Source organism: Kaistia geumhonensis, assembly GCF_030815145.1.
Taxonomy (GTDB): Bacteria; Pseudomonadota; Alphaproteobacteria; order Rhizobiales; family Kaistiaceae; genus Kaistia; species Kaistia geumhonensis.
Genome location: NZ_JAUSWJ010000001.1, coordinates 2530851 through 2646193, shown reverse-complemented (window position 1 = coordinate 2646193; position 115343 = coordinate 2530851). Strand labels below are relative to the sequence as shown.

Here is a 115343-nt window from a genome sequence, read left to right as displayed (position 1 = left end):
CCGCCTGCTCGATCACCTCGATTCCGGCGTCGTGAAGCTCGACCGCGTCCAGTATCTCGTCCTCGACGAGGCCGACCGCATGCTCGACATGGGCTTCGTGCGCGACGTCATGAAGATCGTCGGCCGCCTGCCCGAGGAGCGGCAGTCGCTGCTGTTCTCGGCCACCATGCCGGCCGAAGTCGCCCAGCTCTCGAAGCGCATCCTCAAGGATCCGCTCCGGGTCGAGGTGACGCCCGAGGTGGTGACGGTCGAACGCATCGACCAGCGCCTCTACCATGTCCCGGCCGGCGAGAAGCGCGGCTTCCTCGTCGATCTTCTGTCCGACGAGACCATGCGCCGGGTCATCGTGTTCACGCGCACCAAGCACGGCGCCGACCGTGTGGCGCAGCATCTTTCCAAGGCTCGCATCGAGACTCTCGCCCTGCACGGCAACAAGTCCCAGGGTGCGCGCCAGAAGGCTCTCGCGGGGTTCAAGGACGGCAGTCTCCGCGTGCTCGTCGCGACCGACATTGCCGCACGCGGCATCGACGTCTCCGACGTGACTCACGTCGTCAATTTCGACCTCCCCGACGAACCGGAAGCCTATGTCCATCGCATTGGACGGACGGCCCGCGCCGGTCGCGAAGGGGTGGCTTACTCTCTCTTCGACGCTGGCGAATCCCAGCGGCTGAAGGCGATCGAGCGGCTCATCCGCCGCCCGATCCCGGAGGTCGCGACGCGATACAAGCTCCATGCGCCCAGCTCCCGCCCGGTCGCCGACAGCGACCGTGGCGCCGATCTGCAGCGCGAAGGGCGTCCCATGCCTCAAAAGAGCAAGAAAAACCGGTGGCGCAGCCAACAACGCCGCCGCGCGGCTTGACGTCGAAGGCGTCGGCAGCAAAGTTCTCTACCGCCAGACTGAAGGAGATTTCCATGGCGACGGGTACTGTTAAGTGGTTCAACGCGACCAAGGGCTACGGTTTCATCCAGCCCGATCAGGGTGGTCAGGACGTGTTCGTCCATATCAGCGCCGTTGAGCGCGCTGGTCTGTCGACGCTCCGCGACGGCGCCAAGATCTCCTACGAGCTCGAGACGGATCGCCGGGGCAAGACCTCCGCGACGAACCTGAAGGTCTCCTGAGGAAGCCCATGGCGAAGGAAGAAGCGCTCGAGTTCGAAGGAACCGTCGTCGAGGTCCTGCCCGACGCGAAGTTCCGCGTGGAACTCGAGAATGGGCATGTCGTCGTCGCCTACACGGCGGGCCGGATGAAGAAGAATCGAATCAAGACCCTGGCGGGTGACCGCGTCACGGTCGAGATGACGCCATACGATCTCGATCGTGCAAGGCTGGTCTTCCGGCACAAGGGCGAGTCGATGGCTCCGCCATCGTCGAAAACGCCCTTCCGCGGTGGCGCGGCGCGGCGCCGCTGATTCCGACGCAAGCTACGATCACGGGCGGCGCGGTCTCCGCGCCGACCCTTCCGGTGGAGAGCGCGGAGCGCCGTCGGCTCCGCCTCTCGCCCGCCCGGCGCGCCGGGCGGTGATGCCTGGCAAAGCGTGCCTCGTCCCCTTGCCTCGGGCAGCCGATTTGGCTAGCCTTCCTGCATTGGTTCCGTGATCTGCAGCCTCGTGGCGGTCGCGTGACATTTGTTTGTTTCAGAATCTGGTTGTAAATCCATTCATGCGTTCGGGCGCGCTTGAGGCCCGGGCACCATCTCTACGAGCATTTATCCAGAGCGCCGCCGGTGATGAGCCGGCGGTTTGTTTTTGTGCCGCGCGGGATCGATCATGCTGAAGGCCCTGAAGAGCTTCCTGTCCGAACTGACCGGCGAGGGCGGCGAGGCCCGCCGTTTCGGCGCCGACGACACGCGGCTCGCTTCCGCGGCGCTGCTCTATCATGTGATCGCCATCGACGGGACGGTGTCCCCGTCCGAGCGCCAACGTCTGCACGACCTGCTGATGAGCCGGTACGGGCTCGGCTCCGAGGAGACCGATACGCTGATCGAGGAGGCGCAGGTCGCCGACCAGGAAGCGGTCGATCTTTTCCGTTTCACGCAGGTGCTGAAGGACCGGATGCCGGAGGACGATCGCGCGGCGATCATCGCCATGATGTGGGACCTCGTCTTCCAGGACGGAACCCTGCACGAATTCGAGGACAACACGATCTGGCGCGTGGCCGAGTTGCTCGGCGTGCCGAGCAATGTCCGCCTGCAGCTGAAGCGAGCGGCCCGAGACGGCGGTCTCGCCTCCGCCGACGGCGCCTTTTTCGGCAGGCCGATGCGACCAACTTGAACTGGTGGCACGGCGTCGCTTCCGCTAGCCTTTTGCGCGTGGCCGCCGCAGAGCGGCGCTTTCGTGCGGCGCGATGAAACCACCCGTCCTGATCGTCCTACACCAGGAGCATTCTACACCCGGCCGGGTGGGGCTGCGCCTCGTCGAGCGCGGCCATCGTCTCGACATCCGCCGGCCGCGCTTCGGCGACCCACTGCCCGAGACGCTGGCGGACCACGCCGGGGCCATCGTGTTCGGCGGTCCGATGAGCGCCAATGACGACGAGGACTATGTCCGCCGCGAGATCGACTGGCTGGCGGTTCCGCTCGCCGAGAAGGCGCCGCTGCTCGGCATCTGCCTCGGGGCGCAGATGCTGGCGCGTCATCTCGGGTCCCCGGTCGGCCAGCGCGGCGACGGGCTGGTGGAGATCGGCTACTACCCGCTGAAGCCGACCGACGAAGGGGCGGCGCTGTTGCCATGGCCGAGCAAGGTCTATCAGTGGCACCGCGAGGGCTTCGACCTGCCGCCCGGGGCCGAGCTGCTCGCCACCGGCGATCTCTTCGCCAACCAGGCCTTCCGCTACGGTCCGACCGCCTTCGGGCTCCAGTTCCACATCGAATTGACGCTGCTGATGATGAACCGCTGGACGACCCGGGGCGCCGAGCGCTTCGCGCTGCCCGGCGCGCAGGGACGCCACGCGCATCTCGAGGGGCGGGCGCTCTACGACGCCGAATGCTCCGCCTTCCTCGACCGCTTCCTCGAAATGTGGCTGGCGCTGCCGCGGGGCTGACGCGCCACGCGCTCTCTGCCGCTCAGTGCGCCTCGGGCGCTGCGCTGCCCCCGGCGGGGCCGCCCGTCTTGTCGCCCGTCTTGCCTCCGGTCTTGCCGGTACCCTTCACCTTCTCGCGCAGCGCCTGGAAGGTGACGTAGAGCGCGGGAATGGCGAAGATGCCGAGGATCGAGGCGGCGAGCATGCCGCCGAACACCGGCGAGGAGACGTTGCGACGCGCCAGCATCGCCGCGCCGCTGCCGAAGACGAGCGGAACGAGGCCGAGGATGAAGGCGAAGGACGTCATCATCACGGGACGGAAGCGCAGCCGCGCGCCCTCGATCGCCGCGTCCAGAAGCGGCATGCCATGTTCGCGCCGCTCCTTGGCGAACTCGACGATCAGGATGCCGTTCTTCGCGGCGAGGCCGATCAGCACGATGAGGCCGATCTGGGCATAGAGGTCGAGCGTCAGATGCCCGAGCACGAGCGCGATGAAGGCGCCGAGAATGCCCACCGTCACCGACAGCAGCACCGGCACCGGGATCGTCCAGCTCTCGTAGAGGGCGACGAGGAACAGGAAGGCAAACAACACCGCGAAGCCGAGAATGACCGGCGTCTGGCCCTCGGCCCGCTTCTCCTGGAAGGAGATGTCGGTCCATTCGCCGCCATAGCCGGCGGGGAGCGAGGCAGCGGCCACGCCTTCCATCGCGGCCAGGGCCTGACCTGACGAGACGCCGGGCGCCGGACTGCCTTGAACGGTGACGGCCAGCTTGTTGTTGTACCGGATCAGCGCCTGCGGCCCGAGCACCACGCGCGTCTCGACGAGGCTTCTGAGCGCGATCATCTCGCCCGTCTTGCTGCGGACGTTGATGCGGCTGATATCGCCGATCGACTTGCGGTCCGATGCCTCGGCCTGGACCTGAACCTGCCAGGTGCGGCCGAACAGGTTCATGTCGTTGACATAGGCGCCGCCGAGCGAGGTCTGCAGCGCGGAGAAGATGTCGGAGATGTCGACGCCGAGGATCTGCGCCTTGTCGCGGTCGATATCGAGGAAGATCGACGGGTTGGAGGCCGAGAAGGACGAGAACACGCGCGTCAGCTGCGGATCCTGGTTGGCGGCGACGAGAAGGCCGCGCAGCACCTGCGCCAGCGCCGCCGGGTCGTTGTTCGACAGCGCCCTGAGCACATAGGTGAAGCCGCCGCCCGTGCCGAGGCCGATGATCGGCGGCGGCGCCAGCGGCAGCGCACGGCCTCCGGTGACGGTGGCGAGCTTCGGGGTCAGGCGTGCCATGATGGCGGCCGCCGACTCGGAGGGCTCCGTCCGCTCGTCGAACGGCTTCAGCGAGACGATGACGAAGGCCGCGTTGGGCTGCGAATAGCTGTCGACGAAGTTGAGGCCGATGATCGAGGAATAGTCGGCGATCGTCGGCTCCTGCTTGAGGATCTCCTCCACCTGCGAGACGACCGCGCCGGTGCGGCCGATCGAGGCGCCGTCGGGCGTCTGCACGAGCACGAAGAAGGCCCCCTGGTCTTCCTCGGGGAGGAAACCGGTGGGCGTGATCTTCGCGAGGCCATAGATGCCGGCGAGCGAGGCCGCGACCATCACGAGGCCCAGGATCGCGACGCGCACCAGCTTCGCCACCAGCGTGCCATAGGTGTCGCGGACATGGTCGATGCCGCGCATGACGGCGCCGATCGGGCCGCGGCGCGGACCGTGATGGGGCTTCAGCAGGATCGCGCAGAGCGCCGGCGACAGCGTCAGCGCGTTGATCGCGGAGAGGAACATCGACACCGCGACGGTCACGGCGAACTGGCGGAACAGTTCGCCCGTGATGCCGCCCAGGAAGGCGACCGGCACGAAGACCGACAGCAGCACCAGCGTGATGCCGATGATCGGCGCCGTGATCTCGCGCATCGCCTCCTTGGTAGCCTCTGCCGGCGAGAGCTCCGGCTTCTCGGCCATCTTGGCCTCGACGGCCTCGACGACGACGATCGCGTCGTCGACAACGATGCCGATGGCGAGGATGAGGGCGAGCAGCGAGACGGTGTTCGCCGAATAGCCGACCGCGTTCAGAACGATGAAGGTGCCGATGAGGCTGACGGGTACGGCGAGCGTCGGGATCAGCGTGGCGCGCAGATTGCCGAGGAACAGGAACACGACCAGCACGACGAGGATGAAGGCCTCGACGAGCGTGTGCTCGACGACCTCGATCGTGGCGGTCACGAAGGTGGTCGGGTCGTAGGTGACCTTCCAGATGAGGTCGTCGGGGAAGTTCTTCTGCGCTTCGTTGAGCTTCGCCTCGACGGCGGCGAGCGTCGACAGCGCGTTGGCGCCGGGCGACTGGTAGATGCCGATCAGCGTCGCGGGCTGGCCGTTCAGGCGGGTCGAGCGGTCGAGATTGGCGGCGCCAAGTTCGACCCGGGCGACGTCGGAGAGGCGCAGAACCGATCCGTCGGGATTGGTGCGGATGACGATCTTGTTGAAGTCGTCGACGGACGAGAGGCGGCCCTTGGTCTGGATGTTGAGCTGCAGCTGCTGGTCGTCCGAGACCGGCCGCGCGCCGATGCGGCCGACGGCGGCCTGCACGTTCTGGCTGCGGATGGCGTTGACGACATCGGCCGTGGTGAGGCCGAGGCCGGTCAGCCGGTCGGTCTGCACCCAGGCCCGCATCGCATAGTCCTGCGGGCCGAACAGGCGTGCGTCGCCGACGCCGGCGGTGGCGCGGATGTCGTCGACGAGATTGATCGTCGCGTAGTTGGAGATGAAGAGTTCGTCGTTAGTGCCCTTCGGCGAGGTCAGCGCGATCACGCCGAGCAGCGCCGAGGACTGCTTCTTGACCGTGACGCCCTGCTTCTGCACGTCCTGCGGCAGTTTGGAGAGCGCGACCTGGACGCGGTTGTTGACGTTGACCGCGTTGATGTCGGGATCGGTGCCGAGCTCGAACGAGACGGTCAGCGTGTAGCTGCCGTCATTGCCCGAGACGCTCTTCATGTAGATCGCCTTGTCGACGCCGACGATCTGGCTTTCGAGCGGCTGGGCGACCGTGGACTCGACGACCGACGCCGAGGCGCCGGGATAGAAGGTGGTGACCGACACCTGCGGCGGCACGATGTCGGGATATTGCGCGATCGGGATCGCCATCAGCGACAGAGCGCCGGCGACGACGGTGATCAGTGCGATGACGATGGCGAAGCGGGGTCGGTCGACGAAGAGCGAGGAGATCATGGCGTCAGCCCGCGCCCGGGAGCGTCGCCGCCGGATAGGGCGCGACCGGGGTGCCGGGGCGCAGCGTCGTCATGCCCTCGACGATCACCTGGTCGCCCGGCTCGAGGCCGCTCTCGACGGTGGCGCCGGTTCCGCTCTCGGTTCCGAGCGTCACGCGGCGGACGGCTGCCTTGCCGTCCTCGACGACGAAGACATAGACGCCCTTCTGGTCGGCGATCAGCGCCGCCTGCGGGATGACGATCTGCTCGACCGGCGCCTCGAGCTGCAGCGAGACGTTGACGAGCTGCCCGTCGATCAGCCGCCCCTTCGGATTGGGCACGACGGCGCGCACGGTGACGCTGTCGGTGGCGCGGTCGACCGTGACGCCGATGAAGTCGATCTTTCCGGTCTGGTCGTAGAGGGAGCCGTCCGAGAAGCGGATGATCGCTTCCAGCAGGTCGCCGCCGCGGGCGCGGTCCTCCTCCTGCAGCGACAGGAACTCGCGCTGGCTGACGGGAATGGTCACATACATGGGGTCCTGGCTGACGATGGTCGTCAGCACCCCGCTGTTCGGCCCGACGACATTGCCGCGGGTGACGCTGGTGCGCCCGATCAAGCCGGCGATCGGCGATCGAATCTCGGTATAGCCGAGATTGATGCGGGCATTCGCGACATTGGATTCGCCGATCACGACGTCGCCCTTCGCGGTGAGCTGCTCGGCGAGGCGCTGGTCGCGGGTCGCCTGCGTGCCGGTCTGCGACTTCAGCAGTTCCTCGGCGCGGGCGAGCTGCGCATCGGCGAAGGCGGCCTGGCCGCGCGCCTTGTCGAGCGATCCCTCGGCCTGCGACAGGGCGGCCTCGAAGGGTTCGCGCTCGATCCGGTAAAGGAGGTCGCCTTCCTTGACCATCTGCCCGTCCTTGAAGAGGACGTCCTGCAGGTAGCCGGTGACGCGGGCGCGGATCTCGACCCGCTCCTTGGCCTCGATGCGGCCGACGAATTCCTTGGCCGGATTGATCGGCTTCAGCTCCGCGGCGACCGTACCGACCCGAACCGGCTGCGCCGCATCGGGCGTGGTCTGGGCGAAGGCCGAGGAAGGCGGAGCGAGAAGGAGAGCCGCCACCATCATCGCCGCGCCGAGCCGCGGTGCATGCCGCGCCGCCCCCGTCACGAGGTTTCGACCGCCCTTCGTCATCGCAAATTCCCCGACTGCCTTCCACGCCGCGGGGAGAGCCCGCCGCACGCGCATTGTGCAGGAAGCGCGACCCTGTTGGAAGCCTCGCCCGCCGTGCACAGGCGAGTTAGGCTCCGGCCATCGGGACAGGAGCAATCGCGTGGACCAGGTGATTCGGATCGCGGCGGGGCTGATCGTCGATGCGGACGGACGGGCGCTCGTCGTGCGCAAGCAGGGCGCCGCCGTGTTCATGCAGCCGGGCGGCAAGATCGAGCAGGGCGAAAGCCCGGCGGCGGCATTGATCCGCGAACTCGGCGAGGAACTTGGCCTCGTCGTCGCGGCCGAGAGCCTGGAGCCGCTCGGCCGCTTCTCGGCGCCCGCTGCCAACGAGGCCGGATTCACGGTCGTGGCGGACCTCTTCCGCGTCCCCTATGCCGGCGGCGCCAAGCCGGGTGCCGAGATCGCCGAGATCGCGCTGGTCGATCCGTCGGCGCCGGATCGACCGCTGGCCGAGCTGTCGCGGCGGCATATCCTGCCGCTCGCGACGCCGATGGCCGACTGAGTCCGGAGCCTCGCGTCAGGCCGGCTCGAAGTTCATCGCCACGCCGTTGATGCAGTAGCGCAGATAGGTCGGCGCGGGGCCGTCGTCGAAGACGTGGCCGAGATGGCTGCCACAGCGCGCGCAGTGGACCTCGGTCCGCACCATGCCGTGGCTGCGGTCGGTGTCGGTCTCCACTGCGCCTTCGATGGGGTCGTTGAAGCTCGGCCAGCCGGTGCCGCTCTCGAACTTGCCGCCCGAGGCGAACAGCGGCTGGCCGCAGCCGGCGCAGGTGAAGGTGCCGGCGCGCTTCTCGTGCAAGAGGGCACAGCTGCCGGGATACTCCGTGCCGTGCCGGCGCATCACGCGATACTGCTCGGGCGTCAGCAGGCTGCGCCACTCCTCGTCGCTGTGCGTCACCGGAAAATGTCTTTCGAGCATGGTCACCTCCTCGTCGGAAAGGACAGGACAAGCGGCACGCGCCGGCGCGCCGGAACAGGAATCAGCCGGCCGCGGCCTCGAGCCGGCGACGCAGGGCCGTGACCGAGGCCGTGAGCGCCTCGGCTTCTTCCGCGGTCATTCCGAGCGCCTCGCCGATGCAGCGGGGCACGTCTCGGGCCTGCGATTCGAGCGCCCGACCGCCTTCGGTCAGGCGAATGCGGACCTGGCGCTCGTCATCCGCGTCGCGACGGCGCACGACATGGCCGAGACTTTCGAGCCGCTTCAGCAGCGGCGTCAGCGTGTTGGATTCGAGCAGCAGCCGCGCGCCGAGTTCGCCCACAGTCTGATCGTCCTTCTCCCACAGCGCCACCATGGCGAGGAACTGGGGATAGGTGAGGCCGAGCGGGTCGAGCAGTGGCCGGTAAAGGCGGCTGAAGGCGTGGCTGGTTGAATAGAGCGCGAAGCAGATGAACGAGCCGAGCGTCAGCGAAGGCGCCTCGCCACCCCTCCTTTCACGCTCCGATCCGTCCCGCTCACTCATGATGCTCCAGATAGGTCGCGTGCGATGAGATCGCAAGGGAGCCTCCAAGGAAGCTTCATCGCGGCGCGAGCCGCAACAGGCGCCCCGGCGCTTCGTCCTCGATGACATAGACGGCGCCGTCGGGACCGACCGCGACGTCGCGGATGCGGGCACCCATGTCGAAGCGTTCCACCTCGTCGGCATTCCCCTGGCCGTCGAACGCGACCCGCACCAGCGCACCGACGGCAAGGCCGCCGATGAGCGCCGAGCCGCGCCAGGCCGGAAAGAGCCCGGCGTCGTAGAAGGCGAGCCCCGCCGGCGCGATGACCGGCGTCCAGTAAAGCGCCGGCGCTGCGAAGTCCGGCCGCGTCGCGTGGCGGGGAATCCGCGTGCCGCTGTAATTGTCGCCGTTCGAGACGACCGGCCAGCCGTAATTGCTGCCGGGTTCGATCCGGTTCAGCTCGTCGCCGCCACGCGGCCCCATCTCGTTCAGCCAGAGCTGCCCCTTCGGGTCGAAGGCGAGCCCGTAAGGATTGCGATGGCCGGTCGACCAGGTCTCGCCCCGCACGCCGCCGGACGACGCCTCGGGATTGTCAGGCGGCGTCGAGCCGTCGAGCGCGAGGCGCAATACCTTGCCGCGCGCGGCGTCGGCGTCCTGCGCGCTTGCCGGCCGCATGCGATCGCCGACCGTGAGGAAGAGATGCCGCCCATCCGGGTCGAAGGCGATGATGCCGCCCGGCTGGCCGCCCCCGCCGCGCGGCGTCTGGCGCCAGATCACCGTGAGATCCTGCAGCGCGCCGCGCGTTCCGGCGACGGTCAGCTTCGCCCGTGCGAGCGCAAGCGCGCCGCCGTTCCCCGGCTCGACATAGGTGAGATAGACGAGGCGGCTGCTGCGATGATCCGGCGCCGCGGCGATATCGAGGAAGCCGTTCTGGCCGCCGGCCTGCACCGCCGGCACGCCGTCAACCGGCGTCTTGCGGCCGTCCCGGTTCACGACGAACAGAGCGCCGCCCTTCTCGGTCACCAGCATCCTTCCGTCGGGCAGGAAAGCGATCGCCCAGGGCGTATCGAAACTGGCGATCTCGGTAGCGACGAAGGGGAGCTCGGTCGTGGCGGGGCGGCCACCGGCATTGACCGACGCGGCAGTGGCGGGCGCTGCGAGTGTGGTGGCGAGGATTGCGGCGGCGAGTGCGTGGGAGAGCATGGATCGGGTCATGCACGCCAGATGCGCCGCTTCCGGTCGTCTTCAAGGGACTGGAGGACGCCCTCGCGCGGACTTGATCGGGCGCGAGGGCCTCCGGGGCTTTGCCTGCTGCGGTGCAGCGACGAAAGCGGCTTGTCAGCCTGTGAGATCGTTCTCATAGTGCTGTGAGAACGATCTCACACGGTTTGGTGATGAAACTGCGCTCCGCCACGCTCATGGATGTCGCCCGCGAGGCCGGGGTTTCGAAGGCCACGGTGGCGCGCGTCCTGTCGGCGAGCGGCTATGTCGGCGAGGAGACGCGCCAGCGTGTCGAGGCGGCGGTGAAGTCGGTCGGCTACCGTCCGAACGTCATGGCACGGGGCCTGAGGACTCAGCGCAGCCTGACCATCGGCCATCTCCTGATCGAGATCACCAGCAACCCCTTCTTCGCCCATGTCGCGCGGGCCGTGGAGCGCGAGGCGCTCGCCAACGGCTACAAGACCTTCCTGTTCAACCACAACAAGAACAGCGAGCAGGAGCGGTTCGGCGTCGAGCGCTTCATCGAGCGGCAGGTCGACGCCGTGATCTTCACCTATCCGGTGGATGCCGAGAGCATCGCGATGCTGCGCGCCGCCGACATGCCGGTGGTGCAGATCGAGCGGCAGCGGACCGCCGATACCCATGCGGTGCTCGTCGACAACGTCGCCGGCATCGAGGCGGCGATGGCCCATCTCCTCCAATTCGGCCATCGCCGCATTGCCTTCATCGGCGGCGACCCCGCCCTCTTTCCGCATCCCGGCGTCCGGGCCCGTTCTCTGGAGGAGGACAGGCTGCACACCTATCTCGATGCGCTGCGCGGGGCCGGGGTCGCCATCGATCCGGACCTCGTCCGTCTCGGAGAATATGTGCGCCTCGAGGATGGCTCCGATGTCGAGGGGTATGGCCATGCGCGCGCGCTTCTCGCGCTGAAGGACCGGCCGACAGCAATCATCGCCGGCTGTGACGTGCTGGCCGGCGGCATCCTCCGCGCTGCCTACGAGGCGCATCTCAGGGTGCCGGACGATCTCTCGCTGGTCGGATTCGACGATACGATCGCGGGCCAGCTGACGCCGCGCCTGACCTCGGTCGCGCAGCCCATGGCCGAACTCGGCCTCACCGCCTTCCAGCTCGCCCTCGCCTCGATCGAGGATCCCGACATCGCGCCGCGCACCGTGACGCTGGCGCCCTCGCTCGTCATCCGCGATTCGACCGGGCCGGTGCCCGTTCGCGCGACACGCTGACAGGGTTCACGAGAAAGGAGACGCCAGGAGCCGACAGAACCGGTCAAGGCCCGCGCGGCGCGCAACGACGCCGCCGGAGACATAACAAGACACCCGTCTGGAGAAGGAAACGCCATGAAGACATCAGGCAATGCCCCCGCGCGGGGCAGGGCAGGGCTCCTCGCATCCCTCGCGGCCGCCCTCGCCATCGGTCTCTCGCCCGTCACCGCTTATGCGGCCGACCCGGTCAAACTCAATTTCTGGGACATGATCTGGGGTCCGCCGGAATATATCGACGCAGCCAAGGAGCTCGTCGCCGAGTTCAACAAGGAAAATCCGGGCATCCAGGTCGAATACCGCTCGGTGCCCTGGAACAACTGGTACCAGACCTTCGTCACCGCGATCAGCGCCGGAACCGCGCCCGATCTATCGACCGGCGCCGGCTACCAGGCCGTGCAGCTTTATGATCTCGGCGCCATCCGGCCGATCGACGACCTCATCGAGGAGATGAAGGCGAGTGGCGATCTCGACGATTTCCTGCCCGGAACCGTCGATACGCTGCGCTACGACGATCACTATGTCGCGCTGCCCTGGGGCATCGACATCCGCGTCTGGTTCTATCGCAAGGACATGCTCGACGCCGCAGGCCTCAAGGTCCCGACGACCTGGGCCGAGCTGCGCGAGGCCGCCAAGGCGACGACCAAGGACGGCAAGTTCGGCATCCTCGCCTCCGGCGATACCGGCGGCTCGCACTTCCTCTACAATGCCATCCTCAACAATGGCGGCGGTCTCTTCAACGAGGAGCGCAAGCTCGACCTCAAGAGCGAGCGCAATGTCGAGGCCTTCGAGGCGCTCGCCGGCATGGTCGCCGACGGATCGGTCAGCCCGGCCTCGACGGGCTACAATTCCGACGATCGCCGCGGCGCCTTCAATCGCGGCCAGGGCGCCTTCACGCTCGACGGCCCCGGCCTGATCTCCCAGGCCGGCGACGCGGCCGACAAGATCGGCGTCGTGCCGCCCCTCGCCGGACCGCATGGCGACAAGGGCACGATCTTCTGGGTCAACAACATCATGGTCTACGAGCAGACCAAGCACCCGGAGGAGGTAAAGACCTTCCTGAAGTGGTGGTCGAAGAACCAGACGCCGCTCTGGACCAAGGGCAATACCGGGCAGCTGCCGACCCGCAAGTCCATCGCCGCCAACGATTATTTCAAGCAGCAGGCCTCGCGCGGCTATGTGCTCGAGAACTACGTGCCGATCGGCAAGACGACGGCGACCCATGCCGCCGGCATCTTCCCGGCGCTGAACGAAGTCGAGGGCGAGGGCGTGATGCAGACCTTCGCGCAGGAACTCTGGCAGGGCAAGCCGCTCGACCAGATCCTCGATACGGCCGACGGCCGGCTGAAGTCGATCGTCAAGGAGTGATCGGGTGTCCGCTGTGGACCTCTCCCGCCCCGAAGCCGGGACCTGGCGCGCAAGCGCCAGGGCCTGGTGGCGGACCGGCGATGCGCTGCCCTTCCTGCTGCTCGCGCCCTCCGTCGTCCTGATCCTCGCCGTCATCGCCTATCCGATGCTGACCGGCTTCTGGTACGGCTTCACGGACGGGTCGCTGCTGAAATACGGCCGCTTCGTAGGGCTCGACAACTATGTCGAGCTGATCACCTCGCGCGATTTCCGCCATGCGCTGTGGTTCAGCCTCGTCTTCGCCGTCTTCAACGTCGTCGGTTGCTATGCGCTGGGGCTCGGCCTCGCGCTGCTCCTGAACCAGGATGTTCCCGGACGAGCCTTCTTCCGCGTGGCGCTGCTGCTCCCGTGGATCGTGCCGTCGATCGTCTCGATCGTCTCATGGCGCTGGATGATGGCCGACGAGCGGGCGCTGTTCAATCAGGTCATCGGCCTGTTCGGTGGCTCGCCGGTCTACTTCCTGTCCGACCAGACCTGGGCGGTTGTGATGGTCATCGCCATCAAGATCTGGCGCTCCTTCCCCTTCATGATGCTGTCGCTTCTCGCCGCTCTGCAGGGCATCGACCGCAGCCTCTACGAGGCCGCCTCGCTCGACGGGGCATCGCGCTGGAACCAGTTCCGCTTCGTCACGCTGCCGCAGTTGCGCAACATCTCGATCGTGCTGGCGCTGCTGATGACGATCTGGACGGTGAACGATTTCGACACGCCCTGGCTGCTGACGCAGGGCGGCCCGGCCAACGCCACCGAGAACCTCGTCCTCCTCGCCTATCGCTACACCTTCGGGCGCAACGATGTCGGGCTCGGTTCGGCCACCTCCTTCGTGACGCTGATCATCCTCATGATCCTCGTCGTCTTCCTGCTCCGCCGCCAGAAGGAGCGCTGACCATGGCCTATCCAAATCCTTCGCCGGCTCAGCGCTGGACCCGCTTCGGCGTTCTCTCGGCGATCGTGCTCGTGGTGAACCTGCCCATCATCCTGATGGTGATGAACTCGTTTCAGACGACCGACCAGTTGATGCAGCGCTCCTCGCTGCTGCCCCATGACCTGACGACCGCGAACTATTCCTATCTCTCGGAGCGGACGAATTTCTGGCGCTATCTGTGGAATTCGGTCGTCGCCTCGACGGGAAGCACGATCACCAGCGCCGCCGCGGCGGCGCTCGCGGGTTATGCTCTGTCACGCTTTCGCGGACGCTTCGTGACAACTTATTCGCGCACGCTTTTCATCGTGCAGATGTTCCCGATCATCCTCGCGCTGATCCCGCTCTTCATTCTCTTCAGGACGCTCGGGCTCATCAATAGTCCGCTGTCGGTGATCATCCTCTATACGGTGGTGCACCTGCCGTTCGCGACCTGGATGGCGCGGTCCTTCTTCGACACCATCCCGCGCGAGTTGGAAGAGGCGGCGCTGGTCGACGGGTGCTCGCGCTTCGGCGCGTTCCTCCGCATCGTCCTGCCGCTTTCGGGCCCCGGCCTCGCGGCGATCGCTATCTTCTCTTTCCTCTTTTCCTACAACGAGTTCTTCGTCGCCAACGTCTTCCTCCGCGACGAGAACGCGATGACGCTGCCCGTCGGCATCACGATGTTCATGCAGCAATATTCGACCGACTGGGGAAGCCTGATGGCGGCGGCGACGCTCACCGTCGTGCCCACCTTCATCCTCTTCCTCGGCATCCAGAAATACATCACCTACGGCGCCGTCTCGGGCGGCGTGAAGGGCTGAGTCCGCTCGGACTTTCAACATTTTTCGACATAAATAGACGTTTAAGGACAATCCATCGTGGCTCACATCATTCGCGTCGGCGTCGTCGGCTGCGGCGAGGTCGCGCAGATCATTCATCTGCCCACCCTGCGCGACCTTCCCCATCTCTTCCAGGTCACGGCGCTTTGCGACATCAGCCGCACCGTCGTCGATGCGGCCGGCCGCCAGACGCCGGGCGCGCGGCTCTACGACAGCCACGAGGCGCTGATCGCCGATCCGGATGTCGACGCGGTGCTGATCGCCAACCCGCATGTCTACCACGCCGAGGTGGCGATCGCCGTCATGGCTGCCGGCAAGCATGTGCTGGTCGAGAAGCCGATGTGCATCTCGCTGGAGGAGGCCGACCGCCTCGCCGAGGCGGAGGCGAGGCATGGCGTGACGGTGCAGGTCGGCTTCATGCGCCGCCATGCACCGGCCTTCGTCGAGGCGGTGAAGCGCATCGAGCCGCTGCGCGGCGACATCCTGCTCGCCCGGGTCCGCGACGTGATCGGCGCCAATGCGCTCATCATCAACTCGACCTCGCGGGTCGTGCGCGGCACCGATATCCCCGCTGCGGCGATCGAGGCGGCGAAGGTTGCGATGGCCGAGGCGACGAAAAAGGCGATCGGGATCGGCGAGGGGCCGATCGCCATGGCCTACGGGCTGATGCTCGGCCTATCCAGCCACGACATCTCGGCGATGCGCGAGCTGATCGGCCGGCCCGAGCGGGTGCTGATGGCGACCCAGCGCCATGGCGGGCGCGCCATCACGGCAAGCTTCGACTATGGCCATTTCGTCTGCCAGTTCGAGACGGCCGTCGACCAGATCCCGCATTTCGACGCGCATCTCGAAGTCTCGACGCCGAAGGAAGTGATCCGTGTCGACTACGACACGCCCTATATCCGCCACCAGCCGGCGCGGCTCACGGTGCTGAAGCCGCATGGCGAGGCCGGCGCCTCGACCGAGGTGAGCTTCCCGACCCGCTACGATTCCTTCGCCGTCGAGTGGAACGACTTCCACCGCAACGTGACCGAGCGGCGGCGGCCCAAGACCTCGATCGCCGACGCGCGCGAGGATCTCGAGCTGTTCAAGGCGATGGCCGGCTTCATGGTCGAGGCGGCGCGCGCCTGAGACCGTCGTCATGGCCGCGAGCCGCGCGGCCATGACGTTTGGCGGGGTGGAGTGCGTCGCTCAGCGCCAGCCCATCGCCGGTGCCACATGCTTGAGGATGGCCTCGATCACATGGGCGTTGTACTCGACGCCGAGCTGGTTGGGCACGGTGAGGAGCAGCGTATCCGCCTCGGCGATCGCCTCGTCGCCCTTCAGCTGCTCCACGAGCGCATCCGGCTCGGCGGCGTAGCTGCGGCCGAACACGGCCCGCTTCTCCGGCTCGATATAGCCGAACTTGTCGGAGTCCTCGTCGCCGCCGAAATAGGCGTGGTCGCGCTCGTCGACGAGGGCGAAGATGCTGCGGCTGACCGAGACGCGCGGCGTCCGCTCATGGCCCGCCGCCTTCCAGGCCTCGCGATAGACGCGGATCTGCTCGGCCTGCTGGACGTGGAACGGCTTGCCGCTCTCGTCGAATTTCAGCGTCGAGCTCTGCAGGTTCATGCCCATCTCGGCCGCCCAGACGGCTGTGGCGTTGGACGCCGCGCCCCACCAGATGCGTTCGCGCAGCCCTTCGGAATGCGGTTCGAGGCGCAGGAGGCCGGGCGGGTTCGGGAACATCGGCCGCGGGTTCGGTTCGGCGAAGCCCTCGCCCTTCAGGACGTTCATGAACACCTCGGCATGGCCGCGCGCCATGTCGGCGTCGGTCTGCCCCTCGGCCGGCCGGTAGCCGAAATAGCGCCAGCCATCGACCACCTGCTCCGGCGAGCCGCGGCTGATGCCGAGCTGCAGCCGCCCGCCGGCGATGAGGTCGGCGGCTCCGGCGTCCTCGGCCATGTAGAGCGGGTTCTCGTAGCGCATGTCGATGACGGCGGTGCCGATCTCTATAGTGCTGGTTTTCGCACCCACCGCGGCCAAGAGCGGAAAGGGCGAGCCGAGCTGGCGCGCGAAATGATGCACGCGGAAATAGGCGCCATCTGCGCCGAGCTCCTCGGCGGCGACGGCGAGGTCGATCGACTGGAGCAGCGCATCGCCGGCCGAGCGCGTGCCCGAGCGCGGCGAGGGCGACCAGTGGCCGAAGGAAAGGAAGCCGATCTTCTTCATGGGACGGTTCCGTCACGGCAGCGCGCGGCTGCCGGAATAAGGGTGAAAGCGGTCTGGCCGACAGATGGACGCGCCAGCGGCCGAGAGCAAGCGCCGCAAAGGTGAACGGCCCGTCACCCCGGGCAGAGCGCGGTCCGATGCGGTGCAAGGCGACGTCGGCGGAGAGCCGGTCCGCTCCGGCTTCTTGCTTCTTCCCTTGGGGGAGAAGGTGGATCGCCGCGCAGCGGCGAGCCGGATGATGGGCTTTCCGAGGTTGGGCAGCCACTGACCCGCCGTCTACGGCGACACCCCTCCCGCGATGGGAAAAGGGAAGGGCGATCGCGCTTCGCCCGCGCCGCCCCGTTGACGGTCGTTCCGATTCACTAGTATATTAGTACCGTAGGACACAGGCGAGGCGCGACATGTGGGAGACGGAACAGCGGGCGGTGCGGCCACGCTCCACGGCGCTCAATGTCTATGAGCTGCTGCGGAGCGAGATCGTGCTCGGCGTGCTGAAGCCGCTCGAGCCGATCCGCGAGCAGGCGATCGCCGAGCGGCTCGCCATCTCGCGCACGCCGGTCCGCGAGGCGCTGCTGCGGCTCGCCGATCTCGGCCTCGTCGACATCTATCCGCAGAGCGGAACGGTGGTGGCGCCGATCCGCGTCGCCAAGGTGCGGGCCGCGCAATTGATCCGCGAGGCGGTCGAGGTCGAGGTCGCGCGCCGGGCGACCCGCGCGGCTGCGCCGGACGACATCGATGCGCTGGCGTCGATCGTCGAGGAGCAGGCTTTCGCGGCCGGGCGGCAGGATACGCGCCGCTTCTACGAGCTCGACGAGGTCTTCCATCGCCGCATCTTCGCCGCGGCGGACTGCCTCGCGGTCGCCGACGAGCTCGAGGACGTCAAGGTGCATCTGAACCGGATGCGCTTCGTCACGGTCAACTGGCCGAACCGGCCTGGGACCATCCTCGACCAGCATGGCGGCATCGTCGCCGGCATGCGCGCCCGCGACGAGGCGGCGGTCGCGGCGGTGATGACGCTGCATCTCAGGACCATCCTCGACGCGCTCGAGGCGATCGACGGCGCGCCCGGACCTGGGCGCAAGGAGGCCATGCGGGCCGCCATGCCCGCGATGTAACGACGACGAGAGACGGCCGGCGCAAGCCGGAGGCGAGGCCGCCGCAGAGCGGCCCGCCGCCCTTGAGGAAACGACAGGAGAGCGAGGCGTCATGACCGCGATCAGGACGATCTATCTGTGCAACCATTCGCACACCGATATCGGCTTCACGGACTATCAGGATGTCGCCTTCCGGCAGCATGCGGATTTCATCCGCGGCGCGCTCGACCTGATCGAGGCGACCGACGCCTATCCCGAGGGCGCCCGCTACAGCTGGACCTGCGAGACCACCGGGCCGCTCCTGCGCTATCTCCGCAGCGCGTCGGCCGAGGAAATCCGCCGCTTCCAGCACTGGCACCGCGCGGGTCGCATCGACGTCGCGGCGATGAACTACAACCTGACGCCGCTGCTCAATGTCGAGCAGATGCATCGGAGCCTCTATCCGCTGAGGGCGCTGCGCGACGAATTCGGCCTCACCGTCGAAAGCGCGATGCAGGACGACGTCAACGGCGTCTCCTGGCTGTTCGCCGATCTCCTCGCCGAACTCGGCGTCTGGTTCTACACCGCCGCGATCAACCCGATCCGCGGGGCGCGGCCGAAGCCGTTCCCCGGCGCCTTCTGGTGGGAGGGGCCGAGCGGCGGCAAGGTGCTGGCCTGGAACGGCTATCACTATCTCTTCGGCCGCAGCCAGGCCGGCATCGGCAATTTCGACCTCGTCGACAGGCTGCTGCCGCGCTGGGTGCACGGGCTCGAGGCGGATGCGAGCTACCCCTACGACTTCCTCTATTGCGAGGCGACGCATCCCGTCCGCGTCGACAACGGGCCGCCCGACCGGCGCATGGCCGATTTCGTCCGCCGCTGGAACGAGGAAGACCGCCCCTGGCGGATGGAATTCAAGACGGTGACCGAGTTCGGCCGGCTGCTGCGTGATCGCCACCAGGGCGCGATCGGGACGCAGCGCGGCGACTGGACCGACCACTGGACGGACGGCCCGGGCTCCAGCGCCTACGAGACCGGCGTCAACCGGCAGGCTCATGAGGTGCTGGGCGCCGCCGAGGCGCTCGAGGCCTGGCTGCGGGCGACCGGCCGCGACCGCTACGACGCGGCGCGTGCGGCGCATGACTACGAGCAGGCGATCCTCTACGACGAGCATACCTGGGGCGCCTATTCCTCGGTCGAGGCGCCGGATTCGCTGTTCACGCGGGCGCAGTGGAACCGCAAGGCGAGCTACGCCTATACGGCGGTCATGGAGGGGCACGACCGGCTCGCCCGTGCCGCCCGCGACCTCGCCCGTCCGCTCGGGACGCCGGGTCCCGAGGGCATCTTCAATCTCGGCGACCTGCAGCCCGAAGAGGCGTTCAAGCCCTCCGGCATCGCCGATGTGCTGGTCATCAACACGCTGCCCTGGCCGCGCGCGGTGATCGTCGAGGAGCCGGAGCCGCGCGGCGGCGCCGCACCGGACGGCATGCTCGACTGCTTCTTCAACCGCGGCAGCGGCTGGGGTGGCGCACGGCCGATCCCGCCGGTGAATCGGGTCGCGGGTCAGGTCCCCGCGATGGGCTATGCCTTCCTGCCGCTCGCCGACGCGCCGGGCGACGCCGACCTCAAGGCCGGCCCGCACAGCATCGAGAACGCGCATTACCGCATCGAGATCGATCCGGCCTCGGGCGGCATCGCGATCCTCCTCGACAAGGATCTCGGCCATGACTTCGCCGGCCGCTACGAGGGCTGGCGGCCGGGCGACTACATCTACGAGACGGTGGATTCGCCGAAGGGGCGCGACGCGATCGCGAGCTTCGACTTCTCCAATCCGGATTTCTTCACCGGCTTCAGGGATACGCCCTGGCGGCGGAGCGGTGCGACCAGCGTCGAGATCGGCCAGGCGACGATCGCCAATGGCCGCGCCTCGATCACAGCCACCATCCGCGCCGCCGGCGTCGCTGCGGCCCGCGTCACCTATGCGCTCGATACCGGCACCAAGGCGGTGCATGTCGACTGGCTGATCGACAAGCTGGCACACGAGGCACCGGAAGCGGTCTTCGTCGCCTTCCCGTTCAATCTCGGCGCGCCGCGCTTCATGCTCGACCTCAACGGCATCCCGGCGGTGCCGAACGACGACCAGCTCGATGGCGCCGCCAAGGACTGGTACCCGCTGCAGCGCTGGGTCGACGTCTCGGACGGCGCGCGCGGCGTGACGCTGGTGCCGCTCGATGCGCCGCTCGTGCATCTCGGCGGCATCACGACCGGCAAATGGGCGCGGACGCTCGAGCCGGAGGGCCCGACCATCATGTCCTGGGCGCTCAACAACCACTGGATGGTGAATTTCAAGGCCAGCCAGGACGGCCGCATCCCGCTGCGCTACCGCCTGACGACGCATGCCGGCGATGTCGATCCCGTCGCGGCCGCCCGCTTCGCCGCGGAGGCTTCCATGCCGCCGGTGGTGATGCGCGACATCGCGCCGACCGGGGCGCGCGAGGGCTCGTTCTTCGCCGTCGATCCGGACGCACCTGTGCTCGTCACCGCGAAGCCCGGCGAGGAGGCCGGCTTCATCGCGCTGCGCGTGCAGAACCTGAAGGCCGGGGCGACGCGCGCGCGGCTCCGCTTCGCCACGCCGCCGAAGGAAGCGCGGCGAGCCGATGCGCTGGAGCATCCCGGCGAGGCCATCGCCGTCACCGGCACCGAAATCGCGGTCGATCTCGCACCGCTCGCCGTCGACACCGTGTTGCTGCGGTTCGGCGACGCCTGACGCCGCGGGGGTTCGGCGGACATGACAACGGAGCCGGCGCCGCCGGTTCCGGTGAGGAAGGACGAAGGAGGACGTCTCTGATGAAGCTTGGAAAACTGGGCCTGAGGAAGCTCGGGCTGCTCGCCGCGTCGCTCGCCGCGCTGGCGAGCCCGGCGGTGGCGCAGACCGTCGATTTCTACCACGACAAGGGCAACTGGAACGACGCCTACAAGACGGTGCTCGGCCCGGCCAAGGAAGCGGTCGGCATCGACGTCAATCTGGTGCCCTATGCCGACACCAGCACCTATCAGGCGGCGGTTCGCGCGGCGCTGCGCACGCCGAGCGCGCCCGGCGTCTTCGCCTGGTGGTCCGGCTACCGCATGAAGGATCTCGTCGACGCCAAGCTCGTCACGGATGTCGGCGAGGTCTGGAAGAAGTACACCGATGCCGGGCTGGTCAATCCGTCGCTCGCCTCGGCCTTCACCTTCGACGGCAAGATCTACGGCGTGCCGAATCTCGTCGCCTACTGGGTGGTCCTCTACAACAAGAAGACCTTCGCCGAGAACGGCCTCGAGCCGCCGAAGACCTGGGAAGAGCTCGAGAAGGTCGCCGCGACGCTGAAGGAGAAGGGCATCACGCCGTTCGGCCAGACGATCGAGGGCCGCTGGCCGAGCTTCATCTGGTTCCAGGAGCTGCTCGTCCGCTCCAATCCGGAATTCTACGCCAGGCTGATGACCGGCCAGGCGAAATACACCGATCCCGAGGTCACGGCCGTTCTCAAGACCTGGGCCGACTGGATCGGCAAGGGCTACTTCACCGATCCCTCGATCGCCTTCGGCACGTCGGGTTCCAACGCCATGGCCGGCCAGCTCGCGCAGGGCAAGCTCGGCATGATCCTCGTCGGCACCTGGTATGCCAACACGATCGTGCAGTCCGGCCTCGACGCCAAGGATCTCGGCGCCTTCATCATGCCGAACGAGAAGGCGGACCTGCCGAAGTCGGTCATCTTCGAGGCCGGCCCGCTGCTCATCGCCTCTGCCTCGGCGCAGAAGGAGGACGCCCTCAAGCTCGCCGACTACTGGATGTCGTCGAAGGCACAGCAAGCCTGGGTCGACGCGCAGGACTTCCCGCCGATCAACAAGGACGTGAAGGCCAAGTCGCCGCTGATCGCCGACCTCGTCAAGGAGATCAATGACGGCGGCTACACCTCGATCAACCGCTTCTGGGAGGCGACGCCGCCCCAGATCGCCGAGGCGGCCGTCGACGAGCTCGGCAACTTCATGCTGCATCCCGAGACGGGCCCGCAGGTCCAGCAGAACCTGCAGGCGCTCGCCGACAAGTACTGGGCGACGCAGCAGTAAGGCGCCCGTCCCCGGCGTCTTCGGGCGCCGGGGACGTCCCCGGCTCCGCCTCTCTTCGGGAGGGGTGAAGGAAAGACCCATGACCGCGACGATCGACCAGAATCTCGCGCCCGCCCTCAGGCGCCGCAGCCCCGGCCGCCCGCTGAGGCAGCGCATCGTGCCCTATCTCTATGTGCTGCCGGCGGCGCTGTTCGTGGTGCTGTTCCTGCTCTATCCGATGGTGCTGACCGCCTGGCGCAGCCTGACCCGCTTCGACGGCATTTCAGATCCCGTCTATATCGGCTTCGAGAATTTCCGGACGCTGTTCCAGGACCCCTATTTCCTGCTGTCGCTCAGGAACACGGTGATCTGGACCGTCGCCGCCGTCGTCTTCCCGGTGACGCTCGGCCTCGTCTTCGCGCTGGCCTTCAGCCGCGTGCGCTGGGGCGGCTTCTTCAAGACGGTGATCTACCTGCCGGCGACCATCTCCGCCGCCGCGGCCGGCATCCTGTTCTCCTTCGTCTTCAACTACGACAACGGCGTCCTGAACATGATCCTGCGCGCCATCGGCCTCGGCGACCTCGCCAGCCGCTGGCTGTTCGACGTGCCGACCAACACCTTCGCGATGATCGCCACCTATACCTGGCAGCAGACCGGCCTCAACATGATGCTGTTCCTCGTCGGGCTGCAGGGCCTGCCGCCGGAGCCGATCGAGGCGGCGAAGATCGAGGGCTGCACCGGCTGGGGCCTCGTGCGCCGCATCATCCTGCCGATGCTGATGCCCTATGTCGTGATCACGACGCTGCTCGCCATCGTCAACGGCTTCAAGGTCTTCGACCTGATCTGGGTGATGACGCAGGGCGGCCCCGGCCGCGCCTCCGAGACGCTCGCGGTGACGATGTATCGCGAGGGCTTCATCCTCTTCAACCAGGGCTACAGCGCCTCCATCGCGGTGGTGATCTCCGTCGTCGCGCTCGCCTTCTCCTATTTCTACCTCCGCTCCGTCCTCGAACAGGAGGCCAGGCAATGAGTGCCGAAGTCGGCGAACAGACCGCGCTCGGCCGCGAGACGCGCTTCTCCTCCGCCCTGATCCTCACCGTCTTCTGGGTGCTGCCGATCGCGCTGCTCGTGATGAGCGCGATGAAGACGCCGATCGAGTTCTCCTCGACCTCGACGCTGACGCCGCCGTCCTCGTTCAACCTCTTCGACAACATCGCGCGCGCCTGGGCGAAGGGGATGGCGTCGGGCTTCGTCAACAGCGCGATCTACGGCGTCGTCGCCTCGCTGATCGCGGTGATCCTCTCGGCGATGGCCGCCTACGGCATCGTGCGGCTGCGCATCCCGCAGGGCATGTTCTGGTTCCTGCTCATCTACAGCGGCACCATCTTCCCGTTCCAGATGTACCTGATCCCGCTGTTCAATTTCTATCTGGACACCGGGCTCTACGACACGCGGCTCGGCGTCATCGCCTTCTATGTCGCGATCACCATTCCCTTCTGCGTCTTCGTGATGCGCGGCTTCTTCCTGACCGTGCCCTGGCAGGTGCAGGAGGCGGCGGCGCTCGACGGCGCCAATTCCTGGGCGACTTTCTGGCGGATCATGATGCCGATGGCCAAGGCGCCGCTGATCCTCCTGGTGCTGATCCAGTTCACCTGGATCTGGAACGACCTGCTGTTCGGCCTCGTGCTCACCAAGTCGGAGAGCGTCCGGCCGATCATGGTCGCGCTCGCCGGCATGCAGGGCGTCTACGGCGCCAGCGACGGCCCATCGGTGATCGCGGCGACGCTGGTCGGCAGCGCGCCGACCCTGATCCTCTTCCTCGTTCTCCAGCGCTACTTCGTCCGCGGCCTGACGCTCGGCATGGGCGAGCGATGACGGGCGCGCCGACGACACCACAAAGACCAGCATCGCAAGGGACGCTTCGTTCATGAAGATCACCAACCTGAAGGCGACGACGATCACCGTCCCCCTCGAGGCACCGCTGCGCCATTCCAACGGCGCCCATTGGGGCCGCTTCGTGCGCACCATCGTCGAGGTGGAGACCGACGAGGGGCTGGTGGGGCTCGGCGAGATGGGCGGCGGCGGCCAGTCGGCCGAGGCGGCGATCGCCGGCCTGACGCCCTATCTCGTCGGCCACGATCCGCTGCAGCTGGAGCAGCTCCGGTGGAAGATCATGAATCCCACCGCCTCGCTCTACAACAACCGCCTGCAGCTGCATGCCGCGATCGAGATGGCCTGCATGGACGTCGCCGGCAAATATCTCGGCATCCGCGCCTGCGACCTGATCGGCGGCGCGCTGCGCGAGGAGGTGCCCTTCGCGAGCTACCTCTTCTACCGCTATGCCGACGAGAAGACCGGACGCGGCGGCGAGACGAGCGCCGACGAGATCGTCGCGCATGCGAAGGACCTCGCCGCCCGCTACGGCTTCACGGTGCACAAGCTGAAGGGCGGCGTCTTCCCGCCCGATCACGACATCGAGGTGATGAAGGCGCTCGGCGATGCCTTCCCGAAGGACAAGCTCCGCCTCGATCCGAACGGGGTGTGGACCGTCGAGGAGGCGATCCGCGTCGCGAAGGCCATCCGCGATCTGAACAACGACTATTTCGAGGACCCGACCTGGGGGCTCGAGGGCATGCGGCGGCTGCGCCGCGCCATCGACCTGCCGACCGCGACCAATACCGTCGTCGTCAATTTCGAACAGCTCGCCGCCAATATCCGCCTCGAGGCGGTCGACGTGGTGCTGCTCGACACGACCTTCTGGGGCGGCCTGCGCCAGGCGCACAAGGCCGGCACCGTGCTCGAGACCTTCCAGTACGGCGCCTCGGTGCATTCCTCGGGCGAACTCGGCATCCAGCTCGCCTCGATGCTGCATCTCGGCGCGGCGCTGCCCAATCTCGGCTTCGCCGCCGACGCGCATTACCACCATCTCGTCGACGACATCATCGTCGGCGGCAAGATGGAATATCGCGGCGGCAAGATCGCGCTGCCCAAGGGCCCCGGCCTCGGCGTCGAGCTCGATCGCGACAAGATGGGTCAGTATGCCGAGCTCTACCAGTCGCTCGGCGGCTACACCTATGACCGCGATCCCGGCCGGCCCGACTGGTACTGCGTCATGCCCGAGACGAACTTTGCCGACCCGGCGCGGGGCGGCCGGCTGCCGTCGCGCTAGCCGGCATTCCCTTCGCCTCTCCCCGAGGGAGAGGCCGGGCCGACGGTCCGGGGCGAGGGGTTCACCCTCTGCGGACGGGCCGCAACCCTCACCGCCGAACCATCGGCGCCTCGTGCTCTCCCCCCGGGAGAGGCGAAGGGCCGGACGCAGCAGCCGGCCGCCATCGACACCATCCGAATGCCACCTTCAGGAAAGCCTCTCCCATGATCCGCGAAATCCTGTTCGTCCATCACTCCCACACCGATATCGGCTACACGCATCCCCAGCCCGTGGTGATGGAGCTGCATCGCCGCTTCATCGACGAGGCGCTCGATATCGCCGAGGCGACGGCGGATTATGACGACGAGTCGCGCTTCCGCTGGACCTGCGAGGTCACCGGCGTGACGCTCGACTGGTGGAACAGCGCCACCGGCCATGATCGCGACCGCTTCCTCGCCGCCGTGAAGCGCGGCCAGTTCGAGGTCGCGGGCATGCGCTGGCACATGACGCCGCTCATGGACCACGCGATGCTGCGCGACATGCTGAAGCCGGTCGCCTTCTTCCGCGAGCTCGGCATTCCGGTCCGCTCGGCCATGAACACCGACGTCAACGGCACGCCCTGGGGCATGGTCGACGCGCTGCTCGACCACGGCATCACCGGCCTCTCGATGGCGATCAACGAGCATTTCGGCCATGCGCTGAGGCCCTGGCCGCGCGCCTTCCGCTGGCAGTCGCCGTCGGGCCGCGAGATCCTGGCCTACAACGGCTTCATCTATGGCGTGACCTCCGACCGCCTGCTGCGCGTGCCCGTCGATTTCGAGGACGCGCAGACCCGCGTGCCGGCCTTCACCAAGGGCTTCGAGGACCTCGGCTATCCGCATCCCTTCCTGATGATGCAGATCACCAATGTCCGCTATCACGACAACGGCTCGCCGCAGCCCGCGCTGCCGGACTTCATCCGCCGATTCAACGCCACCAATCCCAAGGTGCGGCTGCGCTTCGCGACGCTGTCCGAGGTCTTCGACCGCTTCCGCGCCGAGCCGGAGGAGACGCTGCCCGTGATGCGCGGCGACTGGACCGACTGGTGGAATTTCGGTGCCGGCAGCACCGCCCACGAGACGACGCAATCCATGGCCGGCCAGCGCGATCTCGACATGGCCCAGGGCCTCGCCGCCTGGCCCAATGGGGGCAGGGAGGCCGCGAGCGGAGCCGGAAAGCCCGGCCGGCAGGCGGCGCTGTTCGACAATGCCCGCCGCGCGCTCGGACTCTATGCCGAGCACACCTGGGGCGCCGACCGCTCGATCAACCAGCCCTTCTCGCCCGAGACGCGCACGCAGCTTCTCCTCAAGCTGGCGCTGGCGCCGGAGGGGGCGAGCATCGCCCGCATGTTGCGTCGCGATGGCCTCGAGGCGCTTTCCGGGGTCGCCGGCGGCGAGGAGCCGCGCCTCCTCGTCTACAATCCGCATACCTTCCCGCTGCGCCAGTCGGTGAAACTGCCCTATCTGCCGCCGGTCGCCGGGGCGCCCGAACCGCAGGGCGGATTCGGCCTCGAATCGATCGTTCCGCATGGCCCGAGCTCGCACCGCATCCAGCGCCAGGACGTGATCCTCTCCGACCTGCCGGATGACCGGGCGATCTGGACCGAGCCGTTCGACCTGCCGGCACTCTCCTATGTCAGCATCCCGGCCGGGGATGTGCGGGTCGCCGCCTCGCCGAAGGCGTCGGGCACGACGCTCTCCAACGGCCGCATCACCGCCGAGATCGATCCCTCGGGCGGGCTCGCCTCGCTGAAGCTCGGCGGCAGGGAATATGTCGGCAAGGCGGACGGCATGCGCTTCGGCGTCCCCGTCCTCGAAAAGCCGGCGGCGGGCAATCGCGAGGCGATCTTCGACCGGGTCGATCTCGACACCGCCGACTGGAACCGTTCCTGGCACACGGACTGGGTGGCCGAGCGCGAGACCGCGGGCGTCGCCGGCAAGGCCGAGGCGATCACGGCCGCCGGACGCGCCGAGATCCGGCAGGGCTTCACCTTCGCGAGCGGCGACCGCGTCACGGTCGTCTGGCGCCTCGTCGGCGACGAGGCGGCGCTGCATGTCGATGCCATCCTCGAGAAGCAGGCGGAGGCCGCGCCGCACGCCATCTATCTGCCGCTGCCGGCGATGCTCGGCGCGGGCTGGCACTGCGACTACGAGACGGCGGGCGCCAACGTCCGCCTCGACGAGGAGCAGCTGCCCTTCGCCAGCCGGCACTACATCACGACGCAGCGCTATATCCGCATTGCAGACGGGGCGGCCGAACTCACCGTGGCGACGCCCGACGCGCCGCTCTGGCAGGTCGGCGGCTTCACCTTCGGCCGCTGGAAGGAACCCGACGGCGGCGTCGACCGCGCGGCGCCGGCCCTCGTCGCCTGGCTGACCAACAATTACTGGTCGACCAATTTCCAGGCCGATCAGGCCGGGCGCCTCACCTTCCGCTTCACGCTCATCCCGCATGAAGCCCGTCCGGTCGGCGAGGCGATCCGCGACGCGCTCGGCCATGCGCAACCACTCGCCGCGCATGTCTATGCCGGCCGCGGTCCGGTGACGGCCGAGACGGGAAGCCTGCTTCAGATCGAGGCCGGACCGGTGCTGCTGGCCGAGATCGAGGCCGACGCGGACGGCGTCGCGCTCGTGCTGGTGAACCCGGAGGACCGCCCGATCGACGTCACGATCGGCTCGGGCGCCGTCACCGTGGCTCGCGCCCTCCGGACGACGCTCGCCGGCGACACCGTCGAGGAATTCGCGGTCGATACCGGCCGGGTACGCGTTCCCGTCGCCGCCCGCGCCTTCACGCGGATCGTCGTCGCGGGCTGATGCCCGCGCGGGGTCGGCCGCCGTCTCCTTTCCTCCACGGCCGTCCGGCCCTCTCGCGGCGGTGCGCCCCAGCACCGCCGCGAGATTGTCCTGCGACGCGAGGCGCGCCATGGCACGCGCCTGCGAGAAACGGAGCCGGCAAAATAATGCGTTGTCTGGTCAGGAAATGGTCAGGCGGACGTGTGGTGCGGTCCGCTGCCCAATGTTTGAGACTGGACATTCCGTGTCGAAAGCGCGATGAATCGTACACGATTTCGGTCAGATTGCGTGCTGCGCTGCAACAGCGCAGATGCAGCAAGGGGGACGGTCGGGCGTGTCGAGGGTCAGTCGGTGAGCATTGCCGCGAGCCTTGGACTGCCGGCGCTAGGGGCGCCGGAGCGTGAGGCCTCGGTCTATGAGGCGATCCGCGAGGACATCGTCTCGGGCCGCATCCCGGCCAATGCCCGCCTGATCGTCGCCGATCTCGCCGAGCGTCACGGAACGTCGACCAATCCCGTCCGCGAGGCGCTGCAGCAGCTGCGCGGCGAGGGCTTCGTCGTGATGACGCCCAATCGCGGCGCCCGCGTGCGGCCGATCGACGAGAACTTCATCCGCGACATCTGCGAGATCGAGGTCCTGCTCGAGCCGGCGCTGACCCGCTTCTTCGTCGGCATCGCCACCGACGACGACATCGCCGTGCTGGAGGCGACGCAGGCCGAGATCGTCGCGCTGAACTTTGCCGACCCGGTGCGGCACGGACAGCTCGACACGCAGTTTCACCGCACGATGTACGACCGCCACTACAACCGGCACGCGGTCGACCTGTGGTGGAAGCATCGCGAGATCCTCGGCGCGATCAGCCGCCGCCTGCCGACCTCGCTCGGCCGCCAGGCCGCCGTCCTGCGCGAGCATCGCGAGGCGCTCGACGCCATCAAGGCCCATGACGCCGAAGCCGCCGCGGCGGTGATCGCCCGCCATGTCGAAGGGTCCGGCCGGCACATCATCGAACAGATGCGCGCCGTGCGCCGCACCCATCACAACAACAGGGCGGATTAACCGCCTCACTCACCCCCTCAAAGAAACTGACGGTCTGGGAGGACATGTCGTGACGATCGCCGCCGAACCCCTTGAGCTCACCGACAGCATCGAGAACTCGGTGCGGAGGATGTCGGAGCCCTCGAAGCTCAGGATCACCGATATCCGCGTCGCGACCATCGTCGGGCATGGCTACTACCCGATCCTGCGGATCGACACCAACCAGGGCATCTACGGCCTCGGCGAGGTGCGCGACGGAGCCCATCCCGACACGGCGCTGCGGCTCAAGCATCTCCTGATCGGCCAGAACCCGTGCAACGTCGACTACCTCTTCAAGTCGATCAAGCGTTATGGCGGCGACAGCCGCGAGGCCGGCGGCGTCTGCGCCATCGAGATCGCGCTGATGGATCTCGTCGGCAAGGTCTACGGCATCCCCTGCTACCAGCTGCTCGGCGGCAAGTATCGCGACAAGGTCCGCCTCTACGGCGACACGCCGGCGCCGCGCAACCAGACGCCGGAAGGCTATGTCGAGGTCGTGATGCGCCGCCGCGCGATGGGCCTCACCTTCATCAAGTTCGACCTGCCGCCGCGCCTGTTCGACAAGACGCCGGGGGCGCTGATCGGCTCGCCGACCAAATACGAATACCACCAGTACAACCAGTGGTATGTTCCCGGCCGCGGTCCCGGCGCGCGCATCAGCGAGCGCGGCGTGGCGCTCGCCGCCGAGATCACCGCCGCCGTGCGCGCGGCCGTCGGCGACGAGGTCTCGCTCTGTACCGATCACTTCGGCGAGGGCTATGTCACCGCCGACGAGGCGATCCGCATCGGCAAGGCGCTGGAGCCCTACAACCTCGCCTGGATCGAGGACGTGATGCCGTGGCGCGACATCGCCGGCCACAAGAAGGTCGCCGACGCGCTGCTGACGCCGGTCGCGGCCGGCGAGGACCTCTATCTCTTCGAGGGCTTCCGCGAGGCGATCGAGACGCGCGCCTTCGACATCATCCATCCGGACATGCTGTCCTCGGGCGGGCTTTCGGAGACCAAGCGCATCGCCGACCATGCCGAGCGCTACGGCATCCCGACGGCGCTGCATGCCTGCTGCTCGCCGGTCGGCTTCATGGCCAATGTCCATCTCGGCGCCTCGATCGCGAGCCTCGTGGCGGTCGAGCATCACGGGCTGGACCTGCCCTTCTTCCGGGATCTCGTGAAGGGGCTCGACGCCGACTACATGGCCGACGGCTATGTCACGGTGCCGGATGCGCCCGGCCTCGGCATCGACCTCAACGAGGAGGTCATCCGCGAGAACCTGCGCAAGAAGGACACCTATTTCCTCGACACCTCCGAGTGGAACGACCTGCGCGTCGGTGCCGACTTCCGCGGCCACGAAGACGACTGAGCGCCACACGCATCGTCATCGAGGAAACAGTCCCATGAAGATCACCGACTTGCGATGCGCCGTCATCGGCCGTCACCCGATCGTCCGCATCGTGACCGACGAGGGCCTCTACGGGCTCGGCGAGGTCGAGTTCACCAAGACCTATCTGAAGCCCTTCGTGCTGCAGTTCCGCGACGTGCTGATCGGCGAGGACCCGACCGACGTCGAGCGCTGCATGCTGAAGATCCGCCAGCGCGGCAGCTTCAAGCCCTATGGCGCGGCGGTCAGCGCCATCGAGCACGCGCTGTGGGACATCGCCGGCAAGGCGGCCAATGTCCCGGTCTACAAGCTGCTCGGCGGCAAGGTGCGCGACAGGGTCCGTGTCTACAACGGCTCGCTGCGGCGTCCGATGAGCGGCACGCGTCCGGAGGACTATGCCGCCGAATGCAAGTGGATGATGGAGCTGCCCGAGAACTTCTTCATGGTGAAGCAGGGCATCAGCTTCCATTCCTCCATGAAGCGCGACGTGCCCGACTTCCACTACGGCATCCCGCAGGACAGCGTCTTCCACGGCGCCATGGATACCGGCCTCATCAGCGAGCGCGGCTTCAACCACATGCTCGACTGCGTGGCGGCGATGAAGGAGGTACTCGGCGACCGCGTCAGCCTCGCGCTCGACTGCGGGCCCGGCTGGATGCTTCCCGACGCCATCCGTTTCGCCCGCGCGGTCGAGAAATACCATCTCATGTGGCTCGAGGACATGCTGACGGGCGACTACACGCCCTGGGTCAACCCGCAGATCTACCGCGAGCTGACGACCTCGACCTCGACGCCGATCCATACCGGCGAGCAGATCTATCTGCGCAACAACTTCAAGGAGCTGATCGAGACGCAGGCGGTGAACGTCGTCGGTCCCGATCCGGCCGACATCGGCGGCATCGCCGAGCTGAAATGGGTCGCCGAGCACGCGCAGCTTCATTCGATCCTGATGGCGCCGCACGGCACGGCCAACGGCCTGCTCGGCCTCGGCGCGCTCGTCAATGTCTGCGCGACGCTGCCGGCCAACTACATCGCCTTCGAATATCCGAGCGCGTCGGACCCCTGGTGGCACGAGATCATCGAGGGGCTGCCCGAGCGCATCGTCACGGACAGCATGATCGACCTCTTCGAAGCGCCAGGCCTCGGACTCGACATCAATGCGGAAGCGGCACGGAAATATCTGCGTGACGAAGATGCGGCCTTCTTCGACTGAGAAGAAGGCCGCGCCCCGGTCACGCCGCGCGTTCGGCCATGCTGAGGAGGCCCTGCATGTACCCGATCGCATGCGCGCGGCCGCGATGGTTCCAGGGCGTGTCGTCGTCCATCTGCGGGACATGGTCGTCGAGCAGGAAGCCGGTGAAGCCGTTCTGCTTCAGCAGCAGCATGGCTTCGCCGGGGTCGAAATTGCCTTCGCCGATGAAGCACTCGACGAAGTCCGGCACCGTGCCCTGCACGTCACGGAAATGGACATAGAAGATGCGGCCCTTCGGCGCGAAGAAGGTGATCATCTCGCGGACATTGTCGGCGCCGCCCGGCATCTCGGAGCAGCAGCCGAGGCACAGGTCGAGGCCCCAGGCCGCGCTGGTGGAATAGCGCTCATAGGCGCGCCTGAAATCGGTCGGCGCCTTGAAGATGCGTGCGACGCCGCCCAGCATCGGCACCGGCGGATCGTCGGGATGCAGCGCGATCTTCACGCCCGCCTCCTCCGCCACCGGCAGCACCGCGTCCATGAAGTAGCAGTAGTTGGCCCACATCATCTCGGCGGTGATGATGCCGTCCTCCTCCTCGAAGAGAGGCATGGAATCGGCGCGGCCGAGCGTCGTCGGCATGAAGGAGCGCCACTCGGCCTTCGTCGCGCCCTCGACCTTCGCCATCTCGAAGCGCGTGTTGCGGGCGCCGCCTCGGCCGGGCGCGCGGCGCTCGGTGCGCCAGACGGAATTCGGCATGAAATGCAGGCCGAGGACCGGCACGCCGGCGCGGCCGACATTCACGACCGTGCGGCAGTAATTCTCGATCTGCTCGTCGCGGCCCGGCAGGCCGAGCATGGCCTTGTTGTAGAAATGCGTCGGGACGTTCTCGATCGCCTCGAAGGTGAGGCCGGCGGCCTCGACCCTGTCGACGAGCGCGCGGATGTCCGCTTCCTCCCAGAAGGTGTCGCCGGGGAGGGTCGGATTGTTCATCTGGATGCCCGAGACGCCGATCTGCGCGGCGAAGCGCAGCTTCTCGTCCGAGAGCTCGTGAAACTGGCCGACGGCTACGCGCATCGCCGGTTGGGACATGACTTCGACTCCATGTTGGGAAGGGCGCCGGCGACAGGAAAAGCTCGCCGCCGAGCGGGTCTCGGAGGGCTCATTTAAGATTGACCAAAACGGCGAAGTGCCGTAACGCTTGGAGTAATAATATACAAGAAGCGGATGGCCTGATGAAGGTCAATATCGCTGCGGGAGGATGGAAAAATAACCGGGCCTTTCGAGCCTGATCATTTCCATTTCATGTCTTGAATCTGCTTCAATAGTTGGAGCGGAGGAAGTTAGACGTTGTCGATAGTTCGTCGATGACGGAATGCTGGACGGCGCGGGATCGCAACGGGGAGTGTCGGCTTCCCATGCGGAGAGGAGTCCTGGCCGGACGGAAGATCGCGGGCTCGCAGGCGGCCGCCCCGGATCGGGGTGTCGCGGCGATCGGCGAGAGGTGTGGATCCGACGCTGGAAGAGGGAGCTGGCAGGCGCGCCGGTGGCGCGCAGGGACGGGGCAGACAGGGTTCTGCGCCAGGAACTATCTCGAGGGAGGAAACTGTCACATGGTCAAATTGAAAGCTCTCGCCGGCGTTCTGCTGGCGGCGGCGGCGTTTATCGCGCCGGCCGCGTCGTTTGCCGAAAGCCCCGGCCTGCCGGCGGCGCAGGAAATCGTTCCGAAGGGCACGCTGCCCACGGTGCCGCGCAACCAGACGCTGAACCTCGCCTGGGGCGTGGCCGGCGGAACCTCGATCGGCACCACCAATCCGTGGGTGCTGCCGGGCTATACCCATCAGGAGGGCAACAACCTCCTGTTCGAGCCGCTGATGTATTTCTCCATCTTCAAGGATGGCGGCCAGTTCGTCCCGTGGCTGGCGGACAGCATGGAATACACCTCGCCCGACTTCACGTCGCTCGAGATCAAGCTCAACAAGGACGCCGCCTGGAGCGACGGCAAGCCGGTCACCGCGAAGGATGTGGTCTACACCTTCGAAGGGCAGATGAAGTACGAGACGCTGCCCTATCACGCGCATTTCCAGCAGTTCGTCGACAGCGTCACCGCCAAGGACGACAAGACGGTGGAGGTGAAGTTCAAGCAGCCCGCGCCGCGCTTCAAGTTCGAGGTGCTGACCGAGAAGTTCGATACCGGCCTGCCGATCGTGCCGGAGCATTGGGAAGCGGCACAGCCCGATCCGACCAAGGCCGTCGGCCTCGACGAGATGCCGCATTCCGGCCCCTACAGCGTCGTCGCCTGGAACGCCAACCAGAAGATCCTCGACCTGCGTCCCGACTGGTGGGCGGTCAAGGCCGGCCGCTCGCCCGAGCCGGCGGTCAAGCGCGTCGTCATCGCCAACATCCTGAACCAGCCCATCGACACCGTGGCGCAGCGGCTCGTGAACAACGAGTTCGATTCCTCGGTCGACATGCGCGCCCAGGTCATCGGCAACATCCTGGAGCAGAACAAGGACGTCCAGTCCTGGACGGGCACCGAGTCGCCCTATGGCTATCTCGACTGGTGGCCGAACTCGCTCTGGATGAACACCCAGCTCGAGCCCTACAACGATCCGAACATCCGCAAGGCGATCAGCCTCGCCATCGACCGCGACCGGATCAACGAGGTGCTCTATGACGGCGCCGACATCGCGACGATCTATCCCTTCCCGCTCTATCCCAACCTGCAGAAATTCGCCGACAGCCCGGCCGTGAAGGCCGAGCAGGAGAAGTACCAGCCGGGCAAGTTCGACCTCGAGGAGAGCGCCAAGCTCATGGAGGCCGCGGGCTGGAAGAAGAACGGCGACGAGCTGTGGGAGAAGGACGGCAAGACCTTCGACGCCACGATCCAGGCCTTCGAGTCGATCCATGGCGACATCGGACCGGTTCTCGCCGAGATGCTGCGCCAGGCGGGCTTCGACGCCAATGTCAACTTCGGCACCGACGCCTACCAGAACATGGTCGACGGCAAGCCCGGCCTCTATCTCTTCGGCCACGGCGCGAGCCTTTACGATCCCTTCGAGGCGCTGAACCTGTTCCACGGCAAGTACAGCGAGTCGATCGGCTCGGCGGCGGGCAACAACCGCTTCTCGCGCTACAAGAACCCCGAGTTCGACGCGATCCTCGACGAGATCTCGCCGCTCGATTCCAGCGATCCGAAGTTCCAGGAAGGCGCCGCGAAGGCTCTCGGCATCTACTGGCGCGACACGATCGACGTGCCGGTCATCCAGTGGCTGCACCGCATTCCCTACAACAACCACTACTGGAAGAACTGGCCGAGCGCCACCAACGTCGCCGGCGGTACCAATGGCGCGTTCTGGGCCCATACCGGCCTCCTGGTGATCACCGGCCTGCAGCCTTCGGGCGCGCAGTAAGGGCGAAGGGGCAGGGCGCGGGCGAAGCATCGCCCGGGCCCGTCCCCGGATGGATCATCCTTGCCAAAACGGCGCGCGCTCCCTTCGGCGCGCGCCTCCCGGCAGCAGGCATCCCGGTCGCCCCCGAGGCGGACCGAGGCGAGAGACCGATCCCGTGAACCTCAAGCTCGTGGCCAAGCGCCTCATCTTTCTCGTCGTGGTCATCTGGGCCGCATCGACGATCGTTTTCTTCATCCCGCGCCTCTCGGGCCGCAACGCGCTGCGCGAGCGGTTCGGCGAACTGGCCCGGACCGGCGGCTTCTCGCCGGCCGATCTCGAGAAGATCATCGCCTCGATGCAGCAGCAGTTCGGTCTCGACCGGCCGCTCTACGAGCAATACTGGACCTATCTCGGCAATATCCTCCGGCTCGACTTCGGCTATTCGCTCTATCGCTATCCGACGACGGTGACGGAGCTGATCGCGCAGTCGCTGCCCTGGACGATCGGCCTTCTGCTGGTCACCACCATCCTCGCCTTCGTGATCGGCAATCTGCTCGGCGCCGTCGCGGCCTGGCCGCGCGCCCCCGGCTGGATGCGCGGCATCGCGACGCCCTTCATTCTCCTGACCGGCGTTCCGCCCGTCATCATGGGCATCCTCCTGCTGTTCTTCGTCGGCTTCCGCTGGAAGCTGCTGCCGCTCGGCGGCGCCTATTCGGTCGGAACCGTGCCGACCTTCTCGATCGGCTTCATCCTCGACCTTCTGAAGCACCAGATCCTGCCGGGGCTCGCGCTCGTGCTCGGCTCGGTCGGCGGCTGGGTGCTCTCCATGCGCGGCATGGGCGTCACCATCCAGGGCGAGGACTATGTGAACTTCGCCGAGCACAAGGGCCTCACCGGCGGGCGCATCTTCCGTGACTACTACCTGCGCAACGCCATGCTGCCGCAGATCACCGGCCTCGCGCTGGCGCTCGGCAGCGTCGTCACCTCGGCCATCATCGTCGAGGGCCTGTTCGGCCTGCCCGGCATCGGCACGATGCTCAATCTCGCGATCCGGTCGAACGACTTCCCGACGATCTACGGGATCGTCCTCTTCATCACCATCGCGGTGGCGGTGCTCATGACGGCGGTGGAGTTCCTCTACCCGCTGCTCGACCCGCGCGTGCGCAATTCCTGAGGAGCGAGAGCCATGTCGACTGTCGCGCTGTCCCCCCCCGCCGCCGAGACCAAGGTCGAAAGACCGGGCAAGCTGGTCCTGTTCCTGCGCTATCTGCGCCGCAACAAGGGCCTGGCCATCGGCGTCCTGATCCTCCTTTGCCTCGTCGCCTTCACGGTGATCGGCCTTCTGACGATCAACCCGAAGCATGCCTATCCGCTCTCGGTCGCCGCGAAGAAGCCGCCGAGCCTCAAATATCCGTTCGGAACCGACTTCTTCGGCCGCGACCTCTATGCCGCCATGGTCGTCGGCATGTGGCAGACGGCGGCCATCGGCCTCCTCGCCGGCGGCATCGGCACGCTCATCGGCGTCGTGCTCGGCTTCATGTCGGCCTATTTCGGCTCCTGGACCGACGCCACGATCCGCACGATCTGCCAGGTGCTGACGCCGATCCCGGTGCTGCTCATCCAGGTCGTCATCGCCGGCTCGCTCGACAAGCGCGACGTCACCATCCTCACCATGGCCTTCATCGTGGTGCTGCTCGCCTGGATGGGGCCGACGCTCGTCATCCGCTCGCAGGTGCTGACGATGAAGGAGCGGCAGTTCGTCTCCGTCGCCAAGCTGTCCGGCGTCAGCGACATGGGCATCATCTTCAAGGAGATCCTGCCCAATCTGCTGCCGTTCATCGCCGCCGCCTTCGTGGCGCAGGTCTTCGCCGCGGTGTTCGCCGCCTTCTATCTGGCGGTGCTCGGCCTCGGCCCGCTGCGCGAGCCGCTGCTCGGCAACATCATCTGGGCGGCCCAGTCGCAAGGCGCCTTCTTCAATGGCTGGTGGTGGTGGCCGATCATCCCGTCGATCGCGATGATCCTCATCCTCGGATCGCTCGCGCTCATCAATATGGGCCTCGACGAGCTCGCCAATCCCCGCGTGCGCAGGACGGAGTAACGGAGATGGAAGCAACGCTCGTGCGAAACGCGCCGGCCGCAACGCCGCGCCGCGCCGTCGCGGATCCGGTTCTCACCGTCCGCAATCTCGAGGTCACCTATTACACCGACAGCGGCCGCGCCAAGGCGCTCGACGACGTATCCTTCACGCTGAATGCCGGCGAGAAGCTCGGCATGGTCGGCGAGTCGGGCTCGGGCAAGAGCACGCTGGCGCTCGCCATGATGCGCATGATCAAGCCGCCGGGCCGCATCGAGGGCGGCGCGGTGGTGGTCGGCGGCGCCGACCTGATGGCGCTCGACGCCGAAGGGATGCGCAAGGCGCGGCTCTCGCGCATCGCCTATATCCCGCAGGGCGCGATGAACTCGCTCAACCCGGTGATGCGCATCGGCGCGCAGATGGTCGACGCCGTCCGCTCGCATCTTCCCTCGGAGCCGAAGGCGGCGGTCGAGGCGCGCTGCAAGCGGGCGCTGCAATCGGTCGATCTCGATGCCGGCGTCTTCCGCATGTATGCGCACGAGCTTTCGGGCGGCATGAAGCAGCGCGTCTGCATCGCGATCGGCATCCTGCTCGACCCCTATGTCATCATCGCCGACGAGCCGACCAGCGCGCTCGACGTGGTGACGCAGCGCCAGGTCATGGAGACGATCGACAATGTCCAGAAGGCCATCAACGCGGCGGTGATCCTCATCGGCCACGACATGGGCCTGATGGCGCAGTTCGTCGACAAGGTCGCCGTGATGTATGCCGGCCGCCTCGTCGAGGTCTCGACGGTGCGCGAGATGTTCACCGATCCGAAGCACCCCTATTCGCAGGCGTTGATCTCCAGCCTGCCGAGCCTCGACAACAAGGGCGTCTTCCAGGGCATTCCCGGCCTCGCCCCGTCGCTGCTGCGCCTTCCCTCCGGCTGCGCCTTCCACCCGCGCTGCGACAAGGCGATGGGCGTCTGCTCGACGCTGCGTCCGGAATCGCTGACGCTGGCGAGTGGCCGGCGCGTCACCTGCCACCTCTATGACGGAGCCGCCTGAGATGGCCGATCTGCTGCGCCTCGAAAACGTCTCCAAGGTCTATTCCCGCGGCCTCATCGGTTCGCACGCCACCGTCGCGCTCAAGGATTTCTCGCTGACGCTGAAGGAGGACGAGCCGACGATCCTCACGGTCGCCGGCGAGAGCGGCAGCGGCAAGACGACGCTCGCCATGCTGCTGCTCGGCTTCATCCACCAGAGCGCCGGCCGCATCATCTATCGCGGCAAGGACGTCGCGAAGCTGCACGGCGCCGACAAGCTCGCCTATCGCCGCGAGGTGCAGGCAGTGTTCCAGGACCCGTTCGCGGTGTTCAACCCGTTCTATACGGTCGACCACCTGCTCTCGGTGCCGATCCGCCACTTCAAGCTGGCGGGCAGCAAGGCCGAGGCCCGGCGCAAGATGGAGGAGGCGCTGACCGCGGTCGGCCTCCGCCCCGAGGACATTCTCGGCCGCTTTCCGCACCAGCTCTCCGGCGGCCAGCGCCAGCGCATCAACGTCGCCCGCGCGCTGCTGCTGAAGCCGCGCCTGCTCATCGCCGACGAGCCGGTGTCGATGGTCGACGCCTCGCTGCGCGCCACGATCCTCGAGACGCTGCGCAACCTGCAGCGCGATCACGGCGTCTCGATCATCTACATCACCCACGACCTCACCACCGCCTTCCACATCGCGAAGTCGATCATCGTGCTCTATCGCGGCTCGGTGATGGAGGCGGGCGACGTGGACCAGGTGATCAAGGACCCGCAGCACCCCTACACGCAGCTCCTCGTCGACTCGATCCCCTGGCCCAATCTCGACCAGCGCTGGGGCGCGCAGCCGATCAAGGCGCGCGAGATCGGCGGCAGCGCGGAAGGCTGCCGCTTCCGCCCGCGCTGCCCGAAGGCGATGGACATCTGCAAGCAGGAGCCGCCGCTGTTCCGCCTCGGCGACAAGCATGCCGACGCCTGCTTCCTGCATGACAGCCAGCCGCAGATGCCGCCCGAACGTCTCTCCGAGCTGCTGCCCGTCTGACCTCTCGTTCCACCCTTCCGGCACCGGCCGGCCGGCCAATCCCCACGTCCTGACCTCCTTTCCGAAGTCCTGACCCATGCTCGAAATCGCCGAATTCATCGCCCCGACCCCGACGCCGGTCTGGCGCCTCGCCCGCCAGGCCGGCGTCGACCTCGCCGTCGGCGGCCTGCCGCCCGCCGACCTTCTGGAGGGCGAGGAGCCCTGGGACCTCGGCCCGCTGACCCGCATGAAGGCGCGCTACGAGGCGGCCGGCTTCAAGCTCGTGGTGATCGAGGCGCGGCCGCCGCTCAACAAGGCGAAGCGCGGCCTGCCCGGCCGCGACGAGGAGATCGAGACCGTCTGCCGCCTTCTCACCCATATGGGCGCCCTCGGCATCCCGGTCTGGTGCTACGAGTGGATGACCGATTTCAACTGGGTCCGCACCGATCTCGCCAGGCCCTCGCGCGGCGGCTCGGTCGTCACCGCCTTCAATGCCGCCGACGTCCCGCCCGAGCCGACGGAGTTCGGCACGATCAGCGAGGAGACGCTCTGGGAGACCCTCGCCTATTTCCTGAAGAAGGTGCTCCCGGTCGCCGAGAAGGCGGGCGTCAAGCTCGCGATGCATCCGGACGATCCGCCGCTGTCGCCCATCCGCGGCGTCGGGCGCATCATGCGGAGCGTCGAGAATTTCCAGCGCCTCATCGATCTCGATCCGAGCCCGATGAACGGCATCACGCTCTGCCAGGGCAATTTCACGCTGATGACCGACGACCTGCCGGCCGTCATCCGCCAGTTCGGCAAGAAGATCTTCTTCGTGCATTTCCGCGACGTGCGCGGCACGCCGTCGAGCTTCGAGGAGACGTGGCACGACGCCGGCAAGACCGACATGCTCGCCTGCATGAAGGCCTATCGCGACATCGGCTTCGACGGCGTCCTGCGGCCCGACCATGTTCCGACGGTCGAGGGCGACAGCAACGACGATGCCGGCTACTCGGCCTTCGGGCGGCTTTACGCCATCGGCTATATCCGCGGCCTGCATCAGGCCGTTTACGCGTCGTGACCGGGGAGGATGCGAGCATGACCACGGCAGCGACGCCGCATACCATCGCGGTCACCGGCGGCACGGGCCGCATCGGCCGCGCCATCATTTCGGAGGCGCTGAAGCGCGGCCACCGCGTCGTCAGCATCGATCGCGTCGCGCCGGCCGAGCCGGCGACCGACGAAGGCCTCCGCTTCGTCGAGGCCGACGTCGCCGACTACGACGCCCTGGTCGCGGCCTTCGCGGGCTGCGACGCGCTGATCCACATGGCGGCCATTCCCTCGCCCGGTCGCCATCCCGGCCATGTCGTGCACAACAACAATGTCGTCGGCAGCTACAACGCGCTCGCCGCCGCTGCCGAACTCGGCATCCGCCGCATCGCGCAGGCGTCAAGCGTCAACGCCATCGGCCTCTCCTTCAGCCGCGAGGCGCATTTCGACTATTTCCCGGTCGACGAACTCCACGCGAACTACAGCGAGGAGCCCTACAGCCTGTCGAAATGGATCTGCGAGCAGCAGGCCGACGCCTTCGCCCGCCGCTACGAGGATATCCGCATCGCCTCGATGCGCTTCCATCTCGTCGTCGAGGAACGTGCGCAGGCCGTCGCGGTCTATGGCGAGGCGCGTCCGGACATCGCCAAGCATCTGTGGGCCTATACGCTCGCCAATGCCGCGGCGCGGGCCTGCATCCAGGCGCTCGACGCGCCCTTTGTCGGACACGAGGTGTTCTACATCGCCGCGCCCGACACGCTGCTCGACATGCCCACGCTGGAGCTCGCAGCGCGCTTCTTCCCCGATGTGCCCGTCCGCGGCGACCTTTCGGGCCGACGCAGCTTCTTCTCCTCCGCCAAGGCCGAGCGGATGCTCGGCTGGCGCCACGACGCCGAATAGCCCCGCCAGGATTTCGCCTCCATGAAGATCACGGAAGTCAAAGTCATCGTCTGCTCGCCGGGGCGTAACTTCGTCACGGTGAAGATCGTCACCGACGAAGGCGTCTACGGCATCGGCGACGGCACGGTGAACGGCCGCGAGCTGGCGGTCGTCAGCTATCTGAAGGACCATGTCGCGCCGCTGCTGATCGGACGCGACTCGGCCCAGATCGAGGACATCTGGCAATATCTCTATCGGGGTGCCTACTGGCGGCGCGGCCCGATCACCATGGCGGCGATCTCGGCCGTCGACATGGCGCTCTGGGACATCAAGGGCAAGGCGGCGAACATGCCGCTCTACCAGCTGCTCGGCGGCGCCTCGCGCGAGAAGGTCATGGTCTATTCCCACGCGCAGGGCATGACCATCGAGGAATGCGTCGAGGCGGTCGGCGCCAAGCGCGACCAGGGCTATGTCGCGATCCGCGCGCAGGTCGGCATTCCAGGACTCCCCGCGATCTACGGCACCGGCAAGGGCTCGGTGCAGGGGACCGGCGGCATGGTCGACACGCTGCCGAACGAGGAGGTCTGGTCGACCTCCAAATACATGGTGCACATCCCGAAGCTGTTCGCGAAGCTGCGCGACACCTATGGCGACGAGCCGCATCTGCTGCACGACACGCATCACCGCCTCACCCCGATCGAGGCGGCGCGGCTCGGCAAGGATCTCGAGCCCTACCGCCTGTTCTGGCTGGAGGACCCGGTGCCGGCCGAGCTGCAGGAAGGCTACCGCCTCATCCGCCAGCACACGACGACGCCGATCGCGCTCGGCGAGGTGTTCAACACGATCTGGGACGCGAAGCTCCTCATGGAGGAGCAGCTGATCGACTATATCCGCGCGACGACGGTGCATGCCGGCGGCGTCACCGGCCTCAGGCGGATGTTCGACTTCGCCTCCGTCTACCATATCCGCACCGCCTGCCACGGTCCGATGGACGTGTCGCCGGTCGCCATGGGCGCCAATTTGCATATCGACCTCTGGGTGCCCAATTTCGGCATCCAGGAATTCTCCGGCTACACGCCGCTGATGCACGAGGTGTTCCCGCATGCCTGGCGGCAGGACGGCGGCTATCTGCATCCCGGCGAGGCCCCAGGCCATGGCGTCGACATCGACGAGGAGCTCGCCGCCAAATACCCCTACGAGCGCGCCTATCTGCCCGTGAACCGTCTCGAGGACGGCACGATCTGGCACTGGTGAGCCGACTCACGAATCCCCGGAGGAAGCCATGATCGAGACCAAGGACATCGTCCGCCCGCCCCGCGAACTCGTGGAGAAGCTGCAGGCGCTCGGCTGCGCGACGGCCTGCAGCACGCTGCACCACATGGGCGTGCGCGACACCTTCATCGAGGGCCCGGTCGCCTGGACGCCGGGCCGCGCGGTGGCCGGGCCGGCGCTGACGCTGCAGTTCATGCCGAAGCGCGAGGACCTCTACGGCGACGGCGAATATCTCGACCCGGAGAAGCAGCTGCACCGGCACGTGCTCTATCACACGCAGCCCGGCGACATCGTCGTCGTCGATGCGCGCGGCGACATGCGCTCGGGCATCTTCGGCGAGATGATGCTGACCTACTTCAAGGGCCGCGGCGGTGCCGGCGTCGTGATCGACGGCTGCATCCGCGACTTCCCGCATGCCAAGACGATCGATCTCGGCTACTGGCTGCGCGGCGTGACGCCGAACTTCCACACCCAAACCAGGCTGATGCCCTTCGCCGTCAACACGCCGATCGCCTGCGGCGGCGTGACGGTGATGCCGGGCGACATCATCGTCGCCGACGACGACGGCGCCTGCGTGGTGCCGGCGGCGCTCGGCTGGCAGGTGCTGGAGCATGCCGGCACGCATCACGACTGGGAGGACTTCTCCAAGGCGATGCTGCTGCAGGGCGGCTCGCTGCAGCGCTATTACCCGCTGTCCGACGAGGCGCGCCCCGAATATGAGGCATGGCGCAAGCTGAACCCGCTCAAGAACGGCTGACGGCCGAGAAGCAACCCGACGGGACCATCATGAAGATCACGGAAATCCGCGCCTATCCCGTCTGGGTCGGCACGCGCAACCAGCTTCTCGTCAAGATCGAGACCGACGACGGCGTTTTCGGCTGGGGCGAGAGTGGGCTCTCGGGCCGCGAGAAGGCCGTCGTCGGCGCTCTCGAGCACTATCGCGAGTTCCTCATCGGCCGCGATCCGTTCAGGATCGGCGGCCTCTGGCAGGAGATGTATCGCAGCCAGTATTTCGAGGGCGGCCGCGTGCTGCAGGCGGCGATCTCGGCGATCGACATCGCCCTCTACGACATCAAGGGCAAGGCGCTGGGCGTGCCGGTCTACGAACTGCTCGGCGGAAAGCATCGCGACCGCATCCCGACCTTCGCCTCGACCTCGGCCCCGCCCGGCGAGGAGATGATCGAGCAGGCGAAGGCCCTGATCGCCGCGGGCTGGAACTGCATGCGCCTCTCCCCGTCCGGCCATGGCCATCCCACCACCTACGAGCCGCGCGAGCACATCGCCGCGACGGCGAAATGGTGCGTCAGAGCCCGCGAGGAACTGGGCGAGGACGTCGTGCTCGGCGTCGACTATCACCACCGCCTGTCGGTCGCCGAGGCGGCGAGCTTCTGCCAGAAGATGCCGACCGGCACGCTCGACTTCCTCGAGGAGCCGATCCGCGACGAGACGCCGGAAGCCTATGAGGCGCTCAGGCGGATGGTCGACATTCCCTTCGCGATCGGCGAGGAATTCGCCTCCAAATGGCAGTTCCTGCCGTACATCGAACGCGACATCCACCAGTTCAACCGCATCGATGTCTGCAATGTCGGCGGCCTCACGGAATCGATGAAGGTCGCCGGCTGGAGCGAGGCGCATTACGTCGACATGATGCCGCACAATCCGCTCGGGCCGGTCTGCACGGCGGCGACGGTGCATTTCGCGGCCGCGGTGGCGAACTTCTCCTGGCTGGAGACGCGCACCTCGACGGCCGAGCAGCTCGGCTTCGACAATTCCGAGTTCTTCCCGGTCCAGCCGCGCATCGAGAACGCGCACTATCCGGTCTCGGACGCGCCCGGTCTCGGCGTCGAGGTCAACGAGGCGCTGATCCAGAAGCAGAGCTTCAAGTTCTGGGAAGCCCCGCATCTGAAGCGCCATGACGGCTCGGTGACGAATTGGTAGAGGGAAAGCCGCTGGGGCCGCTCGCCGGCCCCGCCTTCGAGATCGTCGATCCGCGCTTCGCCGCCTGCATGGTGGAGGGCGCGGCGGTCGAGCGCATCTGGACGGGCAGCCGCTGGACGGAGGGGCCGGCCTGGTTGCCGGATCGCGGCCTCCTCGTCTGGTCGGACATCCCCGGCGATCGCATGCTCTCCTTTGAACCGGCAACCGGGCGCATCGCCACCTTCCGCGCGCCGGCGCAGAGCCCCAACGGCAACACGGTCGATCGCCAGGGCCGGCTCGTCACCTGCGAGCAGACGCCACACCGCATCGCGCGGACCGAACCGGACGGCACGATGACCCCGCTCGTCGACCGCATCGACGGGCGGCCGTTCAACTCGCCCAACGATGTCGTGGTGACGCGGGACGGCGTGATCTGGTTCAGCGACCCGTCCTATGGCCGCGACCGCTCACGGCGGGATGATGATGGGGTCAGCGGCTGCCACGTCTACCGCTTCGATCCGGCGAGCGGCACGGTTCGGCAGATGACGCATGACTTCGTCATGCCGAACGGCCTCGCCTTCTCGCCTGACGAACGCCTTCTCTACATCGTCGACACCGGCAGCACCGAGCGGGCGGACGGGCCCAACCATCTCCGACGCTTCACGGTCGCGACCGATGGTCCGCTGGGCGGTGGCGAGGTGCTGGTCGATGCCGATGGCGGGCATTTCGACGGGCTGCGCGTCGATACCGAGGGGCGCCTCTGGCTCGCCGACGACCAGGGCATCCGCTGCCATCTGCCCGACGGGACGCTGATCGGCCGGGTCCTGCTGCCGGAGCGTGCGTCGAACCTCACTTTCGGCGGCGCAGCGCGCGACACGCTGATGATCACGGCGACCACGTCAGTCTATTCCTGCCGCGTGAACGCGACCGGCGCCGCGCCTTAGGATGTGCTGGCAGCGCGCTGCCTCGCCGGACGCCTCCGGATAGGAGGACATTCGCGCCTCGGCCCATTCAGCTGGCATTCAGGATCACAGAGTATAGTCTTGAATGTCCAATCATAATATAAATGGAGGAGCGATATGATCCGTGGATTTATTGGCGCGGCCGTATTTTGTATTTGTTCCATATCTATGTGTGGAAGCAGCCTGGCGATAACCAGCTATACGGAGAGCGACGCAGGTAGCGCGTGTAAACTCGGCACGGCGTGCGGAACTGTCACGAAGGACCGGACTCTGGGATCCACAACCTATGTCTGCAAGAAGGGCGGACCGGCTTGCGGGAGTGTCAAGGCATCGGGCGCCTTGACGACTCGCAGCCAGGAGTCCCCGGATTCCACCTTCATCGAAACACCCGCTTTGCCGAGCGACACGAGCACGCCGGCTGCGCAGTGACAATCTGCGGGTTTCGCAGCCTGGCGCCCTAGATATTGGTCCGGCCGAAGCTGCGCCGCTGCTGAAAATCGACGGGACACTCTGCCTTTCAGGCCGCTCGATATCCCGCCTCCTTCTGACGTGGGGAGGCCCGAGATGAGCCCGCCTCAGTCCATCTGGAGCACGAGACGGGCGGTGTTCTCGTCGGTGATGAGCGAGTTGGCGAGCCGCCCCTTCAGCGCCGCGCGGATCGCAGGCGCGCGGTAGACACCGGATGCGACGATGGTGGTCGGCCGGTCGGCCGGGCCGGTGCGGATGAACGAGGTCAGGCGGTCGTGATAGGCCGCGTCGACGATGTGCCCGTCGGCGGAGATGGCGCAGCCGAGCAGTTCGCCGACGCCGCCCGCCTCCATGGCCTGGGCCGTCTCGGCCGCCGTGATGAAGCCGTCGCGGTAGAGCGTCGCCTCCGGCCCCCAGAAGCCGATGCCCATGATGAGCAGTGTCGCTTCCTCGACGAGGCCGCGCAGCACGCCATAGCCGGGCTGCGCCTGGAGAACCTCGCGCTCCTCGACGGTGTTGGTGACGACCGGCACCGGCAGCGGATAGCACTGCGCGTTGAGCCGTTCCGCGAGGCGGGTCACGACGTCGTAATGCGTCGCGCGGCCGTCGCGGGTGAGGTTGCCCATCAGCGAGACGCAGTGATGCTGCGGCCGGTCGATCGGCGGCAGGCGGCGGGACACCTCCCGCATCGCCCCGCCCGAGCCCATGCCGATGGTCAGCGGCGCCTTCTGCTGGATGATGTTCTCCAGATAGAAGGTGGCGAGCGAGGCGACCGAGGGGATGTCCTCGGTATTGCCGCGCTCGTTGGGGCAGATGTCGCAATAGATCAGCCCGAAGCGGTCCTTGAGGCGGTCCGACAGCTCGATGCATTCGGCGAGCGGATGGATGAGCTGGAAGCGGATCAGCCGCTCGGAATTGGCGAGCGCGATCAGCCGCTGCACGATCTGCCGCGAGATGTTGAGCTCGACGGCGATCTGCTCCTGCGTGCGGCTCTTGAAATAGTACAGCCAGGCCGCGCGGGCCGCGAGATCGAGGCGGCGGTCGCCGGGTGGATCGGGCCGATCGATGGTGGTGGACACGAAATGCCGTCTCCGCGATGCCGGCGAAACAGTCAGAGCTTGAGGAGGCGGGCGATGTTGCCGCCGACGATCGCCTCATAGCCGGAGCGGTCGGGTGTCGCACGCTCCATTTTCTGGAACTCGAACTCGTAGTCGACGAAAGGCGAATCCGTGCCCCAGATCACCTTATGCGCGCCGATCCGCTTCACCGCCGTCTGGATCTCGAAGATCGGCGCCCGCGACGTCTCGAGATAGAGATTCTCGAACTCGCCGGCGAAGTCGATCGCCTGGTCGACCGACCAGAAGAAGCCCATATGCGCCATCATCAGCCTGACGCGCGGGAAGCGCTTCGCCATCAGCGCGAATTCCGGCGGGCTGTTGTAGAGGTCGCTGGCGCCGTGCACGATGATCGGGAAATCGAGCTCCTCGGCGATCCTGAACAGGGGATCGACCAGCTCCGGATCGGCGAGATGATAGCCGTTGATCGTCGGATGCAGCTTCAGTCCCTTGAAGCCCCAGTCCGCAATGCAGGTGCGCACGATCGCGGCGGCGTCGCGTTCCCACGGATTGACGGCGCAATAGGGGATCAGCCGGTCCGGGAACTGCTGGTAGGCGTCGCGCACGAAATCATTGGTGAAATTGCCCTCGACGAAGGGAAAGACCACCGCCTTGTCGACGCCGGCGGCGTCGATCTTGGCGACGAGTTCGGCGCCGGTCTGCCGTGCGCCCGGCCGGTCGCCGAGATGGTTGTGGGCGTCGATGACGAGGCTCATGGCGGTTCCTCCTACTGGTTCTTCTTGAGAGCGCCGACAGCCATAGCGAGCAGGATGAAGCCGCCGTTGAGCGCATAGCGATAGGGCGCGCCGAGCCCGAGCAGGGTCAGCCCGTTGCCGAGAAAGGTGATGAACAGCGCGCCGACCAGCGTGCCGGCGATCGTGATCTCGCCCCGCCGCGACAGCAGCGTTCCGAGATAGACGGCGGCGAAGGCGTCGAGGAGATAGGGCTCGGCGCCGCGCGGCATGGCGATCGAGGTGCGCGAGACCAGCGCGACACCGGCGATCGAGGCGAGCACGCCGGAGAGGACGAAGCCGCCGGCGAACACGCCGCGCACGTCGACGCCGGCGAGATAGGCGGCGCGGAAATTGCCGCCCACCGCCCGCGCGCGCCGGGCGAAGCTCGTATAGCCCGTCACCACGATCATGATCAGGAACACGGCGAGGCCGAGCAGGATCAGCGTCGAGACGGGACCGATCCAGCCCTGGCCGATGAAGAAGAACGGCTTGGTGAAGCCGCGCGGCAGCGTGAACAGGATCTGCGGTTCGGCGCCGTTGGTCATCAGCAGTTCGCCCGAGCGGATGACGAACATCATGCCGAGCGTGCCGATGATGGCCGGGATGCCGGCATAGGCGGCGAGCAGGCCGTTGACGAGGCCGACGACGAGGCCGAAGGCGAGCGGCACGAGCAGCACGACCCAGAGCGGCTCGCGATGCAGCATGAGCACCGCCGCGATCAGGCCGGCGCAATCGGCGATCTGCGCCACCGAGAGATCGACGCCGCGCATCGCCATCACGATGCCGAGGCCGAAGGCCATGATCACCAGCACGACCGACTGGTGCAGCACATTGGCGATATTGGCCGGCGAGGCGAAGCTCGGCTTGATGATCGCGAAGATGACCAGCACGGCGAGCATGCCGAAGGCGGGCCCGAAATCGCGCAGCTGGTCGGCGATGCCGCCATGGCTCTGGCGCCTGGATGCGATGGCGTTCATGCGTTTGCCCTTGCCTCGCTCTCAGAAGATCAGGATCTGGCCGATGCTGCGCCGACGCAGCAGGCCGAGTGAGATGGAGAGCACCAGCACGATGCCCTGAACGCCCGGCAGGGCCTGGTTGGAGATGCCCATCAGGATCAGCCCGTTCGAGAGCGAGGCGAGGAAGATCGCCGCGATCACCGTCCCGATCACCGTCAGTTCGCCGGCGCGCGACATCGTCGAGCCGAGAAAGGTGGCGGCGAGCGCGCTGATCAGGAAGTCGACGCCCGAGGCGAGCGCCGAGGCGCCATAGCTGTAGGAGGCGAGCACCACGCCGGCGATGCCGAGCACGAGGCCGCCGAGCGCGCAGGAGGCGAAGGCATAGCGCGAGCGGCCGATGCCGCGCAGCATCGCCGCCGCCTCGTTCTGGCCGACGGCATACATCCTGAGCCCGAGCCGGGTGCGGCGCAGGATGACATGGAGCACGAAGGTGACCGCGACCAGCAGGATGAAGACGAAGGGCACCGGCCCGACATAGCCCTGGCCGATGAAGAAGAAGCCCGGCTGGTTGGAAAGCGTCAGCGCCTGGCCGCCATTGTAGAGCAGCGTCGCGCCCATGATGACGAACATCATGCCGAGCGTCGCCACGAAGGCGGGAATCCTGAGCACGAGGATCAACGCCGCGTTGACGGCGCCGACCGCGAGGCCGAGCGCGCCGCCGAGCGCCACCGCGGCGGCGGCGCCGGAGCCGCCGATCAGCGTTCCCGCCGCGACATTGGCCGCGAACTGGCTGGTCGCGCCGGCCGACATGTCGAAGCCGCCGGCGATGAGCACGACCGTGAGCCCCAGCGCGATGAAGGCGAGCACGCTGCCCTGCTTCAGCACGTCGAACACGTTGTTGATGGAGAGGAATTGCGGCGCCATCGCCGCGATGATCGCGAGCACGACCAGCATGCCGATCACCGTGCCCCAGCGGGCGAGGAAGTCGGTCGTCGCCGATTGCCGGCTCTGCGTCGGCGGCGCTTCGGCGGCCGTGCTGCCGTCGCCGCTGCCCGACGCCCAGTAGAGCAGCGTCTCCGGCGTCATCTCGCTGCGGTCGGTGATCTCGTGCACGATGCGGCCGCGGCGCATGACCACCGTGCGGTCGCACATCGCCGCGACCTCCTCGAAATCTGAGGAGATGAAGATGACCGCCGCGCCTTCCCGCGCCAGCTCGACCATCTGGCGATAAATCTCGATCTTCGAGCCGACATCGACGCCGGTCGTCGGCTCGTCGAAGAGGAACACCTTCGCGTCGCCGGTCAGCCAGCGGCCGACGACGATCTTCTGCTGGTTGCCGCCGGAGAGGTTGCGCGTGCGCGGCTTCAGCGACGGCGGCTGGATGTTGAGCCGGCCGACCAGCTCCTGCGCCGCCGCCTTTTCGCGGCCGAGATTGAGCAGGCCGAAGCGCGCCCAGCGCGAGATGTTGGGCAGCGTCAGGTTCTCGCGCACCGAGAGATCGGTGATGAGGCCCTCGTGTCGCCGGTCTTCGGGGATGAGCGCGAAGCCGTCGCGCTTGGCATGGCGCGGATCGGAGGGCCGGGAGGGCTTGCCGGCCACGGTGACCGTTCCCCCCGTGCGCGGCAGCGCGCCGACCAGCGTCATCGCGAGCTCGGAGCGGCCGGCCCCGACGAGGCCGGCGATGCCGAGGATCTCGCCGCGGCGGACGGTGAGGTCGATGCCCCTCAGCGCCCGGCCCTCGGTGAGCCCGCGCACCTCGAGCAGCGGCTCGCCGATCGTCACGGTCTCCTTCGGATAGAGCTGTGCGACCTCGCGGCCGACGATCATGCGCACGACTTCGGCGCGCGAGACCTCGCCGACCGCCGTGGTCGCGACGAGGCGCCCGTCGCGCAGCACCGTCACGCGGTCGACGAGGTTCAGCACCTCGTCGATGTAGTGCGAGATGTAGATGATGGTGACGCCCTGGTCGCGGAGCGCACGGATGATGCCGAACAGCTGCTCGGCCTCCTGCTCGCTCAATGACGCGGTCGGTTCGTCGAGGATGAGGGCGGTCGGGTTGCGCAGCAGCGCGGCGGCGATCGCCACCTGCGCGCGCTGGGCGACCGAGAGGTCGCGCACCAGCGTGTCGGGGGAGAAGGTGGCGGCGACCCGGTCGAGCGCCGACTGGACCGACCGCCGCATCGCGGCGCGGTCGAGGAAGCCGCCGGCCGTGACCGTCTCGTTGCCGAGCAGCGCGTTGCTGACGACGTCGAACTGCGCGACGAGCTGCTGGTCCTGATGGACGATGGCGATGCCGTTCGCCTCGGCGTCGCGGCCGTCACGCAGCCGCACCTCGCGGCCGCCGACGAAGATCTGGCCGCTGTCGGGCTGGTAGATGCCGGTCAGGATCTTGACCAGCGTCGACTTGCCGGCGCCGTTCTGGCCGAGCAAGGCGTGGATTTCGCCGCGGGCGACGGAGAGCGAGACGTCGTCGAGCGCCACCACGCCGGGAAAGGTCTTGCGGATCGAGCGGCACTCGACCGCCGGTGCGGCGCGGGCCGCGTCGCTCGCGGAGCCGGTCAGGGACATGCGGCAATTCCTGGCTGGAAAAGGGCAGGGGCGCGGTCGCGCGCCCCTGCATCGTCGATATTGGCTTAGGGAAGCACGGGACGGACAACCACGAGCGGCGCGTCCTGCGGCCAGCGCTGCTCGACATCCGCCTTGGCGATGCCGCTGTCCTCCCAGAAGCCTTCGCCCCAGCGCTTCTCGGTCGCCGCGACGCCGTTGTTGTGCGTGGCGACATAGACCTCGGTGAAGATTGCGCTCGGGAAGTCCTTCTTGCCGCCGATCGCGGCGGTGATGTTCTCGGCCGCGAGCTTGCCGATGGCCGGAACGTCCTGGACGATGGTGGCGACGAAGGGGCTGCCTTCGTCGAGCAGCATCTGGAAGCCGATCTTGTCGCCGTCGATCGACGCGATCTTGATCTCGTCGCGGCCCGAACGACGCACCGCCTCGGTGGCGCCGGAGACGAGCAGGTCATAGGCGCCCCAGACGCCGGCGATGCTGCCCTTCTCGGGATTGGCGGTGAGAAGGTCTTCCATCTGCGTCTGCACCTTGGCGGCGCTGTGCTCGGTCGGGACCCACTGCACCTTGACGTTGGGATAGTCGGCGAGGACCGCCTCGAACACGCGCTTGCGCGTCTCGAGCAGCGGCGCACCCGGCACCCAGAAGCCGATCACCGTGCCCTTGTAGTCGATGCTGGAGAGCAGCGAGCGGGCGAGCATGGCGGCCATCAGCGCCTCGTCGCCGCCGACATCGGCGATCGCGCCCTCGGTCTTGGAGCCGATCGAGGTCGTGATGACCGGAATGCCGGCCGCGTTGGCCTTGGCGACGACGGGCGCCAGCTGCTGCGGATCGCCGAGCTGCACGATGATGCCGGCGACGCCGGAATTGATCAGGCTCTCGATATTCTCGTTGTGCTTGCGCGGATCGGTGCCGCCATCGGTCACCACGACCTCGGCGCCGTTGTCCTTCAGCACCGAGGTAGCCCCGGCGATGATGTCGCGATTGTAGTCGTTGGTGATCTCGCGCGCGGCGATGCCGACCTTCTTGCCGGCCAGCGCCTGGGCATGGGCCTCGCCGACGACGAACGTGGCCGAAGCCAGCAGCGCGGCGGCTGCCAGTCCCATTATCAGTTTCATGGACGTCCTCCAGGGTTCTCGAACGGGCGGCGCTTGAGCGCTTCTTGTCTCAATCAATTGCTCGACGAGCGAATAATTGCGCGTTCTGTGTGGCCTGTCAACGCGCGTCTCCGCGATGGTTCCCGTACAAATGTTCGGGTGTCGGTCAAAAGCATTGTCGAAGTCGGAGGAAGTGCTGGCGATGTGATGCCGGAACGCTCGCGCGCGAGGGCGCGCGGCGGCCGGATCGGCGCGTCGCGGTGGCGGCGCCGTGCTTCGTGAAGGGGTGGTGTCGCCGCGGCGCGGCCTGGTCGTCAGGCGGCGGCGGGGTCGAGCGCGATGATGGCGCGGATCTCGCCTTCGACCACGTCGAGGATGTGGTTGATCGCGGCGACCGCGGCCGCGACGTCGGCGGCGAGGATCGCGTCGGCGAGCGTCCGGTGGGGCGGGAAGGAGGCGATGCCGAAGCCGTCGCGGCCGAACGGTGATTCGGCCGATCGCTCCAGCGCGTGGTCGAGCCGGAGCAGGATCTGGCCGAACATCGGGTTGCCCGACGCCTCGTAGATGGCGGCGTGGAAGGCCGCGTCGGCCTTGCGCCAGGGGCGGCCGCCGTTCACCTCGACGAGGAGGATATCGCAAAGCCGCGAGATCTCGCGCCGCTGCGCCGGCCGGGCATTCGCCGTCGCCTTGCCGACGACAGTACTTTCCAGCGAGCGGCGCACCTCGATGAGGCGCAGCAGCGCCTCGCCCTCGAGGCGGATCATGGTCGGCACGAGGCCCTTCGAGGAGGGCGGCCGCGCAACGAGGAACGTGCCCGCGCCGCGGCGGCGGCGAATGATGCCGAGCCCTTCCCAGCGGTTCAGCGCCTCGCGGATCGTCGTCCGGCCGACGCCGAGACGTTCGGCGAGCGAGATCTCCGGCGGAATGCGGTCGCCGACGCCAAGGCCGGCGCGGTCGATCATCTCGGCGAGCGCGTCGAGCACCGCGGCGCCGCGCGTGGTGGTGTCGATGCGCTCGAGATAGTCGACCGCATCGCGCGGGGCCGGGCCGAGAAGGAGATCGTCGATCGGGGTCACGCCGTGTTGAGCTTCCTGTGCCGCTGCCTGAGGCCGAACAGCTCGGCCAGCGCCTCCACCAGCACGTCCATCTGGCCGCGTGTGTTATAGCCCTGACAGGACAGCCGCGCGATATGGCGATCCTGCCACGCGAAGACGGGAATCTCGATGCCGTAATCGGCGAGGAGCGCGTCGTGGATGGCGAGCGGATCGCAGGGCGGGATCGGGATCGCCACCATCTGCGGGGCCGAGAATTCCGGGCTCGAGAGCGCATCCAGGCCGAACTGGCCGCGGACCCGCTCGGCCGTCTCCTGCGCGAGGTTCCGGCATTCCGCGGCGACGCGCCACCAGTCATGCGCATGGCGGAAGGCGATCGCCGACGGCACGGCGAGCCACGGTGAGGGATCGCGCGTCCCCTGCATCTCGATCTCGTCGATGAAGGCGGAGTTTCCGAGCGGGCCGCGCACGCCCGGCTCCTTGTTGTCCGCCGTCCAGCCATGGCTGACCACCAACGGGTCGATCATCGTCTGCAGGTCCGGCCGCACATGCAGGAAGGCGGAGCCCTTCGGCGACATCATCCATTTGTGGCAGTTGCCGGAATAGACGTCGGCGCCGAGGGCATCGAGCGAAAGCGGGATATGGCCCGGCGTATGGGCGCCGTCGATGACGCTGAAGATGCCCCGCGCCCGCGCCTCGGCGATCAGCCGCTCGATCGGGAAGAGCAGCGCGGTCGGCGAGGTGATGTGGCTGAGGAAGAGCACGCGCGTGCGCGGCGTGATGCCGGCGAGGACCGCCTCGTGAAAGGCTTCGGCCGAGACGAAGGGCATCGGCACCTTGACGACGACGATCCGCGCGCCGGTCCGCCGCGCGACGAAGACGAGCGTCTTCTCCAGCGCGCTGTATTCGTGATCGGTCGTCAGGATCTCGTCGCCCTCGGCGAGCGGCAGCGACTGCAGCGCGATGTTGAGCCCGGTCGTCGCGTTGGTGACCTGCGCGATGTTCTCCGGCGCGCTGCCGAGCTCGGCGGCGAGTGCGAGCCGCGCGGCGCGGAGATTGGCCTCGAGGCCGCGCCGTGAATCGAGGAACGCCACCGGCTGGCGCTCCAGCTTCAGCTGCCAGCGCTGGTAATCCTCGAAGACCGGCTTCGGGCAGGCTCCGAACGAGCCGTGATTGAGAAAGACGACGTCCGGATCGAGCAGGAATTGCTCGGCGAGATTGGAGGTCACGTCAGCGCCCTTTCAGGGTCGGATCGAGGGCATCGCGCAGCCCGTCTCCGAGGAGGGAGGCGGAGAGGATGGTGAGCGCGAGCGCGGCGGTGGGGAAGACGGCCATGTGCCAGTAGAAATACATGAAATTCATGCCGACATTGATCATCTGGCCCCAGCTCGGCGTCGGCGGCTGCACGCCGATGCCGAGGAAGGACAGCGACGCTTCCAGCATCATGGCGAGCGGGATGGCGAGCACGAAGCCGACGATGACCGGCGACACGGAGTTCGGCAGGAGGTGGCGCCAGACGATGTGCCAAGGCGAGGCGCCGAGCGCGCGCGCCGCCATGATGAACTCCTTCTCTCGGAAGGACTTCACCTGCGCCCGCACCAGAAGGCAGACATTGACCCAGCCGAACAGGCCCGAGATCAGCACGATCGCCCAGACGCCGCCGCGCGTCAGCGTCGCGAGCAGCAGCGCGGCGAGCAGCGGCGGCACCACCGAGAACAGCTCGATGATGCGCATGATCAACCAGTCGAACCGGCCGCCGAGATAGCCGGCGAGCGCGCCGAGCGGCATGCCGAGCAGGAGGCTGAACAGCGCCGCCGAGAGGCCGATGCCGAGCGAGACGCGCGCGCCATAGACGATGCGGGTGAAGAAATCGCGGCCCAGATCGTCGACGCCGAACCAGTGCTCTGCCGATGGGAAGGCGAGCGAGGTCGTGAGGAAGGCCTGGTCGTTGGGGCCGGTCTTGCTGACGAGCGGAGCGAAGATCGCCATCAGGATGATGACGGCGAGGACGATACCGGCGCCGAGCGCGGCCCGGTTGGCGGCGAAGCGGCGCCAGGCGAGATAGAGCGGGCTGCGCCGCCGCGCGGCGTCGGGCCTTGCGATGGCGGGAGGGGCCGTGGCGAGATCGGTCACTGGTCCTTCCCTCCGAGGCGGATGCGCGGGTTGAGCAGCGCGTAGAGAATGTCCGAGACCAGGTAGGAGATGCAGAACAACGCGCTGATCAGGAGCATCAGCGCCATCTCGAGCGGGTAGTCGCGCTTCTCGATCGACGAGACGAAATAGGCGCCGAGCCCCGGCACGCGGAAGATCTTCTCGACGAAGATCGAGCCGGTGGCGATGCCGACGAACATCGGCAGGAAGATGGTGATCATCGGGATCGCCGAGTTGCGCAGCACATGCTGGAAGACGATCCGCCGCTCGCTGAGGCCCTTGGCCCGCAGGACCGTCACGAACGGCTTGTTGAGCGTGTCGAGCATGGCCGAGCGGGCATAGCGCGCATAGGTCGCCATCGGCACGGCGGCATAGGCGGCGATCGGCAGGATCCAGCGCTTCGGCTCGCCCCAGCCGCTCGCCGGCGTCCATTTCAGCCAGACGGCGAAGACGAGGATCAGCAGGGTGGAGATCACGAAGACCGGAATGGTGAGGCCGAGCGTCGCGATGGTCGAGGCGACATAGTCGATCCAGCTGTTGCGCTTCAGCGCGGCGGCCATGCCGAGCAGGATGCCGAGCGGCGCGCCGATCAGCACCCCGAGCCCGCCGAGCACGAGGCTCGGCACCCAGGCATGGGCAATGAGGCCCATCACCGTCTCGCCGGGGCTCTGATAGGGCACGCCGAAATCGAGCCGGAACACGCCCCACATGTAGCGCAGGTACTGTTCCCACAGCGGCTTGTCGAGGCCGAGATCGGCCATCAGCCGTGCCTTGATATTGTCGGGCAGCGGCATGTCGTAGCCGTCGAAGGGCCCGCCGGGGATCGAGTGCATCATCAGGAAGATGACGATCGACACCACGATGAAGGTGGCGAGCATCGAGAGCGTGCGGCGGATGATGAAGGAGAGCATGGATCAGCCTCGCTCGCTCACGATCGCTTCGACGAAATGACTGCCGACCAGCGCGACGAGCTGCGGATCGGCGGTGTCGAGCAGCGGCTGCGGCTCGATGTCGGAAGGCCTGAGACGCGGCGTCGCCGCGCTGATCTCCGCCGACGAGAGGAAGCTGCGCCGCCGCCGCGCCTTGGGATCGATCACCGGCACGGCATCGAGCAGGGACCGCGTATAGGGATGATGGGCATGGGTGAAGATGCGCTCGGTCGGACCGCGCTCGACGACCCGCCCGCGCAGCATCACCACGACCTCGTCGGCCAGCGAGCGCACGACGGAGAGATCGTGGCTGATGAACAGCATCGAGAGGCCCATATCGGCCTGGAGATCCTGAAGGAGGTTGACGATCTGCGCCTTGACCGAGACGTCGAGCGCCGAGGTCGGCTCGTCGGCGACGAGCACTGACGGACCGAGGATCAGCGCCCGCGCCACGGACACACGCTGCCGCTGGCCGCCGGAGAGCTCGTGCGGGTAGCGTGTCGCATAGCTGCCGTCGAGACCGACCCGCGCCAGCCAGTCGCGCGCCCGCTCGCCCCGCTCGGCACGCGTGCCGATGCCGTGAATGGCGAGCGGCTCTGCGATGATCTCGCCCAGCGTCATCATCGGATCAAGCGAGGCGTAGCTGTCCTGGAAGACGACCTGCATGCGGCGGCGGAACGGCCGAAGGTCCTTCTGCGACAGTGTGGTGACATCCTCGCCGCCGAGGATGATCCGTCCGTCGGACGGCTCGATGAGCCTGAGCGCCATCAGACCGGTCGTCGTCTTGCCGGAGCCGGACTCGCCGACCAGCGCGACGGTCGCATTCGGGCGCACGCGGAGATCGACCCGGTCGACGACCGTCTGCGCGTCGTAGCGCTTGGTGATGCCCTTCAGTTCGAGCGCGGGCGCGCCGTCCTTCGCGCTCATGCCGCCATCCTCCCGGCCTCGATGCGGATGCAGGCCGCAGTCCGGCCGCCGGCATAAGCTTCGAGCGGCGGCACCGTCTGGCGGCATGCTTCGACCGCGAGCGGGCAGCGCGGATGGAAGGGACAGCCCGGCGGCGGCGCGATGGGATTGGGCGAGGCGCCGGGAATCTCGGTGAGGCGCTGCTTGCCCGGCGTCTGCCCCGGAATGCTGCCGAGCAGCGCGCGCGTATAGGGATGCAGCGCGTTCGCGAAGATGTCCTCGACCGGTCCGGTCTCCATGACACGGCCGCCATACATGACGACGACGCGATCGACCGTCTCGGCAATGACGCCGAGGTCATGCGTGATCATGACGAGGCCCATGCCGGTCTCGGCCTGGATATCCTTGATGAGCTGCAGGATCTGCGCCTGGATAGTGACATCGAGCGCGGTGGTCGGCTCGTCGGCGATGAGCACCGCCGGCTCGCAGGACAGCGCCATCGCGATCATCACGCGCTGAAGCATGCCGCCCGAGAGCTGGTGGGGATAGAAGCGGACGACCGCCTCGGCATTCTTGATCTCGACGCGCTTCAGCAGTTCGACCGCGCGGCGCAGCGCCTCGCCCTTGGTGACCGAGCGATGGGCGCGGATCGTCTCGACGATCTGGTGGCCGATGGTGAAGACGGGATCGAGCGAGGTCATCGGGTCCTGGAAGACCATCGCCGCGACGCGGCCGCGGATCGAGGCGATGCTGCGCTTGTCGGCGCTGAGCATATCGGTGCCGCCGAGCGCCATGCGCTTCGCCGTGATGCGCGCCGGCGGCTCGCGCAGGAGGCGCATCAGCGCCTGGCAGGTGACGGATTTTCCCGAGCCGGATTCGCCGACGATGCCGAGGCTTTCGCCGCGTTCGAGATGGAAGCTGACGCCGCGCACCGCCTGGACCAGGCCCTCATGCTGGCGGAAGCTGACCGCGAGATCCTCGATTTCGACAAGCGCCATCGGCTGCCTTCTCTGACCGGTATGGTGGAGGCGGGCGGGCGCGCTTGGGGGAGCGCCCGCCCGGACGGTCACTCCTTGGTGACGTGCGTGTAGAGATAGCCGGACAGGCGGTCGAGCGGCGTGAAGCCCTTGGAATTGGGGGTCACGCCCTCGCCCTTCAGCTTGTCGCTGACGGCGGCGATGGTCACCGGATGGACGAGCGGCACGAGGGCCGCGTTGTCGATCAGGATCTGCTCGGCCTTGGCATAGTCCTGCAGGCGCTTGTCCCAGTCGGCGCCGGCGTCGCCGGCATTCACCAGCGCGTCATAGTCGGCGAACTCGTAGTGATGGCGGCCGCCGGACTTGAACAGGTCGTAGAAGTTCGACGGGTCGAGATAGTCATACTCGTAGGGCGCCAGGAACAGGCCGTTCGAACGGGCCTTGAGCGCCGCCGTCCAGTCCTTGGTCGGCATCGACTTGATCTGCATGTCGACGCCGAGGATGTCCTTGAACTGCGCCTGCAGATACTGGAGCATCGGCGCGGCGATCGCCGCGTTGTAGCCGCCCTGCTCGCGATACCAGATCTCGATCGGCGGGAAGCCCTTGCCGTCCGGATAACCGGCCTCGGCCATTTCCTTCTTGGCGAGATCCGCATCGAACTTCGCCTGGTCGGCGATCGACTGCTGGTAGCCGGGATAGCTCGGTGCCAGGATCGAGTTGGCCGGAACGGCGGTGTCCTTCAGGACCGTCGAGGTGAGCTGCTCGCGATTGACCGCGGCCTGGAAGGCCTTGCGGACATGGACGTTGTCGAAAGGCGGCTTGTTGAGGTCGAAGGCGAGATAGTAGAGCGCGAACACCGCATTCTTGCGGATCGCATCGGGGAACTGCGCCTGAACGACCGGCACCTGGCCGGCATTCAGCGAGGTCCAGTCCGCTTCACCGGCCATGAAGGCGGGGAAGCCGACTTCCGGCGGTCCGATCTGCGTGTCGAGCACGAGCGTGTCGATCTGCGCCTGCCAGGGCCCGTTATATTTCGGGTTCTTGACCAGCGTCATCGTGTTGTTCGACTTCTCCCAGCTCTTCACCATGAAGGGGCCGGAAGCAACGAGCGTGTCGACATTGAGCGCGTAGTCGTCGCCGATCTTGTCGACGACATGCTTCGGCACCGGGTACCAGAGGCTGGCGACGCCGGGGAAATAGGATTTCGGCGCATCGGTGGTGACTTCGAGCGTCGTGGCGTCGAGCGCCTTGATGCCGAGCGTCGAGGGGTCGGCGCCCTTGTCGGTGACGTCCGACCAGCCCTTGATGCCGCCGGCGAAGGACCAGTACCAGTTGAAGTCGTAGCCTTCCTTGGCGGCGCGCTGCAGCGCGAAGACATAGTCTTCCGCCGTGAGCGGCTCGCCATCGCTCCAGACGAGGCCGTCCTGCAGCTTGAAGGTCCAGGTCAGGCCGTCGGCGGACTGGGTCCAGCTCTTGGCACCCATCGGATTGAGCTTGAACTCGCCGTCGAACTCGGTGAGCGGCAGCGACGTGATCTCGGGCGCGCCGGCGCGGTCATAGACCGTCTTCATGTAGTCCATGTAGGTGCCGCTCGTCGTCCCGCCCGGGCCGGTCACGGTGCTGTCGGCGAGGGCGGCCCCCGGTATCGCGAGGCTCGAAGCCACGAGCGCCGCACCGAGCCATCTCTTCAGCGCGTTCATCAAATCCTCCTTGTTGGCCTGGGCGCCGGGTGTTCCCGTCCCGTTGCCCAATGACATATGACTGACAAAGTTGGTGGCGGAGCACAAGCGCCCCGCTCGCTCAAAGGGATGGCATCGAGACGTTTTACCGGGCAGGCGCGAGCGAGGCGTGTTGCGTCGCGGGCGGGATTGATTTAGGTCAAGCTCATCCGCCTGGACCCGGTGAAAGCCCGGGTGGCTCTTCCGGCCGCCGATCCGCCGGACCATGCACAGCCCGAGCCTTCTCGACCGCCTGCTCGGCGTGCGTCAGATCGTTGCCACATCCCCCATGTCGTTCCCGTCCCGCTACATCCGCGAGTGGACTTCCAACATTCGCGCCGACATCCTCGCCGGCATCGTCGTCGCCCTCGCGCTCATTCCGGAAGCCATCGGCTTCTCGGCCATCGCCGGCGTCGATCCCAAGGTCGGCCTCTACGCCTCCTTCGCAATCGCCTGCGTTTCCGCCATCGTCGGCGGGCGGCCTGGCATGATCTCGGCCGCCACCGCCGCCACGGCGGTCGTCATGGTGAGCCTCGTCCGCGACCACGGCCTCGACTATCTCTTCGCTGCCACCATCCTGATGGGGCTGATCCAGATCGTCGCCGGCTTCCTGAAGCTCGGCCGCGTCATGCGCTTCGTCTCGCGCTCGGTGATCACCGGCTTCGTCAATGCGCTCGCCATTCTCATCTTCATGGCGCAGCTGCCCGAGCTGATCGGCGTGCCGATCGCGACCTATCCGATGATCGCGGCCGGCCTTGCCATCATCTATCTCTTTCCGCGCCTCACCCGGGTCATCCCCTCGCCGCTGGTCGCCATCGCCGTGCTGACGCTCTTCGCCGTCGCCACCGGCATGGATCTCAGGACCGTCGGCGATCTCGGCGCGCTCCCATCCAGCCTGCCGCAATTCGGGATTCCCAACGTACCCTTCACGCTGGAGACGCTCAGGATCATCCTGCCCTATTCGCTGACGCTCGCCGCCGTGGGCCTGCTCGAATCCCTGCTCACCGCGCAGATCGTCGACGACATGACCGATACGTCGAGCAGCAAGAGCCAGGAATGCGTCGGCCAGGGCGCCAGCAACATCGCCTCGGCCTTCATCGGCGGCATGGGCGGCTGCGCCATGATCGGCCAGTCGGTCATCAACGTCACCTCGGGCGGCCGCGGCCGCCTCTCGACCTTCGTCGCGGGCGCGTTCCTGCTCTTCCTGATCCTCGTCCTCGACGACGTCGTGCGCATCATCCCGATGGCGGCGCTCGTCGCCGTGATGATCATGGTCTCGATCGGCACCTTTTCCTGGCGCTCGATCATCGACCTGCGCCGCAATCCGCGCTCCTCGTCGATCGTCATGCTGGCGACCGTGATCACCGTCGTCGCGACGCATGATTTGGCGATCGGCGTGCTGGTCGGCGTGCTGCTCTCCGGCATCTTCTTCGCAGGCAAGGTGTCGAAGCTCGTCTCCGTCGGCCGCGCGGAAGACGGCGAGGGCCAGGTCACCTATGTCGTCGCCGGGCAGATCTTCTTCGCCTCGGCGGAGGCATTCCTGCGCGGCTTCGATTTCGAGGAGACGGCGCGACGCGTCGTGATCGACCTCACCCATGCCCATTTCTGGGACATCACGGCCATCGGGGCGCTCGACAAGGCAGTGATGCGGCTGCGCAAGCTCGGTGCCGAGGTCGAGGTGATCGGCCTCAACGAGGCAAGTGCGACCATGGTCGACCGCTTCGCCCTGCACGACAAGGACGGGGCGCCCGTCGCGACCGGACACTGACGCCTGCAACCCGGAGTCCGGTCCCGCATTGCCTTCATGGACCATGATGGAGGCAAGCCATGGCAGACGATCCGATGAAGCGCGGCGCCCAGGACCGGCGTCAGGTCTCGGGCTCCGAAGATCACGAAGTGCGCTATTTCGCCGAGCAGAACGGCGTCTCGATGGATGAGGCGCGCCGGCTGATCGCCGATCACGGCAACGACCGCGCGACGCTCGAGGCCGAAGCGAAGAAGCTCCGCCGCTGAGGCTCAGTCCTTGAGCATGCCGTCGATCCGGCGCGCCAGCGCGGCGCGGTCGGCGGTTGTGAAGAACTGGTCGGTGCGGCGTCGGATGATGTCGTCCGCCGTCGCGGCCATCTCTTCGCGCGCGAAGAAGACGACCTCGCCATGGGTGAGGCGGCCGTCGTCCGAGATCGCATCGGCGCCGTGGGCGAGGATGCTCGCGGCGACGCGCGGCGCGCGGCTGCCATAGGTCTCGACCAGTCTTGCCGCGAGGCGGGGACCAACGCCGGTTGCGACGAGCGCAGCCTCCGCGGCGGTCCGTTCCGTATCGCTGCGCCGATAATTCCGCCCGCCGCCAATCGGCAGCGCGGCCGTGTCGATCGCGCGCGACCGGCCGAGCGCCGAGAGAACCGCGTCGGCGGCGTCGGCGGCCATACGGCGGAACGTTGTCCACTTGCCGCCGATCACCGTGACCAGAGTGGCCTCGCCGATCGCGCGGGTGAGAACGGCATGATCGCGGCTGCGCGCCGAGAGCTGCGCATCCGACGAGCGGAGCAGCGGCCTCACCCCGACGATCCGCTCGACGACCGAAGGCGGCGGCAGGTCCGGCAGGGCGGCCGCGAGCGCCGCGAGCAGATAGGCTTCGTCGTCCGGCGTGGCGGATGCGGCGTCGGGGTCGGCGACGGGCGCTTCGGTGGTGCCGAGCAGCAGCCGCCCCGGCGCGATTTGGTAGGTGACGCAGAGCCGGCGCCGCGCGGCATCCTCGAAGAAGAGCAGGTCGTCGCCGAGCGCCGCCGCGGCCTCGGGCGCATCGACGAGGAGGTGGATGCCCGCGACGCCACCGGTCATCGGCTCGGCGGGGCCGAACAGAGCCGCCACCGCGTCGGCATGCGCCCCCGCCGCGTTGACCACGGCGCGCGCGGTGACGACATGGAGGGTGCCGCCGAGCCTGTCCTCGATCGTCAACCGGCCGCCATCGGCTTCGACCAGCGGGCAGTGGTTGAGCGCCACGGAGCCGCTGCCGGCGACGACTCCGTCCTCGACGAGCTCGACCGCCACCCGCTCCGGCATATGGATGCGCCCCTCGCCCATCGTGAGCAGCGCGCGGTAGCGGGGCGCGAGCGGGCGGAGCCGTGGCGGAAAGCCGGCGCGCGCCACGAGCCGCGTGCGCGGCAGGGCGCGAGGGCGCGGCGCGAGACCGTCATAGAGGAGGCCGGCAAGGCGCATGGCCAGCGTGCCGGGAAGGCCGCTCATCTTCGCGAGGCGAAGGAAGCCGAGCGGCGCCGTGACGAGGCCTTTGAGGCGCGCGGAGAGTGGCAGCACGACGCGGATCGGTTTCACTGCATGCGGCGCGTTGGCCAGCAACCGGTCGCGCTCGATCACGGAGTCGCGGACAAGCGCGATGTCGCCCCGCTCGAGATAGCGGAAGCCGCCATGGGCGATGCGGGTCAGCGCGCCGCTGGCGCCGCTCGCGAAATCGCTGCGCTCGACGAGGAGGACGCGCAGCCCCTGCAGCGCGAGGTCGCGGAAAGTGCCGGCGCCGGTGATGCCGCCGCCGACAACGACGACGTCGAAATCCGGCCGCGCGGCGATCTCGGCCAGCATCCGCGCCCGGTCGAGCGGCGGAGCGGCCGTCGTCATGGTGCCTCTGGCGCCTCGGGCCGGCGGGTGACGTCGATCTCGGCGAAGGAGCGGATCTCCGGAACGCGCGGGTCGGACGACGTATCCTCGCGCAGCACATGGATCACCGCGACGCCGGCGGCGAGCGCGGCCGTGACCTCGCGCGGATTGTCGGTGAAGAACAGGAGCCGTTCGGGCGCGACGCCGATCGCCGCCGCGATGGCGCGGTAGGAATCGGTGTCGACCTTGGCGCCGACGCGGGTGTCGAAATGGCCGGCAAAGAGCGGGCGAATGTCGCCGACGCGGCTGTAGCGGAAGAACTCGGTCTGCGTCTGCACGGAGGCGGAGGAGAAGATATAGGCGGGCAGCCCCTCGGCCTTCCATCCCTCCAGCGCCGCGAGCGCATCATCATAGATCTGGCCCTGAAAGGCGCCCGACCGATAGCCGGCGTCCCAGACCAGGCCCTGCAGCCGCTTCAGCGGCGGCGCCTTGCGATCCTCGGCGAGCCAGGCGAGCAGCACGCCGACCGGCTCGGCGCCGGTTCCGTCGAGCGCCATCGTGTCGGCGAGAATCTCGCGCACCTCGGCATCGTCCCGGTGCGCGTCGACATAGGGCGGCAGATGCTCGGCGAGCCAGGGATACATCACCTCGTTCACATAGGAATTCGGCGTGATGGTGCCCTCGATGTCGAGCAGCACGGCGGCGGGCGTGAAGGCGAGGCGGTCGGTCATGATCTCAGCGAGCCGAGGGCGCGTCGGGGTCGAGGCCGGCCCGCTCGAAGCGGGGAATGGCATCGAGCAGGGCGCCGAGATCCGGATAGCGCTCGGGATGCTTCAGCAGCGAGCGGGCGAGAGCGAGCGTACCGGCCTGCGCCTCGGCGCGGCGGACGGTGTCCTCGATGACCATGAAGTCGGCGACCTGCGCGTAGGAGATGACGCGGCGGATCATCTTGATCGCCGCGAAGGCGACGAGGTCGCGGAAGATCGCGTCGACGAAGTCGGACCGGATCGTCGAAAGCCGGGCCGCGCCGGCGGCATCGGCGAAATGCGTGGCCGGATAGCCGTCACCGGCGGCGGGATTGGCCTCCCACAGCGCGAGGAACTCGCGGCGGAAGGTGGTCCACAGCGTCGCGATCTGGTCGAGGATGAAGGCGCGGAAAGCGTCGCGCTCCGCCGGATCGCGGTCGTAGCCGCCCTGCGCATACCAGGCGATGACGAGATTGGCGACGAAGGCACCGAGATCGAATCCGATCGGCCCGAAGGTCGAGAACTCGCCGTCGATGACCCGCGTCTCGTCCTCGGTCACCATCACCGAACCGGAATGCAGGTCGCCATGCAGCAGCGCCTGGCGGTTGGAGAGGAAGGCGTTGCGGTGGCGCGCGACGGCGGTCTTCAGCGCCACGTCCTCGCGGAAGGCCCTGGCCCAGGCCCCGATCTCCGGGATGAAGCGGTTGCGCCACACCTCGACATAGGGATCGATGAAGATGAGGTCGACGCTGATCCTGAGCACCGCGTGGTTCCTGGCGAACAGCGAGACGTCCTCGAATTTCGTCTCGAAGGGCACGCCGAGATCGGAGGTGTGGAAGGCGGCGGTCGCGACATAGCGGCCGACATCGCCGGCGACCTTCGGGAAGCGCCGGCCTTCGATCAGCCCGCCGCGCAGGATGATATGCGGCGTCAGCTGCTGCATGACGATAAACTGCAGCGACGGATCGAAGTGATAGAGCTTCGGCGCGAGTTCTCCGACGACGCCTCCGAGCCGCTTCATGTAGCTCGCCTCGAAGGAGGCGCGGTTCTCCGAGAGCGGCCAGCTCTCGCCGTGATAGCGCACCCAGGGCAGCGACTGCTTGGCGCAGACGCCGCCATCCGGTCCCTCGACGATGAAGACGGCGTTCATGTAGCCGTCGGCGACGTCGCGGATGCGCCAGTCGGATGCCGTGCCGCCGAGGATCGCCGCCACGTCCGGCAGCCGCTCGATCTCGGCGATGATGTCGGCCTGGCTGAGGACGCGGTAGCCGGGTGTCGAGATGGTCACGGCGGACGTGGTCGCGGCAGACATGGGAACTCCGGAAATCAGAACGGAACGCGCCGCCTGAACATCATTTTACGCCGCCCTTCGCAAGCCCCTCGACGAGGTGCTTCTGCATCAGGAAGGCGATGAGATAGATCGGCACGATGCCGGCGAGCGAGGCGGCGGCCATCTGGCCGAAATTGACCAGCCGGTCGCCCTGGAACAGCGAGATGCCGACGGTGAGCGTGCGCATCCCGTCGGTGAGCGTCAGCCCCGAGGCGAGCAGGAACTCGTTGAAGGAGAGGATGACGACGATGATCGTCGTGGCGGCGATGCCGGGCGCGATGATCGGCGCCACGACCGAGACCAGCGTCCGGAACCGGCCAGCGCCGTCGAGCGCCGCCGCCTCCTCGATCTCGACCGGAACGCGCCTCAGGAACGGGCCGATCAGCCAGAAGGCGACCGGGATGTTGAGGAGGCCGTAGACGAGGATGAGGCCGGCATGGGTGTTGAGGAGGCCGATCGTCTTCAGGAGGAAGAAGAACGGGATCAGCCCGACGACCGGCGGCGCGATATAGCTCGCCAGCGTCGCCTGCGGCAGGAAGCGGCGGAAGACGCCCATGCGGATCATCGCATAGGCGGCGGGCAGCGTGATGGCGATGGTGAGGATGCCGGCCAGCACCGAGACGATCACCGAATTGGCGATGAAGGTCGTCAGCGAGGTCGCGGCGAAGGCGCCCGGCCAGTTGTCGAGCGTCGGGTCGACGGGCAGGAAGTTGCCGGCGAGGACGTCGTCCTTCCGCTTGAACGAGACGGAAAGCAGATAGGCGATCGGCAGCAGGAAGAAGGCGAGCGAGACCAGCGCGCCTCCGAGCGCGAGGACGCGCAGCGGATTGCGGCCGAACTCGAGGCCGGAAAGGACGCGGGCCGTCACGGCTGGTTCTCCGAGGCGAAGCGGTGCAGCCGGACGACGGGAATGGTCACGATGCCGATGACGATCGCATAGACGAGCGTCTGCGCGGCCGCGTTGCCGACATCGAACTGTTCGAGCGCGAGACGCCAGATGCCGAAGGTCGCGGTCGTCGTGGCGAAGCCGGGGCCACCGAAGGTCAGAACATAGACGAGGTCGAACAGCTTGAAGCCGATGATGAGCTTCAGGAGGAAGATCGAGGCAAGCGGCGCCGCGACCAGCGGCAGCGTGATGTGGCGAAGGCGCTGCAGCGGCGAGGCGCCGTCGACCATCGCGGCCTCCTGCACCCCGTCGGGAAGGCTGAGGAGCGCGGCGAAGGAGAGGATCGCGACGAAGGGTACCCATTGCCAGAGATCGGCGACGCCGATCGAGAGCCAGGCGAGGAACGGCGTCGCGAGGAAGGACAGCGGCGCGTCGATGATCCCGGCCTTCATCAGCACGCCGTTCAACAGCCCGCCGGCGGGCGCGAGGATCAGCTTCCAGGCGACGGCGACCATCACCGGCGGCGTCATCAGCGGCAGCAGCGCGATGACGAGCAGCGTCCGCCCGAGCTTCAGCAGCGTCACGAAGGCGAGCGCCACGAAAAAGCCGACCGCGACTTCGGCGGTGGCGGAGGCGAAGGCAAACGCGATGCTCTTCGCGACGGCGATCTGGAAATTGCCGTCGGTCAGCGTGGCGACGATCTGGTCGGTGCCGACGAATTTGCGGAAGGGCTTGCCGAGCGTGCTCTTGCTGGTGGCGAGCGCGATGAGGAACAGCGTCGGATAGAGCGTCGTGACAATGAGCGCGACGACGAGCGGCGCCACGAACAGGGCGCCGACGATCCGGTCACGCCGCGGGGATACGTCTGCGCGGGGCTTGGCTCTCGCGGCCGGCGAAACGATCGCGTCGGAATAGGGCACGCTGGTCATCGCGCGTGATCGGCGCCAAGCGGGCCGCTGCCGGCGCCGGTCGCTTCGATGGCGCGCCCGATCTCGGCGACCTCGTCCGCCGACAGCGCGAAGCGCGCGGCGGCCGCCCAGCCGTCGACCTGCGCCGGCGAGCGGGCGCCGACGATGGCGGCGGTGACGCCGGGGAAGGCAAGCGTCCAGGCGATGGCGACCGTGCCGACCGTGACGCCGTGCCGCTCGGCGATCGGCGCCAGCGCCGCCGCGAGCGCGAGGTTGCGCTTCAGCCTGTCGCCGTTGAACTCCTCGTCCGCCTTGCGCCAGTCGAGATCGGAAAGCGCCGCGGCGCGCTCGGCCGTGAAGCTGCCGGTCAGGAGGCCGGACTGCATCGGGCTGTAGACGATGACGCCGGTCCCGTGCGCCTCGGCCCAGGGGATGACATCGGCGGCTGCGCCGCGCGCGATGGCCGAGAAGGGCGGCTGCAGCGTGTCGACATGGCCGATCGCCTCGGCGCGTTCCAGCGCCTCGACGCCATGATTGGAAAGGCCGATGGCGCGCACCTTGCCGGCCGCACGGGCATCGACCAGCGTCTGCCAGTAATCCTCGATGCCGACGTCATGTGCCGGCCAGTGCACCTGCCAGAGGTCGATTGCCTCGACGCGAAGACGGCGCAGGGACGCGTCGAGTTCCTTCTGCAGCGCATCGCGGCGGCCGACGAATTTCGGCATCGCGCGCTCGCCCGTTCCCCAGTCGAGCCCGCATTTGGTGAAGACATAGGGCCGCTCGGAACGGGGGATGTCGGCGAGCGCCGCACCGACCAGCTCTTCGGAATGGCCGAGGCCGTAGGTCGGCGCGGTATCGATCCAGTTGATGCCGAGCTCCACCGCCCGGCGGATGGCGGTAATCGACTGCTCGTCGTCCTGATGGCCCCAGCCGAAGATCCAGTCGCCGCCGGCCGCCCAGGCACCGAAGCCGACCCGCGTGATGGCGAATCCGGTGCGGCCGAGGGCGACGGTGGGAAGGGCGGTTGCGGTCATCATGGCGCTCCGAAACGCACAAAAGCGAACCCGCCCGCTCGAAGGATCAGACCTCGGAGCGGGCGGGCACAGATATCACGAAACCGGCTCAGGAACCGATGATCTCGACCCAGGCGGCATGCGCATCCTTGATCGCCTGTTCCGGCGTCTTGGAGCCGGCCAGCGCCAGCGCCAGCTCGTCGGCCAGCGTCTGCTGCAACTTCGGCGTCTCGGGCGTCGTCGGCCAGGGCAGCGCGTTCTCGAGCGCGCCGGCCAGCGCCGCCTGCACCTGCGGGGCGAAAGCCTTGTACTTCTCGGAATAGAGCAGCGAGGTGCGGTCCGGATCAATGCCCGAGCCCGTCAGCGTGATCAGCTCCTCCTGATATTTCGGGCTGGCCGCGAACTTGATGAGCTCCCAGGCGGCTTCCTTCTTCTTGGATCCCGACGAGACCGCGAAGGCGAAGCCGGCATTGAGGGCGAGACGCGGATCCTTGTTGGCGCCGCCGACCGGGATGCGCGTGACGCCCCACTTGTCGACGATCTGCGAGCCCTTCGGATCCTGTGCATAGACGCCGAGATCGGACCAGAACTCGATGAAGCCGACCTTGCCGCCGAGGAAGGCGGGGAGGCCCTCTTCGAAGCGGGTCTCGAGCGGCGTCGGCAGCGCATAGGGATTGGTCGCGACCAGCGCCTTGGCGGCTTCGAGGGCGGCGGGGCTGTCGAGCGCCGAGCTGCCGTCCTCGTCGAGGAACTTGCCGCCGTAGCCGGCGAGGCGATTGGCATAGCTGGAGCCGATGATGATCGGCGCCTTTCCGCCGAGCACCGCCGCGCCATAGATGCCGTTCTTGGACTCGGCCTCGGTGATCTTCTGGATCGCGGCGAGATATTCTTCCCAGGTCGTCGGCACGGAGACGCCGTTCCGGTCGAGAATCTCCTTGTTGTAGAAGAGGAGATGGGAGTCGCCGTCATAGGGCAGGCCGTAGCGCTTGCCGTCATAGAGCGTATAGGTGTCGTAGATCAGCGGGATGTAGTCTTCCGGCTTGATCTCGGCCTTGTCGCGCTCGATCCACTCGGTCACGTCCTCGGCGATGCCGTCCTCGGCCAACTGGCCGATATTCGTGTACCAGTAGTCGAGCACGTCGAATTCGTTGACGCCCGACTGCACGTCCAGCGTCGCCTTGGCGCCGACCTGGTCATAGGGGACGATCGTCACATTGACCTTGGCGCCGGTGGCGGCCTCGAAGTCTTCCGCGAGCTTCTTGCCGGTGACGGCATGCGACTGGATGATGAGGAGGTTGAGCGACTGGCCGGCCAGCGGCTTGTCCGCAGCGAAGGCGGCGCCGGCACCGGCGAGGAACGGCAGGGCCGCGCCCGCGGCGGCGGTCTGCAGGAAATGCCGGCGGCTGAGGCCACGCCTTGCCCCGTTGTCGTTGATGGCCATTCTGGAACTCTCCCCGTAAGCGACCGGGCACCCCGCGGGTGCCTGAAGATTGAGCTAGTCTGCTCATGCCGAAGGCGGTCGTCCACGCATGGCCGTGCGTTGCGATGGCGATTCAGAGAACCACATTCCAGATTTGACCGAATTCGGGAACGCGATTGCGCAGCGACCGCTGGTTGTCGCCTGTTCGTCGCGCGTGTGCCAATTTGTTCGGATCAGCCGGCGGCGTGGACTGGTCGAAGCTCCAGGCGTCCGGAACGTGACGAAATCCACGCGACGAGGTCATCGGCCGGGACCGGCTTGCTGAACAGATAGCCCTGATAGGCCTCGCACCCGCATGCGCCGAGCCACTCCCGCTGTTCTTCGGTCTCGACGCCCTCGGCGATCAGCGTCATGCCGAGGCTCCGGCCAAGGTCGATCACTGCCCGGACAATGCCCTGATCGCGCTCGTCCCGCAGGACGTCCCGAACGAAGGTCTGGTCGATCTTGATCTGGTCGAAGGGAAGGCGCTTGAGGACATTGAGCGAGGAGAAGCCAGTTCCGAAATCGTCGATCGACCAGGAGATTCCAAGCCTGCGCAGGGCGTGCATCCGGTTGGCGACGCCATCGATGTCCCGGACCAGAACGCCCTCCGTCAGTTCAAGCTTCAACTTCGCGGGCCGGACGGCGCTTCGCCGCACGATCTCGGTGACGAGCTGTACGAAGTCGGGCTGCCTGAACTGCGAGGCGCTGATGTTCACCGACATGGTGAGGTGCGCGACGGCCGGATTGTCGGCCCAGGCGACGAGCTGCGCGCAAGCCGTCTTGATCACCCATTCGCCGAGCGGCAGGATCAGGCCCGTCTCCTCGGCAAGCCCGATAAACGTCTGCGGCGAGATCATGCCCTGCTGCGGATGCTGCCAACGGAGCAACGCCTCCACGCCGAACACATTGCCGGAATTATCGATCTGAGGCTGGTAATAAAGGCGAAAATCACCGCGCGCCAATGACTTGCGCATCTCGCGTTCGAGGGCATGGCGCGCCGCGAAATCAGCCTGCATCAAAGCCAGTACGACGAACAGAGAGATTACGGCCGTGACGTTGTTGATCCACACGCCGGGAGCACGGACATCCATGGGCGCCGTCAGATCCGGATCGAGAAAGCCGACATCCGTCGACGCGAAGACCAGAAAGGCTACGGCATACAAAAACGGGATAAAAATCCTTAGGTATAACTTGTCCTTTTCAAGGATAAAGAACAATCCGGCTGCGATGGGAAGGAAATACATATGCGTGGATCGGGGAATGTCTCCGACAGGTACATCGAGCATGCAGAGAAGTATGACCATGAACAAAAGTCCATGCGCCAATACGATCGTCGCTGTACGCAGCTTATGCTTCCAAACCAGCGAGAGGACCGGAATTGAAAGCGAAGCCAGAGAAAGATGCAAGGCAGCGAGCAGCCACCTGTCTTGAAAAATATAGAGGATCCCCCATCCAATGCCGAGCAGCAGGACCACGAGACTGCCAAACAGCAGCAAAAGCTGCACCCGGCGCCGCCGTCTCTGCTCCGGCACCCAGCCAAATGTGTGTTTGAGGTCCATTGCTCATCTACTGCCGCTCGCGCGTCGGAAGTCAATCAAGGCAAGGGCGCAAATCACGGTTGAAGTCGCCTCGGCGCATGCCCGGTTCAGCCGAAAAGATCGCCCTGCTCGGCCTGACGGGGGGCGGCATAGGTCGAGCCGGCGGCATCGAGCTTTTCCAGCCACGCCTCGGCGGCGCGGAGGACTTCTGCGCGCTGGCCCGCCTCCATCGCGTCCAGCGTCCGATAGGGCATCGCCATACGCGGGTTGCCGGCGAGGCGGTCGCGGTTGACGCTCAGGAAGCGCCAGTAGAGCACATTGAACGGGCAGGCCTTCGCGCCGGTCTTCGCCCTCGGATCATAGGCGCAGCCGGCGCAGTAGTCCGACATGCGGTCGATATAGGCCCCCGAGGCGGCATAGGGCTTCGACGCGAGCAGCCCGCCATCGGCGAACAATGCCATGCCGTGGACATTCGGCAGTTCGACCCATTCGAACGCATCGGCATAGACGACGAGATACCACGCCTCGACCTCGGCGGGGCGGATGCCGGCGAGCAGCGCGAAGTTTCCGGTCACCATCAGGCGCTGGATGTGATGCGCATAGGCGTGGCGCCGCGTCGCCGCGACCGCCTCGGCCATGCAGGCCATGTCGGTCTCGCCCGTCCAGTAGAAGTCCGGCAGAGGACGGTCCGCGCCCAGGACGTTGCTCTCGGGATAGTCCGGCATGCGCAGCCAGTAGACGCCGCGGACATATTCCCGCCAGCCGAGGATCTGGCGGACGAAGCCCTCGACGGCGTTGAGCGGCGCGCGGCCGTCGCGCCAGGCGGTTTCGGCGGCGGTGCAGACCTCTCCGGCCGTCAAGAGGCCGATATTGAGATAGGGCGAGAGCACGGCGTGGAAGAGGAAGGGCGCACCGCGCTTCATCGCATCCTGATAATCGCCGAAGCGCGGCAGCAGCTCGGCGACGAAGCGATCGAGCGCGTCGAGCGCATCCTTCCGCGTCACGGCCCAGCCGAAACCGTCGAGATCGCCGAAATTGTCGGGAAAGCGGCGGCGCACCATGTCGATGACGGCGCGCGTGACCGCGTCCGGCTCGACGCGGTGGCGGCGTGGCACGCGCTCGCCCTTCGGCAGCGCCTTGCGATTCTCGGCATCGAAGTTCCAGCGTCCGCCGGACGGTGTTTCGCCCTCCATCAGGATGCCCGTCTCGCGCCGCATCTCGCGGTAGAAATGTTCCATCCTGAAGGAGCGGCGCCCCTTCGCCCATGAAGCGAACCGCTCGCGGCTGGCGAAGAAGCGCGTATCGGGCCGGATCTCGACCGGCCGCGCGAACCGCTCCGTCCACCCCTCCATGACCTCGCGCAGCCGCCACTCTCCGGGCTCGGTGACGATGATCCGCTCGGGGTCGAGACGCTTCACCGCACGGGCGAGTTCGCCGGTGAAGGAGCCGCTGTTGCCGTCGTCCTCCAGGGCGACATAATCGAGCGGCAGGCCCTCGTTGCGCAGTTCCTCGGCGAAGTGGCGCATCGCCGAGAGCACCAGCACGATCTTCTGCACATGATGCGGCACATAGCTCGTCTCCTCCGCGAGCTCGGCCATCAGGATGCGGTCGCGCTCCGGATCGAAGCCTTGCAGCGCGCTGATGCCGCGGGTCAGCTGATCGCCGAGCAGCAGGACGAGGTTGCGGATGCCCTCACTCGCCACGGCCGCTCGCCCTCCTGCGGCGGCGTGCTTCCTCGCGGCAGCGGTCCGAACAGGTCTCGATCGTGTCCCACACCCGCGACCAGCGCTTGCGCCACGCGAAGGGCCGCGCGCAGACGGTGCAGGTCTTCACCGGCAGATCGCCCTTGCGGCGCAACGGCGGCATGCGCTCAGCCCTTCGCGCGCAGCGTGGAGCGGCCGCCATCGACGCCGATCACCTGTCCGGTCATCCACGCCGCCTCCGGCGACAGCAGGAACGCCGCGAGGCTCGCGACATCCTCCGCCTCGCCGAGCCGCTGCATGGGGTGGAGCTGCGCGATCGCGGCCGCCATGCTCTCGGACTGCGTGAGAGGAGCGGCGAGCGGGGTGCGCACCAGCGACGGCGCAATGCAATTGACGCGGATGCGGGGCGCGAGTTCGGCAGCGAGCGACAGTGTCAGGCCCTCGACCGCCGCCTTCGCCATGCCGACGGAAGCATGGGCGGAGAAGCCCTGGCGGGCGGCTATGCTCGAGACCAGGAGCACCGAGGCCGCGCTCGAGCGCTTCAGTGCGGGCAGCGCCGCCTTGACCGCCAGCATGGCGCCGAGCGCGTTGACGCGGAAATCGTCCAGCGCCTCCTCGGCACCGATGCGGCCGAGCGGCTTGAGATTGATCGTGCCGACCAGATAGGCGAGCCCGTCGATCGTCGTGCCCGCTTCCTCGCTGACGCGCTCGAACAGTGCCGCGTCGCGAACGTCGCCCGCCGTCCAGGTCGCGCCGGTGGCGGCGGCGAGGCCAGCCAGCCGGTCGGCATCGCGTCCGACGAGATGCAAGCGGTGTCCCTCGGCGGCGAGCCGCCGCGCGAGAGCCGAGCCGATCCCGCCCGTGCCGCCATAGATGAGGATGTGACTGGGATCCGCCGCGGCCATGTTCGCTCCCTTCGATGGAGCTTATACGTCCGGGCCGCGGTTGTGGTTCAGGCCGGCGCGGCGGCGGGGCGGCGCTCCCTGCGCCAGTGAGACGGCGTCGTGCCCGCGGCCCGCCGGAACGCCTCGGAGAAGACGCCCGGCGAGGCGAAGCCGAGGATGGTGGCGATCTCGCCGAGGGGAATGTCGGTGAGTTCCAGCAGTTCGCGGGCGACGGCGCGCCGCACCTCGTCGCGCAGCGCCTCGAAGGTCGTTCCTTCCTCTTCGAGACGGCGCCGCAGCGTCCGCGCGCTGATGCCGATCTCGCCGGCGACCTGCGTCATCAGCGGTTCCTCGGCGACGAGCGCGCGCCGCAATTCGTGGCGCACCCGCATCGAGAAGCTCGCGCCGGCCCAGCGGCCGTCCTGGCGGGCCAGGTCGAGCATCCGCCGCCGCGCCGCCGGATCCGATCCGGGCAGGCGGGTATCGAGCACCGCATCGTCGAGGATCATGCAGGTCTCATGGCGGTTGAAGCGCACGGGCGCTCCGAGCAGCCGGGCATAGATCGCCGGGTCGGCCGGTGGACGATGCGAGAGGTGGAACTCGAGCGCATCGGCGCGTGTGCCGGTCAGTTCGCGCACCATGCGGATGCCGACGCCGAGGATGATGTCGTAGAGGACGCGTGTGCCCGGTGCCGTCCCAGCATAGCAGCCATAGCCGAAGGCGTTGTCCGGTCCCCGGCGATGCAGATAGACGATCGCGCCGCTGGAATAGCCCGGCTGCCAGGTCACGAAATCCTCGAGCGCCTGCCTGAGCGTCGCGCAGCTCTTCATCAAGGCGCCGACCCGTCCGTGATGGTCGAGCCGGAAGCGAAGGCCGCAGAGCACGCCGAGATGCTCGCAGCCCGAGAGCGCGGCGGCGCGGTCGAGCAGCGGGAGGACGATGCGGAAGGGAAGGCGCCTGTCCGGCTCGAACGCGCCGGGGTCGAGGCCGAAGGCGGCGAACAGCGCCGGGACGTCCACGCCGAAGCCGGCCAGGAGGTCCGGCAGCTCGGCTGCGACTCCGATCCGCTGCGTTGCCTCGGGGTTCACGACGGTTTCGCTCAAGTTTGACCTTTCAACCGAAACGGCGATCCGGCCGGGACGCTATCGTGCCGGCCCTTTCGTCACCATAGCGGAGATCGCCATGAACCTCACCCGACGCGGCTTCGGTCTCGGTGGAGCCAGTCTGCTGGCGCTTGCGGCCGGAACTGGCCATGCGCTCGCCTTCGAGGGGCCGCTGGCGGATCTCGTCGAGGGCACGGACGAGTTCCGGACGGCGGTCGATGCCTATGTCTACGGCTATCCGCTTGTCACGATGGAATATACCCGCCGCATCATGACCAATGTGGCGGCCGGGGAGGGGACCCGCGGTCCGATGGGCGCCCTCATCAAGCTGCGCGAATATCCCGATGCCAGCTTCCGCGACGTCACCGCGCCGAATGCGGACACGCTCTACACGACCGCCTGGTTCGATGTCGGCGACGAGCCCTGGGTGCTGGCGCAGCCCGATATGGGCGATCGCTACTTCCTGCTGCCGCTGCTCTCGGGCTGGACCGACGTCTTCGAGGTGCCTGGCAAGCGCACCACCGGCGGCGCCGCGAAGACCTTCCTCGTCACCGGGCCGGGCTGGAGCGGGACGGTGCCCGAGGGCATGACCGAGCTCAAGTCGCCGACAAGCATGGTCTGGCTGCTCGGGCGCATCTACTGCACCGGCACGCCGGAGGACTATGCCGCCGTCCATGCGCTGCAGGACGCCTTCAAGCTCCAGCCGCTCAGCAGCTGGGGCAAGGAATGGACGCCGCCCGCCGGCAAGGTCGATCCCGCGATCGACATGAAGACGCCGACCCGCGACCAGGTCAACGCCCTCCCGGCGGCCGACTATTTCACGCTGCTCGCCGAGCTCATGAAGCGCAACCCGCCCGCCGCCGCCGATGCGCCGGCGATGGAGCGTTTCGCGACGATCGGCCTCGCGCCCGGCCGGTTCGATGCCTCGAAGCTCGACAAGCGCGCCGATCGCCGCATTCCCTCGGTCGGCTACGACAAGATCATGCTGCATTTCGTCGATTCGGACGGCGACATCACGCGCGAGAACGGCTGGTCCTTCACCACCAAGGCCGGCATCTACGGCACCGACTATCTGCAGCGCGCGCTGGTCACCGCCATCGGCCTCGGCGCAAACCGGCCGCAGGATGCCATCTACCCGACCTCGCTGAAGCCGAATGCGCTCGAGAACTACAGCGGCGAGCATCGCTATGTCTTGCGCTTCCCGAAGGGCCAGCTGCCGCCCGTCCAGGGGTTCTGGTCGCTGACCATGTATGACGAGCAGCTGTTTTTCGTCGCCAATCCGATCAACCGCTATTCGATGAGCATCCGCACCAATCCCGTCTATGGCGAGGACGGATCGCTGACCATCTACATCCAGAACGAGAGCCCCGGCGCCGACAAGGAGGCCAACTGGCTTCCCGCGCCCAAGGGCAAGTTCCACCTCATGCTGCGGCTCTACTGGCCGACGGAAAGTTCGCCGTCGATCATCAATGCGACCTGGGCGATCCCGAAGGTCGAAAAGGTATAGCGCGCCGTCGGGGGCGGCGCGCAGGTCCGGCGGGCTGGAGGCTCAGGCCCCTCCCGCCGGACCATCCTCCCGGATGACGGCGAGGTTGAAGCCGGGATGGCCGAAGCGCCGTTCCAGCGCCATCCAGAGCGGGATCAGTTGCTCCATGGCCCGCGCTTCGGCGAGCGGACCGAGATCGATGATGTCCTGCCAGCCGAAGCTTCGCAGAAGCTCCACCACCTCCGCCTTCGCCGACAGGTCGTTGCTGGCCACGAAGACGCTGTGCGGCCGGCCGAGCGCGACAGGATCGACCATCAGATGCGCGCTGACGCTGTTCAGCGCCTTGACGAGCCTCAGCTTCGGGAACGCCGCCTGGATCGCCTCGCCGATCGGGATCAGGATCGGCTGGTCGACGGCGCTGTTGTAGTTCGCGATGTCGACCATGATCTTGCCGTCCACGGCGCAGGCGGAAAGGATGCCGATGGCTTCCTCGCCGGGCAGGGCATTCACCAGCCACTCGCCATGCGCCGCGGCCTCGGCATAGGACGCGACCCGCGCCCCGGCCGCCGACGCGACGGATTGCGCCCGCGCGCTGGCCGGATCGCGGCTGCCGAGGACGACGTCATGGCGGAGGGCGGCGAGCTTGCCGGCGAGCGCGCTCCCCACCTGGCCGGTTCCGAGGACGGCGATGCGCATGGGGCTCTCCTTCGAAGGGAATGGTGCCGGCCTAGCCGGTCGGATAGGCGACATAGGCGAAGCGGCGGCTGTCCGGTGCCCAGCTGTTGACGTTGATCGTGCCCTGGCCACCGAAGAAGGCAACGAGATCGCGCTGGCCACTGCCGTCCGGGTTCATCAGCCGCAGGACGACGTCCTTGTTGGCCGGATGCCCCGTGGTGCCGGGCGGATAGCTGATATAGACGACCGCCTTGCCGTCTGGGGAGACATGCGGGAACCAGTTGACCCTCTCGTCGAAGGTCAGCTGCTCGATGCCCGTGCCGTCCGGGCGCATGCGGAAGCACTGCGCATGGCCCGGAATGGTCGCCGCGCGCTCGGCGTTGAAATAGATCCAGGCGCCGTCGGGCGAATATTCCGGCCCGTCATTGGGATAGGCGACATCGCTGAGCCGCGTGTCCGGTCCGCCGGCGGCGGGGATCGTGAAGAGGTTGATCCGCTTCGCCCCTGCCGGCCCCTCGACGGCCACATAGGCGAGCGTCAGCCCGTCGGGCGATATGCCATGCAGGTAATAGTGATGCGGGCTCGCATGGTCGTTGGAGACGCGGCGCGGCTCGCCGCCGGTGATCGCCACGGCATAGAGATGGCCGTCATTGTTGCTGAGATAGATCGTCTGGCCGTCCGGCGAGAGGACATGGTCGTTGTTGAGATCGCGGATGGTGCCGGTCTCGATCCTCTCGGGCAGCGATCCGCCCTCGGCCGCGATCCGCCAGATCTCGCCGCCGGCATTGAAGATCAGCCATTTGCCGTCCGGCGTCCAGTTCGGCGCCTCGATCACCTCGTCGGCTTCGAGGACGACCGTCGGAGCGCCGCTGGCGAGGTCGAAGGTGACGAGCTTCGCGCTCTGGCCGGGCAGCAGGCTGCGGCCCTTGCGGGTGAAGATGGATCGAACTTCGAGGGCCACGATGCGGCTCCTTGCTTCGAGGGGACGGGAGGCGTGCCGGCGTCAGCCGCGCGCGCCGAGCTTGACGAGAGTGTCGTAGGAGCGCTGTGCAAGGGTCCGCCAGTCCGCCGGTTCGTCGTGCTCGACGACGAGATGATCGGCCGGCGTCTCGGGGAACAGCGGCCACGGCGCCGCCCAGTCGACGATGCCATCGCCCATCGGGGTCCAGCCGCCTTCGGCCGTGGTGCCGGGCGGCGCGGTGTCCTTGACCTGGATGGCATAGAGCCGGTCCTTCCAGTGCTTCAGTGGCGGCTCAGAGCGGCGTGACGCGGATGTTGCGCCAGCGGCAGGCCGCCTCCGGCGCCCAGCGCTCCGCGCCCATGCGCGGATCGTTGTCGTGGACCTCGAAGGCAATGTGCCCGGCAGTGCCGAGCTTGCGCAACACCGCGGCGCCGTCGAAATCCGGATAGGTCATCGTGGCGGTATCGAGTTCGGCGACAAGCAGCCCGTTGATCCAGACGGTGATCGTCGGCAGCGCGCCGACCATGCGGATGCGGAAGGCGTTCCAGTCGCCCCACTTCCACGCCTTCAGGAACTCCTCGCCCGTGGCCTTGCGCGCGAGAAGCGCCGGCTTCCAGTCGTGGATCGGCTCGATGGTCGTCGACAGATCCTCGATCCTGAGGCGAAGCGGCCTGCCGGCGTCGTCGCGCTCGACATCGACATTGAAGTTGATGGCGTGGAAACGCCCGATGCCGTTGCCGTAGAAGCCGCCGATATTCCCGGACTTCCGGTGGTCGACGAGCACCTGATAGCCGGTGGTGCCCTCGGCTGTGGCGCGCAGCATGATGCCGGTATCGGCCGGCCAGTCGGGCCGCGCCTCCAGCTCGAGCTCAAAATCGCCGAACGCCCCTTCGCTGACGAGATAGGCGCCGAGGCCGCTCCCCGGCGGGTCCTGCCGTCCGCAGATCGCGCCGTCCTCGACGGTCCAGCGCCCGAGATGGCCAAGCGCCCTCCGATAAGCGTCGGTGTTGGTCGGAAGCGGTGGATCGTCGGCGCGCACCGGCGTCGGCAGGCGCGGCGCGGCCCGCCAGCCCTTGAGGGTCGATCCGTCGAAAAGCGTGATGGCCTCGGCCATGGCGGTCCTCCCGTCCTGGTTCCCGGCGACCGGTGGCTCCTCCCGAGGCCGGTCAGGGACGATAGTCGAAGAGATTTCCCTCGTCCGGCACATGCGCGGCGATCATGTCGCTGATCGCGGTCATCCGCTCGAAGACCGCCGGGTCGACAGCGCCGCCGAGCGCGGCGAGATTGGCCTCGCATTGCGCGCGGCTGCGGGCGCCGACGACGACGGCGTCGATGCCGGGGCGGGCGAGGCTCCAGCGGATCGCAAGATGCGCCAGCGGTCGCCCGGCCTCGCGCGCCACGCCCTTCAGCTCCTCGACGCCGGCATGCACATGCGGCCAGATATCGGCGCGGAACGGCAGAACGCGATGGCGCTGGTCGTCACCGGAAAGGTCGGGCGTCGGGCCGAACTTGCCGGTCAGGATGCCGTGGGCGAGCGTCGAATAGGCGACGACGGCGATGCCGTTCGCGGCGCAATAGGGGATGACGTCCCCTTCGGCGTGGCGCCAGAGGAGGTTGTAGCCGAGCTGGTGCGCGTCGATGCGGCCAACCTCCTGCACCTGCTGCATTTCTGCGACGGAGAAATTGCTGACGCCCACCGCGCCGATCTTCCCGGCGCGGCGCGCCGCTTCCAGCGCCTCCATGCGCGGCCGCATGTCGGCGCCGCCGCGCGGCCAATGGATGTAGAAGAGGTCGATATGGTCGGTCTTCAGCCGCCTGAGGCTGTCGTCGACCGCCGCCGCCATCGCGGCGCCGCCCGGGTCGGCGGGGTTGGCCTTGGATGCCAGGAAGATCTCGCCGCGCCGCCCGGCGACGAAATCGCCATAGATCTTTTCCGAGCGCCCGCCGGCATAGCCGGCGGCCGTGTCGAAATGGCGGATTCCGGCCTCATAGGCGGCGGCGATGGCGCCGGCGAAATCTGCTTCCTGCGTGCCGCCGGCCGAGGCCGGCGTGTAGAGGGAGCCGCCGAAGGCGACCGGCAGCAGCGGCGGCGAGCCGCCGATCCGCAGCCTGCGGATGGAAGCATCGATGGTGGGGGCAGCGGGTTCGCTCATGCCGGTCGTCCTCATCGCCGAGCCGTCCGGCTCGGCGCCGGACGGCCGCCGTCAACGTCCCGTCAGAGCTGGCCGGCTTCGGCGGCGAGACCGCGTGTGATGCTGCCGCTCGCCGGCAGCAGCGGGATGAGGCAGGCCTGCAGCGAATGATAGAGGTCCGGCCGGCCGACGAAGACGCGCGAGACCGGCTTCAGCTCGTCGTCGATCTCCGGATACCAGCCGCCGTGGCGCGGATCGATCAGGTGACGAGCGGTGAAGTCCCAGATGCGGCGATACCATTCCTCGAACCGCGCATCGCCGCCGGTCTGGCGCAGGACGGCGGCCGCGCCGATCCCTTCCGCGCAGGGCCACCAGTAACGATCCGAACGGGCCGGCCGATCCTGCCAGTCGAGAGTGTAGTAGAAGCCGCCGCGCGACCCGTCCCAGCCGATCTCGCAGGTGCGCAGGAACAGCGACCGCGCCGCCTCGATCAGCCATTCCTCGCGGCGCCCGCCGAACTCCCAGAGCTGCACCAGCAGCCGGCTCCATTCCAGCGCATGGCCGGGTGTCGTTCCTGCCGGGCGGAACATCGGATCGCCCTCATAGTCGCGGTCGACGCTCCAGTCGGCGCGGAAATGCTCGGCCACCCGCCAGCCTTCGGCGCGGGCATGCTTGCCGATGATCAGCGCAGCGATGCGGCCGGCCATGTCGAGATAGCGCTGCTGGCCGGTCGCCTCGAAGGCCGCCATCAGCGCCTCGGTGAGGTGCATGTTGGAGTTCTGGCCGCGATAGGGGCCGAGCGGCTGCCAGTCGGCGGTGTATTCCTCGGTCGTCGCGCCGGCGGCGTCGTCCCAGAAGTGGCTGAGGAGCACTTCGGTCGCGTCGGCGATCAGGCTGTCGGCGCCGGGATGACCGACGACCTTGGCCGACGAGCCGGCCAGCAGCACGAAGGCATGGCCATAGGCCTGCTTGGTGGCATTGGTCGGGCCATGGTCATCGACGCCCCAGAACCAGCCGCCCTCCTTCTTGTCCTCGTGATGGCTGCGCAGGAAGGCCATGCCATGGTCGACCATGCGGTCGGCGCCCGGCAGGCCGATGAGATGGGCGATGGCGAAGCAGTGCACCATGCGCGTCGTCTCGTGCAGATAGCGCACCGTGCCGCCGGGGCCGGGCGGGGGCAGCGGCTGACCGGCATCGTCGAGCGCGAAGAAGCCGCCGGCCGGGTTGAGCGCGGATTTCTGGAAGAAGGCGATCAGATCGCCGGCCTGGCTCTTCAGCCAGTCGCGATGGCCGGGGCGCGCCACCAAATCGCTGCCGCCGGTGCCGATCCAGGTTGCTGTCTCAACCGCCATCGTCGTTCTCTCCCTGTCGCGGCCGGGCCGCGTCGATTGTTCTTCCCGCCGACAGACATAAGGGATCGCGTCGGCATCGCCTAGCCGATGCGCGGCCTTTCCTTCGCCTTTCGAAAGGCGCCCACGAACCGGCCGATCACGAGTTGACAACGATATCAAACTTGCATGCTTTGTCGCTGTCATTGCAGTGGGAACGCCGGCCTCTCCTCGGGACATCGAGGGCCGGATTCGGGCAGGAAGGAGCGACGTCGATGCGTGCCATCGTGGTGGAGAAACCGGGCTCAATCAGCCTTGCCGAGCGGCCGGCTGCCGAGGCGCCGGCACCGGGCTGGGTGGCGATCGATATCGCGCGGGTCGGGATCTGCGGCACCGACTACCACATCTTCGAAGGCAAGCATCCCTTCCTCGTCTATCCCCGGGTGATCGGCCACGAGCTGTCCGGCGTCGTCGCCTCCGATAGCGAGGGCTGGAAGGCGGGGACGCGCGTCATCATCAATCCCTATGTCGCCTGCGGCACCTGCCATGCCTGCATGCGCGGCAAGCCCAATTGCTGCATGCGCATCGGCGTGCTCGGCGTGCATCGCGACGGCGGGCTGTGCGAGCGGATCAACGTGCCGGCGATCAACCTGATCGCGGCCGGCGATCTCGACGAGGAGGCCGCGGCAACCGTCGAGTTCCTGGCGATCGGGGCCCATGCGGTGCGCCGTTCCGGCCTCGGTGCGGCCGACCGCGTGCTGGTGGTCGGCGCAGGCCCGATCGGCCTCGGGGCTGCGCTCTTTGCCCGCCGGCGGGGCGCGGAACTGCATCTCGTCGATGCGAGCGCGGAACGGCTGGCCATGGTGGCGGACCGCTTCGGCTTCGCCAACACGCATGTCGCCGGCGATCCTGCGGCACTGGTCGCAGCCGCGACCGAAGGCGACGGCTTCGATACCGTCTTCGACGCCACCGGCAATCCGCGCGCCATGCAGGCGAGCTTCGGCTATCTGGCGCATGGCGGCAGCTATGTCATGGTCGGGGTCGTCCCGGACGACATCACCTTCAACGATGCCGAATTCCACAAGCGCGAGGCCACGCTGTTGGCGAGTCGCAACGCCACATCGGAGGATTTCGCGACCGTGGTCGCCGCGCTCGCAGACGGCAGCATCGACCATCGCAAGCTGATCACCCATCGCACGACGATGGAGGATTTCCCGGCGGTGATGGCCGAATGGGCCCGCGACCGCAGCAGCCTGATCAAGGCCATGGTGAGCGTCTCGTGATGGCCGCGCCGATCATCCAGTTCGGGACCAGCCGCTTCCTGCAGGCCCATGTCGACCTGATGCTCTCGGAGGCCGCCGCGGCGGGCCAGGATGTCGGCCGCGTCACGGTGGTCGAGACGACCGGCTCGCCGGCCTCCCGCGCCCGCATCGCCGCCTTCCGCGAAGGGAAGCCCTATCCGGTGCGCATCCGCGGCCTCGTCGACGGCAAGCCGGTCGACGAGGAACGGCAGGTTTCAGTCATTTCGGACGGGCTGTCGGCGCGCGAGGATGCGGCGCGGCTGGCGGCGCTCTTCGCCGGGCCAGTGTCGACGGTGGTCAGCAATACCGGCGACCGTGGCTATGACGTCCCCGAAACGCCCGTCCCGACGCTGGAGGGCTGGAGCACCTTTCCGGAGCTGCTGACCGCGCTGCTCTTTCATCGCTTCGAGGCGGGCGGCGGCGGCATGACACTGTTCCCCTGCGAACTCGTCGAGCGCAACGGGGCGCGGCTTGCGGCGCTGGTCGACGCCCTAGCGGTCCGGGGCGGGCTGCCGCAGGCCTTTCGCAGCTGGCTCGCCGCCGAATGCCGCTTCGTCGATTCGCTGGTCGACCGCATCGTCTCGGCGCCCATCGAGCCGGTCGGCGCCGTCGCCGAACCCTATGCGCTGTGGGCGATCCGGGCGATGCCGGGGCTGGTTCCGCCCTGTCGGCACACCGACATCCAGGTGGTCGACGACCTCGATTTCATCGAGCGGCGCAAGCTCTTCGTGCTCAATCTCGGCCATACTCTGCTGGCCGATCGCTGGCTGCGCGAGGGCCGGCGGCAGGACGAGACGGTGCGCGAGATCATCGCCGATCCGGCCGTCCGGGCCTGGCTGGAGACGATCATGCGCAGCGAGGTGATCCCGGCCTTCGGCGACCGGCAGGACGAAATCGCGGCCTATTTCGCGGTGACACTCGACCGTTTCGCCAATCCGTTCCTCGATCACCGCCTCGCCGACATCGCGCAGAACCACGCCGCCAAGATCGACAGGCGCGCCGGCGGGCTTGTCCGCTTCGCAACATCGACCGGACATTCTTCAACATTTCCCATGCTCGGCGCGACATTTCCCGACATTGCCGGCTGAAGCTGGCCGCGCGCGCGGAAACGGGGAGATATCGACGGTAGTTGATATCGATATCAATTTCGTTGACGGGCGGCCGACCGTTCCGCATGGTCGCCGGGTCATTCAGAAGGGGTTGGACCGATGGCTCCGTGGGATCTCTGGTATCGTCGGCCGGCGGTGGCGTGGACCGAGGCGCTGCCGGTCGGCAACGGGCGATTGGGCGCCATGGTGTTCGGCGGCGTCGGGCGCGAGCGGCTGCAGCTGAACGAGAGCACCTTCTGGGCGGGCGGTCCCTACCAGCCGGTCAATCCTGAAGCTCTGCCGCATCTGGAAGAGGTGCGCGGCCTGATCTTCGCCGGCCGGCATGCCGAGGCGGAGGCGCTCGCCAATCGCTGCCTGATGGCGAAGCCGATCAAGCAGATGTCCTACCAGCCGATCGGCGATGTCTTTATCGACTTCGGCCATGACGGCGCGGAGGACTATCGCCGCGGCCTGTCGCTGGACGACGCGGCGGCGACGACGCGCTACCGCGCCGGCGGCGTCACCTACACCCGCGAGCTCATCGCCTCTCCGGCGGACGACGTGATCCTGATGCGGGTTGCCTCCGACCGGCCGGGCGCGCTTGCCTTCCGCCTGACCCTCGAGAGCCCGCAGCAGGGCGCGATGATGCCGCCCGGCCGCGACTGGATCGGATTTGCCGGCAAAGGACCGGATGCGCACGGCATCGCCGGCGTGCTCCGCTTCGCCGTCAAGGCGCGCGTGCTGACGGAGGGCGGCGACTGCATGGTCGGCGCCGACGGCATCCGCGTCGAGGGCGCGACCGAGGCGCTCGTCGCCATCAATGCGGCGACCAGCTTCGTGCGCTTCGACCGGGTCGACGGCGATCCGATGGCGCGCGTCGATGCCGGTCTGATGGACCTCTCCGCCGGACGCTGGGCAGACCTCAGGGCCCGCCATGTGGCCGAGCATCGGCGGCTCTTCGGCGGCTTCGCGATCGATCTCGGCACGAGCGCGGCGGCGGAACTGCCGACGGACGAGCGCATCGCCGGCTTCGCCGAGGGCGGCGATGCGGCGCTCGCGGCGCTTTATGTCCAGTATGGCCGCTATCTCATGGTGTCGTCGTCCCGCCCTGGAACGCAGCCGGCCAATCTGCAGGGACTCTGGAACGAGGAGGTCCAGCCGCCCTGGGACAGCAAGTACACCGCCAACATCAACCTGCAGATGAACTACTGGCTGCCGGACCTCGCCGGTCTCGGCGCGTGCTTCGAGCCGCTGATCGCCATGGTCGAGGATCTCTCCGAGACCGGCGCCGTCATGGCGCGCGCGCATTACGACGCGCCGGGCTGGGTGCTGCACCACAACACCGACCTGTGGCGGGCCACCGGGCCGATCGACGGCGCGCAATGGGGCCTCTGGCCGACGGGCGGCGCCTGGCTCTGCGTCCAGTTGCACGACCACGCCGATTATCGCGGGGACGATGCGGTCCTCGGGCGCATCTACCCCCTGATGAAGGGCGCGGCCGAGTTCCTGCGCGCCGTTCTGGTGCCGCTGCCGGGCACCGATCTTCTCGTCACCAACCCCTCCGTCTCGCCCGAGAACGTGCATCCGAACGGCGCCAGCATCTGCGCCGGGCCGGCCATGGACAGCCAGATCGCGCGCGACCTCTTCTCGCGGACCGCCGCGACCGCGCGGCGGCTCGGCCGCGACGAGGCCTTCGCCGCCGAACTGGAGGCGCTGCTCCCCCGGCTTCCCGCCGACCGCATCGGCGCCGCCGGCCAGTTGCAGGAATGGCTGGAGGACTGGGACCTCGATGTCCCGGAGATCCATCACCGCCATGTCTCGCATCTCTACGCGGTCTATCCGTCCTGGCAGATCGATCCCGACACGACGCCGGAACGCGCCGCCGCGGCGCGGCGCTCGCTGGAGATCCGCGGCGACGATGCGACCGGCTGGGGCATCGGCTGGCGCATCAATCTCTGGGCGCGGCTGCGCGACGGCGCGCATGCCCATGACGTGCTGGCGCTGCTGCTCCATCCCGAGCGCAGCTATCCCAATCTCTTCGATGCGCATCCGCCCTTCCAGATCGACGGCAATTTCGGCGGCGCCGCCGGTATCATCGAGATGATCGTGCAGTCGAAGCCGGGCGAATTGCTGCTGCTGCCGGCGCTGCCGCCGGCCTGGCCGAAGGGAAAGGTCGCCGGTGTCGGCGCGCGGGGCGGCCTGACCGTCGATCTCGACTGGGCGGACGGCGTCCCGACCGGGATCGTCCTCCATGCGGCGAAGGCGATCGCGCTCGATGTCCGCTTCGGCGGCGCGCTCATGCCCGTGACGCTCGCCGCCGGCGAGACACGCCGGCTGCTGTAGGGCTCAGCGACGCGGCCGGCCGGCGGAGCCGCGCAGGATGATGTCGCAGCCGAGCGTGATCGAGCGGAACGGCCGGGTCTCGCCCGGCCCGAGCCGGGCGACGAGCAGGTTGGCGATCGAATCCGCGATGCCGTTGATCGGCTGCGCGATCGCGGTGATGCCCGGCTCGTGCAGGCGGAACAGCGGCACGTCGTCGAAGCTGATCAGCGAAAGATCGGCCGGCAGGTGGAGGCCGTTGTTCTTCATCCACATCAGGACGCCGATCGCCATGCCGTAATTGGCGGCGAAGATGGCGGTCGGCGGTTTCGGCAGCTGCATCAGCTGGCGCGCCGCCTCGTAGCCGCCCTCCGCCCGCCAGTAGCCGCCGACGATATAGGCCGGATCGACGGCGATGCCGCACTCGCGCAGCGCCGCCTCGTAGCCGTCCAGGCGCTGGCGCGCCGAGGAATCGACGAGGTCGCCGCTGATCATCGCGACGCGCTCATGGCCGAGATCGAGCAGATGGCCGACCACGCGCTGGCTGACGGCGGCGTTCTCGACCGCGACGCGGTCGGCGACGACGCCGGTGATGTCGTTGTTGTAGAGCACCACGGGGATGCCCTCGGCGATCACGGCCTCGACGCGCTGGCGCATGCCCTGCACGCTGTCCATGATGAGGCCGTCGACGCGCTGCTGGGTGAAGAAATCGAGCGCGTCGGCAAAGACCTGCGGCTCGTGGCCGTGGAAATACATGACGAGGGCGCGGCCCGTGGACCGGAGCTGCGCCGAAAGGCGCTCCACCATCTGGGCATGGAACTCGTCGAAGGTCGGAATCAGCACGCCGATCATATGCGTGCGGTCGGTCTTCATCGCCGCCGCGACCGCGTTGCGGCGGTAGGAGAGCTTTTCGATCGCCGCCTCGATCTGCTGCCGGTTGCCGCGGCGAATCTCCCGTCCGTTCAGGAAGCGCGACACCGTGCCGATGGCGACACCGGCAACTTCGGCAACATCGGCGATGGTGGCCGCCTTGCGCCGCGGCCCGGCGGCCGGAAACTCCTCGTCTGTCATGATCAGGCGGCGGCTCCTTTCCCTGAACGACAGGGATGCTGTCCTTCTAGCCCAAGCAGCCGGCACGTGCCATGCGGCGGAACGGGCGTCCCGCCCGCCGCATGACGTCTCGGTGGATCGTCTAGACGCCTTCGATGACGACGGCGCTGTGGATGTGCAGGCGCGGCAGCGTCACGGCGATGCGGCCGTCCTCCTCCGCCTTCCAGGCGACATCCTCGCCGCTGAGCGCGTCATAGACGCGGCTCGGCGTGCCGGCGAGCTTGACGCTGGCGGTGACCGGCCCGATCGCCGGGATGTCCTCGATCATCTCGAGCACGCGCGTTCCGGTGTCGGTGGGCACCGCCTTGCCGCGCACCTGCGGGGCGCCATAGAGGAGATGCAGCACATGTCGCTTCTCCGTTTCCTGGCGGGCCAGCGTGGCGCGGCCGGCCGAAGGGAGATCGGTTGCCAGCACCGGATCGGGAATCAGGCGGCGGATCAGCCCGCGCACGACATACTTGTAAAGCGGCTGACCGTAGTCGTGGTACATCGAGAAGATCGGGAAGGCGATGTAGCCGATCCCCTTGTGCTCGGTGACACCGGCGCCGAGCGTGTCCGCCGCCGGATCGTCCGGCGTGTGCTGGTGCGAGCAGTAATGCTTGTAGCTGCGGTTGAAATAGGACGGCACGATCGAGGCGAGCACGGTCGCGGCGCCCGGCTTGATCGTCTGCCCGGTGGCATACATGACGAAGGGCGCCTTCGGCAGGCTGGCGTCGAGCGCCGCCGGATCGGCGACGAGATAGGACGGGTTGAACGCAACCGGCCCGCTCGACTTCTCAAGGCCCATGTCGAGCGCGAAACCCGTCTCCGTCAGCCCGGACGTGCCCGAGAGCAGCAGCTTGCCTCCGCCGGCGACGAAGGCCTCGAGCCGCTTCGCCAGCGCGGCATCGACGGTGATCGCATCGGGAAGGATCAGCAGGCGATAGCCGTCGAAGGGAGCCGTTCCATCGAGCACGTCGAAGGGCAGCTTCAGTTCCTGAAGCATCTGCGCCGCGCCATCGTCGCTCGGATTGTTGCGCGCCCCCACGGGATGGAAGAACTCGGCGGCGAGGATCGCGATCTCGGACACCTGCTTGGCGCCCTTCAGATAGGGCTCCAGCCGCTCGAGCCGCTCATAGGCCGGCGCGATCGTGGCATAGGTGTCGTGATTGATCGCGCCGTTCGGATGCAGCTGGTCGCCGACCAGGCACTTGGCGCCGAGCGCCGCCATCTGGCCGACCTCGTAGATCAGCGCCTCGGGATGCTTGAAGCCGCCGAACTCGCCCCATGACGTGTGGAACTTGCCGGTCTGGCCGAGGAAATCCATGCCGAGCGTCGCGGCATAGCGGGCGCTGGACGGGAAATGGTCATAGCCCCAGCCGCCGGTCGGCAGGCTTTCGAGCTCCAGATGGGTGTAGGTCCGGAAGCGCTGGCGGCCCTGCTTGTGGATGTGGCCGCAATTGTAGAAGACGCGCAGCGCCGGATATTCCGCGAAGAGCGCATCCGAGACATAGCGGCGGAACTCCTCGTTGACCGCCTCGTCGTTCTTCAGCCGGTCGGCCGGGTTCTCCGGGTCGAGACCCTCGGCGAGCATGCGCTGCGTGCAGGCCGAGCAGACGCAGTCCGGCGTCAGCACGATGTCGAAGAAGAGGCCGGGCACCTTGCTGCCATAGCGCGAGGCGACCTCGCGGGCCTGGTCGAGGATATAGTCCTTCACGCCCTGATGGTTGAGGCAGAGTGTGTGCCAGGCTGGCGACAATTGCTTGAGGCTCGACGGATCGCCGGGCAGCGCATGCTGGAAGCGGTTGGTCGCGCTCATCGCGCGCCATTCGGGATGCTCGCGGACGGAATTCTCGTCCCATTGCACCGAGATATAGACCGGCGTCTCGATATCGACCGCGGCGCAGGCCTCGATCATCGCGCCCATCAGGTCGGGCTTGGCGAGGTGGGGATGCGGCTTGCCGACATTGGTGGGGTAATAGGACCAGCCGTGATGGCACTTGGCGAAGATCGTGACCGAATCGACATGCGCCGCCTTCAGCGTATTGGCGAAGTCCTCGGCGTCGAAGGCGGAGCCGATCCCGGGGATATGCTCCGAGGTATGGAAGTCGAGATGGATCTGGCGGTAGCGGAGCGGCTTCGGCTTGATGTCGGACATGATGGACCTTTCGGCAGTCACTCTTTGGTGCCCGAGCGCGTCTGCGCCCCGGCTGCGAAATGGCGCTGGAAGATGACGAAGACGGCGAGCGGCACGATCGTCGTGACGAGGGCGGCCACCGAGCGCATGTCCCAGTTGAGATCATAGGTGCCGGCGATACGGGCGAGCAGGACGGGCAGCGGCACGTCGCTCCTGAGGAAGAGCAGCGGCAGGAACAGCGCGTTCCAGCACCACAGGAACTGCAGGATGCCGACCGCGATGATCGAGGTCACCGAATTCGGCAAGACCACGAAGAAGAAGACCTGGATCGGGCCGGCGCCGTCGATCTTGGCCGCCTCGATCAGCTCCTTCGGGAAGTCCTCCAGGAAGTTCTTCACGAGGAAGATCGACCAGGCGAAGGAAAGCCCGACATAGGGGATCAGCACCGCGAGGATGTTGTCGAGCAGCCCCGTCTGCCGCCAGAGCTGGAACAGCGGGATGACCACGACCTGCTGCGGCAGCACGAAGGCGTTGATGATGATGATGAGCAGCGTGCGGCGGAACGGGAACTTCAGGAAGTGGAATGCATAGGCGGCCGCCGGCGTCAGAAGCATCGAGGCCAGCGTCGCGAGGCCAGCGAGCTTGATGGTCGTGATCAGCGACTGGAGCAGCGGATATTTCGACCAGACATTGCGCCAGGCGTCGAGCGTCAGCGTCACATGGTCGAGCCGCCACCAGCCGAGCACGACCTCGGCCGGCGGGCGGATGGAAAGGACGATGATGCCGATCACCGGGATCATCCAGATGACCGCGATCACGCCCACGATGGCGGTGATGAGGAAGCGCGCGCGTCCGCTCATCGTGCACCTGCCGTGCGCTGGATGATGGCCGGAGCCGAGATGACGAACACGGCGACGAGCAGGATGACGGTCGCCGCGGCGCCGTAGCCGAGTTTGAACTGCGTCATCGACTCCCGGTACATGAAGAAGCCGACCGTCTCGGTCGAGCGGACGGGGCCGCCGCCCGTCAGGACATAGATGATGTCGAAGGCGCGCAGGCTCCCGAGCAGGTTGATGAACACCGCGACGCGCACGCCGGGCATCGAGAGCGGCATCATGATGTAGCGCATCATGGCGCGCGGGCCGGCGCCGTCCATGGCGGCCGCCTCGAGCACGTTCTTCGGGATCGACTGCACCGAGGCGAAGCAGAGCATCAGCGGCAGGCCGACCTGCGCCCATGACGCCGCGACGATGAGGCCCCAGAGGGCGGTGTTGGGGTCGCCGAGCCAGGCATGCTGGAACTGGCCGAGACCGATGGCGCCGAGCAGCGCGTTGAGCAGGCCGCTCTGGTCGGGGCGCAGGATGCCGAGCCACATGAAGGCGCTCACCGCCTCCGAGATGCCGAAGGCCGCGAAGATCATGACGCGGAAGGGCAGCGTCGCCCTCGGCGCGAAGGAGCACATCATCGCGAGCAGCCAGCCGAGCCCGACCGAGATCGAGGTGGTGGCGAGCGTCCAGATGACGGTGGTCCAGATCGTCTTGCGGAAGGCGGGATCGGCGAACAGTTTCAGATAGTTGCCGATGCCGATCCAGCGCGGGGCGCCGAGTCCCTTGATGTCGTAGAAGGACAGGCGGATCGTGTCGAACAGTGGATAGACGACCGAGACCGCGAAGAGCACGAGCACGGGCGCGATGAGAATGAGGCCGGCGGCCGATTCCGGCATCGGCCTCCTGGCCGTGGCGGCCGGCTTGCGCCGACCGCTCGTGCCATTCCGGCCGTTCGGGAGCCCGGCGCCGGGCAGGACTCCCTCGGACGGGGCGGAAGACGGCATCAGTAGCTTTCCGCCGCCTTCGCCTCGATGGCGGCCGTGACCGCGTCGATATTGGCGTCGCTCGGATCCTGCAGGAACTTCTGCAGCTGCACGCGATACTCGTCGACGAGATCGCCGGGCAGCAGATCGCCGAGCACGAATTGCGGCTTCGACTTCATGACCGCGTCGACGGCGATCTTGGTCACCGGACCGTAGAGCGACGGGTCGACCTTGTTGCTCGACGAGGCGAGGCCGTGCTTGGCGACGATGTTCGCCGCCTCGGCGGTGCCGAGCCAGCCGAGGAAGGCGTCGGCCGCCGCCGGGTTGCCACCCGAGGAGAGCGAGACGAATTCCTTGGAATCGACGCTGGTCGTGTCGTCATGGCCCATGCCGAGGGCCGGGAACTGGAAGATCGAATAGTCGGTGCCCTCGGTGAGGCCGTAATCCGTCTTGGCGACGGTGTTGACCCACATGCCGATCAGCTCGTAGCCGGCCGTTCCGCTCTTGAGGACGCGCTCGGCGGCGTTGTCCCAGTCGGTGGCGAGCATGAGCGTCGCCTCGCCGCAGCAATTGGCCTGCAGCAGCTCGGCATACTTCTTGAGCGCCGTCTTCACGACCGGGTCGGTCCACGGGATCTCGTGCCGTGCGAGCTTGGCTGCCGTCTCGGTGCCAGCGGTGCGCAGCAGGAGCGTCTCGAACCACTCGGTGTGGGCCCAGACCTTGGCCGGGACCGCGATCGGCACCACGCTGACGCCGTTCAGCTTGGCGAAGCCGGCCTTGAAGTCGTCCCAGCTCGTGGCCGGCGCCTCGATGCCGGCCTTCTTCAGCGTGTCGGGGCGATAGAAGATCGCGCTGCGGTCGCCGAAGGTATAGGTCACGCCATAGGTGACGCCGTCGAGCTGGCCGAGCTGGCGCCAGCCGTCGCCGATATTCTCGCCCCACTTGCCGTCGTCCCACTGCTTGTCGAGGGGGCGCAGCATGCCGGAATCCGCGAGTTCCTTGCGGAAGGCCGGCCAGGTGTTGACGAGCAGGTCCGCCTTCTCGCCGCCGAGCAGCGCCGTGCGGATCGCGCCGCGCTGGTCGCCCTGGACGGTGAGATCGGCGTTCTTGAAGGTGACCTTCGGATATTTGGCGGTGAAGCCCGCCTCGAGGTCCTTGATCAGCTCGAGTTCCGAGCCCGATGCCCAGTTGAGCAGGACGAGATCGCCGCTCACTTCCTCAGCCTGCACGCCGGGAACGAGCGCCGCCGAAAGGGCGATGCCCGCGCCGAGGGCAAGCAGGTTCCGCCCGATCACGGGCTTCATGCTCCACATCATGATTCCTCCCAAGAATCCTTTCGGCCGGTGGCGTCACCAACCAAAATGAATCGTTATCAACTTAAGTGCCGTTTTGGAAGCCCTGTTGACGATTGGGATCGTCCGGGGCGGCGCTGACAGGGCGGGCGGCGAGGCGTTCGGTCTCCGACGGGCGTGGGGTGGCGAGCGACCGGGAGGTTGGCGGGAGGACAGGCCGCCGCCCTGGAGCCCTGGGGACTTCATCCCCGCAAAGTGTCGGTCACGAGCAGTCTCCGATTGCCGAATTCCGAAGAGGCCGCAGCCGAAGAGCAGGGTTCGCTTCGTTCTTTGTCCTCCCGCGAGGGGGAGGGCAGGTGCGAGCCCGACCGCGATCGGCGTCGTCGTTGCGTCGGATCGCTTCGTTAACGGTGCCAGGCCGCCTGCCGCCTCCCTGCTACCCATGCCAGCATGGCGCGTGCTAGAAGGTCCAAGCTCAGGATTGTTGTTGGGCCTGAGGCGGAAGTGGCGTGGTGGGTTGGTCCAGTGCGCTCCGGGCGGAAGCTGAGGCGCCCAGCCGACCGCCGATCGGGTCCAGCGGCCACACACCGGACCCCGCCGATGCGCGACGCCGCGACTGCCAGCCATTTCTCCAAAGCCATATCGCCCGGCGCGAGGCTGCTCAGGCAGTTCGGCCCGCCGGCGGCCATGAGCCTGCTGCTGTCAGGCTGCACGGTCTCGGCCGGCGCGCCGTCGATTGCGCTGTTCGGGGCCTATTTCCCGTCCTGGCTCGCCTGTGCGCTGGCGGGGATCCTCGGTGCCGTGCTCGTCCGCCTGATCTTCATCCCGCTCGGGGTGGACGACATGCTGCCGGTTCGCCTGCCGGTCTATGTCGCGATCGCGGCGGCGATCGGCTTCCTGGTCTCGCTGCTCGGCTTCGGGAGATAGCGGGTGCAGGGAAAGGGCTTCAGCCTCGCGAAGCGGATCGTCGGCATCGCCGTCTCGCTCGCCGTGATCGTCGCGGCGCTGGTTCTCGGCCGCGACTATCTCCAGCGCGCCGACCGCAATCCGCTGTCGCAGGACGCGATCCTCACCGCCAATGTCGCGCGCATCGCCTCGGCGGTCCCCGGTCGCATCGCGCGCATCGACGTCGCCGAGAACGGGTCGGTGAAGAAGGGCGATGTCCTGTTCTCGCTGGACGCCGAGCCCTACCGCCTCGCCGTGGCGCAGGCGCGCGCCGATCTCGCGATCGCCGAGGCCGGCCTCGCCGACCAGCAGCGCACCGAGGCTGCGGAGCGGACGAATGCCGTTATCGCCTCGGAGCAGGTGACGCGCGCCGCGCAGAATCTCGACCTCGCGACGCAGACGCTGGCGCGGCTGCAACAGCTGCGCCCGAAAGGCTATGTCAGCGCCCAGCAGGTGGACGACGCCGCGACGGCGCGGCGCGACGCCGAGGTCAGCCTGCGCCAGGCGAAGCTGCAGCAGGAGGCGGCGGAGCGGCTGGTCGGCAATCCGGCGGCCGCCGCGGCGCTCGTCGCGGCGCGCGAGGCGGCGCTCGCCATCGCCGAGCGGGCGCTGGCCGATACCGAGATCCGCGCGCCCTTCAACGGCAAGGTGGTCGGGCTCACCGTGTCGCCGGGCGACTATCTCCTGACCGGGCAATCGGTGTTCACGCTGATCGACAGCGGCGCCTGGTTCGCCTCGGCCTCCTTCGTCGAGACGGAGCTGCCCTCGATCGCGACCGGCGACTGCGCGACCGTCTATGCGCTGGCCGACCGCACGCTGCCGATCCGCGGCCGCGTCGAGGGCACGAGCTGGGGCGTCGCCTCGGAACAGGTCGTCAACCTGCCGATCGCGCTGCCGATCGTGCCGAAGAGCCTCGACTGGGTGCGCATCGCCCAGCGCTTCCCGGTCCGCATCCGCCTCCTCGATCCGCCGGACGCGCTGATGCGCGTCGGCGCCTCAGCGACCGTCACGGTGCATCATGGCCAGAGCTGCTGAGGCCGCCGCGCCGCCCATCGGCTGGGCGCCCATCGGCCGGCAGGTGATCGCCGACCTGATGCCGATGCCGGGCCGCCTCGCGCTCACCTGGCGGGTGGCACTGCTGGTCGCGCTCGTCGCCGGCGTCGCGATGCTCTACCGGATCCCGGAATCGGCGATCGGCTGCTATCTCATCATCTTCCTCGCCCGGCCGAACGGTGCCGAAGGCGTGGCGCAGGCGATCGGCATCATCGTCCTCGCCAGCATCGTCGTCGTCGCCATGGCGCCGCTCATCCAGTTCTCGGCGGAATCGGCGCTGCTGCGCCTCGTCATCATGGCGGCGATGGCGTTCCTGTTCGTCTTTCTCGGGGCCGCGACGCAGCTCGGCGAGCAGGGCTCCATCGTCGGGCTCGTCATCGTCTACATCCTGTCGCTGGTCGACCGTGTGCCGGCCGGCGAGATCGTGACGCGCGGCCTGCTCTATGCCTGGCAGATGGCCTGCGTGCCGATGGCCATGATGATCGCCTTCAATCTCGTGCTCGGCGCCTCGCCGCACCGGCTGCTGCAGGAGATGACCGAGCGCCGCCTCCGCGCCGCCGCCTCCGCGCTGGACGGGGAGGGCGAGGCGCTCGACGAGGAACTCGCCGAGGGCAATGCCGAGGTGGCCAAGCGTGCCCAGCTCGCCGGCCTCTTTCACACCGCGCCGCGCGCGCGGGTGCGCTGGCTCTCCGGCGCGGCGATGAACGGCTATCGCCTGCTGCTACTCGTCGCCGCGCTGCCGCGCGAGGCCGGCGGGGCGATCCGCGAGAGCCTCGCCGCCCGCTGCCGCGCCGCGGCCGACGCGATTCGCTCCGGCGGGCGGCCCGACCCTGCGCCGCCTCTTGCCGAGGGCGACGGCGTCGCGCGGATGATCGAGGCCTCGCTCGATGGCTTCGCCAGGGACGATGGCGGGACCGCGGCGCGGCCGCTGGCGCCGCCCTTCCTCGCACCCGACGCCTTCACCAATCCGGACTACCAGCGCTATGCGCTGAAGACGGCGGCGGCGGCGATGACCTGCTATCTCATCTATTCGCTGCTCGACTGGCCGGGCATCAGCACGGCGATGGTGACCTGCTTCGTCGCGGCGCTCGGCACCACGGCCGAGACGGTGCACAAGCTGGCGCTGCGCATCGGCGGCTGCCTCATCGGCGCCGCGATGGGCTTCCTGTCGATCCTCTTCATCATCCCGCATCTCGAATCGGTCGGCGGGCTGATGGCGCTGGTCTTCTGCGCCATCCTGCCGGCGGCCTGGGTCTCGACCGGCAACGAGCGCATCTCCTATGCCGGCGTGCAGATCGGTCTCGCCTTCCTGCTGACGATCCTGAACGGCTTCGGCCCCGATCTCAGCATGGACTCGGGCCGCGACCGCATCATCGGCATTCTGCTCGGCAATCTCGTCGTCTATCTCTATTTCACGGGGCTCTGGTCGAAGAGCGCCGCCGACGAGGCGCGCGAGCGGCTCGCCCGCCTGTTCGCGGCGCTCTCCCGCCTCACCGCCCTCGATCCCGCGGCGCGCGGCGCGGCCCTCGCCGAGGCCGAGATGGTGGCAATCGAGGCGGAGAAGGCGCGGGAACAGCTGGCGCTGCTGCCGTTCGAGCCGGCCTCGCGCCGCCCGGACGCGGGCCGTATCGCCGCCGCGCTCGACCTCCTCGCCGAGGCGCGCGCGCTGCTGCCGCAACTGATGGTCGCGCCGGCCGCCGACGAAGCCGCCGCGGCGCGGCTCGCGGCGGTCTCGGCCCGGCTCGGCGGCAGGGACCGTCCCGAAATGCACGCGCCTGATGGTGAGGCGGACGCACCGGGCGGACCCATCGGCCGCATCGAAACGCTCGCAGCGGGGCTCGCATGAGGCATCAGGCACCCCTTGCGTCCGTCCTCGCGCTGGCGCTGGCGCTCTCCGCCTGCACCTCGCACATGCTGGCCGAGGCGCCGGCCGATCCGTCGCGGCCCTGGACGCCGCCTGCGAGCGCGGGCGCCGCGCCCGTCGACGGCTATGGTGTCGCGCCGCGCCCGGAAGTGGCGGTGCTGCAGCCGACGCCCGGCATCGATGCGAAGAAGACCTATGGCCTCGCCGAGCTGATCGACATCGCGCAGAGCGAGAACCCGCTGACCCGCCTCGCCTGGCAGCAGGCGCGGCAGGCGGCGCTCGCGGCGGGCATGGTCGAGGCGACCTATCTCCCGTTCATCGCGGCGAATGTCATCGCGGGCCAGCAGCAGGTGGCGCAGCCCCTGCCGGTCTCGATCGGCAGCCAGGACTCGGTGACGACCACCGTCGAGGGCGTGTCGCCGCAGATCGCGCTGCAATGGCTGCTGTTCGACTTCGGGCAGCGCGGCGCGCTGCACAAGGCGGCGAAGCTCAATGCCGACGCCGCCAACGTGCTCTTCAACGGCGCGCATCAGAAGATCATCTACGACGTCACGCGCACCTATCTGCTCTATGGCGCCGCGCGCAGCCGCGTGCGCATCACCGCCCGCAACCTCGCCAACAGCGTCGCCATCGAGGCTGCGGCGACGGCTCGTGTCGACAAGGGCGTCGGCACGACCGTCGAGCTGGCGCAGGCCCGCCAGGCGGTGGCGCAGGCGCGCTTCGGCCATGTCCAGGCCGAGGGCGCGGAGAAGGACGCCTATCAGGCGCTGCTCGCCGCCATCGGCCTCTCGCCGACGACCGTGATCAAGGTCCGCGAGCCATCGGGCCGGCAACTGCCCGCCGATCTCGGCCGGCCGACCGAGGAGGCGATCCGGACCGCGCTCGCCCGGCGCCCGGACGTCCTCGCCAGCTATTCGGCGATGAAGGCGAGCGAGGCCGGCATCGCGGCGGCTCAGGCGGAGTTCCTGCCCAAGGTCTATCTCGGCGCCATCGCGGCGACGGGCGACAACGACCTTTCCGCGAGCGGGCTGCCGACCATCGGCCAGCAGGCCTCGGCGACCGGCGTCGTGGTCGGCGCCACCATGCCGCTCTTCGACGGCGGGCTCCGCAAGGCGCAGCTCGAGACGGCGAAATCGCTGGCCGCCGCCAGCGCCGCGACCTTCCAGAAGACGCGCGACACCGCCGCCCGCGAGATCGTGGTTGGTGCCGACGCGCTGCGCTCGGCGCTCGCCTCCTGGCGCGCCGCGGCGGCGCTGACGCGCGCCGCCGGGGTCACCTACGACGCGGCCTTCGACGCCTACAAGGCCGGCGTCGGCGACATCACGACGGCGACCGCCGCCGACAGCGGGCTGATGACGGCGCGGCTCTCGGAGATCGACGCCTACACCGCCTCGATGGTGGCGGCCGCCAATCTCGCCTTCGTGCTCGGCGCCATGACCTCCGCCGACGCCGCGGGCGCGCGCTAGCAGCTTTCAGATCAACAGGGGAGAACCGAAGGCAATGTGCACCTCGCTCGGCTACCGGGACGCCGCCGGCAAGGCCTATTACGGCCGCACGCTCGAACTCACCACCGACCTGCCCTATCAGGTGACCTTCTTCCCGGCCGGATTCGAAAGCGTCTCGGAGGTCGAGGGCCATCCGAAGCTGACGCTGACCAGCCGCCACGACGTCATCGCCGTCACCATGCCCTATCGCCTGCCGACCGCGGAGGCGCCGCTCGGCCTCGCCGATCTCAAGGTGCTGGAGGGGCTGAACGACAAGGGCCTCACCTTCAGCCTTCTCTCCTATCCGGAATCCGGCGGCAGCCAGAAGCCGGTGGAGATGACCAAGGCCGTGCTCTCGGCCTCCGATCTCGGCCTCTGGGCGCTCGGCCAGTTCGCGACCGCCGCCGAGGTGAAGGCGGCGCTGGAGGCGCAGCCGGTGATGCTGCAGCCGCTGGCGCTGCTCGGCGGTGTCGTGTCGCCGTTCCACTATGTCGTGCATGACGCGACCGGGGCCTCGGTCGTCGTCGAGTTCGACCATGGCGCGATGACCGTCTACGACAACCCGGTCGGCGTCATGACCAACGGGCCGAAATTCGACTGGCACCTGACCAATCTCTCGAACTACAGCTTCCTCACCAATGTCGACAAATCGGCTGGCGCCTTCGGCGGCCTCAAGGTGAGGCAGCCCGATTCCGGCATCGCCACGCAGGGCCTGCCCTCGTCGAGCACCTCGGTCGGCCGCTTCGTGCGCGCCGCCTATTATGCCGAGTTCACCGAAAAGGCGGCGACGCCCGACCTCGCGGTGCAGACCCTCGCCCATATCCTCAACACCTTCGACCGGCCGCGCGGCGCCTCGATCGACTATCCGGACGGCTCGGGCGGGCATCTCGAGGTCGAGGGCCTCGCCGAGACCGGCAACACCCCCTACGCGACCGAGTTCACCTGCTGGACCAGCCTCTCCGATCTTGATCGCCGGCGCTTCTTCGTGCGCGACTACCGCGCGCTGAACTATGTCGGCTTCGACCTTGCCGCCATCGCGGCCGGCAAGCGCCCGGCATCGATGCCGCTCGCGCATTTCGCAGCCGGCGGCGACGACGGCTCGGCGCAGCTGATCGGCAAGGCGGGGTGAGCGCGACGGCGGGCTGACGGCGCTTAGCCGAGCCAGACGATCCAGCCGGCGGCGAGGAGGAGCGTCGCCAGCGCCACCGGCACGCCGGCGCGGGCGAACTCGGCGAAGCCGACGACGATCCCGCGCCGCCCGCCCTGCTCGGCGACGATGATGCCGGCGAGGCTGCCGAAGATGACGGCGTTGGACGAGAAGCCCGTGCCGAGCGCGATCGCGGCGCCGAGCGCCTCGGGATGGGCGGCATTGCGGATGAAGGGCTCGACGAGCATCACCGCCGGATTGTTGCCGACGATGTTGGACAGCACCGACATCACGACCAGCATCGACAGCGGCTGGTTGAGATCGAGGCCGATATCGCCGAGGGCCGAGAGCAGCTGCTGCGGCAGCCCGGTCGCCGCGACCGCCGCATTGACGATGAAGAGGCCGATCAGCAGGAGGAGAAGGTCGCCGTCGACCCGGCGGATCAGCTTCTCGGATTCGACGCTGCGGCTGACCAGAAGGAAGCTGGCGCCGAGCAGAGCCACCAGCATGTGCGGCCGGTCGGTGGCGACGAAGGCGACGAGCACGGCCAGCGTCACCAGCCCCGCCTTGAGGGCCTCGACGCGGTCGAGATCCTCCGATGCCGGCAGGGCCGTCGCGGTCGCCGTCTTCTGCGGCGTCGCGAGCGTCCAGCGCCCGCGATAGACGGCGACGAGCACCAGCCACACGACCGGCAGGCCGATGAGCGAGGGCAGCGCCGCGACGCGCAGGAAGCCGTTGAAGGAGAGGTTCAGCGCTTCGGCGGCGATCATGTTCTGCGGGCTGCCGATCAGCGTCGCGCTGGAGCCGACATTGGCGGCGAAGCAGAAGCCGAGCAGGAAGGGCAGCGGATTGAGCCGCCGTGCAAGGCAGATCTGGCAGAAGATCGGCGTCATCGCGACGGCGACGACGTCGTTGGTCAGCAGCGCCGAGAAAATGCCGGAGAAGCCGATGATGACGGCGAGCAGCGTCTTCGGCCCGACATCGAGGGCGCCGACCTTCCGCGCCGCGAAATCGTAGAAGCCGGCGACGCCGAAGGCGGCCGAGATGACCATGAGGCCGAACAAGAGGCCGATGGTCCTGTAGTCGATCGCCGCCCAGGCGTCCTGCGGCGCGATCTGGCCGAGCGCGATGAGCAGCATCGCGCCGACCATGGCGGCGCCCGTCCGGTCGAGCCGGAAGAAGGGCAGGTGGCCGACGCCCATCGCCACATAGACGAGGACGAAGATCGTGAGCGTCAGGTCCATGGCGTAATCGCTGCCGTTCTCTGGTGTCCGGGCGGGGCGATTCGCCCCGCCCCTTCACTATCGCAGGCTTCAGCGCGCGGCGACGGCCTTGCGCCAGGGAAACTGCTCGCGGAAGCCGAGCATCTCGCGCGCCTTGCGGTTGGAGAGCAGCGCCTCGTTGCCTTCGAGCGGCCGCTTCAGCGCCGAGGTCGGGAAGAACTCGCGCGCCAGCCCCTCGCTCGGCCGGTCCTGCGTGTTCTCGTCGTTGCCGGCGTTGAAGACCTGGAAGCCGAGGCCGTCCTTCGCCAGGCAGAGATCGACGATCTGGCCGAGGTCGCGCGCGTCGACATAGGAGAAATGGTTGCGGCGACGCGTGGACGGGCGGGCGATCCAGTCCGGCACGCGGTCATATTCGTGCGGCTCGATGACATTGGCGATCCGCAGCGCATAGATGTCGAAGCCGGAGCGCTTCTGGAAGGCGCGGGCCGTCTTCTCGTTCAGGACCTTGGACAGCGCATAGCTGTCGATCGGATCGGTCTCGCACGCCTCGTCGAGCGGCAGCTCGGCCGGGTCGACCTTGCCGTCGGCGAAGCAGACGCCATAGACCGTCTCCGACGAGGCGATGACGATCTTGCGGATGCCGAGCTTCACCGCCGCCTCGATGACATTGTAGGTGCCCTGCGTGTTGACGCGGAACATCTCGTTGTCGGGGTTGAGCAGGATGCGCGGCACGGCGGCGAAATGCACCACCGCGTCGAAGCGAGGAACGCCGGTGCCGGGCTCGAGCTCGTCGAAGCCGGCATAGCTCGTCATCGCATTGAACATCTGGCCGCTGTCGGTGATGTCGGCGATGAGGTTGTCGACCCCCTCGGCCACGAGCGGCACGCGGTCGACATTCAGCACCCGATGCCCGCGGGACACGAGATAGGGCACGACATGGCGGCCGGCCTTCCCCGCGCCGCCCGTGAACAGGATTCGTTTCGCCATCGCACATTCCTCCTCGGCCGATGCTGTCGCGCGTGGCCGATGCCGGCCCGCCGCGCGCCGGACCATGCACGATGGCGCGGTTGACGAAAAGACACCCTCCGACTAAAGTTCAAATAGAAAAACAAGAAGTTCAAATAAGAACTGGTCAGACGCTAGGGAGGCGTGGCGATGGCGCTCCGCTGGAGCTGGGCTGCACCGCGCATCGCGCTGGTGCCGGCCCTCGCGATCACTCTCGTCGGCTTCGCGGGTTCGATCGGCTGGACGATTTTCCAGTCCTTCACCCAGAGCCGGCGGTTTCCGGAATACGCGATCGACCCCGCCCGGTGGCTTTCGCAATACGAGCGGCTATTCGCCAACGACACCTGGTGGACGGCGCTGCAGAACCTGCTCGTGCTCGCCATCGGCAGCGCGCTGGCGATCGTGTTCGGCTTCATCCTCGCGGCGCTGGTCGAGCGCGAGAAGTTCGGCGAGGGCGTCTTCCGGACGATCCTTCTCTATCCGCTCGCCGTCTCGCTGATCGTCACCGGCCTCGTCTGGCGCTGGATCTTCAATCCCTCGCTCGGCGTCGAGGCGTTCCTGCGGGCCAACGGCTTCCCGGATGCCAGCTTCAACTGGCTCGCCGCGCCGGAGACGGCGATGTACGGGATCATCCTCGCCTCGATCTGGCACGGGCTCGGCTTCTACATGGCGCTGATGCTGGCCGGCCTCAAATCCATCAACACCGAGATCTGGAGCGCGGCCCGCCTCGACGGCGTCGGCGTGATGCGCCTCTATGTCGAGATCATCGTGCCGATGATGAAGTTCACCTTCCTCACCTGCGCGATCCTGCTCTCGCTCGGCGTCGTCAAGGCCTATGACATCGTGGTCGCGATGACCAATGGCGGCCCAGGCACCTCGACCTGGACCCCGGCCTATTTCGCGATCAACGCCTATTCGACCCGCAGCAATATCGGCTTCGCCTCGGCGGCCGCCGTCATCATGCTGCTGATCACGCTCGCGATCTTCCTGCCGCTCGTCGTCATCACCGCCTGGCAGGCGCGTCGCAGCGAGGCGGTCCGCGGATGAGCGCGCACGCAGGAACCCCGGCCGCCGCGCTGCCGCCGATCGCCATCCCGAGGCGCCGGCGCCGCATCCGCGGCTCGTCGATCGCCGTCTTCGTCTTCCTGACGATGGTGGCGCTGTTCGTGGCGATCCCGCTCTATGTCGTCGTCGTCACCTCGTTCAAGCCGATCGAGGAGATCACGCTCGGCGAGATCTTCAACCTGCCGGTGCGCTGGACGATCCAGCCCTGGATGAAGGCGTGGAACGAACTCTGCACCGGGCTCGCCTGCGACGGCATCAAGCAGGGCTTCTTCAACTCGGTCGCGATCCTGTTCCCGAGCCTCGTGTTCTCGATCGCCATTTCCGCGGTCACCGGCTACGCGCTCGCGCTCTGGAACGTGCGCTGGGCGAACGGCTTCCTGTTCGTCCTCTTCATCTGCGCCTTCGTGCCGTTCCAGATCATCATGATCCCGCTCATCATCATCGTGGCGAGCCTCGGCATCTTCGGCACGGTCTGGGCGATCGCGCTGGTGCACGCGGTGCTGTCGATGCCGCTGCTGACGCTGATATTCCGCAATTTCTACAAGGACATCCCGCGCGAACTGATCAATGCCGCGATCATGGATTCGGGAAGCTTCTGGCGGATCTTCCGCGAGATCGTCCTGCCGATGTCCGGCAACATCATGGTCGTCGTGCTGATCCTGATGATCACGACGGTGTGGAACGACTATCTCGTCGGCCTGACCTTCGGCGGCATTTCGGCGAAGCCGATGACCGTCATCCTCGCCAACTCGGTGATCACCTCGCGCGGCGAGGCGATCTACAACGTCAACATGGCCGCCGCGCTGCTCACGGCGGTTCCCCCGCTCGTCGTCTACTTCGCTCTCGGCCGCTTCTTCGTCCAGGGCATCACCTCGGGCGCAATCAAGGGATAGACGATGCCAGACGTCCGCTTCGAGCACATCGTCAAGCGCTTCGGCACGCTGAGCGTGCTGGAGGACCTCAACCTCACGGTCGCGGATGGCGAGTTCCTCGTGCTGCTCGGCCCGTCGGGCTGCGGCAAGACCACGCTGCTCAACCTGCTCGCCGGCCTGCTCGACGTCACCGGCGGCCGCATCACCATCGGCGACCGCGACGTGACCGAGCTCGATCCGAGCCAGCGCGGCCTCGCGATGGTGTTCCAGTCCTATGCGCTCTATCCGACCAAGACGGTGGAGGGGAATCTCCGCTTCGGTCTCGCGGCGCAGAAGCTCGACCGCGCCGAGATCGACCGCCGCGTCGCCTGGGCGGCGCAGCTCCTGCAGCTCGAGCGCATGATGAACCGCAAGCCGAGCCAGCTCTCGGGCGGCCAGCGCCAGCGCGTCGCCATCGGTCGCGCGCTCGTCAAGCATGCCGGCGTGCTGCTGTTCGACGAGCCGCTGTCCAATCTCGATGCCAAGCTGCGGACCGAGATGCGGCTCGAGATCAAGAAGCTGCATCAGTCGCTGCACCAGACGATCGTCTATGTGACGCATGACCAGATCGAGGCCATGACCATGGCGACGCGCATCGCCGTCATGGACCAGGGCGTGATCCAGCAGATCGGCACCCCCGACGAGATCTACGAGCGCCCGGCCAATCTCTTCGTCGCCCGCTTCATCGGCTCGCCGGCGATCAACACCTTCGACGCGACCCTTGCCCTGGAGGGCGAGCGCATCCTCGCCCGCCACGCGCCGACCGGCATCGCGATCGACCTGACGCGGCACGCCTTCGGCCGCCGGCCGGAGCAGGGCGCGCCCGTCGTGATCGGCCTCAGGCCCGAGCATTTCGCCGTCAACGGCGCGGTCCGCGAGGACGATGCCGTGCGGCTCTCGCTCCCCGTTCGCTACAGCGAGCGGACGGGCAGCGACGCGACCGCCTTCCTGGAGGCCGGCGACCAACTCGTGGCCATCCGCATCGAGCCGTCGCTCATGGCCGGCCTTCGCATCGGCGACGCCATGAACGCCAGCTTCCCAGGGGAGAAGCTCTCGGTATTCGACGCCCGCAGCGGGCTGCGAATGTGAAGAAAGACAAGAAACTGCCAACCACCACCGGAGGAGGAGAGACAATGTTTCGTCCAAGGAAGGCCGGTCTCAGGGCCCGCCTCATGACAGGCTTCGCGGCCGCCGCCGCGCTGACCGTCTCGCTCGGCGCCGCGCAGGCGACCGATCTGACGCTGTTCCACACATGGTCGAACGAGAGCGAGATGAAGGCGCTCAACACGATCATCGACAAGTATCAGGCCGACACCGGCAACAAGGTCACGGCGGCCTCCGTGCCGCACGAGACCGCCGGCGAGAGCCCGCTGGTCAGCCTGTTCGTCGCGGGCACGCCGCCGAACCTCTTCATCGCGGCCGATGCCGGCTTCTTCAAGGATCTCGATTCCAAGGGCCAGGCCTTCGACGTCAAGGCGCTGTTCGACAAGATCGGCGCCACCCAGGCCTTCCCGGAGACGGTGCTGCAGGCGATCACCATCGATGGCAAAGTGCTGAAGATCCCGATCGCCGTGCATCTCGACGGCATGGTCTATTTCAGCCAGGAAGTCGCCAAGAAGGCCGGCGTCGACCCGACCAAGTGGACCTCGCTCGAGGACATGTGGGCGGACGAGAAGAAGGTCGAGGACGCCGGCTTCACCTTCATCGCCATCGGCGGCAACACCTTCCAGGCGGGCTACACTTTCCACGCGCTGCTCGCCGCCGTCGCCGGACCCGAGGTCTACAACCGCTTCTATGCCGGCACGCCGGACAAGACCGTGTTCGACGACCCGGCCCTGCGCGAAACCATCGAGACCTTCCGCCGGATCACCAAGCAGGCCGATCCGGGCTGGGTCAACCGCTCCTGGAACGACACCACCAACACCGTGATCGCCGGCAAGGCGCTGATGCAGATCCACGGCGACTGGATGAAGGGGCAGTGGCGCGGCAACAACAAGACCGTCGGCACCGATTTCGGCTGCATCAACATCCCCGGCACCAAGGCGGTGTCGGTGACGGTCGACAGCTTCGGCCTTCTCGGCGGCGTCGACGAGGCGACGGCCAAGGCGGAGGAGGAGTTCGCCGCGGTGGCGGTCGATCCCAAGATCAACGCCGAGTTCGCGTTCTACAAGGGCTCGAGCCCCGTCCGTCTCGACGTGCCGACCGACAAGCTCGACGCCTGCAACACGCTCGTGCTCGACGATCTGAAGAAGCCCGGCTTCAGCGTGCAGAACCCGTTCTACATCGCTGACGGCGACTGGATCAATTCGGTCTGGAACACGATGTTCACGCTCCAGGGCGACCAGAACATGACGACCGACGACGCGATCAAGATGCTGAAGTCGGAATACGACGCGATCTTCAATTAATCGCCGTCCAGCCTAAGCCAAGAGCGCGGCGCCGCCCCACCGGGCGGCGCCGCAGACCCGCGCTCTCGCGAAGCGCCTTCCTCCCCCAACGACCGACGGAACAAAGCCATGTCCATCTTCAAGTCGCTCGGGCATGTCGCCCTGCGCGTCAACGATCTCGATCGCTCGGTCGCCTTCTACAACGCGATCGGCTTTCCCGAGGTGCTTCGCCTCCTCAACAAGGAGGGCAAGCCCTGGATCGTCTATCATCGGGTCTCCGACGATCTCTATGTCGAGCTGTTCCCCGGCGGTGACGGCCCGGCTTCCCCGCCCGAGAAGACGGGGCTCATGCATCTCTGCCTGACCGTCGCCGACATCGACCTCGCCGAGGCGAAGCTCGCGGAAGCCGGCATCCCGCTCATGCGCCCGCGCAGCCCCGGCCGCGGCATCGACGGCAATCGCGGCATGTGGATCGCCGATCCGGACGGCAACCAGATCGAGATCATGGAGATGGCGCCGAACTGCATCCAGTACGAGGCCGAGCGCGCCGTGCTTTCCGGCGGCAAGCCGCACGTCCTCTCGCTGTCCTGACCAACCGGCCTCTCAAGCAAGCACTGGAACCCGCCATGCACGGCTTTACGTCGATCGCCCATGTGGCGCTCAAGGTGAAGGATCTCGACCGCTCGCTCGATTTCTACGTCAACAAGCTCGGCTTCGAGGAGATGATGCGTCTCGACAAGCCGGACGGCAGCGGCGGTGTCTGGCTCGTCTATCTGCGCATCACCGACGACCAGTATCTGGAGCTGTTCCCGGAAGGGGAAGGCGACCGCGCGCCCGGCTGGAACGACGTCGCCATCAACCATGTCTGCCTGTCGGTCGATGACATCGACGCGGTCATCGCCGATCTCGACAAGGTCGGCGTGCCGCTCATCGTCCAGAAGAAGATGGCCGCCGACCGCAACTGGCAATGCTGGGTCGAGGATCCGGACGGCAACCGCATCGAGATCATGCAGCTGATGCCCGACTGCATGCAGCTCGAAGCCATCGCGCGGATGAAGAAGAAAGCCGGCTGAGCGTCGGCGCAGGAAACGAAAAAGGCCCCGGAGCGTGCGCTCCGGGGCCTTTTTCCGTCAAGTCGCCCGAGACCGGATCAGCGGCCCCGCGCCGCCTTCCAGGCCTGGTATTCGGCCTCGGCTTCGGGGCTCAGCGGATAGTAGCGGCGCAGATCGCCGCCCTCCGACAGGCGGATGCGGGCGAACTCCTCCCATTCGACATGCGAGCCCGCATGCTCGACCAGCTGCTCGGCCAGCGCGACCGGCACGAGGACGACGCCGTCGTCGTCGGCGACGATGATATCGCCCGGCATTACGAGGCAGCCGCCGCAGGCGACCGGCACGTTGACGGCGAAGGGGATGATGTTGGTCTGCGCGTGGTAGTTCGGCGTCACACCCTTCACCCAGATGCCGAGATCGAGCTTCTCGGCCTCGGAGGAATCGCGGATGCAGCCGTCGATGACGACGCCCGCGCCGCCCCGGCCGGCGAAGAAGGTCAGCATCATCTCTCCGAAGATGCCCGAGCCCATGTCGCCGCGCGCGTCGACGACGATCATGTCGCCTTCCTGCGCCGGATACATGACATGGCGGTGCAGCTGCTTCTCCGGGTCCTCGTATTCGGCGGCGCCGTAGAGGTCCTCGCGCTTCGGCATGCATTGCAGCGTCAGCGCCGGCCCGGCGGCGGTGTGGCCCTTCTTCAGCGGGCGCGGCCCGCGGATCTGCGCGTCGCGGATGCCGAGCTTCTGCGCCAGTTCGCTCGACAGCGTCGCGGTGCCGATCTTCGCCAGCGCCTCGCAAAGCGCCCGCGGGGGCCGCACGATGTCCTTGATGTCAGCCGGATCCTGCAACGCCGCCTCCTCCGATTTTTGCATGGCGAACGGCTTCAGCCGCGACGGCCTGTCCGGCTGTCGTTCTGTTGTGCCATGAGTTCACATTTGAACTTATGCTATTCTAATGATAACTATGCGGTCCGACAGTGGCGCTTGTCAATTGTCGGCGGGCGGAAGCTCGGGCAATCTCGGACGGCTCACAACCGGCCCGCACCGCCGCGTGCGGGCCTGCCGCGAGGTTGGCAAGCTGCGTCCAGATGTGAACTTGGACAGTTCATATCTGCATGGTAGGTCATCCCCGGGGCATCGGAGCCGGCGGTCGGTCGCCGGCCGAATGCGGAACGAGAGGCGTCGACGGCGATGGATGCCAAGGCGGAGGCGCGCGAGAACAAGCACACGATCCCGGTCATCGACCGGATGATGGACATTCTCGGCGAGCTCGAGCGTCACGGCGCCGGTCTGACCATCCGCGACCTGACCGAGATCCTCGCCATCCCGCGCACGACCATCTACCGCGTCCTGAACACGCTGCAGGCGCATGACGTGGTGCGGCGCGGCGACGACGGGACCTATCATCTCGGAGAGCGGCTGCTGAAGCTCGCCGCCCATACGACGGCGCGCTTCGGCCGCGCCAATCTCGTGCCGATCTGCCAGCCGCATCTCGACCGCCTGGCGAGCGAACTCGGCGAAGGCGTCAAGCTGAACGTCATCGACCACGACGAGCTGCTCGTGCTGGCCGCAGCGCAGGGCCGGCGGGACTATGCGCTCACCGTCAGCGCCGGTCAGCGCATGACGCTGCATTCCGGCGCATCCGGCAAGGTCATGCTCGCCCATCAGGGCGACGACTATATCGCCGCCTGGCTGCGCCAGCCTCTCGCCGCCTATACCGACAAGACGATCACCGATCCGCAGAAGCTGAAGGCCGAGCTCGCGCGCATCCGCAAGCTCGGCTGGGCCTATGACCGCGGCGAGACGGGTCCCAGCATCCAGGCCTTCGCCGCGCCGGTCCTCGCTCGCGACGGCGCCATCGTCGCGGCGCTCAGCGTCCCCTTCCTCGCCGGTGCCAGCGAGGCGCGGATGGAGACGATCCGCACCGCCGTCGTGCGCACCGCCAAGGCGATCAGCGACGCGCTGCAGGGCTGAAACGCCCTTCCAGCCGCACGTCCGGGAGAGCGCTGCCGCGCGCTCGCAGCACGGCGTTCGCCCGGCGTTCAGTCCGCCCTGGCCCCAAGCCTGGTAGAGCCGGCACGGCCATCGCTCCATTCTCGCACCGCCTCGCGCCGGCCACGTTTTCGGCCGGCGAAAGGTAGAAGTGGAAGGCGAGCGCATGCGCGTGCGGGCCTTTCGCTCGCCGCGCGCGGCACGGTCGTTGCGCGCCGGCAGCCGCGCGGGGAGTCGCGCTGACTCATACGCAGGTATGGTCCGGCCTTATCTTTGGATGGATCGATATCCGCAGCGTCCCGCCAATAGACTCCCGGTCAACGGAAGAAGATCGAGGAGATCGGACATGTATCGCGACTATTCCAGTCTTGCCGGGGAAACCGAGGCAGCCGGGACCACGGCGCGGCCGGGCGACGGCATGGAGCGCTGGCGATCCGCCGGCGCGCTGCACGACCTTGGCAATCTCGTGCAGGTGGCGTCCTCCGCGCTCAATCGTGCCGCCGGCGCTCTGGACATGGCGGCGGCGCCCAATATCGAGCCGCTGGTGAGCGCGGCGCGAGACGCCCTCGCCCATGTCGCGACGCTCGTGCGCAGCATGGCGGAGGGCACCGCCGGGGGGCGGGGCCGGGCGGCACTGGCCGATGTCGATGCCTGTCTCGTCGAGGTCGCGGGGCTCGTTGCCGCCACGTCCGAGGAGGCGATCCATGTCGATCTCAGCATCGACGGCGAATTGCCGCCGGCGCGCTGCGACCGGACCGGTCTCAGAAGCGCGCTGCTCAACCTCCTGATCAATGCACGCGAGGCGATGCCCGGCGGCGGAAGGATCAGCGTCGGCGCTTCGGCCACCACGAGCGGCGCCGGATCATGGATCGTCGTCACCGTCACGGACGAGGGGATCGGCATGACGAAGGAAACGGCTGGCCGGGCCTTCGAGCCGTTCTTCACGACCAAGTCGCGCGGCCTTGGCGGAGTCGGGCTGCCCATGGTCCGCGACTTCGTCGAACTCCACGGCGGCAGCATCGCGATGGAAAGTATCGTCGGGGCCGGCACCACGATCATGCTCCGCCTTCCGGCGGCCAACTGGCGGCTCTGAGCGCCGCGACGACGCGGGCAGGGGGGACCATTCCCTGCCCGGTTTGTCAGAAGGCCGGCGCGAGCTTCTGGGCGACCGGCAGGCGCAGCAGCCAGTCCTCGAAGCGGGTAGCCCCGAAGCGCGGGTGATCGCCCGGCATCAGCGGGTCCTTGGCGAGAATGGTTCCGGGTGCATCGAGGCCGTCTGTTCAGCATCGTCCCGATGTCGACCCCAACCCCTGAAGGACATGAAGATGATCAAGATCATTTCGACAGTCGCCGCGGCGCTTCTTCTTGCAACCGCCGTTCCGGCCGAGGCCGACCGGACGACCGGCATCGTGAGCTCGGTCAATTCCTGGACAGGCTCGCTGATGCTCCAGTTCGTCGAATCCTTCAGCTTCGACGACCCCGTCCGTCTTAATCGCATCGCGCCGGGCGACCGGATCGGCGTTTCGCACCATGGCAGCCAGCGCGTGAACGTCTACGACCCGCATCCTGCCATCCGCGACAACGTCGACATCAACTGACGAACGACGCGAGCAGGAACCGGGACGCGGATGTCGGCTTCCACCATCGCCTTCGGGCGGCGCTCTCGCGAAAGGGCGCCGCACCGCACACGGGAGCGCGAGACCATGGGCATCGTCAGGCATTGCGCGGCCCCGGCGGCCGAAGGGCTGGACGAGGCAACGTCGACGGGCGTCGACGACTCGGCGGATGTCCTGCCCCCGCGCGCGCAGCGATGCGACAGGGGAGTCATCTCGCCGCCGCGCGGCCCGTCCCGGCTGTGGCGCTCGCATTGAAGGGCCTTGTCACGAGCCTCCTCGCTGCGCCCGGGCTGCATGTCGCGCTGATTGGCATCGCCGGGATCGCCGATCACGGGGGCCCCCCGCTCGTGCGTTCGGTCCACGAGGTGCCGTCTCGCATCGGGAGGGCAGGACAAAGCGGCGCGCGAGGAATCCGGCTCCGCTGCCATAGCGGCGGCCTGACCTCATGACTTCCCCGGGGTTGCACGCCGCTGCGCACGCTGGTGGACATTCATGCGCCGCAGATGGACGGCTGCGCCTTCTGCCCCGACATGCATGTCATGGAAGCGACGATTGAGGGCGAGCGCGAGCTGCGCGTCCATCACGTGGCGGTGTGGCCCGAGTCCCGTCTTTCCGATGCGCCAACGGGCGGCGCTGGCGTGGACCGAAGCGCTGACGAAGCTGTCGCCCGAGGGCGTCTCCGAGAAGGTCTTTGCCGAAGCCCGGGCGCAGTTCTCCTGGCAGGAGCTTTTGGAGCTCACCATCGCGGTCATGACCCTCAATGCCTGGAACCGCGCTTCCATCGCGTTCCGCGTTCCGCAGACCGCCGGGCTCGGCGGACGACGCCTGTGGGCTCGGAAAGGCGAACCTTTCCCGAGAGGGGCCGCACCGTGGCGTCCGGGGGAATGCCCGCGCGGAACCGCCTCGAACCCACGGTCCGTGCGGGTGTCGAGCACCGCTTGGGGATGGCGCCCGACCCAGGCCCTTCCCGACCCTTGCGCCGGCGCAGCGCTTCGTGATACCGCACGGCACGTCCGACGGGCTGGCACCAGCCGCCCGCGCCACAAGGCCGCGTTCTGCGCGCTCGGACTGCGGCCCCTGAGGCCTGCGACGGAGGGGTGGCCGAGTGGTTGAAGGCGCACGCCTGGAAAGTGTGTATACGGGAAACCGTATCGCGGGTTCGAATCCCGCTCCCTCCGCCACTTTTCCCCGCGAAAGCGTTCTCCCCATCCGACTGCGGCCGGATTTTTCCGTTGTTTTCGAGGGTTATGCAGGAGGGGCTGAGCACTGCTCACGCAGTTGGGTGGCCAGGAAGCGGTCTCTCTCGGTCAGTATTCTCCGGACCTCATGACTGCCAAGTTCCAGTACTTAGCTCTTATCTAATTGATTTCATTTGGACTTCCTGAGATCGCCCTGAACACTTCGCTTTCTGTGCCATTCGCGAGTTGGAACAGAAATCGAACATATCTGGCGCACACCTGTCCGTTGATGTCTAAGAATTGTGACGCCGTCAGCCGTCGGCCTTCGACGGGTTGCGCATCAGCCCGGTCGCCAGCTAGGGTCCTATGGCGGCAACAGCGCCCGTTCTGCTGGTTCGAGGGCATCGATCCGCGCCTTGCCGAGTTGTCGACAACCGGCAAGATCAGCAAGAAACCGCACCCCTGACACGCCTGCTGGCAGAGGCGGCCTGATGGCTGGGATCACGCTCATATCGTACATCCGCAGAGAAGAGGTCGCACGTTCTAGGTCGAACGACCAGCCCAGTGCCGACTGTACATCGCGCCCGAGTGTGTCAGCCACCACGGTGCGAAGCTTAAGTATGAGGTCGTGGAGATCGATACGTGCTTCAATATCGGAAACAAGCTTTGCGAGTGAGAAACCACCTGCGGCCGGCTGGACGACGAAAGAGGATAGAAGCCCTGTAGTATGCGGCGGTGGATTTGCCTGCTCAAAAGAGACCTCATGTGCCCGACGGTCCGTGGTGGTAGCCTTTGCGTCCAAGCGAAGGGAGCCTGCGGCGAAGTCATAGCGCTCGTCTTGATCTACGCGCCAGGCGCGGACAGCTGATGCAGGGTCAGTGGCGGCCCGGATGACGAGCAACTCGCCAGCCAATCCGACCATGTTCTTCCTTGGCGTTTTGGCGAGACGCTGAAAAAGGTCCACCAGGCGGTCGACAACCTCAGCAACTGCGGCCGCCGTGGGGTTGGGGCCGAGTGTCGAAGCGAGGAACTCCATCGTGGTGAGGAAGTAGCGCTCGGCGGCACGTTCCTGAGACCTGCAAGAGATGACCGTCAGATTCTCAGTCCGAACTTCGCGGTCGCGCTCTTCAATGCGACAGGCGACGCCGAAGCGCGCCTCGATACCCGCAAGGACCAGCGGCACCCGACTTGAGGCCCCAATGGTCCGGATCAGCAGCGCTGCGTAGCCGGAGTTGTCCCGCCCCACGTAGTAGGCTGCTTCCTTTGGCGCCGCGACTACGCTGAACGTACCAGCCTGTTCTGGCCTAGGAAGCCGTTCAAGCAGAGCAGGCAATTGGCTAATCAATCTTCGACTTCCTGACCGGCTTGCAGTTGCACTAGCCATTCCTTCGCAAGATGTGGGGGAATGTGGATCGCCAGAAGTGGAACTGCAGCAGCCTCAATCGGCCCTCGATCTGTGTAAGACAGGTCGAACCGATGGAGTTGGATGGTCGGCCGGTCATCCATGGCAAAGGCAGAGTCGCCCGGATAGTTTCGGCCGCCGCCTGCAAGACGGGTTGGACCCTGCTGGAAGCCCTTCTCGAGAGTACCCGACGTGGAGACAGTTCGCCGAGAGCCGCTTGCGTTGGGTCGCATCCGATAGACTGCAACCATCGTCTCCGGGGCCTGGCGTAGAGCTTCTCCCAGCGTCACAAGCATTCCAGTAAACTGAGCGGTATCTCGAGGATCTTCTAATTTGTACTCCGCAAGCATGTCGATGACTGCAGAAATTGGCACCTCCCGCGCGACGAAGTGCCTTTGGCTGTCCTCAATCGACTGGTGTGTCACGGTATCCTCGGCGAAATTGAACGCCTGAGCAAAGGCTTCGAGGAGTTCTGCATTTGAAGTGCGCAGGTCCTTGGAAATGAGCGCGCCCTTCTGCTGAGCCCAACCGCCCGCACGGGTTGCTCTGAAAAAGTTGTCCGACACAACATTCCGCCGGCAGGGTTGGAGGCTGTTGTCGAGAATGAATCGGCGTCGCCACTTGTTGAGGCCGCCCGTCTTCGTTTCCAAGACTTTCAGTTCGTGCCGCATTAGGTTTTCGTGTTCTACATAGCCTTCGAATGCCGACCGTGTGATTGCTTCGAGCCAGATACGGCAGATGCCTAGATACTTTCGCTTATATCCGAAGAAGCGCGCCCGCTGCTGAAGCGTGTCAGCGTTTCCTACACCGACGCCACGGGGCATGTAGGTAACCGTCAGAAGGTCCACCGTGAAACCCCTGTCGACAGCTTGCCCACCGACCAGAATCCAGCCCTCAGCGTCACGCCAGTTGATCTCCGGCGTTCGCGGACGACCATTCGTGTTGAATTCGATGATTGTGGTCTGCCGGAGGGCCCGTGGCAGCTTTGTGACCACATCCTCGAACGAAGGCAGTTCCGCGTCCGTGGTCGCGAGATGGTCGTAGGCCGCTCGGAAATCCTCGACCAATTCGATCCTGTCGGGGTCCGCTTCAGGCTGACGGAGCGCGTCGAGCCACGTGGCCTTGGCTGCGGACACCCACTGCACGACCTGCCTGTGGTCTGCGCGTAAGCGCGACGGATGGATAAGCATTGAGCGACGTCGCCGATCGCGGATCAGGCTGGCTGCGAGGCCCACAAAGAAAACACGCACTGCTTCCAGCATGCTTTCTGGAGGATCGTTGCCTGGCGCAATGTCCTGCGGCGGGATGTCTCTGATGTACGGAGAACCAGGAGCGAAAAACTCTTGGCCACCGACGTAATCTGCCCCGGGCTCAAGAACTTTGGGGAAATCAGGGGACAAGACGTCCGCGATGTTAATCAGCAGAGGCGCCTGCGGCGTGGCGGTGTATTGAAGATAGGTGTGGCAGGGCAGTGCATCACGAAGTTCGCGGAGCCTAGTGTAGGTGGAACTCTCGCCACCCTGCTGGACACGCGTGTTGAGGCTGGCTTGGTCGGCCTCGTCGTCAACAACAAGGACTGGCACGCGCCTGAGGTCCAGCTTACGTAGTAGCTTGGTAAGGCTTTCGAGCCGCTGCCGCTGCTTCAGCACGGTCACGATGAGCGTTGGACGTTCATCATCCTCGAGTTCATCGTTCTGCCATGCTTCGATGGCCTGCCGGATGGATTGCTCGTCGTGAGCGTCGTTGGCCTGGACGTTCTTCTGAATCTTCCACGAAGGAAGCCCTTCACCAGCGTTGACGTTCAGATCCTTCTCGAGCCGCTCGTGCGACTGGTTGAGAAGATTCACTTTCGTCCCAGCGATAACGATGACCAACGGGAACCCGTTGTCACGCGCAAGCCCGATAACAGTAGTGAACGACATGGTCTTGCCGCTCTGTACGTTTCCAACCACCAGCCCAGTTGCTGAACCGTTCGGGTCACGAGGATTCACACCACGACCAAGAATTTCGGCCGCATCCGCAATGAGCCTTGCCTGTGATGCCGCGTCGACACCGCTTCGTCGGACTACACTGGTTGCCTCCTCTCCCTGGACGGGCACCCACTTCATCTGTGGATTTGGCGGGGATGCGGAAAGTGGGATTGCTTGTGCCGGGTGCGCGGCCGTCGCGTCACTGTCTTGGGTCATGCTCGTGACAAAGCCTCTCGCAGGATTTCGTTTACGTTACGCCGGATGGTGCCTGCCAATTTTACGCCAGCTCGACGGGCCAGTTTTTCCGAAACGGCGATCGCAGAGCCGACTCGGACTAGAGCCTCGATGTTACTGGGGTCCGTTTGTGCAAATAGAACCATGAATGGGTGAGCCATCGCGAGACGGATCTCGAGCTTCTCCGCACCACCTTCGGAGGACTGCTGATCACTCACGGTAAGCCAATCACCTTCGGCAGGATCATCGGAAAGCTCGATGTGAATGA

The 115343-nt window shown here is 67.4% G+C and carries 101 protein-coding genes, 1 tRNA gene and 1 other annotated feature (2 of these 103 cut by a window edge); of the genes, 53 read left to right on the top strand and 49 right to left on the bottom strand.

Features of this window, described 5'->3' with window-relative positions; genetic code table 11:
- The 5 genes from QO015_RS12545 to QO015_RS12525 form a co-directional block, all read left to right on the top strand.
- Positions 1-859, top strand: partial view of a DEAD/DEAH box helicase gene (locus QO015_RS12545; RefSeq protein WP_307289999.1) — the 3' portion only. The gene continues 410 nt to the left of window position 1, outside the view; 859 of the gene's 1269 nt are visible here — the last part of the coding sequence; the start codon falls outside the window, past its left edge; it ends in the stop codon at positions 857-859.
- A 53-nt stretch (positions 860-912) separates the two neighbouring features.
- Positions 913-1119 (top strand): cold-shock protein, encoded by a 207-nt coding sequence (locus QO015_RS12540; protein ID WP_073053266.1) that lies wholly within the window; start codon positions 913-915, stop codon positions 1117-1119.
- Between the two features lie 8 nt (positions 1120-1127).
- Complete coding sequence (gene infA / locus QO015_RS12535) at positions 1128-1409, top strand: translation initiation factor IF-1 (RefSeq protein ID WP_266279052.1); 282 nt, start codon at positions 1128-1130, stop codon at positions 1407-1409.
- A gap of 357 nt (positions 1410-1766) precedes the next feature.
- On the top strand, positions 1767-2270 hold the full coding sequence (locus QO015_RS12530) for a tellurite resistance TerB family protein (protein ID WP_266279054.1): 504 nt from the start codon (positions 1767-1769) through the stop codon (positions 2268-2270).
- A 73-nt stretch (positions 2271-2343) separates the two neighbouring features.
- Positions 2344-3039 (top strand): glutamine amidotransferase, encoded by a 696-nt coding sequence (locus QO015_RS12525; RefSeq protein ID WP_266279055.1) that lies wholly within the window; start codon positions 2344-2346, stop codon positions 3037-3039.
- Positions 3040-3061: 22 nt separating this feature from the next.
- Here the strand turns inward: QO015_RS12525 and QO015_RS12520 are convergent, their stop codons facing one another.
- The gene (locus QO015_RS12520) at positions 3062-6244 is read right to left on the bottom strand and encodes an efflux RND transporter permease subunit (RefSeq protein ID WP_266279056.1); all 3183 of its coding nucleotides are present in this window, start codon (positions 6242-6244) and stop codon (positions 3062-3064) included.
- 4 nt (positions 6245-6248) lie between these two features.
- Positions 6249-7415: an efflux RND transporter periplasmic adaptor subunit gene (locus tag QO015_RS12515; RefSeq protein WP_266279057.1), complete on the bottom strand. Its 1167-nt coding sequence runs from the start codon at positions 7413-7415 to the stop codon at positions 6249-6251.
- 139 nt (positions 7416-7554) lie between these two features.
- On the opposite strand from QO015_RS12515, the gene QO015_RS12510 reads away from it, so the two are divergent.
- Positions 7555-7956, top strand: coding sequence for an NUDIX hydrolase (locus tag QO015_RS12510; RefSeq protein ID WP_266279058.1), 402 nt, complete (start codon positions 7555-7557; stop codon positions 7954-7956).
- Between the two features lie 15 nt (positions 7957-7971).
- Here QO015_RS12510 and msrB read toward each other — a convergent pair whose 3' ends face one another.
- From msrB to QO015_RS12495, 3 genes are all read right to left on the bottom strand, one after another.
- Positions 7972-8373, bottom strand: a complete 402-nt coding sequence (msrB, locus tag QO015_RS12505; protein ID WP_266279059.1) for a peptide-methionine (R)-S-oxide reductase MsrB — start codon at positions 8371-8373, stop codon at positions 7972-7974.
- Between the two features lie 61 nt (positions 8374-8434).
- On the bottom strand, positions 8435-8914 hold the full coding sequence (locus QO015_RS12500; RefSeq protein ID WP_266279061.1) for a MarR family winged helix-turn-helix transcriptional regulator: 480 nt from the start codon (positions 8912-8914) through the stop codon (positions 8435-8437).
- A gap of 55 nt (positions 8915-8969) precedes the next feature.
- Positions 8970-10097, bottom strand: a complete 1128-nt coding sequence (locus QO015_RS12495) for a PQQ-dependent sugar dehydrogenase (RefSeq protein WP_266279062.1) — start codon at positions 10095-10097, stop codon at positions 8970-8972.
- 191 nt (positions 10098-10288) lie between these two features.
- Here QO015_RS12495 and QO015_RS12490 point away from each other — a divergent pair, with 191 nt between their 5' ends.
- The 5 genes from QO015_RS12490 (at position 10289) to QO015_RS12470 (ending at position 15670) form a co-directional block, all read left to right on the top strand.
- Positions 10289-11356, top strand: a complete 1068-nt coding sequence (locus QO015_RS12490) for a LacI family DNA-binding transcriptional regulator (protein ID WP_266279064.1) — start codon at positions 10289-10291, stop codon at positions 11354-11356.
- A 114-nt stretch (positions 11357-11470) separates the two neighbouring features.
- Complete coding sequence (locus tag QO015_RS12485; RefSeq protein WP_266279066.1) at positions 11471-12760, top strand: ABC transporter substrate-binding protein; 1290 nt, start codon at positions 11471-11473, stop codon at positions 12758-12760.
- Between the two features lie 4 nt (positions 12761-12764).
- Positions 12765-13682 carry a carbohydrate ABC transporter permease gene (locus tag QO015_RS12480; protein WP_266279067.1) on the top strand — a complete coding sequence of 306 codons (918 nt, stop codon included), beginning with the start codon at positions 12765-12767 and terminating at the stop codon, positions 13680-13682.
- Positions 13683-13684: 2 nt separating this feature from the next.
- Complete coding sequence (locus tag QO015_RS12475) at positions 13685-14521, top strand: carbohydrate ABC transporter permease (RefSeq protein WP_266279068.1); 837 nt, start codon at positions 13685-13687, stop codon at positions 14519-14521.
- A 57-nt stretch (positions 14522-14578) separates the two neighbouring features.
- A complete protein-coding gene (locus tag QO015_RS12470) occupies positions 14579-15670 on the top strand; it encodes a Gfo/Idh/MocA family protein (RefSeq protein WP_266279069.1) in 1092 nt (363 codons plus the stop codon).
- A gap of 60 nt (positions 15671-15730) precedes the next feature.
- On the opposite strand, the gene QO015_RS12465 is transcribed toward QO015_RS12470, so the two are convergent.
- Positions 15731-16750, bottom strand: coding sequence for an LLM class flavin-dependent oxidoreductase (locus QO015_RS12465; RefSeq protein WP_266279070.1), 1020 nt, complete (start codon positions 16748-16750; stop codon positions 15731-15733).
- A 401-nt stretch (positions 16751-17151) separates the two neighbouring features.
- On the opposite strand from QO015_RS12465, the gene QO015_RS12460 reads away from it, so the two are divergent.
- The 10 genes from QO015_RS12460 to QO015_RS12415 all read left to right on the top strand — a co-directional run bounded on the left by QO015_RS12460 (position 17152) and on the right by QO015_RS12415 (position 31550).
- Positions 17152-17865: a GntR family transcriptional regulator gene (locus QO015_RS12460; protein ID WP_266279071.1), complete on the top strand. Its 714-nt coding sequence runs from the start codon at positions 17152-17154 to the stop codon at positions 17863-17865.
- Positions 17866-17956: 91 nt separating this feature from the next.
- Positions 17957-20590 (top strand): glycoside hydrolase family 38 N-terminal domain-containing protein, encoded by a 2634-nt coding sequence (locus QO015_RS12455; protein ID WP_266279073.1) that lies wholly within the window; start codon positions 17957-17959, stop codon positions 20588-20590.
- A gap of 80 nt (positions 20591-20670) precedes the next feature.
- The gene (locus QO015_RS12450; RefSeq protein ID WP_266279074.1) at positions 20671-21930 is read left to right on the top strand and encodes an ABC transporter substrate-binding protein; all 1260 of its coding nucleotides are present in this window, start codon (positions 20671-20673) and stop codon (positions 21928-21930) included.
- A 79-nt stretch (positions 21931-22009) separates the two neighbouring features.
- Positions 22010-22939, top strand: coding sequence for a carbohydrate ABC transporter permease (locus QO015_RS12445; protein WP_266279075.1), 930 nt, complete (start codon positions 22010-22012; stop codon positions 22937-22939).
- The gene (locus QO015_RS12440; protein WP_266279076.1) at positions 22936-23784 is read left to right on the top strand and encodes a carbohydrate ABC transporter permease; all 849 of its coding nucleotides are present in this window, start codon (positions 22936-22938) and stop codon (positions 23782-23784) included. Before QO015_RS12445 ends, QO015_RS12440 begins: the two co-directional genes overlap by 4 nt.
- A 52-nt stretch (positions 23785-23836) precedes the next feature.
- The gene (locus tag QO015_RS12435; RefSeq protein ID WP_266279077.1) at positions 23837-25078 is read left to right on the top strand and encodes an enolase C-terminal domain-like protein; all 1242 of its coding nucleotides are present in this window, start codon (positions 23837-23839) and stop codon (positions 25076-25078) included.
- Positions 25079-25281: 203 nt separating this feature from the next.
- Positions 25282-27909 carry a glycoside hydrolase family 38 N-terminal domain-containing protein gene (locus tag QO015_RS12430; RefSeq protein ID WP_266279078.1) on the top strand — a complete coding sequence of 876 codons (2628 nt, stop codon included), beginning with the start codon at positions 25282-25284 and terminating at the stop codon, positions 27907-27909.
- 330 nt (positions 27910-28239) lie between these two features.
- The gene (locus QO015_RS12425; RefSeq protein ID WP_266279079.1) at positions 28240-28944 is read left to right on the top strand and encodes a GntR family transcriptional regulator; all 705 of its coding nucleotides are present in this window, start codon (positions 28240-28242) and stop codon (positions 28942-28944) included.
- A 49-nt stretch (positions 28945-28993) separates the two neighbouring features.
- Positions 28994-30319, top strand: coding sequence for a mandelate racemase/muconate lactonizing enzyme family protein (locus QO015_RS12420; RefSeq protein WP_266279080.1), 1326 nt, complete (start codon positions 28994-28996; stop codon positions 30317-30319).
- Between the two features lie 34 nt (positions 30320-30353).
- On the top strand, positions 30354-31550 hold the full coding sequence (locus tag QO015_RS12415; protein ID WP_266279081.1) for a mandelate racemase/muconate lactonizing enzyme family protein: 1197 nt from the start codon (positions 30354-30356) through the stop codon (positions 31548-31550).
- 19 nt (positions 31551-31569) lie between these two features.
- Here QO015_RS12415 and QO015_RS12410 read toward each other — a convergent pair whose 3' ends face one another.
- Positions 31570-32616: a mannonate dehydratase gene (locus tag QO015_RS12410; RefSeq protein ID WP_266279082.1), complete on the bottom strand. Its 1047-nt coding sequence runs from the start codon at positions 32614-32616 to the stop codon at positions 31570-31572.
- A 521-nt stretch (positions 32617-33137) separates the two neighbouring features.
- On the opposite strand from QO015_RS12410, the gene QO015_RS12405 reads away from it, so the two are divergent.
- The 11 genes from QO015_RS12405 (at position 33138) to QO015_RS12355 (ending at position 45065) form a co-directional block, all read left to right on the top strand.
- Entirely contained in the window at positions 33138-34937 is a 1800-nt protein-coding gene (locus tag QO015_RS12405; protein WP_266279083.1) for an ABC transporter substrate-binding protein, read from the top strand.
- A gap of 154 nt (positions 34938-35091) precedes the next feature.
- On the top strand, positions 35092-36090 hold the full coding sequence (locus tag QO015_RS12400) for an ABC transporter permease (RefSeq protein WP_266279085.1): 999 nt from the start codon (positions 35092-35094) through the stop codon (positions 36088-36090).
- Positions 36091-36102: 12 nt separating this feature from the next.
- Positions 36103-37014, top strand: a complete 912-nt coding sequence (locus QO015_RS12395; RefSeq protein ID WP_266279086.1) for an ABC transporter permease — start codon at positions 36103-36105, stop codon at positions 37012-37014.
- 5 nt (positions 37015-37019) lie between these two features.
- Positions 37020-38039, top strand: coding sequence for an ABC transporter ATP-binding protein (locus QO015_RS12390; RefSeq protein ID WP_266279087.1), 1020 nt, complete (start codon positions 37020-37022; stop codon positions 38037-38039).
- 1 nt (position 38040) lies between these two features.
- Positions 38041-39045 carry an ABC transporter ATP-binding protein gene (locus QO015_RS12385; RefSeq protein WP_266279088.1) on the top strand — a complete coding sequence of 335 codons (1005 nt, stop codon included), beginning with the start codon at positions 38041-38043 and terminating at the stop codon, positions 39043-39045.
- 76 nt (positions 39046-39121) lie between these two features.
- Positions 39122-40084, top strand: a complete 963-nt coding sequence (locus QO015_RS12380; protein WP_266279090.1) for a mannonate dehydratase — start codon at positions 39122-39124, stop codon at positions 40082-40084.
- Positions 40085-40101: 17 nt separating this feature from the next.
- A complete protein-coding gene (locus QO015_RS12375; RefSeq protein WP_266279091.1) occupies positions 40102-40953 on the top strand; it encodes an NAD-dependent epimerase/dehydratase family protein in 852 nt (283 codons plus the stop codon).
- A gap of 21 nt (positions 40954-40974) precedes the next feature.
- Positions 40975-42186 carry a D-mannonate dehydratase ManD gene (manD, locus tag QO015_RS12370; RefSeq protein WP_266279092.1) on the top strand — a complete coding sequence of 404 codons (1212 nt, stop codon included), beginning with the start codon at positions 40975-40977 and terminating at the stop codon, positions 42184-42186.
- 28 nt (positions 42187-42214) lie between these two features.
- Positions 42215-42961 carry a ribonuclease activity regulator RraA gene (locus tag QO015_RS12365; RefSeq protein ID WP_266279093.1) on the top strand — a complete coding sequence of 249 codons (747 nt, stop codon included), beginning with the start codon at positions 42215-42217 and terminating at the stop codon, positions 42959-42961.
- 29 nt (positions 42962-42990) lie between these two features.
- A complete protein-coding gene (locus QO015_RS12360; protein ID WP_266279094.1) occupies positions 42991-44142 on the top strand; it encodes a mandelate racemase/muconate lactonizing enzyme family protein in 1152 nt (383 codons plus the stop codon).
- 68 nt (positions 44143-44210) lie between these two features.
- On the top strand, positions 44211-45065 hold the full coding sequence (locus QO015_RS12355) for an SMP-30/gluconolactonase/LRE family protein (RefSeq protein ID WP_266282357.1): 855 nt from the start codon (positions 44211-44213) through the stop codon (positions 45063-45065).
- Between the two features lie 593 nt (positions 45066-45658).
- Here QO015_RS12355 and QO015_RS12350 read toward each other — a convergent pair.
- The 12 genes from QO015_RS12350 to QO015_RS12295 form a co-directional block, all read right to left on the bottom strand.
- Entirely contained in the window at positions 45659-46630 is a 972-nt protein-coding gene (locus QO015_RS12350) for a sugar-binding transcriptional regulator (RefSeq protein ID WP_266279095.1), read from the bottom strand.
- 32 nt (positions 46631-46662) lie between these two features.
- A complete protein-coding gene (locus QO015_RS12345; RefSeq protein ID WP_266279096.1) occupies positions 46663-47382 on the bottom strand; it encodes an amidohydrolase family protein in 720 nt (239 codons plus the stop codon).
- A gap of 11 nt (positions 47383-47393) precedes the next feature.
- Positions 47394-48377 (bottom strand): ABC transporter permease, encoded by a 984-nt coding sequence (locus tag QO015_RS12340; RefSeq protein WP_266279097.1) that lies wholly within the window; start codon positions 48375-48377, stop codon positions 47394-47396.
- Between the two features lie 21 nt (positions 48378-48398).
- Entirely contained in the window at positions 48399-50924 is a 2526-nt protein-coding gene (locus tag QO015_RS12335; protein WP_266279099.1) for an ATP-binding cassette domain-containing protein, read from the bottom strand.
- A 65-nt stretch (positions 50925-50989) separates the two neighbouring features.
- Positions 50990-52036: a substrate-binding domain-containing protein gene (locus tag QO015_RS12330; protein ID WP_266279100.1), complete on the bottom strand. Its 1047-nt coding sequence runs from the start codon at positions 52034-52036 to the stop codon at positions 50990-50992.
- Positions 52037-52329: 293 nt separating this feature from the next.
- On the bottom strand, positions 52330-53091 hold the full coding sequence (locus QO015_RS12325; protein ID WP_266279101.1) for a FadR/GntR family transcriptional regulator: 762 nt from the start codon (positions 53089-53091) through the stop codon (positions 52330-52332).
- Positions 53088-54296, bottom strand: a complete 1209-nt coding sequence (locus QO015_RS12320) for an aminotransferase class V-fold PLP-dependent enzyme (RefSeq protein ID WP_266279102.1) — start codon at positions 54294-54296, stop codon at positions 53088-53090. The genes QO015_RS12325 and QO015_RS12320 overlap by 4 nt, the downstream gene beginning before the upstream one ends.
- Position 54297: 1 nt before the next feature.
- Positions 54298-55200 carry an ABC transporter permease gene (locus QO015_RS12315; protein ID WP_266279103.1) on the bottom strand — a complete coding sequence of 301 codons (903 nt, stop codon included), beginning with the start codon at positions 55198-55200 and terminating at the stop codon, positions 54298-54300.
- Positions 55197-56129, bottom strand: a complete 933-nt coding sequence (locus QO015_RS12310) for an ABC transporter permease (protein ID WP_266279105.1) — start codon at positions 56127-56129, stop codon at positions 55197-55199. The genes QO015_RS12315 and QO015_RS12310 overlap by 4 nt, the downstream gene beginning before the upstream one ends.
- 3 nt (positions 56130-56132) lie before the next feature.
- The gene (locus tag QO015_RS12305; protein WP_266279106.1) at positions 56133-57074 is read right to left on the bottom strand and encodes an ATP-binding cassette domain-containing protein; all 942 of its coding nucleotides are present in this window, start codon (positions 57072-57074) and stop codon (positions 56133-56135) included.
- Positions 57071-58051 carry an ABC transporter ATP-binding protein gene (locus QO015_RS12300; RefSeq protein WP_266279107.1) on the bottom strand — a complete coding sequence of 327 codons (981 nt, stop codon included), beginning with the start codon at positions 58049-58051 and terminating at the stop codon, positions 57071-57073. Before QO015_RS12300 ends, QO015_RS12305 begins: the two co-directional genes overlap by 4 nt.
- A gap of 68 nt (positions 58052-58119) precedes the next feature.
- Positions 58120-59730: a peptide ABC transporter substrate-binding protein gene (locus QO015_RS12295; protein WP_266279109.1), complete on the bottom strand. Its 1611-nt coding sequence runs from the start codon at positions 59728-59730 to the stop codon at positions 58120-58122.
- Positions 59731-59921: 191 nt separating this feature from the next.
- Positions 59922-59977: a sequence feature (sul1 is cis-regulatory element that is thought to sense ions involved in sulfur or methionine metabolism; They are found in Alphaproteobacteria), on the top strand.
- Positions 59978-60037: 60 nt separating this feature from the next.
- Here QO015_RS12295 and QO015_RS12290 point away from each other — a divergent pair.
- Both QO015_RS12290 and QO015_RS12285 read left to right on the top strand, forming a co-directional pair.
- Positions 60038-61516: a SulP family inorganic anion transporter gene (locus QO015_RS12290; RefSeq protein ID WP_266282358.1), complete on the top strand. Its 1479-nt coding sequence runs from the start codon at positions 60038-60040 to the stop codon at positions 61514-61516.
- A 59-nt stretch (positions 61517-61575) separates the two neighbouring features.
- Positions 61576-61761, top strand: coding sequence for a DUF3606 domain-containing protein (locus tag QO015_RS12285; RefSeq protein WP_266279110.1), 186 nt, complete (start codon positions 61576-61578; stop codon positions 61759-61761).
- A 3-nt stretch (positions 61762-61764) separates the two neighbouring features.
- Here the strand turns inward: QO015_RS12285 and QO015_RS12280 are convergent, their stop codons facing one another.
- The 12 genes from QO015_RS12280 to QO015_RS12225 all read right to left on the bottom strand — a co-directional run bounded on the left by QO015_RS12280 (position 61765) and on the right by QO015_RS12225 (position 74915).
- Positions 61765-63378, bottom strand: coding sequence for an FAD-dependent oxidoreductase (locus QO015_RS12280; protein WP_266279112.1), 1614 nt, complete (start codon positions 63376-63378; stop codon positions 61765-61767).
- On the bottom strand, positions 63375-64088 hold the full coding sequence (gene mtnC, locus QO015_RS12275; RefSeq protein ID WP_266279113.1) for an acireductone synthase: 714 nt from the start codon (positions 64086-64088) through the stop codon (positions 63375-63377). The genes QO015_RS12280 and mtnC overlap by 4 nt, the downstream gene beginning before the upstream one ends.
- 4 nt (positions 64089-64092) lie before the next feature.
- On the bottom strand, positions 64093-65415 hold the full coding sequence (gene mtnK / locus QO015_RS12270; protein ID WP_266279115.1) for an S-methyl-5-thioribose kinase: 1323 nt from the start codon (positions 65413-65415) through the stop codon (positions 64093-64095).
- 40 nt (positions 65416-65455) lie between these two features.
- On the bottom strand, positions 65456-66301 hold the full coding sequence (locus tag QO015_RS12265; RefSeq protein WP_266279116.1) for a carbohydrate ABC transporter permease: 846 nt from the start codon (positions 66299-66301) through the stop codon (positions 65456-65458).
- Positions 66298-67248, bottom strand: a complete 951-nt coding sequence (locus QO015_RS12260; RefSeq protein WP_266279118.1) for a carbohydrate ABC transporter permease — start codon at positions 67246-67248, stop codon at positions 66298-66300. Before QO015_RS12260 ends, QO015_RS12265 begins: the two co-directional genes overlap by 4 nt.
- Complete coding sequence (locus QO015_RS12255; protein WP_266279119.1) at positions 67245-68264, bottom strand: aldo/keto reductase; 1020 nt, start codon at positions 68262-68264, stop codon at positions 67245-67247. Before QO015_RS12255 ends, QO015_RS12260 begins: the two co-directional genes overlap by 4 nt.
- A gap of 85 nt (positions 68265-68349) precedes the next feature.
- Positions 68350-69681, bottom strand: a complete 1332-nt coding sequence (locus QO015_RS12250) for an ABC transporter substrate-binding protein (RefSeq protein WP_266279121.1) — start codon at positions 69679-69681, stop codon at positions 68350-68352.
- Between the two features lie 212 nt (positions 69682-69893).
- On the bottom strand, positions 69894-71261 hold the full coding sequence (locus QO015_RS12245) for a putative bifunctional diguanylate cyclase/phosphodiesterase (protein ID WP_266279123.1): 1368 nt from the start codon (positions 71259-71261) through the stop codon (positions 69894-69896).
- A gap of 86 nt (positions 71262-71347) precedes the next feature.
- Positions 71348-72943, bottom strand: coding sequence for a cryptochrome/photolyase family protein (locus QO015_RS12240; RefSeq protein WP_307289969.1), 1596 nt, complete (start codon positions 72941-72943; stop codon positions 71348-71350).
- Positions 72933-73106: a DUF2256 domain-containing protein gene (locus QO015_RS12235; protein ID WP_266279125.1), complete on the bottom strand. Its 174-nt coding sequence runs from the start codon at positions 73104-73106 to the stop codon at positions 72933-72935. Before QO015_RS12235 ends, QO015_RS12240 begins: the two co-directional genes overlap by 11 nt.
- A 4-nt stretch (positions 73107-73110) precedes the next feature.
- On the bottom strand, positions 73111-73848 hold the full coding sequence (locus QO015_RS12230; protein WP_266279127.1) for an SDR family NAD(P)-dependent oxidoreductase: 738 nt from the start codon (positions 73846-73848) through the stop codon (positions 73111-73113).
- Positions 73849-73895: 47 nt separating this feature from the next.
- Entirely contained in the window at positions 73896-74915 is a 1020-nt protein-coding gene (locus QO015_RS12225; protein WP_266279128.1) for an AraC family transcriptional regulator, read from the bottom strand.
- A 94-nt stretch (positions 74916-75009) separates the two neighbouring features.
- On the opposite strand from QO015_RS12225, the gene QO015_RS12220 reads away from it, so the two are divergent.
- Positions 75010-76437, top strand: coding sequence for a DUF1254 domain-containing protein (locus QO015_RS12220; protein ID WP_266279129.1), 1428 nt, complete (start codon positions 75010-75012; stop codon positions 76435-76437).
- A 42-nt stretch (positions 76438-76479) separates the two neighbouring features.
- Here QO015_RS12220 and QO015_RS12215 read toward each other — a convergent pair whose 3' ends face one another.
- From QO015_RS12215 to QO015_RS12190, 6 genes are all read right to left on the bottom strand, one after another.
- Positions 76480-77112, bottom strand: coding sequence for an NADPH-dependent F420 reductase (locus QO015_RS12215; RefSeq protein ID WP_266279131.1), 633 nt, complete (start codon positions 77110-77112; stop codon positions 76480-76482).
- A gap of 31 nt (positions 77113-77143) precedes the next feature.
- On the bottom strand, positions 77144-78052 hold the full coding sequence (locus tag QO015_RS12210; RefSeq protein ID WP_266279132.1) for a TolB family protein: 909 nt from the start codon (positions 78050-78052) through the stop codon (positions 77144-77146).
- A gap of 42 nt (positions 78053-78094) precedes the next feature.
- Entirely contained in the window at positions 78095-78250 is a 156-nt protein-coding gene (locus QO015_RS12205) for a hypothetical protein (RefSeq protein WP_266279133.1), read from the bottom strand.
- 94 nt (positions 78251-78344) lie between these two features.
- Positions 78345-79166 carry a 3-keto-disaccharide hydrolase gene (locus QO015_RS12200; protein WP_266279134.1) on the bottom strand — a complete coding sequence of 274 codons (822 nt, stop codon included), beginning with the start codon at positions 79164-79166 and terminating at the stop codon, positions 78345-78347.
- 52 nt (positions 79167-79218) lie between these two features.
- Positions 79219-80205, bottom strand: a complete 987-nt coding sequence (locus QO015_RS12195; protein WP_266279135.1) for an aldo/keto reductase — start codon at positions 80203-80205, stop codon at positions 79219-79221.
- A 62-nt stretch (positions 80206-80267) separates the two neighbouring features.
- Positions 80268-81536 carry an AGE family epimerase/isomerase gene (locus QO015_RS12190; RefSeq protein ID WP_266279137.1) on the bottom strand — a complete coding sequence of 423 codons (1269 nt, stop codon included), beginning with the start codon at positions 81534-81536 and terminating at the stop codon, positions 80268-80270.
- A 251-nt stretch (positions 81537-81787) separates the two neighbouring features.
- Here QO015_RS12190 and QO015_RS12185 point away from each other — a divergent pair, with 251 nt between their 5' ends.
- The 3 genes from QO015_RS12185 (at position 81788) to QO015_RS12175 (ending at position 86244) form a co-directional block, all read left to right on the top strand.
- The gene (locus tag QO015_RS12185; RefSeq protein ID WP_266279139.1) at positions 81788-82795 is read left to right on the top strand and encodes a zinc-binding alcohol dehydrogenase family protein; all 1008 of its coding nucleotides are present in this window, start codon (positions 81788-81790) and stop codon (positions 82793-82795) included.
- Entirely contained in the window at positions 82795-83901 is a 1107-nt protein-coding gene (locus tag QO015_RS12180) for a mannitol dehydrogenase family protein (protein WP_266279140.1), read from the top strand. Before QO015_RS12185 ends, QO015_RS12180 begins: the two co-directional genes overlap by 1 nt.
- Positions 83902-84021: 120 nt before the next feature.
- Complete coding sequence (locus QO015_RS12175) at positions 84022-86244, top strand: glycoside hydrolase family 95 protein (protein ID WP_266279141.1); 2223 nt, start codon at positions 84022-84024, stop codon at positions 86242-86244.
- Positions 86245-86247: 3 nt separating this feature from the next.
- Here the strand turns inward: QO015_RS12175 and QO015_RS12170 are convergent, their stop codons facing one another.
- From QO015_RS12170 to QO015_RS12150, 5 genes are all read right to left on the bottom strand, one after another.
- Entirely contained in the window at positions 86248-87291 is a 1044-nt protein-coding gene (locus tag QO015_RS12170; RefSeq protein WP_266279142.1) for a LacI family DNA-binding transcriptional regulator, read from the bottom strand.
- Between the two features lie 121 nt (positions 87292-87412).
- Complete coding sequence (locus QO015_RS12165) at positions 87413-89467, bottom strand: beta-galactosidase trimerization domain-containing protein (protein ID WP_266279144.1); 2055 nt, start codon at positions 89465-89467, stop codon at positions 87413-87415.
- Positions 89468-89484: 17 nt separating this feature from the next.
- Positions 89485-90306 carry a carbohydrate ABC transporter permease gene (locus QO015_RS12160; protein WP_266279146.1) on the bottom strand — a complete coding sequence of 274 codons (822 nt, stop codon included), beginning with the start codon at positions 90304-90306 and terminating at the stop codon, positions 89485-89487.
- Positions 90303-91169, bottom strand: coding sequence for a carbohydrate ABC transporter permease (locus tag QO015_RS12155; RefSeq protein WP_266279147.1), 867 nt, complete (start codon positions 91167-91169; stop codon positions 90303-90305). The genes QO015_RS12160 and QO015_RS12155 overlap by 4 nt, the downstream gene beginning before the upstream one ends.
- Before the next feature lie 107 nt (positions 91170-91276).
- The gene (locus QO015_RS12150; RefSeq protein WP_266279148.1) at positions 91277-92572 is read right to left on the bottom strand and encodes an ABC transporter substrate-binding protein; all 1296 of its coding nucleotides are present in this window, start codon (positions 92570-92572) and stop codon (positions 91277-91279) included.
- A 576-nt stretch (positions 92573-93148) separates the two neighbouring features.
- On the opposite strand from QO015_RS12150, the gene QO015_RS12145 reads away from it, so the two are divergent.
- From QO015_RS12145 to QO015_RS12125, 5 genes are read left to right on the top strand one after another with little or no spacing between them, the layout of a single operon-like run.
- Complete coding sequence (locus tag QO015_RS12145; protein ID WP_266279149.1) at positions 93149-93475, top strand: YtcA family lipoprotein; 327 nt, start codon at positions 93149-93151, stop codon at positions 93473-93475.
- A gap of 3 nt (positions 93476-93478) precedes the next feature.
- Positions 93479-94528 carry a multidrug transporter subunit MdtN gene (gene mdtN, locus QO015_RS12140; protein WP_266279150.1) on the top strand — a complete coding sequence of 350 codons (1050 nt, stop codon included), beginning with the start codon at positions 93479-93481 and terminating at the stop codon, positions 94526-94528.
- On the top strand, positions 94512-96392 hold the full coding sequence (locus tag QO015_RS12135; RefSeq protein ID WP_266279151.1) for an FUSC family protein: 1881 nt from the start codon (positions 94512-94514) through the stop codon (positions 96390-96392). The genes mdtN and QO015_RS12135 overlap by 17 nt, the downstream gene beginning before the upstream one ends.
- The gene (locus QO015_RS12130) at positions 96389-97876 is read left to right on the top strand and encodes a TolC family protein (RefSeq protein WP_266279152.1); all 1488 of its coding nucleotides are present in this window, start codon (positions 96389-96391) and stop codon (positions 97874-97876) included. The genes QO015_RS12135 and QO015_RS12130 overlap by 4 nt, the downstream gene beginning before the upstream one ends.
- Before the next feature lie 34 nt (positions 97877-97910).
- Complete coding sequence (locus QO015_RS12125) at positions 97911-99023, top strand: linear amide C-N hydrolase (RefSeq protein WP_266279153.1); 1113 nt, start codon at positions 97911-97913, stop codon at positions 99021-99023.
- A 23-nt stretch (positions 99024-99046) separates the two neighbouring features.
- Here QO015_RS12125 and QO015_RS12120 read toward each other — a convergent pair whose 3' ends face one another.
- Positions 99047-100285, bottom strand: coding sequence for an ArsB/NhaD family transporter (locus QO015_RS12120; RefSeq protein WP_266279155.1), 1239 nt, complete (start codon positions 100283-100285; stop codon positions 99047-99049).
- A 69-nt stretch (positions 100286-100354) separates the two neighbouring features.
- On the bottom strand, positions 100355-101251 hold the full coding sequence (locus QO015_RS12115; RefSeq protein ID WP_266279156.1) for an NAD-dependent epimerase/dehydratase family protein: 897 nt from the start codon (positions 101249-101251) through the stop codon (positions 100355-100357).
- A 168-nt stretch (positions 101252-101419) separates the two neighbouring features.
- On the opposite strand from QO015_RS12115, the gene QO015_RS12110 reads away from it, so the two are divergent.
- The 6 genes from QO015_RS12110 (at position 101420) to QO015_RS12085 (ending at position 106705) form a co-directional block, all read left to right on the top strand.
- On the top strand, positions 101420-102316 hold the full coding sequence (locus tag QO015_RS12110; RefSeq protein WP_266279157.1) for a carbohydrate ABC transporter permease: 897 nt from the start codon (positions 101420-101422) through the stop codon (positions 102314-102316).
- Positions 102313-103227 (top strand): carbohydrate ABC transporter permease, encoded by a 915-nt coding sequence (locus tag QO015_RS12105; RefSeq protein ID WP_266279158.1) that lies wholly within the window; start codon positions 102313-102315, stop codon positions 103225-103227. Before QO015_RS12110 ends, QO015_RS12105 begins: the two co-directional genes overlap by 4 nt.
- A gap of 3 nt (positions 103228-103230) precedes the next feature.
- Positions 103231-104334, top strand: coding sequence for an ABC transporter ATP-binding protein (locus QO015_RS12100; RefSeq protein WP_266279160.1), 1104 nt, complete (start codon positions 103231-103233; stop codon positions 104332-104334).
- A 44-nt stretch (positions 104335-104378) separates the two neighbouring features.
- Positions 104379-105653, top strand: coding sequence for an ABC transporter substrate-binding protein (locus QO015_RS12095; RefSeq protein ID WP_266279161.1), 1275 nt, complete (start codon positions 104379-104381; stop codon positions 105651-105653).
- Positions 105654-105761: 108 nt separating this feature from the next.
- Positions 105762-106223, top strand: a complete 462-nt coding sequence (locus QO015_RS12090) for a VOC family protein (protein ID WP_266279162.1) — start codon at positions 105762-105764, stop codon at positions 106221-106223.
- A 35-nt stretch (positions 106224-106258) separates the two neighbouring features.
- A complete protein-coding gene (locus QO015_RS12085) occupies positions 106259-106705 on the top strand; it encodes a VOC family protein (RefSeq protein ID WP_266279163.1) in 447 nt (148 codons plus the stop codon).
- 77 nt (positions 106706-106782) lie between these two features.
- Here QO015_RS12085 and QO015_RS12080 read toward each other — a convergent pair whose 3' ends face one another.
- Complete coding sequence (locus QO015_RS12080) at positions 106783-107532, bottom strand: ribonuclease activity regulator RraA (RefSeq protein ID WP_456152153.1); 750 nt, start codon at positions 107530-107532, stop codon at positions 106783-106785.
- Between the two features lie 342 nt (positions 107533-107874).
- Between QO015_RS12080 and QO015_RS12075 the strand changes: the two genes are divergently transcribed.
- The 3 genes from QO015_RS12075 (at position 107875) to QO015_RS12065 (ending at position 110273) form a co-directional block, all read left to right on the top strand.
- On the top strand, positions 107875-108657 hold the full coding sequence (locus QO015_RS12075; protein ID WP_266279166.1) for an IclR family transcriptional regulator: 783 nt from the start codon (positions 107875-107877) through the stop codon (positions 108655-108657).
- A gap of 364 nt (positions 108658-109021) precedes the next feature.
- Positions 109022-109768: a sensor histidine kinase gene (locus QO015_RS12070; RefSeq protein WP_266279168.1), complete on the top strand. Its 747-nt coding sequence runs from the start codon at positions 109022-109024 to the stop codon at positions 109766-109768.
- 232 nt (positions 109769-110000) lie between these two features.
- Positions 110001-110273, top strand: coding sequence for a hypothetical protein (locus tag QO015_RS12065; RefSeq protein WP_266279170.1), 273 nt, complete (start codon positions 110001-110003; stop codon positions 110271-110273).
- Between the two features lie 461 nt (positions 110274-110734).
- Here the strand turns inward: QO015_RS12065 and QO015_RS12060 are convergent, their stop codons facing one another.
- The gene (locus tag QO015_RS12060; protein ID WP_266279172.1) at positions 110735-111073 is read right to left on the bottom strand and encodes a hypothetical protein; all 339 of its coding nucleotides are present in this window, start codon (positions 111071-111073) and stop codon (positions 110735-110737) included.
- 309 nt (positions 111074-111382) lie between these two features.
- On the opposite strand from QO015_RS12060, the gene QO015_RS12055 reads away from it, so the two are divergent.
- Positions 111383-111472: transfer RNA gene (locus QO015_RS12055), tRNA-Ser, on the top strand.
- A gap of 361 nt (positions 111473-111833) precedes the next feature.
- On the opposite strand, the gene QO015_RS12050 is transcribed toward QO015_RS12055, so the two are convergent.
- The 3 genes in view from QO015_RS12050 to QO015_RS12040 are tightly spaced (each overlapping or abutting the next) and all read right to left on the bottom strand, a layout consistent with a single transcriptional unit that may run on beyond the window.
- Positions 111834-112853: a PD-(D/E)XK motif protein gene (locus QO015_RS12050; protein WP_266279173.1), complete on the bottom strand. Its 1020-nt coding sequence runs from the start codon at positions 112851-112853 to the stop codon at positions 111834-111836.
- Positions 112811-115057: a Z1 domain-containing protein gene (locus tag QO015_RS12045; RefSeq protein ID WP_266279174.1), complete on the bottom strand. Its 2247-nt coding sequence runs from the start codon at positions 115055-115057 to the stop codon at positions 112811-112813. The genes QO015_RS12050 and QO015_RS12045 overlap by 43 nt, the downstream gene beginning before the upstream one ends.
- Positions 115054-115343: the end of an ATP-binding protein gene (locus tag QO015_RS12040; RefSeq protein WP_266282360.1), read on the bottom strand. 1237 nt of this gene lie beyond the right edge of the window; the window shows 290 of its 1527 coding nt (coding positions 1238-1527); its start codon lies beyond the right edge, outside the window — the gene reads right to left on this strand; its stop codon occupies positions 115054-115056. The genes QO015_RS12045 and QO015_RS12040 overlap by 4 nt, the downstream gene beginning before the upstream one ends.

Excerpts from the sequence above, each read along its gene's own strand:
- manD (WP_266279092.1), top strand. The coding sequence starts at position 40,975 with ATGAAGATCACGGAAGTCAAAGTCATCGTCTGCTCGCCGGGGCGTAAC.
- QO015_RS12115 (WP_266279156.1), bottom strand. The coding sequence starts at position 101,251 with ATGGCGAAACGAATCCTGTTCACGGGCGGCGCGGGGAAGGCCGGCCGC.
- QO015_RS12130 (WP_266279152.1), top strand. The coding sequence starts at position 96,389 with ATGAGGCATCAGGCACCCCTTGCGTCCGTCCTCGCGCTGGCGCTGGCG.
- QO015_RS12145 (WP_266279149.1), top strand. The coding sequence starts at position 93,149 with ATGCGCGACGCCGCGACTGCCAGCCATTTCTCCAAAGCCATATCGCCC.
- QO015_RS12280 (WP_266279112.1), bottom strand. The coding sequence starts at position 63,378 with ATGACGACGGCCGCTCCGCCGCTCGACCGGGCGCGGATGCTGGCCGAG.
- QO015_RS12290 (WP_266282358.1), top strand. The coding sequence starts at position 60,038 with ATGTCGTTCCCGTCCCGCTACATCCGCGAGTGGACTTCCAACATTCGC.
- QO015_RS12165 (WP_266279144.1), bottom strand. The coding sequence starts at position 89,467 with ATGTCCGACATCAAGCCGAAGCCGCTCCGCTACCGCCAGATCCATCTC.
- QO015_RS12200 (WP_266279134.1), bottom strand. The coding sequence starts at position 79,166 with ATGGCCGAGGCCATCACGCTTTTCGACGGATCGACCCTCAAGGGCTGG.
- QO015_RS12215 (WP_266279131.1), bottom strand. The coding sequence starts at position 77,112 with ATGCGCATCGCCGTCCTCGGAACCGGCCAGGTGGGGAGCGCGCTCGCC.
- QO015_RS12285 (WP_266279110.1), top strand. The coding sequence starts at position 61,576 with ATGGCAGACGATCCGATGAAGCGCGGCGCCCAGGACCGGCGTCAGGTC.
- QO015_RS12460 (WP_266279071.1), top strand. The coding sequence starts at position 17,152 with ATGTGGGAGACGGAACAGCGGGCGGTGCGGCCACGCTCCACGGCGCTC.
- QO015_RS12205 (WP_266279133.1), bottom strand. The coding sequence starts at position 78,250 with ATGGGCGATGGCATCGTCGACTGGGCGGCGCCGTGGCCGCTGTTCCCC.
- QO015_RS12450 (WP_266279074.1), top strand. The coding sequence starts at position 20,671 with ATGAAGCTTGGAAAACTGGGCCTGAGGAAGCTCGGGCTGCTCGCCGCG.
- QO015_RS12220 (WP_266279129.1), top strand. The coding sequence starts at position 75,010 with ATGAACCTCACCCGACGCGGCTTCGGTCTCGGTGGAGCCAGTCTGCTG.
- QO015_RS12435 (WP_266279077.1), top strand. The coding sequence starts at position 23,837 with ATGAAGATCACCAACCTGAAGGCGACGACGATCACCGTCCCCCTCGAG.
- QO015_RS12490 (WP_266279064.1), top strand. The coding sequence starts at position 10,289 with ATGAAACTGCGCTCCGCCACGCTCATGGATGTCGCCCGCGAGGCCGGG.
- QO015_RS12340 (WP_266279097.1), bottom strand. The coding sequence starts at position 48,377 with ATGAACGCCATCGCATCCAGGCGCCAGAGCCATGGCGGCATCGCCGAC.
- QO015_RS12295 (WP_266279109.1), bottom strand. The coding sequence starts at position 59,730 with ATGAACGCGCTGAAGAGATGGCTCGGTGCGGCGCTCGTGGCTTCGAGC.
- QO015_RS12190 (WP_266279137.1), bottom strand. The coding sequence starts at position 81,536 with ATGGCGGTTGAGACAGCAACCTGGATCGGCACCGGCGGCAGCGATTTG.
- QO015_RS12500 (WP_266279061.1), bottom strand. The coding sequence starts at position 8,914 with ATGAGTGAGCGGGACGGATCGGAGCGTGAAAGGAGGGGTGGCGAGGCG.
- QO015_RS12120 (WP_266279155.1), bottom strand. The coding sequence starts at position 100,285 with ATGGACCTGACGCTCACGATCTTCGTCCTCGTCTATGTGGCGATGGGC.
- QO015_RS12385 (WP_266279088.1), top strand. The coding sequence starts at position 38,041 with ATGGCCGATCTGCTGCGCCTCGAAAACGTCTCCAAGGTCTATTCCCGC.
- QO015_RS12390 (WP_266279087.1), top strand. The coding sequence starts at position 37,020 with ATGGAAGCAACGCTCGTGCGAAACGCGCCGGCCGCAACGCCGCGCCGC.
- QO015_RS12520 (WP_266279056.1), bottom strand. The coding sequence starts at position 6,244 with ATGATCTCCTCGCTCTTCGTCGACCGACCCCGCTTCGCCATCGTCATC.
- QO015_RS12250 (WP_266279121.1), bottom strand. The coding sequence starts at position 69,681 with ATGGCCATCAACGACAACGGGGCAAGGCGTGGCCTCAGCCGCCGGCAT.
- QO015_RS12095 (WP_266279161.1), top strand. The coding sequence starts at position 104,379 with ATGTTTCGTCCAAGGAAGGCCGGTCTCAGGGCCCGCCTCATGACAGGC.
- QO015_RS12455 (WP_266279073.1), top strand. The coding sequence starts at position 17,957 with ATGACCGCGATCAGGACGATCTATCTGTGCAACCATTCGCACACCGAT.
- QO015_RS12515 (WP_266279057.1), bottom strand. The coding sequence starts at position 7,415 with ATGACGAAGGGCGGTCGAAACCTCGTGACGGGGGCGGCGCGGCATGCA.
- QO015_RS12260 (WP_266279118.1), bottom strand. The coding sequence starts at position 67,248 with ATGACCAGCGTGCCCTATTCCGACGCGATCGTTTCGCCGGCCGCGAGA.
- QO015_RS12410 (WP_266279082.1), bottom strand. The coding sequence starts at position 32,616 with ATGTCCCAACCGGCGATGCGCGTAGCCGTCGGCCAGTTTCACGAGCTC.
- QO015_RS12065 (WP_266279170.1), top strand. The coding sequence starts at position 110,001 with ATGATCAAGATCATTTCGACAGTCGCCGCGGCGCTTCTTCTTGCAACC.
- QO015_RS12405 (WP_266279083.1), top strand. The coding sequence starts at position 33,138 with ATGGTCAAATTGAAAGCTCTCGCCGGCGTTCTGCTGGCGGCGGCGGCG.
- QO015_RS12160 (WP_266279146.1), bottom strand. The coding sequence starts at position 90,306 with ATGAGCGGACGCGCGCGCTTCCTCATCACCGCCATCGTGGGCGTGATC.
- QO015_RS12360 (WP_266279094.1), top strand. The coding sequence starts at position 42,991 with ATGAAGATCACGGAAATCCGCGCCTATCCCGTCTGGGTCGGCACGCGC.
- QO015_RS12300 (WP_266279107.1), bottom strand. The coding sequence starts at position 58,051 with ATGGCGCTTGTCGAAATCGAGGATCTCGCGGTCAGCTTCCGCCAGCAT.
- QO015_RS12070 (WP_266279168.1), top strand. The coding sequence starts at position 109,022 with ATGTATCGCGACTATTCCAGTCTTGCCGGGGAAACCGAGGCAGCCGGG.
- QO015_RS12310 (WP_266279105.1), bottom strand. The coding sequence starts at position 56,129 with ATGCTCTCCTTCATCATCCGCCGCACGCTCTCGATGCTCGCCACCTTC.
- infA (WP_266279052.1), top strand. The coding sequence starts at position 1,128 with ATGGCGAAGGAAGAAGCGCTCGAGTTCGAAGGAACCGTCGTCGAGGTC.
- QO015_RS12110 (WP_266279157.1), top strand. The coding sequence starts at position 101,420 with ATGGCGCTCCGCTGGAGCTGGGCTGCACCGCGCATCGCGCTGGTGCCG.
- QO015_RS12445 (WP_266279075.1), top strand. The coding sequence starts at position 22,010 with ATGACCGCGACGATCGACCAGAATCTCGCGCCCGCCCTCAGGCGCCGC.
- QO015_RS12105 (WP_266279158.1), top strand. The coding sequence starts at position 102,313 with ATGAGCGCGCACGCAGGAACCCCGGCCGCCGCGCTGCCGCCGATCGCC.
- QO015_RS12305 (WP_266279106.1), bottom strand. The coding sequence starts at position 57,074 with ATGAGCGCGAAGGACGGCGCGCCCGCGCTCGAACTGAAGGGCATCACC.
- QO015_RS12170 (WP_266279142.1), bottom strand. The coding sequence starts at position 87,291 with ATGACAGACGAGGAGTTTCCGGCCGCCGGGCCGCGGCGCAAGGCGGCC.
- QO015_RS12540 (WP_073053266.1), top strand. The coding sequence starts at position 913 with ATGGCGACGGGTACTGTTAAGTGGTTCAACGCGACCAAGGGCTACGGT.
- mtnC (WP_266279113.1), bottom strand. The coding sequence starts at position 64,088 with ATGACCGACCGCCTCGCCTTCACGCCCGCCGCCGTGCTGCTCGACATC.
- QO015_RS12180 (WP_266279140.1), top strand. The coding sequence starts at position 82,795 with ATGGCCGCGCCGATCATCCAGTTCGGGACCAGCCGCTTCCTGCAGGCC.
- QO015_RS12185 (WP_266279139.1), top strand. The coding sequence starts at position 81,788 with ATGCGTGCCATCGTGGTGGAGAAACCGGGCTCAATCAGCCTTGCCGAG.
- QO015_RS12395 (WP_266279086.1), top strand. The coding sequence starts at position 36,103 with ATGTCGACTGTCGCGCTGTCCCCCCCCGCCGCCGAGACCAAGGTCGAA.
- QO015_RS12365 (WP_266279093.1), top strand. The coding sequence starts at position 42,215 with ATGATCGAGACCAAGGACATCGTCCGCCCGCCCCGCGAACTCGTGGAG.
- QO015_RS12230 (WP_266279127.1), bottom strand. The coding sequence starts at position 73,848 with ATGGCCGCGGCGGATCCCAGTCACATCCTCATCTATGGCGGCACGGGC.
- QO015_RS12175 (WP_266279141.1), top strand. The coding sequence starts at position 84,022 with ATGGCTCCGTGGGATCTCTGGTATCGTCGGCCGGCGGTGGCGTGGACC.
- QO015_RS12415 (WP_266279081.1), top strand. The coding sequence starts at position 30,354 with ATGAAGATCACCGACTTGCGATGCGCCGTCATCGGCCGTCACCCGATC.
- QO015_RS12475 (WP_266279068.1), top strand. The coding sequence starts at position 13,685 with ATGGCCTATCCAAATCCTTCGCCGGCTCAGCGCTGGACCCGCTTCGGC.
- QO015_RS12075 (WP_266279166.1), top strand. The coding sequence starts at position 107,875 with ATGGATGCCAAGGCGGAGGCGCGCGAGAACAAGCACACGATCCCGGTC.
- QO015_RS12440 (WP_266279076.1), top strand. The coding sequence starts at position 22,936 with ATGAGTGCCGAAGTCGGCGAACAGACCGCGCTCGGCCGCGAGACGCGC.
- QO015_RS12330 (WP_266279100.1), bottom strand. The coding sequence starts at position 52,036 with ATGAAACTGATAATGGGACTGGCAGCCGCCGCGCTGCTGGCTTCGGCC.
- QO015_RS12380 (WP_266279090.1), top strand. The coding sequence starts at position 39,122 with ATGCTCGAAATCGCCGAATTCATCGCCCCGACCCCGACGCCGGTCTGG.
- QO015_RS12345 (WP_266279096.1), bottom strand. The coding sequence starts at position 47,382 with ATGAGCCTCGTCATCGACGCCCACAACCATCTCGGCGACCGGCCGGGC.
- QO015_RS12430 (WP_266279078.1), top strand. The coding sequence starts at position 25,282 with ATGATCCGCGAAATCCTGTTCGTCCATCACTCCCACACCGATATCGGC.
- QO015_RS12335 (WP_266279099.1), bottom strand. The coding sequence starts at position 50,924 with ATGTCCCTGACCGGCTCCGCGAGCGACGCGGCCCGCGCCGCACCGGCG.
- QO015_RS12495 (WP_266279062.1), bottom strand. The coding sequence starts at position 10,097 with ATGCTCTCCCACGCACTCGCCGCCGCAATCCTCGCCACCACACTCGCA.
- QO015_RS12375 (WP_266279091.1), top strand. The coding sequence starts at position 40,102 with ATGACCACGGCAGCGACGCCGCATACCATCGCGGTCACCGGCGGCACG.
- QO015_RS12155 (WP_266279147.1), bottom strand. The coding sequence starts at position 91,169 with ATGCCGGAATCGGCCGCCGGCCTCATTCTCATCGCGCCCGTGCTCGTG.
- QO015_RS12255 (WP_266279119.1), bottom strand. The coding sequence starts at position 68,264 with ATGATGACCGCAACCGCCCTTCCCACCGTCGCCCTCGGCCGCACCGGA.
- QO015_RS12050 (WP_266279173.1), bottom strand. The coding sequence starts at position 112,853 with ATGGCTAGTGCAACTGCAAGCCGGTCAGGAAGTCGAAGATTGATTAGC.
- QO015_RS12090 (WP_266279162.1), top strand. The coding sequence starts at position 105,762 with ATGTCCATCTTCAAGTCGCTCGGGCATGTCGCCCTGCGCGTCAACGAT.
- QO015_RS12085 (WP_266279163.1), top strand. The coding sequence starts at position 106,259 with ATGCACGGCTTTACGTCGATCGCCCATGTGGCGCTCAAGGTGAAGGAT.
- QO015_RS12100 (WP_266279160.1), top strand. The coding sequence starts at position 103,231 with ATGCCAGACGTCCGCTTCGAGCACATCGTCAAGCGCTTCGGCACGCTG.
- QO015_RS12135 (WP_266279151.1), top strand. The coding sequence starts at position 94,512 with ATGGCCAGAGCTGCTGAGGCCGCCGCGCCGCCCATCGGCTGGGCGCCC.
- QO015_RS12355 (WP_266282357.1), top strand. The coding sequence starts at position 44,211 with ATGGTGGAGGGCGCGGCGGTCGAGCGCATCTGGACGGGCAGCCGCTGG.
- QO015_RS12045 (WP_266279174.1), bottom strand. The coding sequence starts at position 115,057 with ATGACCCAAGACAGTGACGCGACGGCCGCGCACCCGGCACAAGCAATC.
- QO015_RS12235 (WP_266279125.1), bottom strand. The coding sequence starts at position 73,106 with ATGCCGCCGTTGCGCCGCAAGGGCGATCTGCCGGTGAAGACCTGCACC.
- QO015_RS12465 (WP_266279070.1), bottom strand. The coding sequence starts at position 16,750 with ATGAAGAAGATCGGCTTCCTTTCCTTCGGCCACTGGTCGCCCTCGCCG.
- QO015_RS12525 (WP_266279055.1), top strand. The coding sequence starts at position 2,344 with ATGAAACCACCCGTCCTGATCGTCCTACACCAGGAGCATTCTACACCC.
- QO015_RS12060 (WP_266279172.1), bottom strand. The coding sequence starts at position 111,073 with ATGGAAGCGCGGTTCCAGGCATTGAGGGTCATGACCGCGATGGTGAGC.
- QO015_RS12485 (WP_266279066.1), top strand. The coding sequence starts at position 11,471 with ATGAAGACATCAGGCAATGCCCCCGCGCGGGGCAGGGCAGGGCTCCTC.
- QO015_RS12245 (WP_266279123.1), bottom strand. The coding sequence starts at position 71,261 with ATGGACCTCAAACACACATTTGGCTGGGTGCCGGAGCAGAGACGGCGG.
- QO015_RS12150 (WP_266279148.1), bottom strand. The coding sequence starts at position 92,572 with ATGATGTGGAGCATGAAGCCCGTGATCGGGCGGAACCTGCTTGCCCTC.
- QO015_RS12195 (WP_266279135.1), bottom strand. The coding sequence starts at position 80,205 with ATGAGCGAACCCGCTGCCCCCACCATCGATGCTTCCATCCGCAGGCTG.
- mtnK (WP_266279115.1), bottom strand. The coding sequence starts at position 65,415 with ATGTCTGCCGCGACCACGTCCGCCGTGACCATCTCGACACCCGGCTAC.
- QO015_RS12530 (WP_266279054.1), top strand. The coding sequence starts at position 1,767 with ATGCTGAAGGCCCTGAAGAGCTTCCTGTCCGAACTGACCGGCGAGGGC.
- QO015_RS12125 (WP_266279153.1), top strand. The coding sequence starts at position 97,911 with ATGTGCACCTCGCTCGGCTACCGGGACGCCGCCGGCAAGGCCTATTAC.
- msrB (WP_266279059.1), bottom strand. The coding sequence starts at position 8,373 with ATGCTCGAAAGACATTTTCCGGTGACGCACAGCGACGAGGAGTGGCGC.